Consider the following 111544-nt stretch of genomic DNA (forward strand, 5'->3'; position numbering starts at 1 on the left):
CGCCGGTTCGTCCCGGCAGCTACGATTTCTCGCGTGACATGTTCTTCCAGGGCATCGGCGCCTCCGGTTTCGTGATGGGCGCGATCACCGCGTCCGTGCCGCCGGATGCCGGCGGCCTGCGGCTGCGCTATGCCGCGTTCATGCAAGGCCTGCGCGATGCGATCGACGCGCGCATCCGTGCGACGCTCGAGGGCGACAATCGCGCCATCGCGACGGCGCTGCTCACTGGTCGGCGCGATGCGATCACGACGCCCGTCAACGATGCAATGTTCATCTCGGGGCTGGGTCATGTGCTGTCGATCTCCGGCTACCACATGGCGGTCGTCGCCGGCGTCGTGTTCTTCGCGGTGCGCGCGCTGCTGGCCTTGATTCCGGCGCTTGCGGCCGGTTTCGCCATCAAGAAGTGGTCGGCGGCCGCGGCATTGGTTGCGGCGGCGTTCTATCTGCTGCTGTCGGGCGCGGAAGTCGCGACGCAAAGGTCGTTCTTCATGACGGCGGTGGTGCTGATCGCGGTGATGGTCGACCGCCGCGCCATCACCTTCCGCACGCTGGCCGTGGCGGCGCTGATCGTGCTTGCGGTCGCGCCGGAGGCGCTGGTGCATCCGAGTTTCCAGATGTCGTTCGCGGCGACGCTTGGGCTGGTGGCGCTGGTGCAGATCGGCATGCCGAACCTGTTTGCCTCGCCCGATCATTCCACGACCGCGCGCATCGCGCTGTGGGGCGGGCGCGAGATCGCGATGCTGTTCCTGGCCTCGCTGATCGCGGGGCTTGCGACCACGCCCTACGCCGCCTTCCACTTCCACCGCGTCACGCCGTTCGGCGTGCTCGCCAATCTTGGCGCGATGCCGGTGGTCTCGGCGCTGGTCATGCCGGCCGGGCTGTTGGGCCTGCTTGCGGCACCGTTCGGGCTCGACGCCGTGTTCTGGTGGCTGATGGGGATCGGCATCGACTGGATGATTGCGGTCTCGCGCTGGGTAGCGGGACTGCCGGGCGCTGTCGGCAGCATCCCCGCCTTCGGCATAGGCCCGCTGATTGCGGCGAGCCTCGGGGTCATCGTGATGGGTCTGTTGCGCACGCCGCTGCGCTGGTCCGGCGCCGTGGTGCTGCTGGCGGCGATCCTCTGGGGCCTGTCGGCACGCCAACCGGACATTTTAATTGCCGGGGACGGCCAGAGCGTCGCGGTGCGGGGGCGGGACGGGCACCTGCACCTGATCAGGGCCAGCAAGGACGGTTTTCTGCTCAAGGAATGGTTGGCTGCCGACGCCGATGTGCGTGACGCCGGCAGTGCCGCGCTGGCTGACGGCGTGTCATGCGACGAGGCCGGCTGCGTCACGCCGCTCGCCGACGGGCGGCTGGTGGCGCTGTCCCTGCGGATCGACGCGCTGGCGGATGATTGCAGTCGCGCTGCATTGGTGGTGACGGCAAGGCCCGCGCCGCCGGATTGCGCGGCGATGGTGGTCGACCGGCAGCGTCTGACGAGGCAGGGCGCGCTGGCGCTGACACAAGCTGGTGAGGGATTTGCGGTGCTGGCGGTGAAAGCGAGGGGCGCAAATCGCCCCTGGTCGCCGGCTGCTGCCGGCGAGGGCGTTTCCGAACTGACCCTCTTGCCACCGTCTGGAACTCCGCGCGTCCGGGACGCAACACCGTCGGAGGCCGACCTTGCGGCGGAGGACTAGGATCTATTTCAACCGATCGGCAGACGCGGCGTTGTCGGCCGGCTGTCGACACCGACCTGCGGCTTGTGCTCGCGCTCGCTCAGCGGCTGGGTCACGGGCAGTTGCAGCACGGTTGCCTGCTGGCCTTCGACGAGCTGTGTCACCAGCACGTATTTGCCGTCGGGGAATTCGATCGCGTCATGATGGCGATCGGGAATGTGCGGATCGATCTTGCCGAACTTGCCGACGCGCGAATTGACGGTGCGCGTCCAGATCCAGCGATTGTCGTAGCGGACGTTGTCGGCGAAGGCGAGCTCCGTTCCCGGCAGCAGGCAGACCGCGACGGTCGGATCGGCCGCGGAGGCAAAGCCGCGCGTCGAGGTGCCGCGGAACGTTGTCGTCACGATCGTCTCGCCGACCTCGGCAGGGCGCGATGCGACGGCATGCAGGCTGTAGTCACACATCGTGGGTGCTCCTCATGCGGAGATAGCAACCCGTGCCTCTGTCTTACGAGGCGCAGGCCTCTATCAGAGTGGAAGCATAATAGCGTCTGCGCGGTTGTAGGCAAATCTGCGGCTCGCTGCCGCAGCGTGCGATCACATTATCTTTCCCGAATCCGCTGGGAACAAAGTCTGCTTTCGTGCATTCGGTGGGGGTATCAGCGGCCAGCCGGAGCCGACCAGCCGGAATTTGGCCAGACCGCTTGTGACGTTTGCGTCAGCGCATTGCGCGCGTTTCGGACTTGCTCGCTCATTGCAGTCTCCTTGGCCACGTCCTTGCGGACATGGCGGTGCGATGGTGCGGCAACGGCTTGCGACGCTGATGCTGCGACCAGCACCGCGGCTACTGTGCTCAGGATGATCTTGCGCATGAGGTCTCCTCGAACCTTCGCAGCCGAAGCCGTGCTGCTTCGTGCGGTGTGGCGAGGATGTAGCGCCGGGGGAGGGGCCGGATAATCTGCGCGAAACCAGAAAGACTATCCAGCGCGAGCGGACAATCATCCGCTCCGATCTCTGGTCGGCGATGCCGATCGAAGCGCGCGGACAGCGCGCTCAGTACTTCCGGTATCAGTACTTCCGATAAAGCCCGATCAGCTTGCCCTGAATCTTGACCCGGTTCGGCGGCAGGATGCGTACCTCATAGGCCGCATTGGCGGGCTCGAGCGCGATCGAGGCGCCGCGGCGGCGGAAGCGCTTCAAGGTCGCTTCCTCGTCGTCGATCAGCGCCACCACGATGTCGCCGGTGTCGGCGCTCTCGTTGCGCTGGATCAGCGCCATGTCGCCGTCGAGTATGCCGGCTTCCACCATGGAATCGCCGCGCACTTCGAGCGCGTAGTGCTCGCCAGAGCCGAGCATGTCGGGCGGGACGCTAATGGTGTGGCTGCGGGTCTGCAACGCCTCGATCGGCGTGCCGGCCGCGATACGGCCCATCACGGGCACCGCGACGGGACGCTCGCCCTCGTCCGCGGGCGGGCTGGAGGTCGTGCGGACCTTGCCGAGGTTGCCCTCGATGACGCTCGGCGTGAAGCCGCGACGATTGCCGGCGGCGGCCTGCAGCTCAGGCAGCTTGATCACCTCGATGGCGCGGGCGCGGTTGGGCAGGCGGCGGATGAAGCCGCGCTCCTCGAGCGCGGTGATCAGGCGATGGATGCCTGATTTCGAGCGCAGGTCGAGCGCGTCCTTCATCTCGTCGAAGGATGGCGGCACGCCGCTTTCCTTCAGTCGCTCGCTGATGAACCGCAGGAGCTCGTACTGTTTGCGCGTTAACATCTCGACCAAAATCCCCCGGTTGATGTCGTTCGATTCCGAGACGATGAATTCAGCGATAAGCCGCTGCATGCTCGAAACAAATCATGAACGGACACTATATGTTCGATACATGTTCCGCAACTGCTTAATTTACCGTGAACGCGACAAAGTTCGCGCCACGCGTGTGGCCTGCGCGTTCAGACCGGCAGGCGCAGCACCTCGCAAGGTGTGCCGGCTTCGGCCTTCGGCGCGAACGGCGCGCGCACGAGAAGTGCCTGTGCCGCAGCGAGATTCGCAAGCAGCGAGGAATCCTGGTGATTGACGGGAAGGGCGATCAGCGTGCCGTCGTCGCGCGTTTCCAGGCGCGCGCGCAGATAATCCTCGCGCTGGTCGTTGGCGCCGACATCGCGGCCGAGCACCGCGCGCTCGCGGCGATGGTGAATCGCGGAACGGCCCGACAGCGCGCGAATCAGCGGCACCATGAACAGGAAGGCACACACATAGGATGACACGGGATTGCCGGGCAGGCCGATCACGCGCATCGCCGCCAGGTGTCCATGCATCATCGGCTTGCCGGGCCGCATTGCGATCTTCCAGAACGTCATCGCGATGCCCTCGGCCTTCAGCGCCTGCTGGACCAGATCGTGGTCGCCGACCGAGGCGCCGCCGGTGGTGATCAGGATGTCGGCGCCGCTCTCGCGGGCGCGGCGGATGCCCGCGGTGGTGGCGTCCAGGGTATCGGCGGCAACACCGAGATCGACGGTATCGGCGCCCTCACTGCGGGCGAGCGCGTGCAGGGCGTAGCCGTTGGAATAGACGATCTGGCCGGGGCCAGGCGTGGTGCCCGGCATCACCAGCTCGTCGCCGGTGGCGAGAATCGCGACTTTCGGGCGGCGGCGGACGGGCAGAAGCGGGTGATTCATGCCGGCGGCGAGCGCGAGGTCGCGCTCGGTCAGCCGGATACCCTTGCGCAGCAGCACGTCGCCCGCGCGGAAATCGACGCCGGCCGGGCGGATGTGTCGCCCCGTCACGGCCGTTTCCTTGATCGTGATGCGCCTCCCATCCGCAACTGTGTCCTCCTGGATCACGACTGCGTCGGCCCCGTCGGGAACGACGCCGCCGGTGAAGATCCGCACGGCTTCGCCGGCGCCGACCGATCCCGCAAACGGCCGGCCCGCCGCGACCTCGCCGATCACGGTGAGCTGGGAATCGATTGTCGCGGCATCGGCCGCACGCACCGCATAGCCATCCATCGCCGACATCGCCTGCGGCGGCTGCGTGCGCCGCGCCGCGACGTCGCGGGCGAGCACGCGGTGGAAGGCTTGGTCGAGCGCGACCGTTTCTTCAGGCAGCGGCTCTGCGCCGGCAAGCACCGCGGCAAGCGCGTCAGAAACCGGCATCAGGGCCACGGGTGAGAACTCCAGCTGCGTCCGTTCGGGCAAATCGGCGGCGAGAGTTCTAGCCGAGTGCAGGCGCTGAGGCAAAAAGGCGCTCACGCAGGAGGATTCATCCGCTCTGCAGTGAAGGACAGACGTCAAATCCGCCGCGGCATGATCCAGAAGGCCAGACAGACCGGTACGAGGATGGCCATGGCGAGGATGAGAAGGACGAGAGCCACGGCCAGCATCGGTCAACTCCCCGGCGGCTCGTCCGGACTGACGTCCGGCGCTTTGGGACTCTGATCCTTGTCGGGCAGCGGATCGGCCTGCGATTTCAGGTCGGCGGCCTTGCTGATCAGCTTGGCGGAGAGCTCAGAATCCGAGGTGGTTCTGGCGTATTTCATCAGCAGCGAGGCCTGCTTGGTGAGGTAGGTTTTGCCCAACACGACGATAAGCCCGATGTAGAATTCCCAACGGACTTATGAGTCCGGAAGCCCGTATTCGTTCCGGGAACTCTGTACAAAATTGCACAAAGTGATTTGGTTCCTCATTTTGCGTCAGATTAGTTCCAGGCCCCCTGGGCACCGGACGTTAAACCCCGAGCGCCTTCAAGGCGTTCCCGACGGCGGTTGGCGAGGTCACATGCACCGCGGTCAGGCCGCGGGCGCGGGCTCCCTCGATGTTCTCGGCAAGATCGTCGAAAAATACGATCCGGTTGGCTGGCACGCCGATAGCGGCGACGACATGGTCGAAAGCTTCCGCATCGGGTTTGCGCAGGCCGATGCTGGAGGACAGGTAGACCTCGCGGAAATGGCCGAGCAGATCGGCGTATTCCTTCGAGAAATAGTCCACATGCGGCCGGTTGGTGTTGGAGAAGGCGTAGAGCGGCATTTGCCTCGCCGCGCGCGGCAGCAACTCGGCTATGTCAGGCATCTCGCCGGCGAAGATCGCGTTCCAGCCTTCCAGGAACTGGGCGTCGGAAATGCCGATCCCGAGTGAGTTGCGCAGCGAGGCGAAATAGTCCTCGTCGGTGATCTTGCCGACCTCGTGCAGCCGGTAGGCCTCGTCGCGCACATAGCGCGCGACGATGGCTTCGGGCTTGCAGCCGGCGTGCCCCGCCCAGCAATCGATCGCCTTGGAGAAATCGATGTCGAGCACCACGCGCCCGAGATCGAACAAAAGCGCATCGGCGCTGCCGGGAGAGAGCGAGGTCACCTGCATCCTTATCCTCAGTATCGGTACGGGTCGTGGTCGAACAGCGGGAATGCGCTGAACACGCTTGGCGCATTGGTCGCGGTCGCCGGATGCAGGCAGGATTTGTTGACCTCGGCGAAGGAGGTGGCGCCCAGCAGGCCGAGGCAGCGCAGCACCTCGTCCTCCAGCAGTTCCAGCATGCGCGTGACGCCGGCCTCGCCGGCCGCCGCCAGCGCCCAGCATTGCAGCCGGCCGATGCCGACCATGTCCGCGCCCGCCGCGATCGCCTTGACGATGTCGGTGCCGCGGCAGAAGCCGCCGTCGACCATGATCTTGGCGCGGCCCTTCACGGCATCGACGATCTCAGGGAGCACATGCATGGCGCCACGGCCATGATCGAGCTGGCGCCCGCCATGGTTGGAGACGTAGATCCACTCGACGCCATGGTCGAGCGCGATCAGCGCATCCTCGGCGGTGGCGATGCCCTTCAGGATCAGCGGTATCTTGAACCTGTCCTTGATCATCTTCACGGTCCGCCACTCCAGCCCCTTCTGGAAATCGCCGCCGGTGGCGCGCAGGCGGCTTTCGCGAACATAGCGCTTGGCGATGTCACGTTCGCGACGGCTGTAATGGGCGGTGTCGACGGTCAGGCAGAACGCGGCATAGGCGCTCTTCTCGGCGCGGCCGACGACATCGGCGACGAAGGCGTCGTCACCGCGGACATAGAGCTGGTAGAGGCGCAGCGCATCGGGGGCGGCCTCGGCGGTCTTCTCGAGGCCGGGCTCCGACACCGAGCTCAGCATATGCGCCGCACCGAAGGTGCCGGCCGCGCGTGCAACGCTTGCCGCACCGTCGGGGTCGAAGATTTCGAGCGCGCCGACGGGGGCCAGAACCACCGGCAGGCGCATCCTGCGACCGAACTGCTCGACCGAGCCGTCCACCTTGCGGACGTCACGCAGCACACGCGGGCGGAAGGCGATCTCGTCCAGCGCCATGCGGTTGCGGCGCATCGTGGTCTCCGTCTCGGCGGCGCCGACGATGTAGTCCCAGGCATTCTGGTTGAGGTTGGCACGCGCCTTCCGGACGAATTCGTGCAGATTCTGGAACGGCTCGTTGCTGGCGCCGAGCTCGACGTTCCGTTCCGGCCGGATGCGGGGTGCTTCATTCATTGTTATCCTCCCGAGAATTTGAAGCCTTGTCTCATCGCCTTAGCCCGTCCGGACCTGCAAAACCATCCTAAGATCGCATAGCTGCGAGGCATGGCCTGGCCAACCGATTCCGCTTTGCGTGAAACCATTTCGGAACGTTGCCAAAAGTTTAGCTCAGGGCGAAGGGATTTTTACCGTGTACCCGCTGGCGTGGCAGCCCGGCCATCAAGAAACCTGAATGGTATTGTGAGAAGCTGGCTGGATCGCCATTTGCATGGCAGCTTCCAGCCTCCAGAGAACCGCCAGCTAAGAAGGCCCTCCATGCGGAAATCCCTGCTGTTCCCCCTGGGCGCGCTCACCGGAGCGTGTCTGACCCTTCTGGTAGCCAGCCCCCAGGCTGGCGTATGGGCGGCGCGGGCCGCAGCGGGCGCGGATGATGCCTATTCGCAGCTCAATCTGTTCGGCGAGGTCTTCGAGCGCGTGAAGGCGAGCTATGTCGAGAAGCCCGACAATTCCAAGCTGATCGAAGGCGCGATCACCGGCATGGTGACATCGCTCGATCCGCATTCACGCTACATGAACGACAAGGCCTGGACCGAAATGCAGGAGACCACCTCCGGCGAGTTCGGCGGCCTCGGCATCGAGGTCACGATGGAGGAGGGCCTCGTCAAGGTGGTCTCGCCGATCGACGACACCCCGGCGTCCAAGGCCGGCATCATGTCCGGCGACCTCATCAGCAAGATCGACGGCGAGGCCGTGCAGGGCATGACGCTCGAGCAGGCCGTCAACAAGATGAAGGGGCCGGTCGACACCAAGACCAAGCTCACGATCGTACGCAAGGGCGCGGATGCGCCGCTCGACGTCGCGATCACGCGCGAGATCATCCATGTGCGCCCGGTGCGCTTCCACGTCGAGAATGGCGACATCGGCTATATCCGCGTCACCTCGTTCAACGAGCAGACCACCGACGGGCTGAAGAAGGCGATCGCCGCGATCTCCAAGCAGGTCCCGCAGGAGAAGCTGGTGGGCTATGTGATGGACCTGCGTAACAATCCGGGCGGCCTGCTCGACCAGGCGGTGTCGGTGTCGAGCGCGTTCCTCCAGCGTGGCGAGGTCGTCTCGACCCGCGGCCGCAATCCGGAAGAGACCCAGCGCTTCACCGCGCATGGCGGCGACCTCACCAAGGGCAAGCCGCTCGTGATCCTGGTCAATGGCGGTTCGGCTTCGGCCTCGGAGATCGTGGCCGGTGCGCTGCATGATCACAAGCGCGCGACGATCATCGGCACGCGCTCGTTCGGCAAGGGCTCGGTGCAGACCATCATCCCGCTCGGCGCCGGCAATGGCGCGCTGGCGCTGACCACGGCGCGCTACTACACGCCGTCGGGCCGCTCGATCCAGGCCCAGGGCATCGCGCCCGACATCGAGATTCTCCAGGACGTGCCGGCGGAGCTGAAGGGCCGGATGGACACCATGGCGGAGTCGCAGATGCGCGGTCATCTGTCGGCTGCCGACGGCAGCGAGCAGACCGGATCGCAGTCCTACGTTCCTCCGAAGGAGGAGGACGACAAGGCGCTGCACGCGGCCTACGATTTCCTCCACGGTGTTACCGCAAACGCCGTCGCCGCCAAGCCCGCGCCGAAGGCTGCGGTGCCGAACTAAGCCCTACAACGTCAAGACATCGATCGCCCGGGAGTGGATACCGCTCCCGGGCGATTTTATTTTGGGCGCCGTCTCAGCTCGGATTTATGGCCGCGAAGGTCACCTCATAGCGGCCGTCGCGCTCGGCCCAGCGGCGGGCGCGGTCGCGTTCAACCAGCACCTCATCGCGGGGATGCACCCGCAGCTCCAGCAGTTGCATCACTTCCGCGATGTAGACGGCAAGCGGCATCGCGCGCGCATCGCTGGCCTGTTGCGTGCCGGTGAGCTCGGTCTGCACATAGGGCGGCGCGAGCTCCAGCACCTCGACTGGTGCCGCAATGATTGCAGCCAGGAGTGCAGGAACGCCTTGCTGGCGCAGTAGGTCGGGAAGTCGGCGCGGGGCACGAAGGCGAGGTTCGAGCTGGTCGCGATGATCGTCGCATTCCGTTGCGTCTTCAGGAGTGGGAGGAGCGTGGCCGTGACGCGCAGCACGCCGAGAATGTTGGTTGCGACGATCGCTTCCGCGTCAGAGGCATCCCAGCCGTCCGCCGTCATGTCCTCCGGCCGCGAGATGCCGGCGTTGGCGATCAGCACGTTGAGTTCAGGAAAGCGTGTCCGGACCTCGGCCGCCAAGTGCGGCAATGCCGAGGCATCGTCGAGGTCGAGCGGCAGGCCGATCAGGTCAGGGCGTTCAGCCATGATCTGATCGAGCAGGGCCTGCCGCCTGCCGGTGACGATGACGCGATTGCCGCGGTCGTGGAAAGCTTCGGCCAGTGTGCGGCCGATGCCGCTGGTGCCGCCGGTGATGAGGATCGTGTTGCCAGTCATCTTCATGGTTGCTGCCTTTCGATGGAGGGAAAGCCACGGCAACCCAGGAAACCTCGGCAGCGAGCAGCCCGAGAAAACGGCAAACATCGGCGCGGGGAGAGCCGCGCCGAAATCGACGTCTTGAGCGGGTGATCGTCTACACGCAGGAGAGTGATGGCATCACCGTGGCGTCTCGTGAATCGAGATCTCCCAGCCGGGATCCTCTCGACAAAGGACGCGTTGGATGACGGTAACGCCTACGGCAGCGGCGTTTCGGCAGCTGCAAGTGCTGAAATACTTTGGCCTGATGTCACCGTCAAGCGCGGCGGGCAGGCCGAAAGGCTAGCTCGCCTCGCGCCGGCGGCCCTCGCTACCTTCGCGCCGGGCGAGCCGGCTGCGATGCAGCGCGAACAGCTCCAGAATCTTGTCGGCAGGCTTGGCGGCGCTGAACAAATAGCCTTGCATCTCGGAGCAGCCGAGGGTGCGGAGCAGGCGCCGCTGCTCCTCGGTCTCGACACCCTCGGCCGTGGTGGTCATGCGACGGGCGGCCGCCAGGTTGACGACGGCCTGGACAATGCTGGCGGAGCCGTCGGGGCCGGCGATATCGTCGACGAAGCAGCGGTCGATCTTGATCTTGTCGAACGGGAATCGGTGGAGATAGCTCAGCGAGGAATAGCCGGTGCCGAAATCGTCGAGCGCGATACGCACGCCGATGGCGCGGAGCTGGTGCAGGATCGCAAGCGCCGCATCGTCGTCGCGGATCAGCACGGCCTCGGTGATCTCGAGCTCGAGCCGACTCGCCGGCAGATTGGAAGCGGCGAGCGCCGCCATGATCTTCAGCGCCAGCGTGCCGCTCTTGAACTGCACCGGCGAGACGTTGACGGCGAGGCGGATGTCGTCGGGCCAGCCGGCAGCATCCCGGCAGGCAGTTGCCAGCACCCATTCGCCGATCTCGTTGATCAGGCCGGTGTCCTCGGCGATCGGGATGAACTCGGCCGGAGAGACCATGCCACGCTCGGGATGGCGCCAGCGCACCAGCGCCTCGCAGCCGGTGATGCGGTCGTCCTTCAGGCCGATGCAGGGCTGGTAGTAGACCTCGAGGCCGCCTTCGCGCCCCCCTTGTGCGATGGCGCGGCGCAGGTCGATCTCGAGCTGCCGCCGCTCGTGCACCTTGGCGTCCATCTCCGGCTCGAAGAAGCGATAGGTGCGGCGTCCGGCGGATTTGGCGGCATACATCGCCATATCAGCGTTCTTCAGGATCTGGTCGAGCGCGGTGCCGTGCTCCGGCGCGAGCGCAATGCCGATGCTGGCGTCAGTGGTGAGATGATGGCCCATGCAGTCGAACGGAGCGCGGATGGCCTGAAAGACGCTCGCGACGAGCTCGTTGACCTGGTCCGGCGATGTCACCGCGCTCTGCACGATGGCGAATTCGTCGCCGCCGAGCCGCGCCACGAAATCCGACGGGCCGATGCACCGGCTCAGAGTGGCAGCCACCGACTTCAGGAGCTCGTCGCCGACGAGGTGGCCGAGCGCGTCGTTGACGCCCTTGAACTCGTCGATGTCGATGTAGTGCACCGCGAGTTGTTGGCCGCCCGTGACGCCAGCCAGCTCCGCGCGCAGATGCTCGTGGAACATGGCGCGGTTGGGCAGGTCGGTGAGCGCGTCGTAATGGGCGAGATGGGTGATGCGTTCTTCGATGCGCCGGCGCTCGGTGATGTCCTCGTGCGTCACCACCCAGCCGCCGTCGGCGAGCGGTTCGTTGAGAACGTGGATCGAGCGGCCGTCGGCGGTGTCGACCACCATGGAGTTGCGGACATGGATGTCGCGCAGCACGCGCGCGACATAGTCGTGGACGTTGCCGGTGAAGGAGCCGGTCGCCTTGCGATGGGCGATGATGTCGTGGAAGCTGGAGCCGGGCTTCACCACGTCCGGCGACAGTCCGTACATCTCGATGTAGCGCTGGTTGCAGACCACGAGCCGCCGCTCGGCGTCGAACAGCAGCAAGCCCTGACTCATGTTGTTGATGGCTCGGTCGAGACGCTGCTTCTCCAATGTCAGCAGTTCGCGGGAGGCGCGGTGCTGTTCCAGCAGCTTGCGCACGATGGCGATCAGAACGCCGGCGATGGCGAGCGCGGAGGCGCCGGCGACCGAGATCAGGATGCCGATCTGCTCGCGCCAGTCGGTCAGGGCCGCGGCGCGCGTCGTGGTGGCCATGATCAGGATCGGGAAGTGTGGCAGGGCCCGCGCCGACACCAGCCGGTCTTCGCCGTCGACCGGGCTCATGAAGCGGCCGGCGAAATGATCGAGGCCGAAAATCCTCTGCTGTTCGAACGCGCCGGTCTTGAAATTCCGTCCCATCAGCTCGCTGGAATGGGGATAGCGGGCGAGCAGCGTGCCGTCCCGGTGCAGCATCGATATCGTCGCGCCGTCGCCGAGCACGACGGAGGCGAAGAACTTCTCGAAATTGGCAGGCTCGATGCCGCGCCCGACTACCCCCATGAACTCGCCGTTCGGTCCCACGATCCTGCGGACGATCAGGATGGTCCAGGCGCCGGAGACGCGGCTGTGCAGCGGCTCGATCAGGACATCAGGCGAATGCGGGTCGTATTTGAAGGTGCGGAAGTAGGCGCGGTCGGCGACGTTCACTTTCGGGCCAGGCCACGCCGTCGACGAATTGATCAAGTTGCCGTCGGCATCGATGACGTTGACGCCGCCGATGTAGGGCAGCGCCTCGATCTTCGAGCGCAGCATGCGGTGGACGTCCTGTCCGGAGAGGCGCTTGCGATAGTCCTCCACGGTGTTGATTCCGGTCGCGCGGACGTGATCGACGAAATCCTTCTGGATGACCGCGAAATCCTGCAGCTGCTGATCGAAATGGTGGGCGAGCAGCAGCGCGGTGTTTTCCAGCTCGCGGCCGGCGTTGCGCAAAGCGCGCTCGCGGAAGTTCTGCGCCATCAGCGTCGCGCCAACGGCGATCGCCGCGATCAAAAGCATGCCGCCCACCACCAGCCAGCGGATCGGTCCGCTGCGCACGAAGGCCTGGTCAAAAAGGCGGCTGCCAAATCTCGTCATCATGCTGGATCATTGCCGTGCACACGTCAGGGTCAATTCTTGAGCCCGAAAACATCCGTTGGTTTACGGGAACGGTGTGGAGGCGAAGTTAGGAAGGCTGGTTAATGCGACATGAAGGAACGCGCGCAAAAGCAATCGATATGCGCGAGACAAGCGATGCAGGAATTGCCGGATGCCCCGGCCATGCCGGTCAATTTCTGCCGCACACGCCGCGATCAACCAAGGCTTAACCATCTAAGTTGCTGGCGATCCTCACGGCGACATTGGCACGTGATTTGCGAAAAGCCAGCGAACGAGACAGAGAGGATCGATCGTGAAAAACCTTTTGAAGAACTTCATTGCCGACGAATCCGGTGCGACCGCCATCGAATACGGCCTGATCGCCGCCGGCATCGCGCTTGCGATCATCACCGTCATCAACGGGATGGGCAGCAAGCTCAGTGCAAAATTCGGATCGATCAGCTCGTCGCTGAAGTGACCGTGCGGGTTTCGCCGCGCGCCGATATCGCCATCACGACGAGCGCCGCGATGACGTTCGCCGCGGCGCTGAGCAGGATCGGCAGTGCGTAGCTGTGGCTTGAGTCATAGGCAAAGCCGGCGGCGCTCGGGCCGACCAGTGTACCGAAGGCGACGCTGGTGTAGAGAACGCCAATGATGCCGCTGACATTGCGTCCGCCAAAATAGTCCATCACGACCGATGGCAGGACCGCAACCCAGCCGCCGTAGAACACGCCATAGACGAAGGCGAAGGCGGCGAGTGCCCAGACATTTGCCGCAACGGCCCAGATCACCATCGCGAACGCCATTCCGATCAGCACCATGATCAGCGAGCGGTCGCGGCCCATCCGGTCGGCAAGCGCGCCGAGGAAGAACCGGCCTGCGGTGCTGCCGGCCCCGATCATCCCGAGCAACAGCACGGCCGAGGATGCCGCGACCCCGTGGTCGCGCGCGTAGGGCACGAGGTGGACGAACGGAACGAAGGCGCCGAAAGAACAGACGAGGCACGACACATAGAGACCGACAAAATGCGTCGATCGGACGGCCTCACGCACCGAGGTGCCGCCTGCATTGGTGGTGGCACCGGCGGCGTCGCGAGGCGGATCACCGTCCGGGTTGAGGCCCCGGTCCTTCGGATCGTTCTCGATCAACAGCGCGAGTCCACCGCCGAGCAGTGCGATCGCGCCCAGCGCCAGATAAGCGCCGCGCCAGCCGACCGATGCGATCAGCAGCGAGGCGAGCGGCGGCATCGCCAGCGTGCCGAGCCCGATGCCGCTGACCGCGAGCCCCGAGGCAAAGCCGCGCCGCCTCACGAACCAGCGTTGGACCGCGCCGATCGCGGGAACATAGGCGCAGCCGACCCCAATGCCGACGCCCAGCCCATAGGCGAGATAGACCTCGACGAGCGAGCGCGCGAGACTTGCGGCCGCAAGCCCGACCGCGACCAGGATCATGCCGACGATCGCAAGCGGCCGCGAGCCGAGCCGATCGGCAAGGGGACCACTGACGACGCCGAGCGCGAAGTAGAGAAAGCCCGCGATCGAAAACACCAGCGAGATCGAGCCGCGCGAGGCGCCGAAGTCGCGCTGGAGCGGCTCGAGGAAGGCGCTGAACGTGTAGGCGGAGCCGAAGCCGACGAACATGACGGCGAATGCCGCCGCGACGACGAACCAGCCATGGAAAATGCTCTGATGAGCGCGCGTGGATTGATTGGTCAATGTTGCCTCCGCGAGATGAGGGAAGGATGGCGACGATGCCAGGACGTCGCGCGCTGGAATGCGGCACCGGAACGGACCAGCGCGGCTTCGTCGAGATGGGCCGCGACGAGTTGGAACGCGATCGGCATTCCGTCCGCCGATGCGCCGCCCGGCAGCGTGATCGTGGGATGACCGGTCATGTCGAACGGGCAGGTGTAGCGCTGCAGCTTTGCGATCAGGTCCGGCCGCTCGCCGAGCGTGCTGATCATGGCGAGCGTCACAGGCGGCAACGGGTGCACCGGGATCAGCAGCAGGTCGATGGTCTCGAACAGTGCAACCACGCGTCCGCGCAGCGCGAGCCGCCGCAAAAGGATCTTCTGGTAATCGCGCGCGGACAGCGCGCGACCGGCCTCGATCACCGCGGCGAGGATCGGGCCATACTCGTCCTTGCGGACGGGATAAGTCGCCTCGTGCGCGACCGCAGCCTCGATCGCGCAATTCGGCGCCCAATCGGCGATGGCCTGCGCCACGTCGGGAAATTTGACATCGACGATGTCAGCGCCGAGCGAGCGGAACGCGTCGATAGCGTCCGCCAGCACACGCTGCGTCGTGACCTCCACGTCGTCATTGTTCCAAGCCGCGTCGACACCGATCCGCAAGCCGCGCAGGTCCTGTGCAGCCGCGGCCAGAAAGTCGGGCACCGGATCGCACAGCGACGTGGGATCGTTCGGGTCGTGTCCCGCGATCGCGCCGAGCAGCGCGCCGGCATCGGTCGCGCTGCGAGCGATAGGGCCGACATGGTCGAGCGTCGCGGCCAGCTCGAACGCACCGTGGCGGCTGACCCGCCCCCAGCTGGGCTTCAGTCCGGTCAGGCCGTTGGCGGCCGCCGGCCAACGGATCGACCCGCCGGTGTCGGAGCCGAGCGAGGCGAAGCAGAGCCCGGCGGCCGTCGCGACTGCCGGGCCGCTGGATGAAATGCCCGGCCAGTAAGCCGCATTCCACGGATTCTTCGGCGGCGTCACCAGCGGATGGTGATCGGAATAGGCGCCTTCCGTGAGTTGCACCTTGCCGAGCACCACCGCGCCGGCGTCCTTGAGCCGCCGCACGACGGTCGCATCTTCAACGGGACGAAAGTCGCGATGAAGTGTGGTGCCAGCCGCTGTCGGAATACCCTTGGTCCAGAACAGATCCTTCAGCGCTATCGGCACGCCGTGCAGCGGGCCCCGATATCGGCCATGTGCGATTTCGGCGTCCGCGGCTTTCGCCGCGGCGATTGCCGTTTCCGCCATCACGTGGACATAGCTGCAGAGCTCACGGTCCACAGCGTCGATACGGCCGAGTTGCGCGCGAGTCACTTCCAGCGCGGAGATGTCGCGCGCCTTGATGCGCGCCGCGAGCTCGGTGAGTTCGAGATAGTGAAGGGCTTCGGTCACGGTTCGCGTTCTCCATCATCGACACCTGTAAAAAGACTATACAGGTGTTGGTTGCTGTCAACCGGTAAATCTGTTTTACTGGTGTTCCAATCCCTGGTGGTCCGATGTCGAAAGAGTCCCGCAAATTCAAGGTTCCCGATGTGTTGGCGAACGTCTACGACTTCGCCAACACGCTCGATGTCCGCCATTTCACGCATTTCGGCGTGGCGCACCCGCAAGGCGACGAACTCGGCGGACCGAAGCAACTGGCGGACTGGATGCGGGAACGCGGTCTTGGGGGGGAGGGCGGACGTGTCACGCCCGCAATGCTCGAGACTGCGCTACAGCTGCGCGGCGCCTTGCGCGATTATCTGCAGTGCGAGCCGGCTGAGCGGCGCCGCAACAAGGACGTTCTCGACGCGCTTGGCCACGCTCTCGCGCCGTTTCCATTGCGGGTGGAGGCGCGTGCCGGGCGCGGCGCAATATTGTCGGCGGTGCGTGAGGATGCGCTTGGCGGCCTCTCCATGATTGCGATCGAGCTTCACGATGCCACGCTGCTGGGAACGATCGACCGATTGAAGATGTGCGCGTCCGAGGAGTGCCGCCGGGTGTTCTTCGACCGCTCGAAACCATCGACGCGGCGCTGGTGCATGTCGACGCTGTGCGGAAACCGCGTGAAGACGCGTGCCTATCGCGAACGGCAGCGCGAGGCGAAATAGATATCAGGCGCGGTAATGGCCCGACTTGCCGCCGAGCTTCTCGACGAGATGGATGCCGTCGATGCGCACGCCGCGCTCCACCGCCTTGATCATGTCGTAGATGGTCAGGCACGCGACCGACACGGCCGTGAGCGCCTCCATCTCGACGCCGGTCGGTCCCGTCACTTTCACGCTGGCGCGCACGAGGCAGCCGGGCAGCTTCGTGTCAGGCTCGATGTCGACCGTGACCTTTGACAGCGCGAGCGGATGACAGAGCGGGATCAGTTCCGAGGTGCGTTTCGCGGCCATGATGCCGGCGATGCGCGCGGTGCCGAGCACGTCGCCCTTCTTGGCATTGCCCGAGACGATCAGGTCGAGCGTCGCCCTGGTCATGACGACGCGGCCTTCGGCGACGGCGAGCCGCTCGGTCGCGGGCTTCTCCGAGACGTCGACCATCCGCGCCTCGCCGGAGGCGCCGATATGGGTCAGGGCAGGGCGGGCCTTCGCTCTAGACGGCTTGGATGCAGACGGCTTGCGCGCCATGTCAGCGCGCGCCCGTGGCGCGTGCCGCGGTCTCACGCGTGAGCAGCGCGCGCGTGGCGGCCGTCACGTCGGACTGCCGCATCAGGCTCTCGCCGACCAGGAAGGTCGACATGCCGACGCGCTCGAGCCGCGCGAGGTCCGCGGGCGTGAAGATGCCGCTCTCGCCGACCATCAGCCTTTCCGTGGGGATGAGCGGCGCCAGCGTCTCGCTGGTCGCGAGCGTGGTCTCGAAGGTGCGCAGATTGCGGTTGTTGACGCCGATCATCGGCGAGCGGAGTTTCAGCGCGCGGTCGAGTTCGGCGCGGTCGTGGATCTCGATCAGCACGTCCATGCCGTAGGCGATTGCCGCGTCTTCGAGATCTTTTGCCGTGGCATCGTCGAGCGCCGCCATGATGATCAGGATGCAGTCGGCGCCGTGCGCGCGGGCCTCCGCCACCTGATAGGTGTCGAACATGAAATCCTTGCGCAGCACCGGCAGCGACGTCGCCGCGCGCGCCGCCACCATGAAATCGAGATGGCCCTGGAACGAGGGCGTGTCGGTCAGCACCGACAGGCAGGCCGCGCCGCCGGCCTCATAGGCCTTGGCGAGCACGGGCGGATCGAAGTCGGCGCGGATCAGCCCCTTGGAGGGCGAGGCCTTCTTCACCTCCGCGATCAGCGCGAAGTCGCCATTGGCGTGCTTGGCCTTGAGGGCGCGCACGAAGCCGCGGGGAGCGGCTTGCCCCTTGGCCCTGGCCTCGACGTCCGAGAGCGACTGCGCGCGCTTGGCCGCGGCGATCTCCTCGCGCTTATAGGCTTCGATCTTGGTCAGGATATCCGACATGGGAAACTCAGCCGTTCGAGACCGCGATCAGGTGCTTCAGCCGCGCGCTTGCCGCGCCGCTGTCGAGCGATTTTGCACCGATCGCGACGCCTTCCTTCAGATCCTTGGCGCGGCCGGCCACCACCAGCGCAGCGGCGGCATTCATCAGAGCGACGTCGCGGTAGGGGCTCGGCTTGCCGTCGAGCACGTTTTGCAGCGCGACCGCATTGGCGTCGGCGTCACCGCCCTTGAGTGCGCCGGGCTCGCAGCGCGACAGGCCGGCCTCTTCCGGCGTCACCTCGAAATTCCGGATCTCGCCCTTGTGGAGCGCGGAGACGAAGGTCGGGCCGGTGAGAGTGATCTCGTCGAGACCGTCGGAGCCATGCACAACCCATGCGGATTCCGAGCCGAGGTTTTTCAGCACCTGCGCCAGCGGCTGCACCCATTGCCTGGAGAATACGCCGACCATCTGCCGCTTCACGCCGGCCGGGTTAGACAGGGGCCCAAGCAGGTTGAAGATCGTGCGCGTCGCCAGCTCGACCCGGGTCGGGCCGACGTTCTTCATGGCGGGATGATGGGCGGGCGCGAACATGAAGCCGATGCCGCATTCGCGCACGCAGCGGCCGACCTGCTCCGGCCTGAGGTCGATCTTCACCCCGAGCGAAGCCAGCACGTCGGCGGCGCCCGAGCGCGACGACAGCGCGCGGTTGCCATGCTTGGCCACGGGCAGGCCGGTGCCCGAGACGATGAAGGAGGCGCAGGTCGAGACGTTGACCGAGCCGGAGCCGTCGCCGCCGGTGCCGACGATATCGACGGCATCTGCCGGCGCATCGACAGTGAGCATCTTGGAGCGCATCGCCGACACCGCGCCGGTGATCTCGTCCACGGTCTCGCCACGGACCCTGAGCGCCATCAAGAGGCCGCCCATCTGCGAGGGCGTGGCCTCGCCGGACATCATGGCGTCGAAGGCGGAAGCTGCTTCCTCACGCGACAGGCTGGCGCCGGTCGCCACTTTTCCAATGATCGATTTCAGGTCGTCCATCGCGTGCTTTCAACTCACTGGTTCGCGCCGGTCACCTGCGCGAAGGCGGCCTGATTAATGGTGGTCCCGATGTCGGTTTCAAGCTTGTTGACGTAGGCGGCGACCTGCTCCTCGGTGAGCGCGCGGTCGAGGCTGTCCTTCAGCTTCTTGACTGCATCCGAGGCGGCATCGACCGCAGGATCGATGACGTCGGTGACGCGGAAGACGATCACCTCGCTGCCGCCGCTCACGGGCGTTTGCCCGACGCCGTCCTTGGCCGTGCGGAAGGCGGCCGCCACGACGGCCGCAGGCACGCCGGCGGGCGAGTCGTCGCGCTTGAAGCCCGAGGCGGTCTCGACCTTGGCGCCGATCGCGGCGGCTTCATCTGCGAGCTTGCCGCCGGCTTCCAGCTTCTGCACCATCTCGGTCGCCTTGGCCTTCAGCTTGGTCGCGATCTGGTCCTGGCGCCAGCGCGCCTCGACCTGGTCACGGACCTCGTCCAGATTGCGGTCGCGCGAGGGCGTGATGGCGAGCACGTCGTACCAGACATAGCCGCCCTTGAACGAGATCGAGTCGTTGTCGACGCCGACATCGGTGTTGAAGGCCTGCGACACGACGTCGAGGCCTTGCGGGATGTTGGCGACCGGCTGGCCGTTGGGCGCGCGGCCGGAACGGTCGACGGCGTCGATGGTCACGGCGGTGAGGCCGAGCTTCTGCGCCGCCTCGATCACGCTGGAGCCGCCGCCGCGCTCGTCTTCCATCTTGTCGCGGAGATCGGCGACCTTGACGCGCGCGCGCTCGGTCGCGATCTCGCGCTTGATGTCGGCTGCGACCTTTGCAAAGTCCGGCTCGACGCCGGGCTCGATCTTGTCGACCCTGACGATAGAGACGCCGAGAGCGCCCTGGATCGGCTGGCTGATTTCACCGGCGGGCAGCGCGAAGGCGGCATTCCCGACCGCGGAGTCGAGCGAGGATTTGGTCACGAGCCCAAGGTCGACGTCCGAGGCGCTCAGCCCGCGCTCCTTGCCGAGATCCTCGAACGAGGTGCCGCCGATGAGACGCTCGCGGGCGGCCTGCGCCTCGGCCGCGTTCGGGAATACGAGTTGCTGGATCTGGCGCTTCTCGGGCGTGCCGAACCGGTCCTTGCGCTGGTCGAACACCTTCCTGGCGTCCTCGTCCGACACTTCGGTCCACTTGCCGATCTCCTCCGGCGAGACCATGACGAAGGCGATCTTGCGATATTCGGGGGCGCGGAACTGGACCTTGTGATCCTCGAAATAGGCGGCGAGCGCCTCGGGCGAGGGCGCATCGATCTGACCCGCCTGCGCTGCGTCGAGCCTGATGAACTCGATGGCGCGCTGCTCGTTCTGGAATCGCGTCAGCACGTCGATCATCGCCTTCGGCGGCTCGAGGCCGGCGCCGATCGTGCCGGTGATCTGCCGGCGCAACGACACCTTGCGCTGCTCGGAGACGTAGCGCTGCTCGGTGTAGCCGAAATTGCGGATCACGGCCTGGAAGCGGTTCGCGTCGAATTTGCCGTCGACGCCCTTGAAGTTGGGGTCGTTCATGATGACCTGGCGGATCTGCTCGTCGGACTGGCCGAGCCCGAGCCGGCGCGCCTCTTCGTCGAGCGCGGCTTCCGCGATGGTCTGCTGCAACACCTGCCGGTCGAGGCCGAAGGCGCGCGCCTGGTCGGGCGTCAGCGGACGGCCGAACTGACGGCCGATCTGCTGCAGGCGGTCGGTGTAGATCTGGCGGAACTCGTTCAGCGAAATCTCGGTGTGGCCGACCTTGGCCACCGTGGACTGACCGAAGCCGCGGAAGATGTCGGCGATGCCCCAAATGCCGAAACTGATGATCAGCACGCCCATCACGATCGCCATAATGGTCTTGCCGACCCAGTTTGATGAGGCCTTGCGCATTCCTCGAAGCATTTGGTCCAACTTGTTTTGGTCAGGAGGGGAACGGGAGCGCGTCTTAATGCAGATTCCGCAAAAGCGCCTCACCAAATTGATCAATCATCATAAAGTGGTGGCTTTGCCCCCGCAACCTCAGGTCAGGCGGTCTCCCAGAACTGCGGTTAAAAGCCTCTGGTCTCTGGAACTGCCGCGACAGCTCTGCTAGCGCATGCGCAAACCTCATTTTGCTGGAAATTGACATGACCGACGCCATCCGCCCCCTGATTGCCGGCAACTGGAAAATGAACGGCCTGAAAGGTTCGGCTGCCGAATTCGACGCCATGCTCAACGGCGCGGCAGACGTCGCCGCTAAAGCTGACCTGCTGGTCTGCCCGCCGGCGACGCTGATAGCGGCCTTTGCCGACAAGGCACGCGGCAAGAAGGTCGCGGTCGGGGCCCAGGATTGTCATCCTAAGGCCTCCGGCGCCCATACCGGCGATATCGCTGCCGAAATGCTGGCCGATGCAGGGGCGAGCGCCATCATCGTCGGCCATTCCGAGCGCCGCGCCGACCACGGCGAGGGCGACGCCCTGGTCAGGCAGAAGGCGGAAGCCGCCTGGCGGGCCGGGTTGGTCGCGATCGTCTGCATCGGCGAGACGCAAGGCCAGCGCGATGCCGGACAGACCCTGGATATCCTGCGCGGCCAGCTGGATGGCTCGCTGCCGGACGCCTCTACCGCCGCCAACCTGGTGGTGGCGTATGAGCCGGTCTGGGCCATCGGCACCGGTCTCACCCCCACGGCCCAGGATGTCGAGCAGATTCATGGCTTTATCCGGGAACTCCTGACCTCCCGGTTCAAGGCCGAAGGAACGAAGATGCGCATCCTCTATGGCGGCTCGGTCAAGCCGTCCAATGCGGCCGAGCTGATGGCGGTCAAGAACGTCAACGGCGCCTTGGTCGGCGGTGCCAGCCTGAAGGCGGCCGATTTCCTTGCGATTGCCAAGGGCTGCCCCTAGCTATTCCAAACCATTGGTATGAGCCCGATCGGGGGTGGCAATGCCCCTCCCGATCGTGTAACACCGCGCAACTTCAGGAAAACCCGCGAAGCGCGACCGGCCGCCGTCAGGCGCTGCCCGCTTGTGACGGAAGGACATTATGCAGACCGTTGTCATCGTCATCCACCTCATGATCGTCGCCGTCATGATCGGCGCCGTCCTGCTCCAGAAGTCGGAAGGCGGCGGCCTCGGTATGGGGGGCGGCGCCGGCTTCATGTCGAGCCGGGGCACCGCGAACCTGTTGACGCGGACCACCGCGATCCTCGCCGCCGGGTTCTTCATCACCAGCCTGTTCCTGTCCTGGCATGCCGGATATAGCCGCGCGCCCTCGTCGATCATCGGCCAGCCGGCCTCGCAGAGCCAGCCGGCCGGCGGCGCGCCGATCTCGGCGCCGACCTCGGGCGGCATACTCGACACGCTGAAGAAGGCCGACGAGCAGCAGCAGAACCAGGCGCCGTCGGGCCCGCAGGTGCCGCGCTCGCAATAAAGCAGGGGGGCCATGCAGGGCGGTGGCTACCGTCCTGCATCAACAATCCCCATCAAGGCACTGTCACCACTCTTAGTTCTGGATCACCCACAGGCCCGCAAAATCTTTGGGGCGGAATACGAATCGCTTTGGCGAATCGAATTCGAGGGATTAGAGGTTAAGTCCCATGGCGCGGTACATATTCATCACCGGCGGCGTGGTTTCTTCGCTCGGCAAGGGTCTGGCTTCAGCGGCACTCGGTGCGCTGCTGCAGGCCCGGGGCTACAAGGTCCGCCTCCGTAAGCTCGACCCGTATCTCAACCTCGATCCCGGAACGATGTCGCCGTATCAGCACGGCGAAGTGTTCGTGACCGATGACGGCGCGGAGACCGATCTCGATCTCGGTCACTACGAGCGCTTCACCGGGCGGCCGGCGACCAAGGCCGACAACATCACGACCGGGCGCATCTACCAGGACATCATCTCCAAGGAGCGTCGCGGCGATTATCTCGGCGCCACCATCCAGGTGGTGCCGCACGTCACCAACGCCATCAAGGAGTTCGTCCTCGACGGCAATGACGAGTACGATTTCGTGCTGGTCGAGATCGGCGGCACCGTCGGCGACATCGAGGGCCTGCCGTTCTTCGAGGCGATCCGCCAGCTCAAGAACGAGCTGCCGCGCGATCACGCCGTCTACATCCATCTCACGCTGTTGCCCTACATCCCGAGCGCCGGTGAGCTGAAGACCAAGCCGACGCAGCACTCCGTGAAGGAGCTGCGCTCGATCGGCATCCAGCCGGACATCCTGCTCTGCCGCACCGATCGCGAGATCCCGAAGGAGGAGCGGCGCAAGCTCGGGCTGTTCTGCAACGTGCGCGAAAGCGCCGTGATCGAGGCGCGCGACGTCGACAACATCTATGCCGTCCCCGAGGCCTATCACAACGCCGGCCTCGACGACGAAGTGCTCGCCGCCTTCGGCATCGCCTCGCGGATTCCGCCGGAGCTGCGCAGCTGGCAGCAGATCAACGAGCGCGTGCGCAATCCCGAAGGCAATGTCACCATCGCCATCGTCGGCAAATATACCGGCATGAAGGATGCGTATAAGTCGCTGATCGAGGCGCTCTCGCACGGCGGCATCGCCAACAAGGTGAAGGTCAATCTCGACTGGATCGAGAGCGAGATCTTCGAGAAGGAAGATCCCGCGCCGTTCCTCGAGCACGTCAACGGCATCCTGGTGCCCGGCGGATTCGGCCAGCGCGGCGCGGAGGGGAAGATTCGCGCGGCGCAGTTCGCGCGCGAGCGCGACGTGCCGTATTTCGGCATCTGCTTCGGCATGCAGATGGCGGTGATCGAGGCCGCGCGAAACCTCGTCGGCATCGAGGACGCCAACTCCACCGAGTTCGGCCCGACCAAGGAGCCGCTCGTCGGCCTGATGACGGAATGGCTGCGCGGCAACGAGCTCGAGAAGCGCTCGCAGGCCGGCGATCTCGGCGGCACGATGCGGCTTGGCGCATACCCTGCCGCGCTCAACCGCGGCAGCCGCGTCTCGCAGGTCTATGGCGGCGCGACCGAGATTTCCGAGCGTCATCGCCACCGCTACGAGGTCAACACCGCCTACAAGGACCGCCTCGAGCAGCATGGCCTGAAATTCTCGGGCCTCTCGCCCGACGGCGTGCTGCCTGAAATCGTCGAGTACGAGGATCATCCCTGGTTCATCGGCGTCCAGTTCCACCCCGAGCTGAAGTCGCGGCCGTTCGAGCCCCATCCTCTCTTCGCCTCGTTCATTCAGGCGGCGATGGTGCAGAGCCGTCTGGTCTGACGGCTCAGCGCGCGGCGGAGTAGTCGCGCGCTTGATGCATCGGCTCCAACGCGACCCGCGTTGATGGTTCGGGCGCGAACGTTCCCGTGATCAGCTTCATCTGCGGCCGTCGCGTCAGTCTGTAGACCGCGGCGGGCGGCACGTTCAGCAAGGCGCGGTCGACGAGTTTTGCGCGCAGGCCCAGCCGGTCGAGCACGGGCCGCGGCACCGGGCAGCTCATGCCGTAGGTGAACTGGTAGAAGGCGCCGCCAGGGCGGACATAGCTGAACGCGCCGCTGAGGATCGAGATCACCTTGCGCCTCGACATGTTGAGCATCGGCAGGCCGCTCACGACCGCGCCGACGGGGGCGCCGTCATAGAGGCGCTCGGTCGCAAGCCGTGCCGCGTCCATCCACAGCACACGCGCGCCGGGAAAGCGCATTTGCAACAGCTTCATGAAGTCGGAGCCGTATTCGATCAGCGTCAGATCCTGCGGCCGGACGCCGCGCTTGAGCAGCTTGTAGGTGAACGCGCCGGTGCCGGGACCGAGCTCGAGGATCGGACCTGTCGTTGCCGAGATCTCGCGCGTGATGAGATCGGCAAGCGCCGCACCCGATGGTGCGATGGCGCCGACCTGACGCGGCGACGACATCCATGACAGGAAGAACGAAAGAAAATCGTTGGGCATGCGCACTCCGGCATCTTGGTTTGCACCTCGACAAATCAGAGGTGAGACGGATGCAGTGTCGCGAAAGCGCATTGCGACAGCATTGCGCTCGAAGCGGCGAGCGCGGACTGAATCAGCTCTGTCGCGCCGGTGGCAGCGTGATCCGGAAGCAGGCCCCACCGTCCGGCCCGTCCGTCACCGAGACGTGGCCGCCATGCAGCTGCACGATCTCGCGCACCATGTTGAGGCCGAGGCCGGCACCGCGATCGAGCGGCGCCAGCCGGTAGAATGGTTCGAAGACCTGTTCGCGCTGATCGGCGGGAATGCCGGCGCCTTCATCGGAGACCTCGATGCTCGCGGGGCTGCTGACGCGAATTCCGATGATGCCGCGGCGAGGGCCGTGCTGTATCGCGTTCTGCACGAGATTGGTCAGCGCGCGCTCCAGGGCCGCCGCATCGCCGATCGTGTCGATCGGTGCCGCCGGGGCATCGAGTGCCAGTTCGTAGCCGGCCGCGATCGCCAGCGGTGCAAGGTCGGCGGCGACGCTTCGCGCGACGGCGGCGAGACTGACGCGCGTGAAGGGATGGGCGCAGCGGTCGAGGCGCTGGATATCGAGCAATTGCTCGGCAAGCGTCGCAAGCCGCGCGGCATCCTCGAGCAGGCGGGTCTTGTCCGGCCCCGGGGCAAGCGACTCCAGCCGTGTGTTCAGGATCGCGATCGGCGTGCGCAGCTCGTGGGCTGCGTCGGCGACGAAGCGCTTGTGGCGCGCATAGCCCTGGTCGAGCCGCGCCAGCGCATCATTGACCGCAGTCACCAGCGGCACGACCTCCAGCGGAATCCGCTCCACCGAGAGCCGCGCGCCGCGCTGATGGATGTCGATGCGCCGCGCCTCGTCCGCCGTGGTGTCGAGGCCCCTGAACGCGCGCTGCACAATCATCGGCGTCGCGATGAACGTCGCCGTCCCCATCAGCAGCAGGCCGGGCAGGGCGATGCCGAGGAACGCAAGCGAGGTCGCGAGCAGCGCCTTGGCGCCGGTCAGCCGTCCCTGCGTCGCCGTGATGATTTGCACATTGCCGGCGTCGGTGTCGACCCGCTTCAGCCGCGCCGCCGGCTTGCGCGGATCGTCGAACATCTGCCATCCGAGCCGCGCCTGGCTGATCTGGTCAAGGCCGGCGCCGATCGCGGCGAATTCGGCCGGCACAGTGCCTTCGCCGAGGAGGTGACCCTGCCGGTCGCGCACCAGGAACCAGAGGTCGGGCGTCTCGTTGCGCAACTGCTTCAGCTCGGCGGTCGGCCGCAAGGCCAGCGCGCCTTGCGCATCGCGCGTGAGCGCGCGCTGGACGACATCGATGACGCGGTCCTCGTCGCGCCCGGCGAGCACGAAGCCCGATGCGCACAACGCTCCGACCACGACGGCAACCAGTGCAACGAGCAGCGCGGCCTGGAGCGACAGCAGGCGCCAGCTCAGCCGCGAGCGCAGGCAATAGGGATCGTGGTGTTTGCTCATGGCAGCTTCTTGAGGAGATAGCCGACGCCGCGAATGCCGTGGATCTCGACGCCCGCGTCGGCGTCCGCGAGCTTTCGCCGCAGCCGCGAGACGTGCGTGTCGAGCGCGTTCGACTGGATCTCGTCGTCGAAATTGTAGACCGCTTCTTCCAGCGTCGAGCGCAGCACGGTTCGCCCCATGCGTCGGATCAGGGCTTCGAGCACCAGGAGCTCCCGGCGCGGCAGCTCGAGCGGCGCACCGTCGATGTTGGCTTCGCGATGGCCGAGGTCGAAGGCAAGACGGCCGGCGCGAATGATTTCGGGGGACAGGCCCGCGGGCCGCCGCAGCACCGCGCGCAAACGGGCGAGCAGCTCCTCGACCGCGAACGGTTTTGCAAGATAGTCGTCGGCGCCGCTGTCGAGCCCGGCGATACGGTCGGCGAGTTCGCCGCGCGCGGTGAGGACGATGATCGGCACGCCGTCGGCGCGCGCGCGAAGCTTGGGGATCAAAGCGAGGCCGTCGCCGTCGGGAAGCTGGCGGTCGAGCAGGACCGCGGCATGGACGTCGGCGGAAATGGCTTCCTCCGCCTCGGCGAGCGTCGGGGCATGGTCCACCACCATGTCGTAGCGCTTCAGCGCGGAGGCCAGCGCGCCGGCCATTTCCGCCTCATCCTCGACGAGCAAAATCCGCATGCAACCTGCACCTGAACCACAATTGAGCCATTCTTAGCGGCCTGATCATTGCGGCAGCATTGCGGGAAGCGGACATGGTGCCGCTGCCGGACCCGTCTAGCCATGCGTGAAACGCCATAGGGGCGGCCGGGCAGGGCTCAAGACAGCGCTATGGTCAGACGTTATAACCGCCGAACCTGTTCAGGGAGGGAGCAAGAATGATCTACGAAATGCGCCAGTATCGCTGCGTGCCCGGCCGCCTGCCGGCGCTGTTGAAGCGGTTCGAGACGGCGACGCTGAAGATCTGGGAGAAGCACGGCATCAAGCAGGCCGGGTTCTTCACCACGCTGATCGGCGAATCCAACCAAGAGCTGACCTATTTCCTGGCCTGGGACTCGCTCGCCGAACGCGAGAAGAAGTGGGGTGCGTTCATGGCCGACCCGGAATGGATGAAAGCACGCGCCGAGAGCGAAGCGGATGGCCAGATCGTCGGCAATATCGTCAGCCAGCTCCTGACGCCGACGGCCTTCTCGGCGGTGAAGTAGGAACCTGCCGATACAAGGGCGGCGCCGGCAGTCCCGGCGCCTGATAATCTGACCGCCCAGGGCCGAATGGGGTTGATCCGACCCTCATGGCGGCTATGGTCGCGCCGAAACGAGGGATTTGGCTTTGAGCTCTTCGAATTCAGCGGCAGGCGTCGTCACCGTTGGCACGGTCAAATTCGGCAATGATCTGCCGATTTCGATCATTGCCGGGCCGTGCCAGCTCGAAAGCCGCCAGCATGCGCTGGAGGTGGCCTCCGCGCTGAAGGAGATCGCCGCGCGGCTGAACATCGGCCTCGTCTACAAGACCTCCTTCGACAAGGCGAACCGCACCAGCGCGTCCGCCGCGCGCGGCCTTGGCCTTGCGCAGTCGCTGCCGATCTTCGCGGAGATCCGGTCCTCGCTCGGCCTGCCGGTGCTGACCGACGTGCACGAGGCCACGCAATGCGCCGAGGTGGCGCAGGCCGTGGACATCCTGCAGATCCCGGCGTTCCTGTGCCGGCAGACCGATCTGCTGCTGGCGGCGGCCGCGACAGGCAAAGTCGTCAACGTCAAGAAGGGCCAGTTCCTCGCGCCCTGGGACATGGCCAATGTCGTGACCAAGATCACGGGCGCCAACAATCCGAATGTGCTGGTGACAGAGCGCGGCGCGGCCTTCGGCTACAACATGCTGGTCTCCGACATGCGCGCGCTGCCGATCCTGGCGCGCACGACCGGAGCGCCGGTGATCTTCGACGCCACCCATTCGGTGCAGCAGCCGGGCGGGAAGGGGACCTCCTCGGGCGGCGAGCGCGAATTCGTGCCGGTGCTCGCACGCGCGGCGGTGGCGGTCGGCGTTGCCGGTGTCTTCATCGAGACCCATCCCGATCCCGACCGGGCGCCCTCCGACGGCCCCAACATGGTGCCGCTGCGCGAGTTCGAGGGGCTGATCGCTCAGCTGATGGCGTTCGACGCGCTGGCCAAGAATACGAAGGGCATCACGCGCTGATGCACCAGCCTGTGACCGGGCCGTCCTCCGATCAGAGGTTTCCGCCAGCGATCAACATCATCGCGCTCGCCAGCTTCTCGGCGGCGTTGTCGACGCGCGCGCTCGATCCAGTCCTGCCGCATGTCGCCGAGGATTTCTCGGTCAGCATCACGACGGCCGCCAGTATCGCGGCGGGCTATGCCTTGATCTACGCGCTGGTCCAGCCGGTGATCGGCGCGGCTGCCGATCTGTTCGGCAAGGCGCGCTTGATGACGCTGTGTCTGGCTCTGCTCGGGGTCTCCTGCATTCTCGGCGCGATCGCGACGACTTTCTCGGGCCTGTTCGCGAGCCGCATCCTGGCCGGCATCGCCTCCGGCGGGGTGTTTCCGGTTGCGCTTGGTCTTACCGCCGACCTCGTTGCGCCGGCCAAGCGGCAGGTCGCAATCGGGCGCACGCTGGCGGGGTCGATGACCGGCAATCTGCTCGGCGCGAGTGCCTCCGGCATCATCGGCGATCTCATCGGCTGGCGCGGCGTGCTCGTGATCCTCGGCGCACTCGGCCTGATCGCGGCCGTCGCGGTGGCCGCGGGCTTCCGCGGTGCCGCGCTGGCGGCGCCGCCGAAAACCGACCTGAAGACCTTGCGCCAGGGCTACCGCACCATCTTCGCCAATCCAAACACGCGCTATTGCTACTCGGCGGTGTTCGTCGAGGGCTGCTGCGTGTTCGGCCTGTTTCCGTTCATCGCCGCGCTGCTGTTCGATCTCGGCGAGAAATCGCTGTCGATCGCGGGCATCGTGATCGCGGGCTTTGCCATCGGCGGGCTGTTCTACACCTTCACGGTCTCGCGCTTCCTGCCCTGGCTTGGTGTCAAGGGCATGATGATCGCGGGCGCGAGCCTCGTCGCCCTGCAACTCGGCGCGCTTGCCTTCGGTCCCGGATGGAAGCTGCAATTCGCCAGCATGCTGGTGATGGGGTGGGGCTTCTACATGATCCATGGTTGCTTGCAGGTGTTCGCCAGCGAACTGTCGATCGGCGCGCGGGCGACGGCGATGTCGCTGCATTCGTTCTTCTTCTTCATGGGGCAGACGGTCGGCCCGATCGCCTACGGCTTTGGCCTTGCGCATGCCGGCAAGGTGCCGACCCTGAGCGTGAGCGCTGCGATCATGGTGCTGCTGGGCCTAGTCTGCGCCCGGCTGCTCAAGCCGCGGGCGCCCTCGGACGCGCGGGCCTGACGGAGTATCGAGCTGTCGGCTTCCCGCATTTCTCCGGGAAAGAACGGTCGATCACGAAGAACACTGGCTCTGCTTGCCACGGCAGGCGACGCATCGTTAGATGGAGGCGCCGCTCTGTGGTCGAGCTCGCTATCCGCGCCCGCGATACGGCGCGACGCCTTGCTCGGGCACCCAGAGGCCCTTCGGCACGCGGCCGGTCTGCCAGAACACGTCGATCGGGATGCCGCCGCGCGGATACCAGTAGCCGCCGATGCGCAGCCATTTCGGCTTGATCTCGCTCGCGATGCGCTTGCCGATCATCACGGTGCAGTCCTCGTGGAAGGCGCCGTGATTGCGGAAGCTCGCGATATAGAGCTTGAGCGATTTCGACTCCAGCAGCCACTGGCCCGGCGCGTAGTCGATCATCAGATGCGCGAAATCCGGCTGTCCCGTGACCGGGCAGAGCGAGGTGAATTCCGGCACGGTGAAGCGCACCAGATAGTCCGTGCCTTTCTGCGGATTGGGCACGCGGTCGAGCTGGGCTTCTTCCGGCGTGTGCGGCCATTCGACCGCGCGGCCGAGCTGGAGAGATTTTTTCGCCATCGTCGTCACATCCTGTTCGAGCACGAGCCGGACCCGGAGGGCCGCGTTGGCGCAAAGTGGGCGCCGGTTTTCCGAAAGATCATGCTCAACTAAAAACCGGAGCGCGATAAGATCGCGCTCCAGAGCGTGTCGGGATGGACGCAAATGGCGCTGCCGTCAACCGGCCGCGTTCGTCTGGATCATGACGATCCGGTCGTTACCGGACTCGCAGCCCCAGAGTTCGCCGGGACGGCCGTCGAGCTGGCGGACATTGGCATTGGCCTTGTCGCTCGCGACCACGTTGAACGTCTCGGTGACGGGGTCGAAGCGGACGATCGCGTTGGCGGAGAAATCGGTGAGCCAGACCTTGTCCTTGTCGTCGACATAGACCGCGTAGGTGCGGGGACGTTCGCCCGGTAGCTTCCACGTTTTCCATGAGCCGTCGGCGGGATCGTGCATCGACACGTGCCCGCTGTTCCACTCGCTGACCCAGATCCGGTTCTTCGAGTCCGACCAGACCCGCCGCGAGCCCTGGCCCGGCGTCGGCGGCTCGACCACGGCGGCGTTGCCGGTCGCAAGATCGATCCTGGCGATGTAGCTGCCGGCGAGCGAGGTGTACCAGACGTCGCCCTTGGGCGTCACCGCGATGCCGTAGGGCCCGACGCCCTTGGGCGCCTTGAACACGTCCATCTCGCCCGATGTCGGCCTGAGCCGACCGTAATAGCCGGACTGGCCGGTGAACCAGTAGGTGCCGGTCTTGTCGAACACGCCAGTGTTGAGATTGGCGGAGGCGAACTTTTCCGGCAGGCGGAACAGCGTGACCTTGAGGTCATCAGGGGCGACCCGCGCGATCGCGTTCTGGCCACCCTCGGTGATCCAGGGCGCGCCGTCGGGGCCGATGGTCACGCCGTGCGGAGCGGCGCCCTGGCCGAGGCTGACGGTCTTGAAGCTGCCATCCTGGGGATTGAGCCTGCCGAGCAGGCCCTTGCCCTGGGCCGTGAACCAGACCGAGCCGTCGGGAGCGGGGGCAAGGTCATGCAGGCCGATGCCGGCGCTAATGGGGAAATATTTCGTCCGGAACGGGCCCTCCTGCGCAAAAGACGGGCGGGTCGCGAGGAGGGCAGCGCTCGAGGCAAGAAACTGGCGGCGATTCATGGCGTTACCCCGACTGTCTCAGTTTGAGGTTGGACGCGCAGATCAGGCAGGGTCAAGCTTAGTCCGAGCCACTTCACGCGTCAGTCGAAGCCCGTCCTCCAAGCGTTCACATTTGCTTGCGGCCCGTGTAAGACCCGCGGCACCGATCAGCCCCAACGAACGGAAGTGCACATCATGACCGCCATCATCGACATCATTGGCCGCGAAATTCTCGATAGCCGTGGCAATCCCACCGTCGAGGTCGACGTCGTGCTGGAAGATGGCGCGCTCGGCCGCGCTGCGGTGCCGTCCGGCGCCTCGACCGGCGCCCATGAGGCGGTGGAACTGCGCGACGGCGACAAGGCCCGCTATCTCGGCAAGGGCGTCACCAAGGCGGTCGGCGCCGTCAATGGCGAAATCTTCGAGGCCTTGAGCGGCCTCGATGTCGAGCAGCAGGCCCAGATCGACCAGATCATGATCGACCTCGACGGCACGCCGAACAAGAGCCGGCTTGGCGCCAACGCGATCCTCGGCGTCTCGCTCGCCTGCGCCAAGGCGGCCGCGAACTCGCTCGACATGCCGCTCTATCGTTACGTCGGCGGCACCGCGGCGCGCCTCTTGCCGGTGCCGATGATGAACATCATCAATGGCGGCGTGCACGCCGACAACCCGATCGACTTCCAGGAGTTCATGATCCTGCCCGTCGGTGCGTCGTCCTTCGCCGAAGGTCTGCGCTACGGCGCGGAAGTCTTCCACACGCTGAAGTCCGAATTGAAGAAGGCCGGCCACAACACCAATGTCGGCGACGAGGGCGGCTTCGCTCCGAACCTGCCGTCGGCCGACGCGGCGCTGGAGTTCGTCATGAACGCGATCGGCAAGGCCGGCTACAAGGCAGGGACCGACATCGTGCTCGGCCTCGACTGCGCCTCGACCGAATTCTTCAAGGACGGCAAGTACGTCTATGAAGGCGAAGGCAAGACCCGCTCGATCTCCGAGCAGGCCAAGTACCTTGCCGACCTCGTCTCGCGCTATCCGATCGTGACCATCGAGGACGGCATGTCGGAAGACGACATGGACGGCTGGAAGGAGCTCACCGACCTCATCGGCAAGAAGTGCCAGCTGGTCGGCGACGACCTGTTCGTCACGAACGTCAAGCGCCTCGCCGAAGGCATCAAGGCCGGCCGCGCCAACTCGATCCTGATCAAGGTCAACCAGATCGGCACGCTGACCGAGACGCTCGCCGCCGTCGAGATGGCGCACAAGAACGGCTACACCTCCGTCATGTCGCACCGCTCGGGCGAGACCGAGGATTCCACCATCGCCGACCTCGCGGTCGCTACCAATTGCGGTCAGATCAAGACCGGCTCCCTTGCGCGTTCCGATCGCACCGCCAAATACAACCAGCTTCTTCGCATCGAGCAGCAGCTCGGCAAGCAGGCGCTGTACGGCGGCAAGGCGGCGCTGAAGGCGCTGGCATAAGCCAGCGCTTCGACAACACAGGGGAGGATTGGACATGAGCGACGGCAAGACCGGACTGCAACTGCGTTCGCTGATCAAGAAAAGCGGCGAGCTCGAGATCTCGCTCGTGGACGTGCCGACCCCCGAGCCTGCGGACGACGAGGTCGTCGTCCGCATCGAGGCGGCGCCGATCAACCCGTCCGATCTCGGGCTGCTCGTCGGCGCGGCCGACATGAGCACGGCCAAGGCGTCCGGTACGAAAGAGGCGCCGATCATCACCGCGAAAGTGCCTGACGGAGCGATGCGCGCGATGGGCGCGCGGCTCGACCAGTCCTTGCCGGTCGGCAACGAGGGCGCCGGCGTCGTCATCAAGTCCGGCTCGTCGGATGCCGCGAAGGCGCTGATGGGCAAGACCGTCGCGATGATCGGCGGCGCCATGTATTCGCAGTACCGGACGATGAAGGTCAGGGACTGCCAGCCGCTGCCCGAGGGCACGACGGCGGCAGAGGGCGCCTCGTGGTTCGTGAACCCGCTCACCGCGCTCGGCATGACCGAGACGATGCGGCGCGAGGGCCACAAGGCGCTGGTGCACACTGCGGCCGCCTCCAATCTCGGCCAGATGCTGAACAAGATCTGCATCAAGGACGGCATCCCGCTGGTCAACATCGTGCGCAGCAAGGAGCAGGCGGAAATCCTGCACAAGATCGGCGCCAAATACGTTGTCGATTCCAGCGCGCCGAGCTTCCTTGACGATCTCACCAATGCGCTGGTCGAAACCGGCGCGACCATCGCCTTCGATGCCATCGGCGGCGGCAAGCTCGCCGGCGACATCCTTAACTGCATGGAAATCGCGATCAACAAGACCGCAAAGGAGTACAGCCGTTACGGCTCCAGCGTGCACAAGCAGGTCTATGTCTATGGCGCGCTCGATATCCGTCCGATCGAACTGCCGCGTGGCTTCGGCATGGCCTGGGGCGTCGGCGGCTGGTTGCTCACGCCGTTCCTGCAGAAGATCGGACCGGCCGACATCGGACGGCTGCGTCAGCGCGTCGTGAGTGAGTTGAAGACGACCTTTGCCAGCCACTACACCAAGGTGGTGTCGCTGCAGGAGACGCTCGATCCCGCCAATATCGCGGTGTACGCCAAACGCGCCACCGGCGAAAAATTCCTCATCAACCCAAATAAATAATCGTGACGTGCGGCGGCACGTCACCGAAAGAAGGTCTTGCCTTCTGAGCGAAGCCGGAGATTATTCCGCCGCCATTTGAAAGCGGAAAAACCGCAGGGCGCTCAGAAGGGGACCTCTCCATGACCGATCTCAATCGCCGTCACCTGCTCGCAGGTGCGGCCGCCATCGGTGCGGCCGCCGTCACCGGCCTCCGGCCAACCGTCGTCAATGCCGCAGTGCCGCAAGTCGGTACGCAGGCGCCGGGCTTCTATCGCTACAAGGTCGGCAGCATCGAGTGCACCTCGATCAATGACGGCGCGCGCACTTTCCCGATGCCCGACAAGTTCGTCACCAACCTGTCGAAGGAAGAGGCGCTCGCTGCGGGCGAGGCTGCCTACATGCCCAAGGGCATGGTCACGGTGCCGTTCAACCCGCAGCTCATTAACACCGGCTCCAAGCTGGTGCTGATCGACGCCGGCAACGGCGTCGCCAATCTCGAACCCAGCAAGGGCGCGGTCGGCCGCACGCTGCAGAACCTCCAGGCCGCCGGCGTCGATCCCAAGAGCATCGACGTGGTGCTGCTCTCGCATCTGCATCCCGACCACACCAACGGCATCCGCCTTGCCGACGGCGCGCTCGCCTTCCCGAACGCGGAGATCATGGTGCCGGGCAAGGATTGGGAGTTCTGGACCAGTGCCGACAACGCCGCCAAGGCCGAGTCCAACCCGATGATGAAGAACTATTTCGCCAACGTGAAGAAGACCTTTGACGGCCTCGAGTCCAAGGTCACGAAATACGAGTGGGGCAAGGAAGTCGCGCCGGGCATCACCTCGATCGCAACGCCGGGCCACACGCCGGGTCACACCTCATTCGCGGTCGCCTCGGGCGACAAGAAGGTCCTCATCCAGTCTGACGTCACCAACATTCCCGAATTCTTCCTGCGCAATCCGGATTGGCACGTAGCGTTCGACAACGATCCCGCGATGGCGCAGGAAACGCGCCACAAATTCTACGATATGGCGGCGGCGGAGAAGGCCACTGTCATCGGCTTCCACTTCACCTTCCCCTCTGTCGGCCATGTCGAGAAGGACGGCGCCAAGTATCGCCTGATCCCGTCGGCGTGGAATCCGACGATCTGAGCTGGATTTGCATATTCGCACGAAAGATCGGGCCGCCGCTTGGCGGCCCGATTGTTTTGGGCGACCATCTGCTTTCGCGAAACGCAGCGTTTCCAAACCGGACCGGTTCATGCACTTGCATCCACCGACCCGGAACGCTTAAGTGCCGCCCCGGCACTCCCGCTCAAGCCCTCAAGGACAACCCATGGCCTACAACATCGTCGTCATCGCCGGCAGCCTGCGCAAGGACAGTTTCTCGCTGAAGATCGCCAACGCGTTGGCGAAACTCGCGCCTGCCTCGCTCAAGCTCGAGGTCGTCACCCTCGGGGGCATCTCGTTCTTCAACCAGGACCTCGAGGGCGCGCCGCCGGCCGACTGGCTGGCCTTCCGCGACAAGCTCCAGAAGTCGGACGGCGTCATCTTCGTGACCCCCGAATACAACCGCGCCATCCCGGGCGTCCTCAAGAACGCCATCGACGTTGCCTCGCGCCCGTATGGCAAGAGCTCATTCAACGGCAAGCCGGTCGGCATCGTCTCGAACTCGCCGGGCCCGCTCGGTGGCGTCAGCGCGGCCAAGACGCTCCAGAACATCCTGCCGGGCATTGCCGGCCCGATCATGCAGCAGCCTGAGATCTATCTGAACGCGGTCGGCGACGCCTTCGATGCTGAGGGCAACCTGACCAAGGACTCGCTGAAGGGCGTGCTCCAGGCCTATATCGACGCCTTTGCCGCACACGTGGCCAAGCACCACGGCTGAGGCTTTCGCGCCGAAGCTTGCTCCACTCTCCGTGATGGCCGGGCTTGAACCCGGCCATCCACGTCTTGGCCTCCAACGACGAAGAACGTGGATGCCCGGGACCAAGCCTGGGCATGACGACGAGAGATACGGGCAGGGCGCACTAACACTCCCTTAACCAAGCTGCCCCATCTTCCCAGCATGGTCTCCCGCGCGCGCCTGAAATCGATCCTGACCGGCCTTGCCCTCTATGCGATGGCGGCCGCGATCGTCGGCTATTTCGGCGTCAACGCCTACACTGGCAAGTACGGCCTCAACGCCCGTCAGGAGCTCGACCAGGAGATCATCGCGCTGACGAGCGAGCTCGCGCAGCTCAAGCGCGAGCGCGCCAGGAGCGAGCAGCGCGTCTCGCTGCTGCGCACCGACAAGATCGATCCCGACATGCTCGACGAGCGGGCGCGCTTCCAGCTCGACTATGTCAATCCGCACGATCTCGTTCGGATGATCCCGGCCAAGTAGCGTTTTCCGCGCCATTCGAAACCGGTATCGAACGCCGAAGCCGAAATCCGGCACGCGTCGATCAATTCTACCGAAAGTCGCAAGCGTGGAACCGGACTGCCGCTTGACGGCCGTGCCGGTGCGGGCTCATGGCTTCCCACGCTGTCGGCCTGAGTTGACGCAGATCAACCGGGTCGAGCCGCCACAGCCTAGACTGCCACCCGGAGGAAACAGTGATGAATGGGCTAATGTCCCGGCATCACGCGGCCCGTGTCGAGGCCGCCATTGCGTCAGGCCAGGCCGCGCGCTCTGCGCTCGTGGCCTCATGGTGCCGTTCGTCCCGCTTGCATCATCTCGATCCCGCCGGCCGCAATTCGCCGGTGCGGCTCAGCGACGCAGAACTGCGGCAGGCGCGTGAGCGCATCGCGCCGCTGCTTGCCGCCGCGCAAGGCGCCATGGACCGGCTCTATCAGGCGGTCGGCGCTGCCGGCTGCTGCGTGCTGCTCGCCGATGGCGAGGGCGTGCCGGTCGACCGCCGCGGCACGCCGGCGGACGACGTTACGTTTCAGTCCTGGGGCTTGTGGACCGGCGCGCTCTGGAGCGAGGAGCATGAGGGCACCAACGGCATCGGCACCTGCGTCGTCGAGCAGCGGCCGCTGACGATCGACCGCGACCAGCATTTCTTCACCCGCAACACGCTTCTGAGCTGCACCGCGGTTCCGATCTACGACCATGAAGCAGCTTTCGCGGGCGTGCTCGACGTCTCCTCCTGCCGCACCGACCGCACCGATGCGTTCTCCAGCCTGATCGCGCTGGCGGCCGGCGAGGCGGCAAAGCGCATCGAGGCCGACTTGTTCCGCCGGGCTTTCCCTCATGCCCGCATCGTGCTGACGCAAGGTCCGGACGGGCAGTCGATCGGCCTCGTCGCGGTCGATGCAGACGATCTCGTGATCGGAGCGACCCGCACCGCCCGCGCGGGACTCGGGATCGCGCCGGGCAGGGCGATGCACCCGGTGCCCGCGGCCGATCTGCTCGGCGGCGATGCTGCGCATGATCACCTCGCCGGCGGCCAGCGCGCAGTGTTGCAGCGCGCGCTGCTGCGCGCCGGCGGCAATGTCTCGGCCGCCGCAAAAGCCCTCGGCGTCAGCCGCGCCACGCTGCACCGCAAGCTCAAGCGGTTCGAGATCAAGCACTGAGCTTCAGCCGTCATTGCGAGCCACCGGGTCCGCGCGAAGCGCGGCCCCGGTGGCTCGCAATGACGAAGTGGAGGCCGCAAACGTCCCATCTCCCCCGCGTCTGTCGCAGAACTGCGACACTCCGGCCCGGCCATCGCTGCCGCCCGGGCTGACAGAAATCACCTCCCGCGAGATCGTTGGCGCAAGTCGTGAACACACGGCGGATCGCGCAAACATCAACATCGGGAGTGAGCAATGAACAAGGTGGAATTCCTCGGCGTCACCCAAAGCCCCTTCGCCGAACGCTACGACAATTTCATCGGCGGCAAGTTCACAGCGCCCATCACCGGCAAGTATTTCGACAATGCCTCGCCGGTGAACGGCCAGATCGTCTGCAAGATCGCGCGCTCCGATGCGCAGGACGTCGAGGCCGCGCTCGATGCGGCCCATGCCGCCAAGGCCGCGTGGGGACGCACCAGTGTCGCCGAGCGCGCCGCGATCCTGAACAAGATCGCCGACCGCATGGAGGAGAATCTCGAGTGCCTTGCGGTCGCCGAGACCTGGGACAACGGCAAGCCAATCCGCGAGACCCGCGCCGCCGATCTGCCGCTGGCGATCGACCACTTCCGCTACTTCGCCGGCGTCGTCCGCGCGCAGGAAGGCTCGATTGGCGAGATCGACCACGACACCATCGCCTATCATTTCCACGAGCCGCTCGGCGTGGTCGGCCAGATCATCCCCTGGAACTTCCCGCTGCTGATGGCGTGCTGGAAGCTCGCACCGGCGCTCGCCGCCGGCAATTGCGTGGTGCTCAAGCCCGCCGAGCAGACGCCGGCCTCGATCATGGTCTGGGCCGAGATCATCGGCGACCTGCTGCCGCCAGGCGTGCTCAACATCGTCAATGGTTTTGGCCTCGAGGCCGGCAAGCCGCTCGCCTCCAGCCCGCGCATCGCCAAGATCGCCTTTACCGGTGAGACCACGACCGGCCGGCTGATCATGCAATATGCCAGCCAGAACCTGATCCCCGTGACGCTGGAGCTCGGCGGCAAATCGCCGAACATCTTCTTCAGCGACGTCACCGCCGAGGACGACGACTTCTTCGACAAGGCGATCGAAGGCTTCGTCATGTTCGCCCTGAACCAGGGCGAGGTCTGCACCTGTCCGAGCCGCGCGCTGGTCCATGCCGACATCTACGACCGCTTCATGGAGCGGGCGCTCAAGCGCGTCGCCGCGATCAAGCAGGGTGATCCGCGCGCCGCCGACACCATGATCGGCGCGCAGGCCTCCAGCGAGCAGCTCGCAAAAATCCTCTCCTATATCGACATCGGCAAGCAGGAGGGTGCCAAGGTGCTCGCGGGCGGCGGACGCGCCGAGCTCGCCGGTGATCTCTCGGGCGGCTTCTACGTCCAGCCGACGGTGTTCGAAGGCAACAACAAGATGCGCATCTTCCAGGAGGAGATCTTCGGCCCCGTGGTCTCGGTCACGACCTTCAAGACCGACGACGAGGCGCTGGCGATCGCCAACGACACGCTCTATGGCCTCGGGGCCGGCGTCTGGAGCCGCGATGCCAACCGCTGCTACCGCTTCGGAAGGGCGATCCAGGCCGGCCGGGTCTGGACCAACTGCTACCATGCCTATCCCGCGCATGCGGCCTTCGGCGGCTACAAGCAGTCGGGCGTCGGCCGCGAGACCCACAAGATGATGCTCGATCACTATCAGCAGACCAAGAACCTCCTGGTCAGCTATAGCCCGAAGAAGCTCGGCTTCTTCTGATCGAAGATGTGATCGGGCGGAAGAGAGCGCCCGCTCCATCGTCATCCATCTGTCAGAGTCTTGGGACAAGACGGGCAGCGCCGCGCCTATCCGGGTTCGGCGCTGCTGGCGTTCGAGGCAATGCCAGGCAAAGACGGAGGCTTGGCGATGCGAAACGGTCGTTCACGACGGACAATGTATGTTGGAGCGCTGCTGTTCGGCGCGGCGTTGCTCTCGCTGTCGACAGCCTTCGCACAGACCGGCCCGGCTCCGGCTGGCGCCAAGCAGATTCCGACCCTCGATGGCAAGCCGCCGCTGATCCTCGGGCATCGCGGACTGCCGGGGCTGGTGGCCGAAGAGACCGAGGCATCGTACGAGCTTGCGGCAGCGCTCGGCACTGATGCGCTCGAAGAGGATCTGCACCTGACCAAGGACTGCGTCCTCGTGGTGCGCCATAACCCCTGGCTCAGCGACAACACCAATGTGGCCGAGGTCGCCAAGACCAACGCGACTGTTGCGGCCCGCAAGCGCACGGTGCCCGGCGTGCGCGTGAAGGCGCCTGCTTCCCCGACCGCGCCTGCTGACTATCTGACCGATCTCACCGATCCCGCGGATCTCAAATCGGTGCTGAAGTCGCTGATCGTGGATGGCGAGGACCACACCAACGACTGGTCGATCACCGACTTCACCATGGCCGAGCTGAAGGAATGGATCGCCGGAACCACCTATGATGCCGCCAACGAACGGCCAAAGATCTTCAACGGAAAATTCCCGGTCATCAGCTTCCAGGACGTCATCGACATCGCCAAGGCCAAAAGCAATGCGACGGGGCGTCCCATCCTGGTCTATCCCGAGACCAAGAACCCGACCTGGAACAATGCCCAGGCGATAGCAAACGGCTGCGGCGCGCCCGGCAGCCGTCCGCTCGAAGATGCCCTGATCAAGATCATCAAGGACAATGGACTGAACACCAAGGACGCGCCCATCCTGGTCCAGAGCTTCGAGCCGGGTAGCCTGAAATACATGCGCAGCCATGGCCTCGAGACGCGGCAGGTCCAGCTCATCGACGGCAACGGCATCGACTTCAAGACCGGCAAGGTGCTGCTCAACAACATCACGAGCTCGCGTCCGTTCGACTGGACGATTGCGGGTGATGCGCGCCTCTACGATGCGATGCTGACCCCGGAGGGCCTTGCCGAGATCAAGACCTATGCCGACGGCATCGGTCCGTGGAAGGCCTATATCGTTCCGCTCATGATCGCGCCGTGGAAGGACAGCAACGCCGACGGCACACCCTACAAGGGATCGACCCCGGAGGCATCGACGCAGGAGCCGACCAGCCTCGTTGCCGACGCGCACAAACTCGGCCTGTTCGTGCACGTCTTCACATTCCGGAACGAGAAGAAATATCTCGCCGCCGATTATCGCGGTGATCCCGGTCTCGAATATCTCAAATTTTTCCGTCTCGGTGTGGACGGAGTTTTCACCGATTTCACGCACACTGGCGTTGCCGCTCGCGCAGCCTATCTGCGCGAGCTCGGCTGGTAGGGCTGCCGTACGAATCGGACACGCGACGAGCCTTCGGCCCTGGGACGAGCGTGTCCGGTTTGGTTGCCTTGGGCTGCCTGCTGCTGCGCGTCGGCGGGGAGCTAATGTTGCCCAATCCACGCCAAAGGTTTTGCAAAGTTTCGGCCACGTTGCAGTGCGGCATAATGAAAATCGTGCTATTCCGTTGCGGTGCTTTCCAACCGCGTTTGACTTGGGTTAGAGAGGGCTGAAGTTTTCTCTGACCCGGAATTCCCATGGCCGCACCCAAGAAAGCCGCCGCAGGCGCTGCACAGGACAAGACCGACGGCGGTTCGCCCCCGGAATTCACCAGGGAACAGGAGCTCAAGGCGCTCCGCGACATGCTCCTGATCCGGCGGTTCGAGGAAAAGGCCGGCCAGCTCTACGGCATGGGCGCGATCGGCGGCTTCTGCCATCTCTATATCGGCCAGGAGGCCGTGGTGGTCGGGATGCAGATGGCCCTGAAAGAGGGCGATCAGGTCATCACCGGCTATCGCGACCACGGCCATATGCTTGCCACCGGCATGGACGCCAATGGCGTCATGGCCGAGCTCACGGGGCGCCGCGGCGGCTATTCCAAGGGCAAGGGCGGCTCCATGCACATGTTCAGCAAGGAGAAGCACTTCTACGGCGGTCACGGCATCGTCGGCGCCCAGGTCTCGCTCGGCACGGGCCTCGCCTTCGCCAATCACTATCGCGGCAACGACAGCGTCAGCGTCACCTATTTCGGCGACGGTGCGGCCAACCAGGGCCAGGTCTATGAGAGCTTCAACATGGCGGAGCTCTGGAAGCTGCCGGTGATCTACGTCATCGAGAACAACCGCTACGCCATGGGCACCGCGGTCTCGCGCGCCTCTGCCCAGCAGGACTTCTCCAAGCGCGGCGCGTCCTTCAACATTCCCGGCAAGCAGGTCGACGGCATGGACGTTCGCGCCGTGAAGGCTGCGGGCGACGAGGCGGCGGCCTGGTGCCGCGCCGGCAAGGGCCCCTTCATCCTGGAGATGCAGACCTACCGCTACCGCGGCCACTCGATGTCCGACCCTGCAAAATATCGCACGCGCGAGGAGGTCGAGAAGGTTCGCCACGACCAGGACCCGATCGAGCAGGTGCGCAACCGCCTGCTTGCCGCCAAGGTCAGCGAAGCCGATCTCAAGGCGATCGACGCCGAGGTGCGCGACATCGTCAACGCGTCCGCCGACTTTGCCCAGCATGATCCCGAGCCGGATGCCGCCGAGCTCTGGACCGACGTTTACCGCTAAAACGCGCGCAAGCTTTCTTTTGGAGTCGATATGCCAATTCAAGTGCTGATGCCCGCGTTGTCGCCCACGATGGAAAAGGGCAACCTTGCCAAGTGGCTGAAGAAAGAGGGCGAGCAGATCAAGTCTGGCGACGTGATCGCCGAGATCGAGACCGACAAGGCGACGATGGAGGTCGAGGCGACCGACGAGGGCACGCTCGGCAAGATCCTGATCCCGGAAGGGACCGCCGACGTCGCGGTGAACACGCCGATCGCGACCATTTTGGCGGACGGCGAGAGCGCCGCCGATCTTGCCAAAGCGCCTGCGCCGGCGGCGAAGGCTGCGGAGTCCGCGCCGCCCGCCGCTGCCAAGGCCGAAGCGCCCGCGCCGAAGGCTGCACCGGCGCCGCAGGCGGTCGCCGAGCCTGATCCGGAAGTGCCCGCCGGCACCGAGATGGTGACGCAAACCATCCGCGAAGCCTTACGCGATGCCATGGCCGAAGAGATGCGCCGCGACGCCGACGTCTTCGTTATGGGCGAAGAGGTTGCCGAATATCAGGGCGCCTACAAAGTCACGCAAGGATTGCTCCAGGAATTCGGCGCCAAGCGCGTCATCGACACGCCGATCACCGAGCACGGCTTTGCCGGCGTTGGCGTCGGTGCCGCCATGACCGGTCTGAAGCCGATCGTCGAGTTCATGACGTTCAACTTCGCCATGCAGGCGATCGACCAGATCATCAACTCCGCGGCCAAGACGCTCTACATGTCAGGCGGCCAGATGGGCTGCTCGATCGTGTTCCGTGGGCCCAATGGTGCGGCAGCCCGCGTCGCCGCCCAGCACAGCCAGGATTATTCGTCCTGGTACTCGAACATTCCGGGCCTCAAGGTCGTCGCGCCGTTCTCGGCCGCCGATTACAAGGGCCTGCTCAAGGCCGCGATCCGCGACCCCAATCCGGTGATCTTCCTCGAAAACGAGGTGCTCTACGGCCACACCGGGGAGGTGCCGAAGCTCGACGATTTCGTGATCCCGATCGGCAAGGCGCGCATCGTGCGCTCGGGCTCCCACGTCACCATCATCTCCTGGTCGAACGGCATGACCTATGCGCTGAAGGCCGCCGACGAGCTCGCCAAGGAGGGCATCGAGGCCGAGGTGATCGACCTGCGCACGCTGCGCCCGATGGATACCGAGACCATCGTCAACTCCGTCAAGAAGACGGGGCGCGCCGTCACCGTGGAAGAGGGCTGGGCCCAGAGCGGCGTCGGCGCCGAGATCGCCGCGCGCATCATGGAGAATGCCTTCGACTATCTCGACGCGCCTGTGACGCGCGTCTCCGGCAAGGACGTGCCGATGCCCTATGCCGCCAACCTGGAGAAGCTCGCGCTGCCCTCGGCGGCGGAAGTCGTCGAGGCCGCCAAAGCCGTCTGCTACAGGTAGACCATGGCGGGCCCCAAGGAGCAGCCACTGCCGCCCGACGTCATGACCCGCGAGGACGCGGTCGAAATCCTGCGCGTGTTCGTGCTGGACGGCGGGCTGTCGATGGCGTTCCAGCGGGCCTTCGAGGAGCCCGACATGTGGGGCCTGCTGCTCGTCGATCTTGCCCGCCACGCCGCGCGCGCCTATGCGCGCGAGAGTGAGTACACCGAGGAAGACGCGCTGAACCGGATTCTCGACATGTTCCAGGCCGAGATCGAGCGTCCCACCGACACCGGCACGACGACGCCGCGCGGGAAGGGGCACTGATCGTGGCGATCGAATCCTATCACTACGATTTCATGCTCGAGGCGATCCGCGAGGCGCAGGACTCGATCGCGCAGGGCGGCCTGCCGATCGGCGCGGTGCTGACGCGAGACAACAAAATCATCGCCCGCGGCCACAACAACCGCGTGCAGGAGAACAACGTCATCCTGCACGGCGAGATGAGCTGCCTGCGTGAGGCCGGCGCGATCTCGTTCCACGACACCGTCATGTACACCACGCTGTCGCCGTGCTCGATGTGCGCCGGCGCGCTCGCTTTGTTCAAGGTCAAGCTCGTGGTGATCGGGGAATCCGTCACCTTCGAGGGCTCCAAGGACATTCTCGACAAGTTCGGCATCCCCTGGATCGATCTTGCCGACGACCGCTCCATCACCATGATGAAGACGTGGCGTTCCAATCCCGCCAATGAGCGCCTGTGGCAGGGCGACATCGGCAACTAAACCTGGTCCTGTTCGTCCTCGCTTTCGGGGACGACGTTTTGAGAAGTTCTTCGTGAGGTCAGCATGCCCATCAACATCCTGATGCCCGCTCTCTCGCCGACGATGGAGAAGGGCAACCTCGCCAAGTGGCTGAAGAAGGAAGGCGACAAGGTCAAATCCGGCGACGTCATCGCCGAGATCGAGACCGACAAGGCGACCATGGAGGTCGAGGCCATCGACGAGGGCACGATCGCCAAGATCCTGGTGCCCGAGGGCACGCAGGACGTGCCCGTCAATGACGTGATCGCGGTGCTCGCCGGCGAGGGCGAGGACGTCAAGGCGGCAGGTAGCGCGAAGCCGAGCGCTTCGGCCGCGCCGCCGAAAGCCGCTGAGGCTCCCGCCGCTGCTGCGGCCCCTGCGCCAGCGCCCGCCGCGCCCAAGGCTGCACCGCCGCCCGCTGCCGCACCTGCGCCCCAAGCTGCTGCGCCTGCCGCGCAAGCCAACGGCCATGGCGGCCGCGTGTTCTCCTCGCCGCTGGCGCGCCGTCTCGCCAAGGAAGCCGGCATCGACGTGTCGATGGTGACCGGCACCGGCCCGCACGGCCGCGTCGTCGCGCGCGACGTCGAGCAGGCCAAGTCCGGCAAGGGCCTCAAGGCGCCCGCCGCGGCACCGTCAGGCGCGCCCTCGATCGCGCCCACCATGTCGGACAAGCAGATCCTGTCGCTGTTCGAGCCGGGCTCCTACGACATCGTCCCGCACGACGGCATGCGCCGCACCATTGCGCAGCGCCTGACCGCATCGATCCAGAACGTCCCGCACTTCTACCTGACCATCGACTGCGACATCGGCAAGCTGCTCGCCGCGCGCGAGGAGATCAATGCCGCTGCGCCGAAGGACAAGGAGAAGAAGCCGCTCTACAAGATCTCGGTCAACGACTTCGTCATCAAGGCGATGGCGGTCGCGCTCCAGAAGATTCCAAACTGCAATGTGAGCTGGACCGAAAGCGGCATGGTCAAGCACCATCATTCCGACGTCGGCGTCGCGGTGGCGATGCCCGGTGGACTGATCACGCCGATCATCCGCAAGGCCGAGACCAAGACGCTCTCCACCATCTCCAACGAGATGAAGGATTTCGCCGCGCGCGCCCGCTCGCGCAAGCTGAAGCCCGAAGAGTACCAGGGCGGCACCACGGCGGTCTCCAACCTCGGCATGTACGGCATCAGCCACTTCACCGCCGTGATCAACCCGCCGCATGCCACGATCCTCGCGGTCGGCACCAGCGAGGAGCGGCCCGTCGTGCGCGGCGGCAAGATCGAGATCGCGCACATGATGAGCGTGACCCTGTCCTGCGATCACCGCGCCATCGACGGCGCGCTCGGCGCCGAGCTGATCGGCGCGTTCAAGCAGCTGATTGAAAATCCCGTCATGATGATGGTCTGAGATGGCGCATGACGACGCGCTGGCCCTGGATCTCGATGCTGGTTTCGCTGATCCTCACGCTCAGCCCGTTCGGCCGCGAGATCATTGAGGCCGCCTTCTTTGCCGGTGAAGCGCTATCGCGCAACATCTGGGGGCCGATCGCGCTCACCATCTTCGCCATCATGGCGGCGGTCATTCTCGTGGAATGGCTGATCAGAACCTACGTCTTCAAACGCCGCGCCCGCGGCGCAACGACCGCCTGAGTTGAATGGGAGCCGCCATGGCCGACACGTCTTTCGACATCATCATCATCGGCTCCGGTCCGGGCGGCTATGTCACCGCGATCCGCGCCGCCCAGCTCGGCTTCAAGACCGCGATCGTCGAAAAGTCCTATCTCGGCGGCATCTGCCTGAACTGGGGCTGCATCCCGACCAAGGCGCTTTTGCGCTCGGCCGAGATCTACCACTACATGCAGCATGCCAAGGATTACGGCCTGTCGGCGGACAATGTCTCGTTCGATCCGAAGGCGGTGGTGCAGCGCTCGCGCGGCGTCTCGAAGCGGCTCAACGACGGCGTCGGCTTCCTGATGAAGAAGAACAAGGTCAGCGTGATCTGGGGCGCCGCTTCGATCGATGCGCCCGGCAAGGTCACCGTGAAGAAGTCCGACGTTGAAGGTCCCAAGGGCTCGCTGGGCGAGGGGACTTATCAGGCCAAGCACATCATCGTCGCGACCGGGGCGCGGCCGCGCGTGCTGCCCGGGCTCGAGCCCGACAAGAAGCTGATCTGGACCTACTTTGAGGCGATGGTTCCGGAGAAGATGCCGAAATCGCTGCTGGTGGTCGGCTCCGGCGCGATCGGCATCGAGTTCGCCTCCTTCTTCCACTCCATGGGCTCCGACGTCACCGTCGTCGAGGTGCTGCCGCAGATCCTGCCGGTCGAGGACGCCGAGATCGCCGGCCTTGCCCGCAAGCGGCTGGAGAAGCAGGGCATCAAGATCATGTCCTCGACCAAGGTGACGAAGCTCGAGAAGAAGGCCGACAGCGTCGTCGCCACCATTGATGACGGCAAGGGCAAGCCCGTGACCACCGAGTTCGAGCGCGTGATCTCGGCGGTCGGCGTCGTCGGCAACATCGAAAATCTCGGCCTGGAAAAGCTCGGGGTGAAGACCGATCGCGGCTGCATCGTCATCGACGGCTACGGCAAGACCAACGTGCCCGGCATCTACGCCATCGGCGACGTCGCGGGCCCCCCGATGCTCGCGCACAAGGCCGAGCATGAAGGCGTGATCTGCGTCGAGGCAATCAAGGGCCTGCATCCGCATCCCATGGACAAGAACATGATCCCGGGCTGCACCTACTGCCAACCGCAGGTCGCGTCCGTCGGTCTCACCGAAGCCAAGGCCAAGGAGAACGGCCGCGAGATCCGCGTCGGCCGCTTCCCCTTCGTCGGCAACGGTAAGGCGATTGCGCTCGGCGAGGACCAGGGCCTCGTCAAGGTGATCTTCGACAAGAAGACGGGCCAACTGCTCGGCGCCCACATGGTCGGCGCCGAGGTCACCGAGCTGATCCAGGGCTATGTCGTCGCCATGAACCTGGAGACGACGGAAGAAGAGCTGATGCACACGGTATTCCCGCATCCGACGCTGTCGGAGATGATGAAGGAAGCCGTGCTGGATGCGTATGGGCGCGTCTTGAACATCTGACGGCCGCCGTCATTGCGAGCGAAGCGAAGCAATCCAGAATTCATCCGCGGACTGGATTGCTTCGTTGCTTCGCTCCTCGCAATGACAACTGCGGACGAGCGGTTTCAATTGGAAAAGCACAACAACAAAAGGGAATGAACCCATGCACGACAACGACAACCTCACGATCGAACGGCCGACCTTCGTCACCCATCTCGAATGCGCGATGGAAGGCGATCATTACGCCGCCGACCAGGTCCACAACCTCTCCAACGCCGGCAAGCCGCTCTTGGTGCGCTACGACCTCGCCGGCGTGAAGAAGGCGCTGACCAAGGACGCGCTCAGCAACCGTCCCGCCGACATGTGGCGCTACCGCGAGCTGCTGCCGGTCCGCAAATGCAAGGACATCGTCTCGCTCGGCGAGGTCACGACGCCACTGATCCGGCTGCCGAGCCTCGGCAAGAAGCTCGGCGGCGGCGAGATCATCGTCAAGGACGAGGGACGCCTGCCGACCGGCTCGTTCAAGGCGCGCGGTCTCGTCATGGCGGTGTCGATGGGCAAGGCGCTCGGCATCAAGCACATGGCGATGCCGACCAACGGCAATGCCGGCGCGGCGCTCGCAGCCTATGCCACCTCCTGCGGCATCAAGACCACGATCTTCTGCCCCGCCGATACGCCCGAGGTGAACGTCAGCGAGATCGAGCTGCAGGGCGCGACCGTCTACCGCGTCAACGGCTATATCGACGATTGCGGCAAGATCGTCGGCGAGGGGAAAGCGAAAGTCGGCTGGTTCGATACCTCGACGCTGAAGGAGCCGTACCGCATCGAAGGCAAGAAGACGATGGGCCTGGAACTTGCCGAGCAGCTCGGCTGGGACGTGCCCGACGTGATCTTCTATCCGACCGGCGGCGGCACCGGCCTGATCGGCATGTGGAAGGCGTTCGACGAGCTCGAGAAGATCGGCTTCATCGGTTCAAAGCGCCCGCGCATGGTCGCGGTGCAGGCCTCCGGCTGCGCGCCCATGGTGCGCGCCTATGAGGCCGGCACCGAGCATGCGACGCGCTGGGAGGACGCCCACACCATCGCCTCGGGTATCCGCGTGCCGCAGGCGATCGGCGATTTTCTGATCTTGCGCGCCGTGCGCGAGAGCAAGGGCTTTGCGATTGCGGTCGACGACGACAAGATCTCGGCGGCGCTCAACGAGGTCGCGCGCGAGGAGGGGCTGTTGCTGTGTCCCGAGGGCGCCGCGACCTACGCCGCCTACAAGGAGAGCCTTGCCGACGGCCGCGTCTCGAAGGGTGACCGCGTGATGCTGTTCAACTGCGCCAGCGGTCTGAAATACCCGCTGCCGCCGGTCACCCGCGCGCTCGATCGCCACAAGCCGATTGACTACTCGCAGTTCTAGGCAAACCAATCAGCCAGAGCGCGATGATCGCGCTCTGGCGCGTCATTTCGTCTCTTCACGAATGATCCCTCTTCCCGTACGCGAGAAGGGACAAGAACAACAACGACATCGCTGGGGAGAACACAATGAAGAAGGCCATCTGGGCCGGGTTGATCGGTATTCTCGCGGCTAGCGGCGCTGCGCGCGCCGACGACTATCCCTCGCATCCCATCACCATCATCGTGCCCTTTGCGGCCGGCGGACCATCGGATGCGATGGCGCGCGTGCTTGCCGAGCGCATGCGCGTATCGCTCGGCCAGCCGCTGGTGATCGAGAACGTCACCGGCGCCGGCGGCTCGCTCGGGGTGGGGCGCGCCGTGCAATCGCCGCCTGATGGTTACACCATCTCCTTCGGCCATCTCGGCACCCATGTCGCCAACGGCGCCGTCTACAAGCTCAAATACGATCTCGTCGCCGATCTCGAGCCGGTGGTGCTGCTGCCGAGCAACCCGATGATCGTGGTCAGCAAGACCGCGGTGCCCGCGACCTCACTGAAGGAGCTGCTGGAGTGGCTGAAGTCGCGGCCGTCGCCGCCGACCGCAGGCACGGCCGGCGCAGGCTCCGGCAGCCACATCGCCGGCGTCTATTTCGAGAGCGTGTCCGGCATCAAGCTGCAATACGTGCCGTATCGCGGCACGGCGCCCGCGTTGAACGATCTCATCGCCGGCCAGATCGACGTCATCGTCGACCAGACCTCAAACTCCATCAACCAGGTCCGCGCCGGCACCATCCGCGCCTACGCCATCACCGACGACAAGCGTTTGGCTTCGGCGCCCGATATTCCGACTGCGGAGGAAGCGGGCCTCAAAGGCTTCAACATGACGCTGTGGTCGGGAATGTGGGTGCCAAAGGGCACGCCGAAGGAGATCGTCACCAAGCTCAATGCGGCCGCCGTCGAAGCGCTGAACGATCCCGCAGTGACGAAGCAGCTCGAAAGCCAGGGCCTGGAGATGACACCGCAGGATCAGCTCACCCCTGAAGCCCTCGGTGCGCGGCAAAAGGCCGAGATCGCCAAATGGTGGCCGATCATCAAGGCCGCCAACATCAAGGTGGATTGAAGAGGAGCTGTCACCGACCCGTTTGCTCGCGGCCGGCAATCATCCCCTTGGTTTCGCTGCCTGCCGCCAGCGCCCGGTCCAGGCATTGCATCATGTCGGTGGGGACGAACGGCTTGCCGAGAAAACAGACTGCCCCGGCCTTGAGCGCGCGCACACGCACGCTCTCATCCGGGAAAGCGGTGATGAAGATGAACGGCGTCGCCGAACCCTGCGCTCGCATCTGCGTCAGCAGATCTATTCCGGTCATCAATGGCATCTGCACGTCGGCGATCACGCACGAGGTGTCAGTCGAATCCGCCGACCGCAAGAACTCCTCGGCGGAGCCGAATGTGTGGACGGTGTATCCGCGCGATTCCAGCAGATTGTTGATCGCTGCCCGCACGTAGGGGTCATCGTCAAGCACCGAAATGACCGAAGACACCGACAAGACGTCCGCTCCTCGCCCGGAATTACGCGCTTGCCGTCGCCACGGCTACAGATGAGCGCGCAGGGTGGACCTGTCAGTCACCATTGGAAACTCATACTTAGGTTTGTATGTCGGGCTTACTGGGTCGAATTCCGAGTGCCTCGCTCATTCTCACCAGATCGGCCAGCGACTTCGCGCCCATTTTCCGCATGATCTGGCCGCGATAGATCTTGACGGTGATTTCCGCCAATCCGAGCTGGGCGGCCACTTGCTTGTTCATCAGGCCAGCCGTCACCAGCGACAATACGTCTCGCTCCCGCGAGGACAGCGACTCGAAGCGTGATTTGACGGTCGAAACCGTCTTGTTGAGGTCGCGGCGCTTGCGGTCTCGCTCGATCGCGGACTGGACTGCGTCCAGGATGTCCTGGTCGCGAACCGGCTTGGTCAGGAAGTCGATGGCGCCGCTCTTCATGGCCCGAACTGTCATGGGAATGTCACCATGGCCAGTGATGAAGATGACGGGCGTTTGGATGTTTGCCTTGGCAAGATCGGACTGCAGGTCCAGGCCGCTGGCTCCGGGCAGGCGGATGTCGAGCACCAGGCAACTGGGGACTTCCGGCGGCTTGGCCTGGAGCAATTGCGGTGCCGAGCCGAATGCTTCGACCTTGAGGCCGACCGACTCGAACAGATTGGTGAGCGCACGGCGCATGGACACGTCGTCGTCGACGATGAAGACGACTGGCTGGTCGCCGTCCTCCTGCACCGGCGAAGGCTCAGCGCGCTCGGTCACGATGTCTCCTCTCGATGGCGGGGCAGGGCGATCTGAAAAGTCGCGCCGCGGTCCTGGTTCGATGCGGCGGAAAGTCGTCCGCCATGGGCCTCGATGATGGAGCGACAGATCGACAGCCCCATGCCCATGCCGGACGACTTCGTCGTGAAGAATGGCATGAACAGGCGATCCATCACCTGTTCACAGATGCCGACGCCGCCGTCGGCGACGCTCACCAGCACCGCCTCGTCGTCACCCGCTGCCGAGCGGATGCTAAGCTCGCGCGGGCGATCCTCGACGCCTTCCATGGCCTCGATGCCGTTCATGATCAGGTTGATGAGGACCTGTTGCAATTGGATTCGATCGCCAAAGATCTTGGGCAGTGCGGACGACAGCTCCATGCGCACCGACACGGCGTGGCTGGCCATCTCGCGCTGAACGAGCGCGACGGCCTCGCGCACGACAGCGTTTGCGTCGAGCGGAGCCATCTCGATGTCGGACCGCTTGGCGAGCGCCCGCACGTGGCGGATCACGTCGCTGGCACGCGTAGCGTCCTCGATAATCCATTCCACGGAGCGCCGGGCCGCGTTGAAATCGGGCGGGCTGCGCTGCAGCCAGGTGAGGCAGGCGTCGGCGTTTGCGATCACTGCGGCGAGCGGCTGATTGATTTCATGGGCAATGGAAGCCGTCAGTTCACCCAGTGTCGTGACGCGCGTCACATGGGCCAGCTCGGCCTGGGCCTTGCGCAGCGCCTCTTCGGCTTGATCGGCCCGGATCGCCGCGGTGACGTCGGTGCAGACGCCACGGTAGCCCAGAAAAGTCCCGTCGGCGTCGAAGAACGGCTTGCCGCTGGTCCGCACGTAGATCGGCTGCCCGTTGCGGTCCCTGCTGCGATACACGAGGTCGCGGAACGGAACGTGGGCGTCGAGCGCGGCCCGATGTTGTCGCCATTTTTCCGGTTCGAGATCTGCGTCCGGAGCGATGTCCCAGCGCGTGAGGCCGATCAGGCCCGCGGGCGCGGTGACGGTATAGGAGTGCTCCGATACCAAGGTGACGCGATGGTCTGGTCCTGTCTCCCAGAACCAATCGGACGCGGTTTCGGCATAGTCGCGAAAGCGCTGCTCGCTCTCACGAAGCCTGCGCTCTGCCTCCTTGGTCGCCGTGATGTCGCTCACCGATCCGACGAACTCCACCTGACCGCCGGAATCTCGCGTGGCCCGGGCCACCGCTCGGACGTACTTGATGGAGCCGTCGTGCATTACGAGCCGATATTCGTGGTCGTAGTCCTTTCCCTCGCGCGCGGCCCGGCCCGTGGTCCGTTGCACCGCGAGCCGGTCCTCCGGATGGATACGCTCGAGCATGACCGGGATCCGTGGCCTGCTCCCCTCATCGCATTCGAAGATGCGATAAGTCTCCCTGGACCAGGTGATCTCGCTGGTCGCGGCCCTCCAGCCGAAACTGCCCGTGTGGCTCAACTCCTGCGCCTGGGCGAGATAGGCCTCGCTCTGTCGCAGCGCATTCTCCGCTTCCTTGCGCTCGGTGATGTTCTCGCAGGCCACCAGCACCATCGGCTCACCATCGGCCCGCAGCATGGTCTTGGCGTTCTCGCGCACCCAGAGCACCGACCCGTCCTTGCGCACCTTCCGGATTTCCCAGGTATGGGACTGGTCGACGGTCTCGAGGCACAGCGCGACGCATGCGCGGACCAAGTCGCGGTCTTCCTCGAAGAAGACGTCCAGCACCGACCGGCCGATCAGCTCCGCGGCCGTATAGCCCAGTTGCGCGGCGCCAAACGTATTCACGTTGATCACGGTTCCGGCCGGATCGACCATGAAGTACATGACAGGATTGTGCTCGAAGACTTGCTGCCACTGCTTGACCGCCTCAAGCAAGCCGCCATCGGGATCGGTGTGCGGCTTGGCGGCTACAGTTTGTCTGACGCAGCCGGCGAGGAATTGCGCGGCTGACTTCCCCAACGTCACTGCCCGGCGAGGCTTCATCGCAGACGCTCCCGGCCTTCTATCTGCGTGAAGACAAGTAGAGCACGTTGCCGCGAGAGGAGCAATTCCGGCCAAAGTCGGATTGGGGTTATGGCATTCGCCCTTGAATTGACCGCTCTCCGCACCGGCCATCGCAGCGCGTCAAGTACGCCATGCCGGCAGAGTTTTCACCGTGGCCGTGCAGTCGGAGCGTCATGCGCTGTCTCGTTGAAGATGAACGAGCGCGGGAGCACCGGGCGAATACGGACAAACCTAGGTATAGCTCCTCCAATCCTAGTCATGTCGGGCATTTACCTCCGTACAATTGAGCGCTTCGTGCCCGGAAGACTACCCTCACGATCAATAGGGAGTGTCGACCAGCCGATCGCGGCGAGCGCATGAGAACAGGTCTGAAGCTTGCGGCCGAGGCCGCACTTCTCGACAGGCAGCCGCAAGCAACAGAGGGAGACAGCAATGTGCGATGCATCCGTACTTCCTGAGCGTGGCCTATCCCAGTCCGAACGTTGCCCTTCGGTCAATGGCTGTGCGGTGTGTAGCGGCAAGTTTGGTCTGATCCGCTACTACTCGTGGCGCACCGCGCTCTGCTCGAAGACGTGTGTCGATCGTTTCCGCACCCGCCGCGAGCGCGATCGCCAGTGGTTGTTTCGGGCTCAGTTCGCGTGAGGCTGGATCGGAGAGCTGACATCGCGCCGAAGGGCTGATTCGGGAGCCTGTATGTTGAACCGCTCATGCAAGCTCTTGTGGTCGATGGTTCTCCTCTGCTCCATCGCGACGGCCCAGGCGCAGGAGACCGGACACGGTGCCGTTCATCGCCAGCACCCACCCCAGGACCAGGAGCTGCACGAGAAATTCTATTCGACCTGGCACATGCCGGACAATCCGAGCCTCAGCTGCTGCAACAGCGCCGACTGCTATCCGACCGAGATCAAGTACGTCGACGGCAAAATCTTTGCACGACGCAGGGAGGACGGGAGGTACATTCTCGTCCCACCGCAAAAAGTGGAGCGAAACAGGGACAATCCGGACGGCCGAAACCATCTTTGCGCTCCACCGCCCGCATTGTCTCCGCTGGACAGCGTCTACTGCTTCGCTTTGGGAGGTGCCACATGAGATTCGCCTTCGTGCTGGTGAACGACCGGACGCCGTTCCGGCAGATCGGGTGCATGCAGTGCTGCGAGCCGATCAGCGGTAGCTATCTCCGCGAGATCGCGACCCGTCTGCATTATTGCGACTATCAGTGTTACGCATTGTTCTGCGAGGCCCTGGCGAATGATCGCGTGAGGGCGGCTTCATGAAATTCGTGCTGGTCAATCACGAGCCCCCGCGGCGCGCGGCCACGTGCAGCACATGTTCGCGGTCGATCCAGTCCGGCTATGTCCGGCATGTGCGGACGCAGCAGCGCTACTGTGACTACGATTGCTACCGGCGAGGCGAATTTCCGACGCTGTTGATGCAATGGCCGATGCCCGGGCGCACAGAGCTGGGCGCCGGGACCATCGAGGCCGCCGCTCGGAGCATGATCGAAATGTTGGCGGTCTTGAGTGCCGTCTCGTGCTGGAGCTACACGATACAGACCTGGACCTTCGCAAGAGCCTTGACCGGCGCATATCTGGACGGCCGCGACCTGATCACGACGGAAGGAGGTGATACCTAGCCGCGCGACCGCACTCGCGTGGAAGCCGCAGCAACGGAGCCTTGCGAGCGCCGCGTCCAGCCCCGGCGGCGTCGACTAGGGAGCGGTTGCTGCGGCCGCCACGGGTGCGGTTGCGCCGGCCTGGTGCGTCACCACGCGCTGATCGCTCTTGTCGGCGACCACGCCGCCACCCTCGAACCTTGCGCGATACACCAGCACGTTCTCCATCACGCGCTGGACGTAGTTGCGCGTCTCCGACAGCGGAATGCGCTCGACCCAGTCGACCGGGTCGACATTGGGATCTCTGGGATCGCCGCGCGCCTGCACCCATTCGCGCACCCGGCCGCGGCCGGCATTGTAGCCGGCGAAGGTCATGATCTGGTTGCCGCGATATTCCGACAACAGCGCGCTGAGCTCGGCGGCGCCCATCTGCGTGTTGTAGACGGGATCGGACACCATCCTGTCCCAGTCATAGGTCAGGCCGAAGCGCTTTGCGGTGTCGCGGCCGGCTTCCGGCGTCACCTGCATCAGGCCGACCGCGTTGGCGGGCGACTTGTCGCGCTGGTCGAACGAGCTCTCGGTGCGCGCGACCGAATAGATCACGCTGGTCTCGATCGCGGGCGCGACCTGCTTGTGCTCGGGGATGCCGATGGTCGGGAAGGCGTAATGGTCGAGCGCGAGCCCGCGCGCCAGCGCCGACTTGCCGACCTCCAGCATCACGCGCGCATCGTTGCGGCGGCCGGCGAGTTCGCCGAGCGCTTCGAGCGACGCGACATCGTTGCTCTCCTTGGCGAAATCCTCGGCATAGTAGAACACCGTGTCGCGCTCGCCGATGCCGTAGAGCATGTCGGCGGCACGCACGCGCTCGTCGGCGGGGGGCGTATCGGCAGCGGCCAGCACGGGCGAGGGCGCCCGCAGCTCGATGCGGTCGATGCCGAGCTTGGTGCGCGCGAGCTGGCCATAATAGGCGGTCGGATAGAGTGCCGCGGCCTGATAGCTCATCCGCGCGTCCGCGGTTGCGCCCATGGCCTCGGCGGCACGGCCGCGCCAGTAGTGCGCGCGCGACAGCGCGATCGGATTGACCGAGCCCTCGTCGATGGCGGCGAAGTGCGCCATCGCGGTCCTGGGATCGTCGAGATAGCGCAGCGCGATCCAGCCGCACATGAAGTGATAGTCGATGCGGTAGACCTCCATCGCCGGCACCGCAGCCGTGCGCACCACGTCGTAGGCGGTCTTTGACTTGCCCTGGTCGAGCAGCTTGCGCGCCAGCAGGCGCCGTTCGCGCCACCAGGCGTCGGTGTCCTGCGCGGTCATCATGCCGGGCGCGGCGGCGAGGATCACCTCGGCCGCGTCGTCGATCCGGTCCTTCTGGAGATGCCACTGCGCGCGGCACAGCACATAGCCGAGATCGCCGCGCGCCTCCGCCGGCACGTCGTCGAGATAGTCCTTGGCCTTGTTGGCCTTGCCGGTGACGGCGGCGCAGGCCTTGACGATCGCGAGCGCATCCTCGCCGAGCCGTTTTGCCGCGCGCCGCGCAGCGCCATAGTCCTTGGCGCCGAGGCGCTTGTCCATGCGCGCGCGATGATCCTCAGCGGTGAGGAGATCGCGGAATGCCTCGTAGGAATCCTCCTCGCTGCGTTCGGACAATTCATCACCGCGCCAGGCCTCACGCACCAGCCGTGCGGCCCGGTCGGTGTCGCCTTCGCTCAGCAGCACGCGGGCCAGCGCAAACTTGCCCTTGGCGCTGGTCGGCCGGTCCAGCGTGAATTTGTGCACGGTGGCCGCGTCGCTCTTCTCCTGCCACAGCCGCGCTTCGGCGCGGCGGCGCAGCAGCGCGCTGCTCGGCCAGTCCGGATTGGCGGCGAGGAAGCCGGCGTAGCGCTTGAAAGGCGCGGTGCTCTCGGAATGACGCAGCATGAACCAGTCGGCGAGCTTTTGTCCGGCGGGATCAGCGATGCGGTCGCGCGCGGCGTTCGCATCATCCGCCTTGCCCTTGCGGGCGAGGTCGATCGCGTCCTTGAGCGCCGCGAGATCGCCGGTCAGCGGCGGCGGAGCCGGCTTGTCCGCGGGCTCGTCGTCCTGCTTCTTCGATTTGCGCTTGGCCTCGGCATGCTTGCCGTGCCGCGACTTGGCCGCGGTGTGGCGCTGTTTGCCGGCCTTCGCCTCATGCGTCTTCTTCGGCGCAGATGATTTGTGACTGCTCTTCGCCGCCAATTCGGCGGGAAAGAAGGCCATCGCGGCCACGGCAACGACACACGCGAGCGAGCGTAGGCACTGGTTCATTGGATGGTCCCCCTGCGAAACCACTACAAACCAAGGTCCGCGACGACATGCGGCTTGAGAATCAAGGACGACACGATGCCACGACATCGTTTCGCATTCCTCACGCTCACGCAACAATGCGGCAAAATACGGATGCAGGCGGGAACTTCCGAAATGGCGGAAAAGTCACCGTCTTTAACCTTTGTTAACGAATGGGGCTCGCGCGACGGTTGCGGCTGCTGGCGGCGCCATGAAGGGCCGGATTGCTCGTATTCCCGCCGCCAAATCCGGTATATTGAGTTCCATCCGTCCCTTCAGCACTTTGTCCCTCATGCCGCTTTTCAACCAGACGATCCGGCGCAAGATCGTCGGCATCGCCCTCGGATTGATCGTCCTGATGCTGGTCACCTCGATCCTGTCGATGGTGATGTCGAGCCAGGTCGGCGTCCTCCTGGACGAGCTGACCAACCGCTACATCCCGGCCTATGGCGATCTGGCGCGCGCCAACATCCGCTCGCTGGAGCGGTCGGTGGCGCTGCGCCGCATGGTCATGATGAAGATGCAGGAGGCCCCGGACGAGGAGGCCTATGCGGCGCGGCTGAAGGAGTTCGAGGAAGCCGACCGCAGGATCGAGCAGGAGACCTCGGACGCGCGCAGCCACATCAACGCGATCATCGACGATAGCAGGACGCCCTCGGACAATGCCGCGCTGGCGCGGATCGACACCCGCATCGAAACCGCTGTCTCCGAGTTGCGTCACGGCATGAACGAGGACCACGCAAGGCTCCTCAAGCAGATCGATGCCAAGCAGATGCCGGAGGCGCGCGGCACGCTGGAGCATCTCGACGCCCTGCGCGACCAGTTCAATCAGAGGATCGACGGCATTCGTGGCGACATGCTCAAGCAGGTCTTTGCCTCAACGTCGACGGTGGTCGGTCGGCAGCATCAGGCGATCATCATCTCGGGCATCGTGACCTTGCTCGCAGCGGTCGTCGGCTTTGTCTTCGCGCTTTTGGTCTCCAGCGGCATCACGCGGCCGGTGCGGCTCCTGCTTGCCGGCACCCGCGAGGTCGAGGCCGGCCGCTTCGACAAGCCCATCACGGTCTCGACAAAGGACGAGATCGGCGAGCTCGCCGCCGCCTTCAACCGCATGGTCGAGCAGCTCCGGCACAACGAGCGTGTCCGCGAGACCTTCGGCCGCTACATCGACCCGAAGGTGGTGCAGGGGCTGATCGACCGCCCGGAGGTCTCCATCGACGGCCAGCGCCGGGTCATGACCATCATGTTCTGCGACATGAGCGGCTTCACCTCGATGAGCGAGGGCATGACCCCGCGCGGCCTCGTCAAGGTGATGAACCACTATTTCACCGTCATGTCCGGCCCGATCAGGAGCAATCGCGGCGTCATCGACAAATATATCGGCGACGCCATCATGGCCTATTGGGGCCCGCCCTTCATCGAGGAGGACGAGCCCGCGCTGCTCGCCGGCCTTGCCGCCATCGACATGGCAGAGCAGGTGCCTGCGCTCCAGCGGCAATTGCCTGACCTGCTCGGCATCCGCGCCATGCCGGCGCCGTGCGACCTGCGGATCGGCATCGCCACCGGCGAGGTCCTGACCGGCAGCATCGGCTCCGAGCTGATGATGAGCTTCACGGTGATGGGTGACGCGGTGAACCTCGCCTCCCGGCTCGAGGCCGTCAACAAGACCTACGGCACCCGCATCCTGATCGCGCAGGCGACCGCGGAGGCGATCAGCGAGCAGCTTGAGCTGCGCGAGATCGACCGTCTCGCGGTCGTGGGCCAGACCCTCCCGCAAGCGATCTTCGAGGTGATGGCACGGGCCGGCGCGCTCACCGGCGCGCAAGCGAGCCTGCGCGCGCACTACGCCGAAGGTCTCGCCGCCTACCGTGCGCGCCGCTTCGACGAGGCGCGTGCCGCCTTCAATGCGGCGCTCGAAGCCGTCCCTGGGGACGGCCCGTCACGCACGCTGCTCGGCCGCATCGCGCAGTTCGAGACCGATCCGCCGGATGAGGGATGGGACGGCGCATGGCGGCTGGAGCAGAAATAGCGGCGGCGCCGGAATAATTGATTCTACTTCATAACGATGTTCGCCGTGACCTATTTCCCGGGCTTAGGTTTGCTGTCCCTAAGGCGTTTGATGGGGACACGCCGATGACAGAACTTCAGGACAGGCTGGAACGGTTCGAGACGCTCACCGCCGAATGCGAGTTGATCACCAAGCTCGCCACGGACAGCGCCAAGCGCGAGTTCTATCTGAAACTCTCGGAACAGTATCGCCAGCTGGCGCTGGACACACGGCAGGCGATCGCGACCAGGGCTGTGGCCTGACGCGGGCGGCAATCCGTTCTTAATGTTTGGCGCGCATCCTTGCTGGATGTGAGCGTCGCGGTTCGCGATTGCTCGCAGCGGCAACGCGGGGGCCCGTTGTGATGCAGCGAGCCTTGATGACGTCCTTTGCCGATCGCTCCTGGGGCAATCGCATGCGCCTTCTTGCGGTGATCATCTTCGCGCTGATGATGGCGGCCTGCAATCAGGAGCAGGATATCACTGGCTCGACGCCGGCGTGCCCGATGCGGACCTACAGCTCTTTCAATCCCCGCGACATGAACCAGTGCGTTGCCGCCTGCAAGGCGTGCGAGCACGGCAAGACCGTGACCTGCACCACCTCCTGCACTCTCAAGGGCGCACACTGAGCCGCCGATCGGTGCGGCCGGCAGCTGCTGACGGTGTCCCGCCACCGGAACGATTCACATGGGTTAATCATTGAAGGGGCGGGCAGGATGCGGAGTCCTATGGAATGGGTATGCTCGATCCTGGTCGGTTCCTGGTGTCATGCTCGCATTGCGACGCCTGGCCGATGGCGGCCAATCTGAAACGTTCGAGCTGGACGGCGTCCCCGCACGAGGTCCGTTTCGTGTGCCCGCGCTGCCGCCGCGAGGAGACCGCCATCGTCTCCGCGTCCGGCGAACTGACCCCGATCAAGCGCATCGAGGTTCCGCCACCCGACGTCGCCGTCGCCTGGGCCCAGGCCCAGCGTCCGCGGGGGCGGAGCTGAGCGGTAAGCCGACCCGCATTTGGCGACTTCGCGGCTCAAGTGTGCAGCATCGCGCTGGCCGACAGCAATCCGAAGATGGTGAGGGCGTCCATCAACCCGCCGGCGGCTTCGGCTAGCCGCGTCCCGTGCGCGGCTTCAACCATTGCATGATCATGCCGCATGGCGACTGGCGGCTGCGTGGCAGCCTGTGCCTCGCGCTCGCATCTCTTGCGAAGGCGAGGGCCTGCTGAAGCGACCGCCGCTGCTCGGGCGCACGTGCCATCCACTCGCGTATGACGGCGCGCCGTATCCTCGACTTCAACATGGGAGAGGTCTCCAAGAGATCGATGAGGGAGAACGGATCAGGGAACGGCAGGATCAAGCCGCGGGGCTGCTCCGCCCTCTCCATGATCGACAGCGTGCCTATGCCGCCTCTTGCATCGGATAGGCTTGCGACCGTCGCGCGAGCAGGGCACTGCCGCATGGATGTTCGGCGCCCTGCAGGACGACGAAGCCACGCTTCGCCACCGCGGCGCGAAGATGTCCTTTGCTTGCGATTTCTGCGCGTCGAGCCAGATCACCAGCACGGCACGGGGGCCAAGGAAGCCGTCGAGCCAATCCATCGCCGCATCGAGCGCGCTGAGCGGGCGTCGTCGCCAGTCCACGAGGGCTGCGTCGTACTGGGCGGCCGGGAGGCCGCAATTGCCGGCCGAGGCAGCCAGAAAATATCCGCGCCTTTGCAGATCCATCATCAGTTCCATGCTCTTCGCGCCGACCACGACAATGCGCTGCCGGGGCGAGCAGCCTGCGAGCGCGATCATGGGTTCAATGATCCTGTCGCTGACCTCTGAGGTAGACATGAGTACACCGGTTCGGTTGTTGTTGCCTGGCAGGGCAGGCCGAATCTTGCGGGATGGTTCGTGGCGGCACGCCACACCGTCGCGCGGTTCGCATTCCCTGCGATGCGTCACGCGGACTGGCGTGACCGGCTCGATATGTTGCGGGTCGCGATATGATTTCGAGATGAGCGCGGTCCCGATCGTATAGGCTCCGCATAGGACCGCTGGGGCCACTATGCCGCCTCTACAAACTGGCGGTCCCATTCCTATCGAATTCAGATTTGCCCGACGTCATGTTCTGACGTGGAGCTGCAACTCTTTTTCGGAGGTCAGGATGCCGGCATATCGCGCACTTGTGGTGGGACGCCACAGCGTACCGATCGGCGTGGTTCAAATGGATTGCACCGACGATGAATCGGCGATCTCTCGTGCCGCGAAACTCGTCGACAGCCATGATGTGGAGCTCTGGCAACTCGATCGGCCGGTCGCCAGATTCGAAGCGCAGTCCGGACACATGCACAGGAAATAATCCTGGTTCGTTCAGGACGGGCATCTCGTCGTATCAGGGCGTGCTGCCCGTCGGGAAAAACATCCGTCGCGTCGCGGATGACGAAGATTTCGGCCAGCAATCCGCCGTCAACGTGATGGCCCGGGGGAGCGGTAGCCGGTGCGGAACAATCGGACGTGCAACTCATTGAGCGGTTATTCATTTCGAGAACCGCCCGATGAACCACATGGCCGTTGTCTTGATCTTACTCGTTGGCGGCTCTTCGCTCGCTTCGGCCCAGACTGCGGGTGGATCGAGCAGTAGCGGCTCGGCGGCGCGCGGAACTTCGGCGACTGGGTCCACGGGTTATGAGGGCGGCACGCTTTCGACCGGGCATACCCTAAGCGGCACTGCGGGCTCCTCCACTCCGAACGTCGGCAACGCGCTTAGTCACACGACGACCGGCGGCGACGTGGATGCTTCTTCGGTTACTCAGGCTCCAACGTCGCACGACAACGCGGTGGATACGCCCGCCGCCAATCGCGCCATAGAGAAGTTGGGCAACACCGACGTCGGCATTCTCAAGAAGTAAGACGATGCTGCAAGTTGGCCAGTTCAGAGCCGTGAGAGATCAAGCAAGCTCGGGCGAATTGCGCCGCGAGGGCGAGTACGCGTGTCTGCAACTACACACTCGCTGTCATCGCCCGGCGCAGACCGGGCGATCCAGTATTCCGGGCCGGTCGTGATTGAATCGATAGGCCGCGGCGTACTGGATTCCCCGCCGGAGCCTGTCATCGGGCTCGCCGAAGGCGAGACCCGGTGGCGGGGAATGACAGTGCCGTAGGATGGGTAGAGCGAAGCGAAACCCATCATGCTTGGGCGTTCACGAGAGTCGACGGGTTTCCCTGCGCTCTACCTCAGATGCTGTACTCCGTCATTGCGAGCGCAGCGAAGCAATCCAGCATCGTAGGGTGGAGAGATGGTGGGCACGGCGCTTTGCGCCTTTGCCCGGCCTACGGCACTAACGGTGAGGAATCGACTCAATGCGAATACGCGATCATTGCGCCGAAGCCGGGCGTGCTCTTCGTGTCATAAAATCTCAAGTTGTGGATTGTCATCTTTGTGAGGGTATCGCGGTAAGCCAATTCGTGTCTTCCCGGTAACGATTGTGCTGTCCGCGCAACACTCACGGCGGATTTAACTCTCACCACCGGCCGTTCGCATCGGCGCCGCTTTTTGGCCACACCTGAACATGAATAAAATCGCTCTAAAGTTTGAGAGACAGCGGCGGTCCGAACAAGGCGACGGGAAATCCAAGGGTCGATTCGAATCTTGGTCGATTCAAATCTTGGCTCTGATTTTTCGGGTCTGAAAGGGTTGGCCGGGGAAACTGGTTTGCGATGGACGCGAAGACCGACATCAAGCAGAGGCTGCCGAGCCGTCACGTGACGGAAGGCCCTGCGCGCGCGCCGCACCGATCCTACTTCTACGCCATGGGTCTGACCACCGAGCAGATCCACCAGCCCTTCGTCGGCGTCGCCTCCTGCTGGAACGAGGCCGCTCCCTGCAATATCGCCCTGATGCGCCAGGCGCAGGCGGTGAAGAAGGGCGTCGCATCGGGAGGCGGCACGCCCCGTGAGTTCTGCACCATCACCGTGACCGACGGCATCGCCATGGGCCATGACGGCATGCGCTCCTCGTTGCCGTCGCGCGAATGCATCGCCGACTCCGTCGAACTGACCGTGCGCGGCCACGCCTATGATGCGCTCGTCGGGCTTGCCGGCTGCGACAAGTCGCTGCCGGGCATGATGATGGCGATGGTCCGTCTCAACGTGCCCTCGATCTTCATCTACGGCGGCTCGATCCTGCCCGGCAATTTCCGCGGGCAGCAGGTTACAGTGCAGGACATGTTCGAGGCGGTCGGCAAGCACTCGGTCGGCGCCATGTCGGACGAGGACCTCGACGAGATCGAGCGCGTGGCGTGCCCGTCGGCGGGCGCCTGCGGCGCGCAGTTCACCGCCAACACCATGGCAACCGTCTCGGAAGCCATTGGCCTCGCGCTGCCTTACTCCGCCGGTGCTCCGGCCCCCTATGAGATCCGCGACGCCTTCTGCATGACGGCGGGCGAGAAGGTGATGGACCTGATCGCCGAGAACATCCGGCCGCGCGACATCGTCACCCGCAAGGCGCTGGAGAATGCCGCCGCCGTGGTCGCCGCCTCCGGCGGCTCGACCAATGCTGCGTTGCACCTGCCGGCGATCGCGCACGAGGCCGGCATTAAGTTTGACTTATTCGACGTCGCCGAAATCTTCAAAAAGACACCTTATGTCGCGGATTTGAAGCCGGGTGGCCGTTATGTCGCCAAAGACATGTTTGAAGTAGGTGGCATACCGCTTCTGATGAAGACGCTGCTCGACAACGGATTTCTCCACGGCGACTGCATTACGGTCACCGGTCGAACGATCGCCGAAAACCTCAAAAGCGTGAAATGGAATCCGCACCAGGACGTGGTGCACCCGGCAGACAAGCCCATCACCGTGACAGGCGGTGTGGTCGGTCTGAAGGGCAATTTGGCGCCAGAAGGTGCGATCGTGAAAGTCGCGGGAATGTCCAACCTCAAGTTTACCGGTCCGGCCAGGTGCTTCGACCGTGAGGAGGATGCTTTCGAGGCGGTCCAGAAGCGCACTTATCGCGAAGGCGAAGTCATCGTGATCCGCTACGAGGGGCCGAAGGGCGGTCCCGGCATGCGGGAAATGCTCCAGACCACCGCGGCGCTGACCGGCCAGGGCATGGGCGGCAAGATCGCGCTCATCACCGACGGCCGCTTCTCCGGCGCCACCCGCGGCTTCTGCATCGGCCATGTCGGGCCGGAGGCGGCGGTCGGCGGCCCGATCGGGCTGCTCGAGGACGGGGACATCATCGAGATCGATGCGGACGCCGGTACCCTTAACGTAAAATTGAGTGACGCTGAGCTCGCTCAGCGCAAGACCAAATGGAGCGCTCGCGCGACTAATCACACGTCGGGTGCGCTCTGGAAGTATGCTCAGCAGGTTGGACCAGCGGTCGGGGGGGCAGTAACCCATCCGGGCGGCGCGCACGAGAAACAGTGCTATGCGGACATCTAGGCGTGCCATTGTTGCGTTTGTGTTGGGGGCCGGTGCGCTGGCCGCGCCGGCGCTCGCCTTCGACGGCGCGCCGGTCAACAAGGATGCCACCATCCCTGTCGTGACCACCTTGCCGGGTGCCGCGCCCGCTGTGCGCAGCAAGGTGCCGGCGCCGGTGACTGCGCCTCAGGAGACCAGCCTCAGCGCACTGCAATATGCCGCCGAAGGCGGTCACCCCATCGCGCAGTGGAAGCTCGGCCGCATGTACGCCAATGGCGACGGCGTGGCCCAGGACGATGTCCGCGCCTTCGAATATTTCAGCCGGATCGCCAATGCGCATGCCGAGGACAGCCCGTCGGCACCGCAGGCGCAGGTCGTGGCCAATGCCTTCGTCGCGCTCGGCCGCTACTATCTGAGCGGTATCCCGAACTCCAAGGTCAAGCCCGACCAGGACCGGGCGCGGGAGATGTTCTCCTACGCGGCCTCCTATTTCGGCAATGCGGATGCACAGTACGATCTCGCCCGGCTGTATCTGAAGACGCCGGACGCCTCGCGCGAGGATTTCCGCTACGGCGCACGCTGGCTCGGCCTTGCCGCCCAGAAGGGCCAGCACGAGGCCCAGGCGCTGCTCGGCCAGATGTTGTTCAACGGCGACCGCCTGCCGCGGCAGGCCGCGCGCGGCCTCATGTGGCTGACCCTGGCGCGTGACAGCGCCGGCGCCGATGAGACCTGGATCAAGGAAAGCTACAACCGCGCCTTCGCCAAGGCCTCCGACGACGATCGCGCCATGTGCCTGCAAATGCTGGAACAGTGGGTGCAGGGCCGTAGGGAGTAAGTATGGTCCCGTAGGGTGGGCAAAGGCGCCTTGGCGCCGTGCCCACCATCTCGCCGCTTACGCCGCCTCCAGATCCAGATCCGCCCACACTGGCACGTGATCCGACGGCTTCTCCCAGCCGCGCACATAGCTGTCGATGCCGACATTGGCGAGCTTGTCGCTGGCCTGCGGTGACAGCAGCAGATGGTCGATGCGCAGGCCCTGGTTCTTCTGCCAGGCCCCGGCCTGGTAGTCCCAGAAGGTGTAGAGCCCGCCCTCGTCGGTCACGGCCCGCAGGGCATCGGTGAGGCCGAGGCCGAGCAGGGACTGGAAGCTCTCGCGCGTCTCGGCCTTGAACAGCGCGTCCTCGGTCCAGGCCGCGGGATTGTGGACGTCGCGGGCATGCGGAATCACGTTGAAGTCGCCGGCGAGGATCAGCGGCTCCTCGGTCTTGAGGCGCTCCTTCGAATACTCAAGAAGCCGCGACATCCATTTGAGCTTGTAAGGATATTTCTCGGTCCCGACCGGATTGCCATTGGGCAGATAGAGGCAGGCGATGCGCAAGACGCCACGCTTGAGCGTCACCACGCCTTCGAGGAAGCGGGCATGGACGTCCTCGTCGTCGCCGGCGAGCCCAGACTTGGTCTCGTCGAACCGGAGTTTTGAGAGCAGGGCGACGCCGTTGAACGTCTTCTGACCGTGCGTGACCACGTTGTACCCGAGCGCCTCGATCTCCAGCCGCGGGAAGGCCTCATCAACGCACTTGATCTCCTGGAGGCAGACGATGTCCGGCTGGCATTCCTTCAGCCAGGTCAGCAGCAGGTCGATCCGCTGCCGGACCGAGTTCACGTTCCAGGTGGCAACTCTGATGGGCATGTCGGCGAGGCTCCAGACCAAGGGCCATGGTTAGAACAAACTGCAAACACGCCCGTCAAGGACGCCGCAAAATCTCCCACAAAATTAACCCGGCTTAAGCAGGGCGCAGGCCATTGATACGGAAAAGGTTCCGCGGATGGGATGGCCGGATAAATCGTTGGGACAGACTGAGCCGCGCGACGGCCTGGTCGGCGCGTTCCTGCATTGGCTCGGGGGCTTCGAGATCGAGGACGGCCTGACCGCCGGGCTCAGCGAGCGCGAGCTGCGCCGGATCCGCGCCAAGCAGATCGACGCGGTGGCGCGGGCCATCCCGGTGACGATGGCCGTCACCATGCTCAAAGTCGCCATCGTGCTGATCCTGTTCTGGGGCAGGGGCTGGAACGATTTCCTCGCGATCTGGGGCACGACCCTTGCCGTCACCGCCTCGCTGGCCGTGCGCGCCTGGCGCCGCTCGCACCAGAACCCGCCGCAGGAGGCCTCGCCGCGCGCCGCGCGTCAGATGCTGCGGCAGGCGTTCTTCCTCGCCGCGATCTGGGGCACGCTGCCGCTGGCGCTGTTCAGCCGCATCGAGCCGACCAGCCAGCTCCTCCTGGCCTGCCTGATGGTGGGCATGATGTCGGGCGGCGCCTTCACATTGTCGACCTTCCCGCGCGCCGGCCTCGTCTATCTCGCCACCATGACGGTCGCCTGCGCCGGCGCGCTGCTGCTCTGCGGCACTGGGCCGTATCTGGTGACCGCCGTGTTCTTGCTGCTGTTCGCGTTCTTCATGGCGCGCAACATCGTCTCGCATGGCAATCTGTTCCTCGACAACCTCAAGGCCCGGCTCGAGCTCGAGCGACAGACCGAGATCATTTCGCTGCTGCTGAAAGACTTTCAGGAGACCGCCAGCGACTGGCTGTGGCAGACCGACGCCGAAGGCCATCTGGTCGACGTGCCTGAGCGCTTCGCCGACGTCGCGCAGCTACCGCTTCCGCTGCTGAAAGGATCGCTGTTCGCCGACGTGCTCGACATGCTGTGCCCAGAAGACAAGGCGGCCGCCTACAACGTCGTCGGCCTGATGGAGCATGCCGAGCCTCTGCACGAGATGAACCTCAAGGTCGTCGCCGGCGGCGAGGCGCGACTGTGGTCGCTGACCGCGAAGCCGGCCTATGACCGCGACGGGCAATTTTTGGGCTATCGCGGTTTCGGCCGCGACGTCACCGAGCGCTGGCGCGCCGAAAAGGCCGAGGCCGAGAGCCGCGCCAAGTCGGATTTCCTTGCAGTCATGAGCCACGAGATCCGCACGCCGATGAACGGTGTGCTCGGCCTCGCCAGCATGCTGCTCGAAACCAAGCTCGATCCGGAGCAGCGCGAGGCGGTCACCACGATCCGCGAGTCCGGCGACAATCTCCAGCGCATCCTCAACGACATCCTCGACCTCTCCAAGCTCGAGGCGGGCCGCTTCCAGTTCGAGGCGATCGACTTCGCGCCGCAGGCGTTGGTCGAAACCGTTGCGACGGTCGCGCGCGCGAGCGCCAAGGGCAAAGGGATCGCGGTCAAGGTCGAGCTCGATCCGAACCTGCCGCCGACATTGCGCGGCGACATCGCGCGCATCCGCCAGGTGCTGCTCAACCTTGCCTCCAACGCGGTGAAGTTCACCGATGAAGGCGAGGTGACGATCGCTGCGACCTGCCAGGCGCGCCGCGACCTGCTCGCCACGGTCGAATGGACCGTGACCGACAGCGGCATCGGTATCGCGCCCGAGAAGGTCGGCCAGCTGTTCAGCGACTTCGCCCAGGCCGACGCCTCGATCAGCCGCCGCTTCGGCGGCACCGGGCTGGGGCTTGCGATCTCGCGACGCATCATCGAGCAGATGGGCGGCACCATCGGCGTCACCTCGATGCCGGGCGAGGGCTCGACCTTCCGTTTCACGCTGGTGCTGCCATGGAGCCAGGCGCAGGCATCCGACCAGGCGGCCGGCGCCGACGAGGCCGAAGCACTCAAGGCGCGCATCGTTGGGCTCGACCGGCCGCTCAAGGTGCTGGTCGCCGAGGACGATGCGGTCAACCGCATGGTCGTGAGCAAGATGCTGGGTGCCTTCGATGTCGAGCTGAAGGTCGTGACCGACGGTGTCCAGGCCGTCGCGGCGGCCTCAGAGGGCGATTACGATGTCGTGCTGATGGACGTCCGCATGCCCGACATGGACGGCCTTGCAGCCACCCGCGCGATCCGCGCGCAAGGCGGCCGCTTCGACGCCTTACCGATCGTTGCGCTGACCGCCAATGCCTTCCCCGAGGACGTCAAGATCTGCCGCGAGGCGGGCATGTCGGACTTTCTGGCAAAGCCCTTGCGCAAGCCGGCGCTGGTCGCAGCCTTGCTGCGGGCGCTGGACGGCCACACGATGTCGGAAGACGCGCCGCTTCAGCCGGAGCTCATGCCGGTTGACGTGGAATGGACGGACGAGGAAAGGCAGATGACGGGCGCTTGAAGCCCGTCAGATCGAGAAGCTGGTCCCGCAGCCGCAGGATGCCGTCGCGTTCGGATTGTTGACGCGGAACGAGGCGCCGATCAGGTCATCGACGAAATCGACCTGCGAGCCCGCCAGGAACGGCTGGGAGGCGGAATCGACCAGCACCACCGCATTGTCCTGCTCGATCACGAGATCGTCGTCGGTGCGGTCGCGGTCGATGTCGAACTTGTACTGGAAGCCGGAGCAGCCGCCACCCTCGACGGAGATGCGCAGCATCGCACCTGTGCCTTCGCCCTTGAGGATCTCCCCAATCCGGCGTGCGGCGCGGTCGCTGATGGTCACGGCAGTGGTCATTGCTGGTCTCCGATAGTCCCGCGTCATACCAGGTTCACTTGCCCAATTCAGTTGGTATCCCGCGTCCGACATAGTTAAGTGCCACCATACGCAGAATCAAATGGATCGGGACTAAATTCGCCGTGTCCGTCGGAATGGCAGCCCCCCGCGCGCCCTATGCCTGCGATCCCGATCGCAGCCGCGGCCGGCTGGTCGCGGAGCCACCGAGCCGGACCCGCAGCCCGTTCCGGAGGGATTGCGACCGGGTGATCCATTCCACCGCGTTCCGCCGCCTCAAGTACAAGACCCAGGTGTTCGTGTTCCATGAGGGCGACCATTACCGCACCCGCCTGACCCATTCGCTGGAGGTGGCGCAGATCGCCCGGGCGCTGGCGCGACAGCTCGGGCTGGACGAAGACCTCACGGAAACCCTGGCGCTCGCCCATGATCTCGGCCATCCGCCGTTCGGCCATGCCGGCGAGCGGGCCCTGGATGCCTGCCTGAAGGCGTTCGGCGGCTTCGACCACAACGCCCAGACGCTTCGCGTTGTCGCCGCGCTGGAGCACCGCTATCCCGAATTCGACGGCCTGAACCTGACCTGGGAGGCGCTGGAGGGCATCGTCAAGCACAACGGCCCACTGACCGACCGCAGCGGCGCGCCGGTCGGGCGCTATCGCGAGCACGGCGTCCCCGTCGGCATCGCCGACTACATCAAGACCTACGATCTCGAATTGTGGAGCTTCGCCTCGTTGGAGGCGCAGGTTGCCGCGATCGCCGATGACATCGCCTATGACGCCCACGACATCGACGATGGCCTGCGCGCCGGCCTGTTCCATCTCGACGACCTCAAGGTGATGCCGCTCACCGCGGAGATCATCACTGAGACCTCGGCCCATTATCCCGATCTCGAAGACGTCAGGCGCGGCGCTGAGCTGGTACGCGAGCTGATCTCGCACCTGATCGGCGCGGTGTTTGCGGAGGCGCAGAAGAACCTCAATGCCGTCAAGCCGCAATCGGCCCAGGACGTGCGCCAGCAGAGCAGGGCGCTGATCGCGTTCCCGGCCGCGGTCGCCGAGGAGGAAGCCGCCATCAAGCGCTTTCTCTATCAGCACATGTACCGCCACAAGCGGGTGATGCGGGTGATGGGGGAGGCGGAGCAGATCCTGTTTGACCTGTTCGCCAAATACCTGACATCGCCGGCCGAGCTGCCGCCGGAATGGCTCACGGGGGCGGAGGCGGACAATGAGGGCGACCGGGCCCGGCGGATCGGCAATTTCATTGCCGGAATGACCGACCGTTTCGCCCTGACCGAGCACCAGCGGCTTTTTGACTCGACCCCGGATTTGCGTTAGGCGGCGCCCATGCCCCAGACATCCTCATCCCTGCATTTGTTCGCCGACGTGCTCGCACGCGTGCACGCCGCCTGCCGCGCGCTCGCGGCGGACGCCAACTGGCCCGAGGGCATCGATTTCTCGCGCGTGGTGGTCGAGCCGCCCCGCGATGCCTCCCATGGCGACATGGCGACCAACGCCGCAATGGTGCTTGCGAAAGAGGCAAAGGCAAAGCCGCGCGATCTCGCCGAGCAGATCGCCGAGCGGCTCCGCGCCGATGAACTGATCGCCAAGGTCGACGTCGCCGGCCCCGGCTTCATCAATCTGACGCTCAAGCCGGTGGCCTGGGCCGAGGCGCTGCGCACCGTTCTGCGAGAGGGGAGCGACTACGGCCGCGTCCGCGGCGGCTCCAAGGTCAATGTCGAGTACGTCTCGGCCAATCCGACCGGGCCGATGCATGTCGGCCATTGCCGCGGCGCCGTGTTCGGCGATGCGCTGGCGAGCCTGCTCCAGTTCGGCGGCCATGACGTCACGCGCGAGTACTACATCAACGATGCCGGCGCTCAGGTCGACGTGCTCGCGCGCTCTGCGTTTCTCCGGTATCGCGAAGCGCTCAGTGAGGACATCGGCGCGATCCCGGAAGGGCTGTATCCCGGCGACTATCTGAAGCCGGTCGGGCAGGCGCTGGCGAAGGAGCACGGCGACAAGCTGCTCGCGATGAGCGAGACGCAGTGGCTGCCGACGGTGCGCGCCAAGGCGATCGCGATGATGATGGACGAGATCAAGGACGATCTCGCCGCGCTCAACATCCGCCACGATGTCTTCTTCTCCGAGCGCTCGCTGATCGAGACCGGCAACAACCGGGTTGCCGAGACCATCGATTTCCTGAAGGCCAAGGGCGACATCTACGAGGGCCGCCTGCCGCCGCCGAAGGGCGCGCCGGTCGAGGATTGGGAAGACCGCGAGCAGTTGCTGTTCAAGGCGACCGCCTACGGCGACGACGTCGATCGTCCGCTGATCAAGTCGGACAATTCCTACACCTACTTCGCCTCCGACATCGCCTACCACAAGAACAAGTTCGACCGCGGCTTTGCCGAGATGATCGACGTCTGGGGCGCCGACCACGGCGGCTACATCAAACGCATGCATGCGGCGGTGAAGGCGACGACGTCAGGCAAGGGCGAGCTCGACGTCAAGATCGTCCAGCTCGTGAAGTTGCTGCGCAACGGCGAGCCCGTGAAAATGTCCAAGCGTAGCGGGGACTTCGTCACTCTGCGTGAGGTGGTGGATGAGGTCGGCCAGGACGCCGTCCGCTTCATGATGCTCTATCGCAAGAACGACGCGGTGCTCGACTTCGACCTCGCCAAGGTCATGGAACAGTCGCGCGACAACCCGGTGTTCTACGTCCAGTACGGCCACGCCCGCGGCCATTCGATCTTCCGCAACGCCCGGGCGGAGGTGTTCCCGGAACTGCCGGAGGACACTGAAAAGCGCATCGCCTGGCTCAGTGAGTCGGCGGTGGAACGGCTGTCCGACCCCGTCGAGCTCGATCTTCTCAAGCGCCTCGCAATTTATCCGCGCATGCTGGAAGCCGCCGCCGCGGCCCATGAGCCGCACCGAATTGCCTTTTATCTCTATGATTTAGCCAGCGAATTTCACGCACTTTGGACGAAGGGGCGCGATTTGCCCTATTTACGCTTCATTATCAATAATGATGCAGATCTTACAAAGGCGCGACTGGCAATGGTCCAGGGCGTCGTCTCTGTCCTGGCATCGGGCCTTGCCATCCTCGGCGTCCATGCTCCGGACGAGATGCGGTAGTTTGGGGCGAACTACTTAAGGGGAATTCGGGGGTAACCGGCAGAAGCCGGACCGCTTAGACTTGGTTGACAGCCTTGTGGGTCGAAAGCCGTGCCTTGGTCGAGGGGCGCGCGGTTTTCCCGAAGGGACGCATCATCACGATGGCCGAACGATATCACGACAGACCGTTTCCTTCCGATGACTATGGTCGCGGCGGCGACCATCATGGGAAGACGGAAAGCGATCCCTTGGCCGAGCTCGCCCGCCTGATCGGTCAGACCGATCCGTTCGCTGCGCAGTCGCCGCCCAGTGTCCGTCCGCAGGCAGCGCCGGCGTCCACCAAGAGCTATCAGGACGACAATTATTCGCAGGACGGCTATCAGCAGGACTATGCCGAGCAGGCTCCGCCGCTTCCGTCCGGGCCGCCATCATGGATTCGGCGCGCCAACGTGCAGCCGCAGCAGGCTCCCGAGCCCGATTATCCCGTCTCTGTGAGCCCGGTTCATCCGCTGCATCGCTATTCAGCCCAGCCGGCCGCGCCTGCGCCTGATTACCATCCGCCGCAGGCCTATCCCGATCACGGTTACCAGGATCACGCTCATCAGGCTCAAGCCTACCAGGATCAGGCCTACCAGCAGCCGGGTCAGGCCCACCACGAGCAAGCCTATCAGGAGCCGTATCAGCAGCCCGATCCGTCGCGTTACGACGATGCGCTCTACGGACGGCTGGAGGCGGGCGAGCAGGACTATCAGCGCGATCCCGCCTATCCTGATGATCCCTACGCATTCCAGAGCGACTATCCCGAAGCCGACCTCGACGAGGATGCACCGAAGAAGCAGCGCGGCGGCATGATGACGGTCGCGGCGATCCTCGCGCTCGCTGTCGTCGGCACGGGCGCGGCCTTCGCCTACAAGACCTATGTCGGTTCGCCCCGCAGCGGCGAGCCGCCGGTCATCCGGGCCGATAACACGCCGACCAAGATCGTGCCTGCGCCGGCGGACTCCTCGGCCAAGGTGCCGGATCGGATGGCGAGCGGCGACGGCTCCGAGAAGATCGTGCCGCGCGAAGAGGCGCCGGTCGACGTCAACGCCAAGGCCAGCGGTCCCCGCGTGGTGTTCCCGCCGCTGAACCAGAACGCCAATCCGCCGTCGGTAGCGAGCGTCTCGCCCTCCGCGGTGCCGCCGAGCGCTGGTCCAGTGCCGAGCAACGGTACGATGCCGAACAATTCGCCGCGCGCGATCAGGACCGTGGCCGTGCGGGGCGATCAGACCGATAGCGCGGCGCCGCAAGCCGCGGCCGCCAAGTCTGCGGCAACGGCGCCGAAGCCCGTCGCAGCGCCCGCGGCACCTGCCGTGCCGCGCAATCCGCCGACCTCGGCCAATGCCAGCGCCAATCAGCCGATGTCACTGGCCCCGCAGGCAGCGCCTGCCGAGCCGCCGCAGAGGATGGCTGCGACCACCCCGACACAAATCGCGCCCGCCAGCAGCAGCGGTGGCGGCTACGTCGTACAGGTCTCTTCGCAGCAGACTGAGGAGAGCGCTCACGCCTCCTACCGGGTGCTTCAGAGCAAGTATGGCAGCGTGCTGGGCTCCCGCGCCCCGGTGGTCAAGCGGGTCGACCTCACCGACAAGGGCAAGGGCATCGTCTACCGCGCCTTCGCTGGTCCCTATGGATCGGCCGAGGAAGCGACGCAGGCCTGCAACAGCCTGAAGTCCGCAGGCCTGTCCGCCTGCTTCGTCCAGAGGAATTAACGGCCGTTTCCTTGACCCCCTCGCGGGGCAGGGTTAATCGGCCCTTATGAGCACGCGGGCCTTCATTACCGGCGTTTCCGGAACGGAACTGACCGCCGCCGAGCGGGAGTTTATCCGCAGCGAACGCCCATGGGGTTTCATCCTCTTCAAGCGCAATGTCGCGACACCTGCGCAAGTCACTGCGCTGGTTGGGGAATTGCGAGCTGTTGCAGGCACCGCTGATGCTCCCGTCCTGATCGACCAGGAGGGCGGACGGGTGCAGCGACTGGGGCCGCCGCACTGGCCGGTCTATCCGCCCGGCGCCGTATTCTCCACCCTGTACGACACTGATTCGGCGCTCGGGCTCACCGCTGCACGGCTCAGCGCCCGCCTGATCGCGGCCGATCTGGCCGATCTCGGCATCACCGTCGACTGCCTGCCGCTAGCCGACGTGCCGGTGTCCGGGGCCGATGCCGTGATCGGAAACCGGGCCTACGGCACCTCGCCCGACAAGGTCGCGGCGATCGCGCGCGCGGTCACCGACGGCCTGGAGCAGGGCGGCGTGCTGCCGGTCCTCAAGCACATCCCCGGCCATGGGCGGGCCACCGCCGACACCCATTTCAAGCTGCCGACCGTCGACACGTCCCGGGACGAACTCGAACGGACCGACTTCGCGGCGTTCGGGCCGCTCGCGGACCTGCCGATGGCCATGACTGCACATGTTGTGTTTAGCGCCATCGACCCTGCCCATCCGGCGACGACTTCTGCGACAATGATTGCTCAGGTGATTCGTGGCGCAATCGGGTTCCAGGGTTTGTTAATGAGTGATGACGTGTCGATGAACGCGCTGGCGGGCACGATCGCCGAGCGGACCCGCGCCATCTTCGCGGCTGGATGCGACATGGCCCTGCATTGCAACGGCAACATCGAGGAGATGCGCGAGGTTGCCGCTCAGACGTCCGAATTGTCGGGCAGGGCGCTGGAGCGGGCGAAAGCCGCGCTTGCGGCGCGCAAGCCGCCGCAGCCGTTCGATCGTGCGGCCGCGCGCACTGAGCTGGACGCATTGATCGCACGGGCAAACACGGCATCCGCATGACCGCAGAAATCCTATCGTTTGAAACCGGGCGGCCCGCAGAGCTCGCCGAGGGCGAGCCGGCGCTCGTGGTGGACGTCGAGGGCTATGAGGGCCCGCTCGACCTGCTGCTCGCGCTGGCGCGGCAGCAGAAGGTCGATCTCGCCAAGATCTCGATCCTGGCGCTGGCGGATCAGTACCTCCATTTCATCGAGGCGGCGCGAAAGATCCGGCTGGAGCTTGCCGCCGACTACCTCGTGATGGCGGCCTGGCTCGCCTTCCTGAAGTCGCGCCTGCTGCTGCCGGAGCCGCCGAGTGCGGAAGGGCCGAGCGCGGAGCAGATGGCGACTGCGCTCGCCAACCGTCTGCGCCGTCTGGAAGCCATTCGCGAAGCCGCCAACCGGCTGATGAACAGGCCGCAATTGCAGCGCGACATCTTCCCGCGCGGCGAGCCCGAGCAGATCGCCGAGATCAAGCATCCGAAATACACCGCAACGCTCTACGACCTGCTCACCGCCTATGCCGCACAGCGCCAGTCGCGCGTGCTGGCGAGCGTGCATCTGGCCAAGCGCACGGTGTGGTCGCTCGCGGAAGCGCGCGCCACGCTGGAGCGGCTGGTCGGCAGCATCACCGAGCAGGATGATTGGGGTGTTCTCGACGACTTCCTGATCCGGCACGTCGCCGATCCGACGCAGCGCGCCACCGTGTTCGCCTCGAGCTTCGCCGCCGCGCTCGAGCTCGTGCGTGAAGGTCAGCTCGAGCTGAACCAGAAAGAGGCGTTTGCGCCCATCTATTTCCGGAAGGGGCGTCCTAAACCGGTTCCGGACGCAGCTCCTGCGCCCGACGCGCCGGTCGCTTAAGTGCAAGAAGGAGAATTTGCCATGGCAAGCCTGGCTGAAGTGCGGGTAGAAGAGGCCGAGCCGATGGAGAACGAATCCCAGGCACGTCCCGAAGAATTGCGGCTGCTCGAAGCGCTGCTGTTCGCCTCGAGTGAACCGCTGGACACCGCGACGCTGGCCAAGCGCATGCCGGAGGGCGTCGACGTCAAGGCCGCGCTTGAGCAGCTCCAGGCCGACTACGCCCTGCGCGGCGTGAACCTCGTCCGCGTCGCCAACAAATGGACCTTCCGTACCGCCGGCGATCTCGCCTGGTTGATGACGCGCGAGAGCCACGAGACCCGCCGCCTGTCGCGCGCCGCGATCGAGGTGCTGGCGATCATCGCCTATCACCAGCCGGTGACGCGCGCCGAGATCGAGGAGATCCGCGGCGTCGTCACGTCGAAGGGGACGCTCGACGTGCTCCTGGAGACCGGCTGGATCAAGCCGCGCGGCCGTCGCAAGACGCCCGGCCGCCCGCTGACCTTCGGAACCACCGAGGACTTCCTGTCGCAGTTCACCCTGGAACAGCTCGGCGATCTGCCAGGCTTGGAAGAGCTGAAGGGCACGGGCCTGCTGGATTCGCGTCTGCCGACCGGATTCAGCGTGCCGACGCCGTCGGACGACCCGGCACTGCGTGAGGACGAGGATCCGCTGGAACCGGGCGAGGACCTTGATCTCGCATTGGCGCCCGCGGTCGAGCCCGAAGCGCCGGAAGGCGGCAATGAGGGTGGTGGCGAAGGCGGCGCTGAAGAGTGACGTCCCGGCCCGTCACGGGCTACCTGCGACCAGTTAACACTAGCAAGATTACGTAGCGCCAACAGAGAATTGGCGCTGCCTTGGTCCTTGTTTTTGACACCCGCCAAGCCTAGGTTTCGGTAAAGATCGGCCGGGTCCCCGGCCATGCGCGTTTGGAGGGTTGCAGGATGGGTTCACTCAGCATTTGGCACTGGATCTTGGTGATCGCAGTGGTCCTGCTGCTGTTCGGCCGCGGCAAGATTTCGGATCTGATGGGCGACGTGGCGCAGGGCATCAAGGCGTTCAAGAAGGGCATGCAGGACGACGACAAGCCCGCCGACAAGCCCGCCGAGCCGGCCAAGTCCATCGAGCACAATGCCGCGCCGACCGCGGCGCGCTCCGACGTCGGCAGCAAGGCCGTCTGAGCCAGAGAGCACGCGAGACGCGGGTAGCGGCCCGATCCTGCGCGCAAGGGATTGGGCCGGCAGCGGCCTCGCGTGAACGGAAGACCTCATGTTCGACATCGGGTGGAGTGAACTGGTCCTGATCGGGGTCGTGGCCCTGATCGCCATCGGCCCGAAAGAGCTGCCGGGCGTGCTGCGCATGGTCGGGCAGTGGATGGGCAAGGCGCGCAAGATGGCCGCCGAATTCCAGGGCCAGTTCCAGGAAGCGATGCGCGAGGCCGAGGTGGCCGACCTCAAGAAGAGCTTTGACGAGGTCAAGGAAGCCGCCACCGGGTTCAATCCGCTGACCTCGCTCCAGAAGGATGTCAGCGACGCGCTCCGTGTCGATGCGCTCGACAAGCCTGCCGAGACACCGACGACGACCGCTGTCGAGCCGCCGGCGACTTCAAGTGAAACGCCGGCGACGCCAACCACACCGGAAGTCCCGACGCCGGAAACTTTCTTGGAAGCCGAGGCGCATGCGGCCGTGAACGAACCGCTCGCCATCACCCGTGAGGTCGAGCAGGCACAGACCCCGGTCACTCAGGACACCGCGCCATCCGAGGCGATCAAGGACGCCAAAGCGTCATGACCGACGCCGATATCGAGGCCAGCAAAGCCCCGCTGATGGACCATCTGATCGAGCTGCGCTCGCGGCTGATCAAGGCGCTGCTCGGCTTTGGCGTGGCCTTCATCTTCTGCTTCTTCTTCGCCAAGCAGATCTACAACGTGCTGGTCTGGCCGTTCGTGTGGGTCGCAGGGCCCGAGAATTCCAAGTTCATCTACACGGCGCTCCTGGAATATTTCATCACGCAGTTGAAGCTTGCGCTGTTCGGCGCGGGCTTCATCTCGTTCCCGATCGTGGCGACGCAGATCTACAAGTTCGTGGCGCCAGGGCTTTACAAGCACGAGAAGCAGGCCTTCCTGCCGTATCTGGTCGCGACCCCGTTCTTCTTCGTGCTGGGCGCGGCGCTCGTCTATTTCGTGGTGCTGCCGATGCTGGTCCGCTTCTCGCTCGGCATGCAGCAGGCCGGCAGCGACGAGACCGCGCAGATCCAGCTCTTGCCCAAGGTCGGCGAATATCTGTCGCTGATGATGTCGCTGATCTTCGCCTTCGGCATCGCCTTCCAGCTTCCGGTGATCCTGACGCTGCTCGGCCGCATCGGCATCATCACCTCGAAGATGCTGCGCGAGAAGCGCCGCTATTTCATCGTCATCGCCTTCGTCATTGCGGCCGTGCTGACCCCGCCCGACGTGCTCAGCCAGTGCTCGCTCGCGATTCCCCTGCTGGCGCTCTACGAGGGCTCGATCATCGCGGTGGCGATGGTGGAGAAGAAGGCGGCGGCCTCGTCGCAAGCCACCGGTACCGACGTGTCGACACCGGCTAATCCGGCCGAGTAGGACGGCTAGCTCCGCTGTCATTCCCCGCGAAGGCGGGGAATCCAGTACGCCGCGGCCTTTCGAGGAATCACTCTCGTCTCTGGAATACTGGATCATCCGCCTTCGCGGATGATGACAGCTGTGCTAGGGGAGGCGCGCCAAGTTAAACTGTCAACATTCGAAGTTGTACGTTTACGCGCTGATCCAGGACCACGGCCCATGCACGACATCAAATCGATCCGCGACAATCCGCAAGCCTTCGACGCCGGCCTTGCCCGGCGTGGGCTGAAGCCGTTGTCGGCCTCGCTGCTCGCGATCGATGAGCGGCGGCGTGCCGCGATCCTGGCTTCGGAGCAGGCGCAGGCGCGGCGCAATGCGGCCTCCAAGGAAATCGGCGACGCCAAGAAAGCCAAGGACGAGGCGCGCGCGGCCACGCTGATGGCCGAGGTCGCCGAGCTCAAGACCACGATGCCGGAGCTCGAAGCCGCCGCGAAGGCGGCCGACGAGGAGCTGACGAAAGAGCTGTCCGCGATCCCGAACATTCCGTTCGACGAAGTGCCCGATGGCGTCGACGAGCATGGCAACGTGCAGCACCACGTGTTCGGCAACAAGCGCAGCTATGGCTTTACACCGAAGCTGCATGACGATCTCGGCACCGCGCTCGGCTACATGGATTTCGAGGCGGCGGCAAAGCTCTCCGGCGCGCGCTTCGTCGTGCTGAAGAAAGGGCTGGCGCGGCTCGAACGCGCGATCGGCCAGTTCATGCTCGACCTGCACACCAATGAGCACGGTTACACCGAGATCAATCCGCCGCTGCTGGTGCGCAACGAGGTGATGTTCGGTACCGGGCAATTGCCGAAATTCGAGGACGATCAGTTCTGGGCGATCAAGGGCGAGCTGCTCGCATCGCCCGATCACGAGCGGCTGAAGACCGAGCGCCTCGGCCTCATCCCGACCGCGGAGGTCTCGCTCACCAATCTCGTGCGCGAATCCATTCTCGACGAGAAGCAGCTGCCGATGCGCCTCACCGCGTTGACGCCGTGCTTCCGCGCCGAGGCGGGTGCGGCCGGGCGCGACACCCGCGGCATGATCCGGCAGCACCAGTTCACCAAGGTCGAGCTGGTCTCGATCACGACGCCCGAGACCAGCAAGGACGAGCTGGAGCGGATGCTGTCCTGCGCCGAGCAGGTGTTGCAGAAGCTCGGCCTGCACTACCGCGTGATGACGCTGTGCGCAGGGGATATGGGCTTCTCGTCGCAAAAAACCTACGACATCGAGGTCTGGATGCCCGGGCAGGGCGAGGGCGGCATGTTCCGCGAGATTTCGAGCTGCTCGGTCTGCGGCGATTTCCAGGCGCGGCGCATGGATGCGCGCTCGCGCGGGCCGGACGGCAAGCCGCGCTTCGTGCATACGTTGAACGGCTCCGGCACTGCGGTCGGCCGCGCGCTGATCGCCGTGATGGAGACCTATCAGCAGGAGGACGGCTCGATCGCCGTGCCTGATGTGCTGCAGCCCTATATGGGCGGCTTGAAAGTGGTCGGGCGCGACTAAAGCTCGTTTTTCTAGCGAAGTGGATACCAGTTCGCGCAAAGAAAACGCGTCAAGCAAGAATTGCGCGTTGCTCGCCTGAAACCAGAGAAACGTTTGGTTGCGAAGATCGGGCGGCCGGTTATCCTGCCGGCCACTCGACAATGCGAACCCGACTGTTCATGGCCTTGCACCGCGATATTTTCTGGGTCGGCAGACAATGGGCGGTGACGGGTGCCGGCATCCAAGCCGTCGACCAGCGGCTGCGCGGTGTGCTCGACATCGAGATCGTGCGGCTCTGGGACGACGATCTCGTGCAGAGCCGGCGGGCCAAGCCCGGGGTCAATGCCGGTGACTTCGACAAGGCGCTGGCGGTGGCACGCGAACGTTTTCCGCAGTCGCCGAGCGCGGACCCGATCGTCGCGCACCTGGAGGCGCTCGGCGTGATCGAGGCTCCCGTCGTGAGCGCGGTCGTGCCGGCGATGAAGCTGCGGGCTGAGGGGCGGCTCGCGCGCTTCCTGCCGCAATGGCGCATCCGCCGGTAGTTGGCGCTCCGGGAACCCGGCCGTGCTTCAAGCGGTCCGGTTTGCCTGATCGGCCATAGCCGGATAAGACGGCTCGGACCAAGCTTCAGGAAACGACCTTTCGCATGCGCATTCTCTGCACCAATGACGACGGTATCCATGCCCCCGGCCTCAAGGTCGTGGAGGAGATCGCGCAGGCGCTGTCCGACGACGTCTGGGTCGTCGCGCCCGAACTCGACCAGTCCGGGGTGTCACATTCGCTGTCGCTCAACGATCCCTTGCGCCTGCGCGAAGTCGGGCCGCGGCACTTCGCCGTGCGCGGCACACCGACCGACTGCGTCATCATGGGCGCGCGGCATATCCTCGGCACCAAGCTGCCGGACCTCGTGCTGTCGGGCGTCAACAAGGGCCGCAACGTCGCCGAGGACGTGGTCTATTCCGGCACCATCGCCGGCGCGCTCGAAGGCACCATCCTGGGGCTGCCGTCATTCGCGCTGTCGCAGGAGTTCAGCGTCGAGACCCGCGAACGGCCGCCGTGGGACACCGCTCGGAAGTTCGGCCCCGACATCCTGCGCAAAGTGATCGCTGCCGGCATCCCCAAGGATACCGTCATCAACGTCAATTTCCCGGCCTGCGCGCCGGAGGACGTGCTGGGCATCCGCGTCACCCGCCAGGGCAAGCGCAATCTCGGCTTCCTCAAGATCGACGAGCGCAGGGACGGCCGCGGCAATCCCTATTTCTGGATCGGCTTCGAGCGCGCGGCGATGATGGATACGCCGGCGGACGGCACGGATCTGGCGGCGCTGCGCGAGCGCTACGTCTCGGTCACGCCGCTGCGGCTCGACCGCACCAATGAGGCGTTTTCCGAAGCGCTGAGCGCGACGCTGAAATAGCAGCTAGCCGCCGCGAAGCGCGGCTTCGATTGTCTTGCCGAGCGCGTCGAGCTGGAACGGCTTCTGCAGCGCCGGCCGGTCGCGGTACTGTTCGGGCAGGCCGGAGGAGCCGTAGCCGGTGGCGAAGATGAACGGGCAGCCCTTCGCCTTGATGAGGTCGGCGACCGGCGAGATGACCTTGCCGTTGACGTTGACGTCGAGAATGGCGATGTCGAACTCGGTCGCCTGGGCGAGCCGCATGGCTTCGGTGATATCGCCGGCCTCGGCGGCGACCTTGTAACCGAGCTCTTCGAGCATGTCCGCGACCATCATCCTGATCATCACCTCGTCCTCGACGAGGAATACAGAGCGGCCCGAAAGCCCTGTCGCAGCCATTGTCGTTGAGTCCTTGCCCATTTGCGGAAAACGTTCGCAGATAACGCGAATCGACGCAATGCGCGTTTCGGCGGACGGACGCCTGAAAATGGCCTTTGCGCTCAGGCCGCTGCAAGCCAATTTGTGGTCAAATACCTCGGCAAAAAAGTTATCATGGGTTCCTGAGCAGGAACAAGATTCTTGGCGCGGGTCTTAGCAATGGGCGCGACGATCCGGATCTGACGAAACGACACAAGCAGCGATGACCCCCAATCAGCACCCACCGGAAAAGATGATGTTTCAGCTCACGCTGAGGCGTCGGGGCATCAGCGATCAGGCGGTGCTGCGGACCATGGAGGAGGTGCCGCGCGACGAATTCGTCGACGCGGCCGATCGCGACGGCGCCTATCGCGACAGTGCGCTGCCGATCGCCTGCGGGCAGACCATCAGCCAGCCCTTCGTCGTCGCCTACATGACCGAGCAGCTCCAGCTCCAGAAGCAGCACCGCGTCCTCGAGATCGGCACTGGCTCGGGCTATCAGGCCGCGGTGCTGTCGCGGCTTGCAGGGCAGGTGCTGACGGTCGAGCGTTATCGCAAGCTCGCGGATACGGCGCGCGCCAGGCTCGAAAAGCTCGGCTGTCACAATGTCGAGGTGATGCTCGGCGACGGTCTCAACCTGCCACCCAATATCGGCCCGTTCGATCGCATCATCGTCACCGCCGCGGTGGAGCAGTTGCCGGAGAACCTGGTCGAGCGGCTCGAGGTCGGTGGCATCCTGATCGCCCCGGTCGGCCCACATCAGGGCGTACAGACCTTGATCCGCCTGACCCGGACCGAAGCGGGGATCGAGCGCAAGGAACTCGTCGAGGTCCGCTTCGTGCCGGCGCTACCCGGCGTGGCGCGGGAGCTGTAGAATTCCGGATTGGCAGTGCTGCCAACGTCTTATTGGGAGGGTTAAGCGGTTATTTACTCGGCGCGTGTTTACTTAAAAGACCAGTTCTGTTGCGTACGAGTGAGTAACCATGTCTGTCGTCGCCGAGTTGCTTTACTCGCGCCGCGTGCCGCAGGTCGCGGCGCTGGCGCTGATTTCCTTCAGCTTCGCAGGGTGCAGCGCCGACATGTCGTCGCGGCTGTCCCAATCGAACTTCTCCAATCCCTTCTCGTCTGAGCAGACCGGATCGGTGCAGCAGGCCCCGCCGCCGCAGCGTGAGCTGCCGCAATATGCGCGGCCGCAGACCCAGCCCGGTTACTACCAGTCGCAGCCTTTGCCGCCGCCGGCAGTATCCGCGCCGCAATCCTATCCCGTCACCTCGGGCGGCGGCGTGTCCGGAGGCGGGCGCGGCGTCAGCTCCTATGCGCCCCCGGCGCAGCCGCACCTCGAGACCACCGCCACCGTGCCGCCGCGCTCGGTCGCCGCGGCCCAGCCGTCCGGGGGGACCAAGATCATCGTCGGCACCAGCGACACGCTCGACGTGCTCGCCAAGCGCTATCACGTCACCCCGCAGGCGATCCTCGCCGCCAACGGCTATAAGGGCCCGCGCGCGCTTTCGCCCGGCCAGCAGCTGATCATTCCGCATCCGGCGGCTGCGCCAGCGCCGGCTGCCATCGCAGCAGCTCCTGCGATGGTGCCTGCCGCAAAGCCCGTTGCGGCCGTTGCTGCACCGCCGCGCACCCACTTCGTCAACCGCGGCGACACGCTCGCCAGCATTGCCCGCAAGAACCACATCTCGGCGGCCGAGCTCGCCCGCGCCAACGGCATCGAGTCGTCGGCCAAGCTCAAGCTCGGCACCAAGCTGACCGTGCCCGGCGCCCGGGCCGCTGCAGCGGCCGCGCCGGTTGCTCCGGCCCCCGTCGCGGCTGCGCCGGTTGCGGGCACGCTCCAGCCCGTCGCGGCCGCTCCCGTTCCGGCGACCAAAATGGCGGCTGCCGCGCCAGTGCAGAGCGCGCGTCTGGCCCAGGCTAACAATGTCGAAGAGAAGCCCGTCGAGACCCCGGCGAAAGCTGCGGAAGCGACCGGCGCGCTGCCGACCTTCCGCTGGCCGGTGCGTGGCAAGGTGGTCACGACCTATGGCGCCAAGACCAACGGCAAGTCCAATGACGGCATCAATCTCGCGGTGCCCGAGGGCACCCCGGTCAAGGCGGCTGAAGACGGCGTCGTTGCCTATTCCGGCAACGAGCTGAAGGGTTACGGCAATTTGGTCCTGGTTCGGCACTCCAACGGCTACGTCACCGCATATGCCCATGCGAGTGAGCTGTTGGTGAAGCGCGGTGACACCATCAAGCGCGGTCAGGTCATTGCCAAGTCGGGTCAATCCGGTGAGGTGGCGTCGCCGCAGCTCCACTTCGAGATCCGCAAGGGATCGAGCCCGGTTGACCCGCTTCAATTCCTGAACGGAGCGTGAGGCGCGGGCCCACAGAGTCGGGCGCGCAATCACCACAAATATGCTGTCATCGCCCGTCTTGTGCGCTTTGCGCACTCGAGCGGGCGATCCAGTATTCCAGAGGCGGCGGTCGCCAAGCCGAGATGCTGCCTCGAACCATGGCGTACTGAGTCTTTTGCGAGCGGAAAATCAAATTTCGAAAAACAACCCCATGCAAAGTAGCCGATGGCTCTCGGTGCGATCGTCTAGTGTTTTGAATCCGCTTCGGTTTCGACGGCGCAACGGACATGACTGGGCTTGCCCGCGACCCAGCGCCGGCGTGAAAGACCTAACCCTGAACCCTTGATCTAGATCAACCTGGAAGAGTGGCGTTCCGTTTCCGTGGTGGCGCAGGCCAATGATGCACGGGTCCGGAGATCGGCATGAAGCTGGCTGACACGAAATCGTCGCCTGATCCCGGACAATCGTTCCAGCATCCAGCAGATGAGGGGATGCTGTACGTGCCGGGCGGCACGTTTCGCATGGGCTCGGATCGGCACTATCCGGAGGAAGCGCCGGTCCACCGCGTCACCGTAGATGCTTTCTGGATGGATCGCCATCCAGTGACGAACCGGCAATTCAAGGCATTCGCCAGAGCTACCGGCCACGTCACCGTTGCCGAGATCACGCCCGATCCAAAGGATTATCCCGGAATTCTCCCGCATATGATCTACGCGGGTTCTCTGATGTTCTCTCCGCCCGCGTATCCGGTCAATCTCCGAGACTTCAGCCAGTGGTGGACCTTCGCCAAAGGCGCGGACTGGCGGCATCCTTACGGACCCGGGAGCAATATCCGCGGGCTGGATGATCATCCCGTCGTGCATGTGGCGTTCAGCGACGTGATCGCCTACGCGAGATGGGCCGGCAAGGATTTGCCGACCGAGGCGGAATGGGAATTCGCGGCGCGCGGCGGGCTGGATGGCGCCGAGTTCGCTTGGGGAGATGAATTTGCGCCCGAGGGCCGTCACATGGCCAACACCTGGCAGGGCGAATTTCCACGCCAAAATACCGGCGACGACGGGTACGAACGGACATCGCCGGTCACCGCATTTCCGCCGAACGGATACGGGCTGTACGATATGATCGGCAACGTCTGGGAGTGGACGTCCGACTGGTACGCGCCTCGGCATGAGGCCGACGCCGCAAAAGCCTGCTGCATTCCAGAGAACCCGCGCGGCGGCCGCGAGGCCGATAGCTACGACCCCAGAACGACCAACGTCAAGATTCCACGCAAGGTCATCAAAGGCGGCTCGCATTTGTGCGCGCCGAACTACTGCAGGCGCTACCGGCCGGCTGCGCGACATGCGGAGCCGGTCGACACATCCACAAGTCATCTTGGATTTCGGTGCATCAGGCGAGGTGTCTCTAACGCATCATAACGGGAGAGCAATGCCATGTTGAATTGCATATTCAGTGACAAGCTGCCGTTTGCCGCAATTCCCCCCTGCAAGACATCCAGCTGCCACAAGAGGTCCTGTGCCTCGCTGCTTGCCGCGACGATGTTGATGTCGCTGTCCGGGCCGGCCAGCACGCCGGCGAATGCACAGCCGGCCCAGAAGCCCAATATCCTCTTCATCATGGGCGACGACATCGGCTGGATGCAGCCGAGCATCTACCACCGCGGCCTGATGGTCGGGGAAACGCCCAACATCGATCGCATCGGCAACGAAGGTGCGATCTTGATGCACTACTACGCTGAGCAGAGCTGCACGGCCGGCCGCAATGCCTTTTTCACCGGCATGAATCCGCTGCGCACCGGGATGATTCCTCCGCAACTGCCCGGCAGTCCGTCCTATCTGCGGCCCGGCACTCCATCGCTCGCCAAGTTCCTGCTCGATCTCGGCTACAACACCGGCGAGTTCGGCAAGAACCATCTCGGCGACCATACCGACGCGCTGCCGACCGCGCACGGCTTCCAGGAGTTCTGGGGTTATCTGTATCATCTAGATGCGATGCAGGGCGTGAGCTTCCCGGACATCAACAAGACCCCGACCCAGCAGACGGTCGTTCCGCCATGCAAGAATACGCCGATCCCCGGTATCCCGGAGGTACCGGGCGCGGTCGATCCGCAGACGACGGTTTGCCTGACGCCTCCGCGCAACGTGCTGGCGTGCAAGTCGGACGGTACATCCAGGACTCAGCAGTGCGTCGATCAGGGCCCGCTGACACTTGAGCGATCGAAGGGTGTCGACGAGGAAATCTCGGCCAAGGTCATCGACTTCATCGATCGCAACGACCCGAAGACGACGGGCAAGCCTTTCTTCGTCTGGTACAACCCTGCGCGCATGCACGTCACGACCGTGCTGAACGACAAGTACATGGCCATGGTCGGCGAGCCGGGCGGCAAGGACTGGGGCGTCAACGAAGCCGGCATGAAGCAGATGGACGACAACATTGGCTATGTGCTGAAGAAGCTCCAGGACATGGGCCAGCTCGACAACACGATCGTCGTGTTCACCACCGACAACGGCGCCGAGACGTTCACCTTCCCGGACGGCGGCATCACACCGTTCAAGGGCTCGAAGATGAACACCTGGGAAGGCGGCATGCGCGCTCCGTGCGTCATTCGCTGGCCGGGCGTCATCAAGCCCGGGACCGTCAAGAACGACATCTTCGCGTCGCTCGACTGGCTGCCCACGCTTGTCAACATTGCTGGCGGAGCCAAGGGCGATGCGCTGAACAAGCGGATCATGGCCGGCGCCTATCCGGGCATCGTCAAGACCAAGCTCGATGGCGTCGATCAGACCGAGTACCTCTCGGGACGTTCGGAGAAGTCGGCGCGCGATACCTTCTTCTACTATTCCAGCAGCCACCCGTCGGCGGTGCGCTACAAGAATTGGAAGATGTATTTCGCGATCGCGCCCGAAACCGCGACGGGCTTCCTCTCCCCGGGAGTCCAGACCCAGTTCGCAGCCGGCATGGTAAACCTCAAGCGCGATCCATTCGAGACGGGATGGGGCGATGAGAAAAAGGCGGCTTTCTGGTTCAGCGGCGCGCTCGCCGGGCCGGTCACGGCTTACATATACGACTGGAACCTGCTGCCGATCGGGCAGGTGCTGTGGCTGAAGGAGCTGGAATCCTACAAGGAGTTCCCCCCGCTGCAGGATCCCGCGAGCTACAACTTGGATCAGGTCATGGAACAGCTCAAGAAGGGTCAGGGGCACCCGAGCCAGTAGCTCGGATGCTTGCGGGTGATGCGGGCGCCCGACATGGGGCGCTCGCCGATCCACTGCGGTCAGAATCCAACTGCTCGCGAAGCAGCATATATCGGCAAGCGTGCGACGAACTGCAGCGATGCACCAGCCTCGCACGCACCTTCAATGTTGACCGGTAGTGACCGCACAATCGAAGCGGGTCGACAATGAAACAGATCATGCGATTTCCACGCCTTGACCGTCGCGTACTGCTCTCGTCTCTGGCGATGCTTCCGTTTCTATCTGCCGCCCTACGTTCCACGTCGGCCATGGCCCAGACGCAAACCGGTCCTCTGCCATCTTGGAATGAGGGCCCGACGAAAGCTTCGATCGTCGACTTCGTCGCACGGATCACGGAGAGTGGCGGGCCCTATTTCGTACCGCCCGATCAACGCATCGCGACCTTCGACAACGATGGGACGCTTTGGATCGAGCAGCCGATGTATGTGCAGCTCGCTTTTGCGCTGGATCGCGTGAAGGTTCTTGCGCCCATGCATCCGGAATGGAAGGAAAAGCAGCCCTTCGCGGCAGTGCTGAACGGCGACCTGAAGGCGCTCGCAGCTTTCGGAGAAAAGGGCGTGGCCGAGCTGGTGGCGGTGACTCACGCTGGCATGACGACAGCGGAGTTCGAGAAGATCGTCACAGAGTGGCTTGCGACCGCGCGTGATGGTCGCTTCAAACGCCCCTACACCGAACTCGTTTATCACCCTATGCTCGAATTGCTCGCTTACCTCCGCACCAACGGCTTCAAGACCTTCATCGTGTCAGGTGGCGGCATCGAATTCATGCGGCCATGGACCGAGACGACTTATGGAGTGCCTCCCGAGCAGGTCGTCGGATCGTCAATCAAGACTCGCTATGAAATGCGCGACAGCACGCCGGTTCTATTTCGCTTGCCCGAGGTCGATTTCATCGACGACAAGGCCGGCAAGCCGATCGGGATCAATAGCCATATTGGCCGGCGTCCGATCGCCGCCTTCGGGAACTCCGATGGCGACCTCGAAATGCTGCAATGGGCGACGCTGGGTGCCAGCGGCGCACGGTTCGGCCTGATCGTCCACCATACCGACGCGGAACGCGAATATGCCTACGATCGCCAATCACATTTCGGCAAGCTTGATGTCGCTCTCGATGCTGCAGCGCTGAACAGGTGGACCGTTGTGGACATGAAGAAGGACTGGAAGAGGATCTTTTCGTTTGATTAGAGGCGAGATCGTAGGGCTGCTTGCCGCGCGAATGCGGTGCGAATCAACCATCAAGCTAAATGCGCGCTATTGAGCAGAGCACGCCGACTAAGTTTCAGGTTGTGGCCAATTCACAACGGACATCGGGCCTGGAACATGGCCTCCGCATCCGTCGCTTCCGGTCTATCCCCATAAGCGGACAATTCTGTGCCAGTTGGTCTGTCTCAAACGGGCCAACAGCGGCCTCGTATGCGCAAAGCACCCAGCTGATCGATATTCTCGCCGAGTGTGTCCCGTAAGAGACAGTTAAAAATAACTAATTGTAGTTGAATGAGGGAGCGACGGGAAAATCTGGCAATATCGTTACCCCATATGGGAGCGTGCCATGAAGTCGTTCCTTGCGGCTCTGCTTGCTATCTTGATGAGCGTCACTGCGCGTGCTGCGGATATGCCGGTGAAGGCTCCGGCCGCTCTTCCGCCGCCATACAATTGGTCAGGGTTTTATCTTGGCGCAAATGTCGGTGGGGCCTGGACGAGCGGCAGCCTGAACATTCCAGGCAACAATTTATATGGCGGGCTCACGGAATTCATCGGTGGCGTTCAGGCCGGCTACAATTTCCAGGCCGGCCATCTTTTGTTGGGCGTGGAAGGTGATTTCGATGGGGCGACATTTGGTCATCCCGTGCTTCCGACTCCTACGCTCGGCTCGGTGAGCCAGAACTGGATCGGAACGGTGGCAGGCCGCGTCGGGCTCGTGGAAGACCGCTGGCTTTTTTACACCAAGCTTGGCGGTGGCTGGGTGCGCAGCAATGCCTCGCTGAACTTCCCCGGCGTCACTTGGCAGGGGTCCAACACCAGCTCTGGCTGGCTGGCTGGCGTCGGTATCGAATACGGCTTCAAGGCGAATTGGACGCTCAAACTCGAATACGATTACATTGGGCTCGGAAGCTGGACTTCGCCCACTGTCCCGTCGATCCCGCTGAACCGCGACCTTCAGATGGTCAAGCTTGGTGCGAACTACAAATTCGAGAGCGGGCTTCCCGATACGGTCGCGCCGGCAAGAACCGTGCATTCTGCCGAGCACTCCGAAGATGAAGACCTAGCCAAGAAATCACAAAATCCTATCGCTGATCTCGTCAGCGTTCCCTTCCAAAGCAATACGAATTTCAACGCCGCGCCGTTCAATCGCACCCAGGAAGTCCTCAACATTCAGCCAGTCATACCGCTGCGCATCAACGCGGACTGGAATGTGATCTCGCGCACCATCATGCCCGTGATCAGTCAACCTAGTCCGTTTTTTAACAACAACACGAATGGAATTGGCGACATTACCCAGCAGTTCTTTTTCACCCCCACCCATCCAGGCACTCTGATCTGGGGCGTCGGACCCGTCTTCACGGTTCCGTCCGCGAGCGATCCGATTCTCGGAACCGGTAAGGTGTTGTTCGGTCCGACCGCCGTTGCCCTCGTGACGCCGGGACATTGGGTGATCGGCGTGCTGGTCAACAATCAGTGGTCAGTTGGCGGCAATCCATTGCGGCCACCCGTAAACGCATTTCTCGCGCAGCCGTTCGTCAACTACAACATGGCGCACGGGTGGTACCTGACAAGCTCACCTGTGATCACCGCGAACTGGCTGGCGGCGCCGGGTCAGCAGTGGACCGTACCGATCGGTGGCGGTTTCGGCCGCATCTTCAAGATCGGCGACCAGCCAGTGAGCGCAAATATAGCCGGCTATTACAACGTCGTTCGTCCAATCGGCACGCCGAGTTGGCAGTTGCGGGCCGAATTGTCACTGCTCTTCCCCGAGAGGTGAGAGGTGTCTGCTTCGAGATTCGGAAATTTCTGGTCACGCAACGCCGCTCCGTTGCAGACCGTGAAAGGATGGGAGCTTCGCGATGAAGAGCAGGAAATTGATACCAAGGACTGGTTTCGTTTGTCGGCTGGGCGCGGCGGCAATTGCCACCTTACTCGCGCTCCCCAATGATGCGGCGCGAGCTGATGAAGGCGGCGCCAGCTTCTGGATACCCGGCTTCTTTGGCAGCCTCGCCGCCGCCCCCGCGCAGGCGCCCGGCTGGTCGGTGACCTCGATCTATTATCATACCTCGGTTTCCGCCGGCGGCGACGTGGCGCGGGCACGGGAGATCACGATCGGTCGCATTCCCGCGAATCTGAACGTCAACGTGAATGCGAACGTCAAAGCGAATGTGGATCTTGGCCTTCTAGTCGGGACCTACACCTTTGAGACACCGGTGCTGGGCGCGCAGGCGCAGGCCTCCCTGCTGGGTATCTACGGCTCCAACTCGACGTCGTTGGCGGGATCACTGGTGGGGACAGTGACGGGACCAGGCGGCGGAGTACTCCCATTCTCGCGCTTCGACAGCATCGACAGCTCGCTCATTGCATTTGGCGATCTGCTTCCGATGTTCCAGCTGAAATGGAACGCCGGTGTTCACAACTACATGACGTACATCACCGGGGACATCCCGGTTGGGGCCTATCAGTCGGATCGTCTTGCAAATTTAGGGCTCGGGCATTGGGTAATCGACGTTGGAGGTGGCTATACTTATTTCAATCCAAAGACCGGGCACGAGTTGTCAGGGGTGCTGGGATTTACATACAACTTCGTCAACCCCTCCACTCAATATCAAAGCGGCGTCGACATGCACTTCGACTGGGGCGCGTCGCAATTCCTCACCAAGCAGTGGCAGGTCGGCCTCGTGGGTTACGCCTATCAGCAGCTCGGCTGCGACAGCGGCTCCGGCGATCGCGTTGGCTGTTTCCGGTCGCGAGTGCTCGGCGCCGGACCGCAGGTCGGCTACATTTTCCCGGTCGGAGACATGCAGGGATATCTGAACCTGAAGGCCTACGGCGAATTCGCCAATGAAAATCGGCCAGCGGGCTGGAACGTCTGGCTGACGTTCAATCTTTCGCCCCCGGCGGCAACGCCGCCGACACCCTCGAGGCACATTTTTACTAAGTGAGAAGCGGCATCTCGTTCTGGGTCCCGGGGCCGAAGCGCAGTGTACAAACTCGGCGCCCCAGATCCCTACACGCCGCCAGAGCCGGGTTTGATGCGCGCGCGCCCTTGATTCCCCGTCTTCGGGGAAAGACACCCGTAACCGGGTTGCGATCCGACCGCTACGTCGCCGCCAGCTTCACACCCAGCCGGCCCGCCAGCTCCTGCACGAACTGCCAGGCGACGCGGCCCGAGCGAGAGCCGCGCGTGGTCGACCATTCCAGCGCCTCGCGCTCCAGGGCCTCGTCGTCGATCTTGATGCCGAAATGGCTGCAATAGCCGCGCACCATGGCGAGATATTCGTCCTGGCTGCAACGGTGGAAGCCGAGCCAGAGGCCGAAGCGATCCGACAGCGAGACCTTCTCCTCGACCGCTTCGCCGGGATTGATCGCGGTCGAGCGCTCGTTCTCGATCATGTCACGCGCCAGCAGATGGCGGCGGTTGGACGTGGCGTAGAGGATGACGTTCTCGGGCCGGCCCTCGATGCCGCCTTCGAGCACGGCCTTGAGCGATTTGTAGGACGCGTCGTTGCCGTCGAAGGAGAGGTCGTCGATGAACACGATGAAGCGGAAGCTGGCGTCGCGGAGCTTCTCCATCAGCATCGGCAGCGTTTCGATGTCCTCGCGGTGGATCTCGATCAGCTTCAGCCTGTCGGCGGGCTTGCGGTCCGCATTGATGCTGGCATGTGCCGCTTTCACCAGGGACGACTTGCCCATGCCGCGCGCGCCCCAGAGCAGGGCGTTGTTGGCGGGTAGGCCGCCCGCAAAGCGCTCGGTGTTCTCCATCAGGATGTCGCGCATCCGGTCGACGCCCTTGAGCAGGAACAGCTCCACGCGGCTGACCCGCGGCACCGCCGAAAGGCGGCCGTCGGGGTGCCAGACATAGGCGTCTGCCCGGTCGAACGAGGCGGGTTCGGCGATCGGCTTGCCCTGGGCGGCAAGGTGCGCGGCGATCGTCTCCAGCGCGAGGACGATGCGCTCCTGGGTGAGGTCCGGGGCTGCTGTGGCGGCTGCGTTAACCGCCCCCTTGGGGCGATTTGCCGCGAGGCGGGCAGGCTTCTTGGCAGGGGTACGGGGGCCTTTGCCGGCCGGGCTTTTGCTTGGTTTTTTGGGCATGTCCGAAGTTCCTGAGAACGCAGCCTTATCGGGCCTGACGGCGCGCCGCAAGGTGGCCAAATCGCCGGTCTGGCAGCGTTGCAATTGGGGCGGTGGCCGCTATAGTCCGCGCGAATTTGACCGAACCGGTCGCCTTTGAGGGCCTGACCGGCTGTCCCCCGTTCTCACGAGGATCGTCCGAAATGTTGATTACCCCTGCGTATGCCCAGGCTGCGGGCGCCGGTGACACCAACAGCATGTTGATGTCGCTGCTGCCGTTCGCCCTGATCTTCGTGATCATGTACTTCCTGATTCTGCGTCCGCAGCAGAAGAAGGTCCGCGACCATGCCGACCTCGTGAAGAACATCCGCCGCGGCGACACCGTCGTGACCTCGGGCGGCCTCGTCGGCAAGGTCACCAAGGTCGTCGATGACGACCAGATCGAATTCGAGATCTCCGATGGCGTGCGCGTGCGGCAGATGCGCCAGATGATCTCCGGCGTCCGCGCCAAGGGCGAGCCGGCCAAGGAAAGCTCGAAGGAAAGCGCGAAGGACGACACCGCGGCCAAGTGAGCGCTTTGCTGCGAGCATCTCAAGTCTCCTGATCTGACAGGTCCAGTCGATGTTGTATTTCACGCGGTGGAAGGCGCTCGGGATTATCCTGACGGCGCTGATCGTGTGCCTCTGCGCGGTCCCGAACTTCTTTCCCGAAGCGCAGGTCAAGACCTGGCCCGCCTGGGCGCAGCGCCGGCTCGTGCTCGGCCTCGACCTCCAGGGCGGCTCCTATCTGCTGCTCGAGGTCGATTCTGCCTATGTGAAGAAGGAGCGGCTCGATCAGATCCGTGACGACGTGCGCCGGACGCTGCGCGATGCCAAGATCGGCTTCACCGGCGGCGTCACCGTGCGCAACGACGCGGCCGAGGTGCGTATCACCAAGGAGACCGACGTGCAGCCGGCGCTCGCCAAGCTGCGCGAGCTGTCCCAGCCCTTGGGCGGCCTGATGGGGTCGAGCGGTCAGCGCGACCTCGAGGTGACCGACGCCGGCGGCGGCGTGATCCGCCTGACCATCCCGCAGGCCGCGATGCTCGACCGCATGCGCAAGACCATCGAGCAGTCGATCCAGATCGTCGAGCGCCGCGTCAACGAGCTCGGCACCGTCGAGCCCGTGATCCAGCGCCAGGGCAACGACCGCATCCTGGTACAGGTTCCCGGCCTTCAGGATCCGACCCGCCTGAAGGAATTGCTGGGCAAGACCGCGAAGATGGAATTCCGCATGGTCGACACCTCCGTGCCGCCGGATCAGGCGCAGCAGGGCAGGTTGCCGCCGGAATCGGAGCTCTTGATGAGCGCCTCGCCGCCGCCGACGCCTTACGTGGTCAAGAAGCAGGTGCTGGTCGCCGGTGGCGACCTCACCGATGCCCAGGCGAGCTTCGACCAGCGTACCGGCGAGCCGGTCGTCAGCTTCAAGTTCAACACGTCGGGCGCGCGCAAATTCGCGCAGGCGACGCAGGAAAACGTCGGGCTGCCGTTCGCGATCGTGCTCGACAACAAGGTGATCTCGGCGCCCGTGATCCGCGAGCCCATCACCGGCGGCCAGGGCCAGATCTCCGGCAATTTCACCGTGCAATCGGCCAACGATCTCGCCATCCTGCTGCGCGCCGGCGCGCTGCCGGCGCCGCTGACCGTGGTCGAGGAGCGCACTGTCGGCCCGGGCCTCGGCCAGGACTCGATCGAGAAGGGTGAGCTTGCGGCTTACGTCGGCTCGATCCTCGTTATTGTGTTCATGCTGCTAACCTATCGGCTGTTCGGCGTGTTCGCCAACATCGCGGTGGCGATCAACGTCGCCATGATCTTCGGCCTGTTGTCGCTGCTCAACGCCACGCTGACGCTGCCCGGCATCGCCGGCATCGTGCTCACCGTCGGCATTGCGGTCGATAGCAACGTGCTGATCTACGAGCGTATCCGCGAGGAATTGCGCGGCGGCCGCAACGCGATCTCGGCGATCGACGCCGGCTTCAAGCGCGCGCTCGCGACCATCCTCGATTCCAACATCACCACCTTCATTGCTGCCGCGGTGCTGTTCTACATCGGCACCGGCCCGGTGCGCGGCTTCGCCGTGACGCTCGGCATCGGCATCATCACCACGGTGTTCACCGCCTTCACCCTGACCCGGCTGATCGTCGCCTGGTGGGTGCGGTGGAAGCGGCCGCAGAGCGTGCCGATCTAGGAGCCTGATCGTGACTCACACCGTTCTCATCGGGCTCGGCGTCCTCATTGCCATTCTCACCGTGGTCGCGGCGCTTGGCCTGTTGCCGTCGCTGCGCATCGTTCCGGACAACACGCATTTCGACTTCACGCGCTTCCGCCGCATCAGCTTCCCGATCTCGGCGGCGCTGTCGATCGTCGCGATCACGCTGTTCTTCACCCACGGCTTGAACCTCGGTATCGACTTCAAGGGTGGCACGCTGCTTGAGGTGAAGGCGAAGTCCGGCACCGCCGACATCGCGGCGATGCGCACCACGCTCGACGCTCTGGGTCTCGGCGAAATCCAGTTGCAGCAGTTCGGCGGGCCCGAGAATGTCCTGATCCGTGTTGCGGAACAGCCGGGGGGCGATGCCGCCCAGCAGGCGGCCCTGCAGAAGCTTCGTGGCGCGCTCGGCGACAGCGTCGACATTCAGCGCACCGAAGTGCTCGGTCCGCGCGTCGCCGGTGAGCTCTTGGCCTACGGCATGCTCGGCCTGATGCTCGCGATCGTCGCGATCCTGATCTATCTCTGGTTCCGGTTCGAATGGCAGTTCGCGCTGGGCGCCATGATCGCCAACGTGCACGACATCGTGCTGACGATCGGGTTTATGTCGATCAGCCAGGTCGATTTCGACCTGACCAGCATCGCGGCGCTGCTGACGATTCTGGGCTATTCGCTCAACGACACCGTCGTGATCTACGACCGTATCCGCGAGATGCTGCGGCGCTACAAGAAGATGCCGATGCCGCAGCTGCTCAACGAGTCCATCAACTCGACCCTGTCGCGCTCGATCATCACCCACGTCACGGTGACGCTGGCACTGCTGGCGCTGCTGCTGTTCGGTGGTCATGCCATCCACAGCTTCACCGCGGTGATGATGTTCGGCGTGGTGCTTGTCGGCACCTACACCTCGATCTTCATCGCGGCTCCGATCCTGATCTATCTCGGCGTCGGCGAGCATCGCGAGGATGCGCCCGATACGGCTGCGCCGGCGAAGAAAAGCAAGGCGTGATCCGAACCCTATGCCCTCGCACGAGTTTGCGAGGGTAGTCAGCCCATTCGGACGAAGCTCATGGCCGGCGATCCCAACGCTCCGCATTTCCCGCGCTCGGCGCCGATCGAGGCCTATGGCAAGGGCGGCTTCGCCTTTGCCGGCATGTCGCATCGCGGCTCGCTGCTCTGCTTGCCCGACGCGATCTGGGCCTGGGACGTGACCGATCCGGCCAAGATCGACGGCTATTCGCTGGACCGGGTGTTCGCGGCCGCGAACGGCATCGACACGCTGCTGATCGGCACCGGAACCGGGCTCTGGCTGCCGCCGCCAGAGCTGCGCCAGGCGCTCAAGGCGGTGAGGGTGGTGCTGGACACGATGCAGACCGGCCCCGCCGTCCGCACCTACAACATCATGATCGGCGAACGGCGGCGTGTCGCGGCCGCGCTGATCGCCGTGCCATGAGCAGTGCCCCGCCGCCGGACACTGTGACTTACTGCGCCGATCTGCTGCGCAGCCATGACTTTCCGCGCTATGCCGCAACGCTGTTCGTGCCGGCCGCCGAGCGTCGTGCGCTGCTGGCGCTCTATGCCTTCAATGTCGAGATCGTCCGCGTCCGCGACCAGGTGAGCCAGCCCTTGCCCGGCGAGATCCGCTTCCAATGGTGGACCGATCTGCTCGCGGGCCACGCCCATGGCAGCGCCGAGGGCAATCCGGTGGCAGCGGAGCTGCTCCGCGCGATCCGCGATTTCGACCTGCCGGTCGAACCGCTGTCGCTGCTCGTCGACGAGCACCAGTTCGATCTCTACAACGATCCGATGCCGACCACGGCGGCGCTGGAAGGCTATCTGGCGGCGACCTCATCGGCGCTTTTTGCCCTCGCGGCCCGCATCATGGCGCCGCCCTTGGATGCGGCCGAGCATCTCGCCCGCCACGCCGGACTGGCGCAGGGCATGGTGCAGGTCATCGCGAATCTGCCGCGCGATGCGGCGCACCGGCAATTGTTCCTGCCGCAGCAGGTCCTGGCGCGTCACAATTGCAGCAGGGAGGACGTGTTCGCCGGCAAGGACACGCCGAACCTGCGTGCCGTGCTGGACCAGGTCACGGGCGAAGCGCAGCAGCATCTGGCGACGGCGCTCTCGCTGCTGGCGGAGGTGCCGGCCGCGGTTCGGCCGGCGTTTCTGCCGCTCGGACTGGTGCGGGCCGACCTCAAGCGCCTGTCGCAGCCAGCGCGCAATCCGTTCACGCCGCAGCCGGCCTCGCGGCTGCGCACGCTGTGGACGCTCTGGCGCGCCTCGCGCTCCCGGGAATTTACCAAATAGCGGTCGGCTTATCGCCTGGGCCTGTCAAATGCTCTATGCTGTCCCATGGCCGAGTTGTCCCAAAATACGTCTGTCGATCTCAGCGGCTTTCCGGTCGCACCTAAGGACATTCATGTCGCCGCCGAGACCATCCGCGGCGCCGTCGTCGAGACGCCCTGCAGCTACAGCCGCACGCTGAGCAACATCTGCGGCTGCGACATCTGGCTGAAATTCGAGAACCTCCAGTTCACCTCCTCGTTCAAGGAGCGCGGCGCGCTCAATCGGCTCACTGCGTTGACGCCGGAGGAGCGTGCGCGCGGCGTCATCGCGATGTCGGCGGGCAACCACGCGCAGGGCGTCGCCTATCACGCCAAGCGCCTCGGCATTCCCGCCACCATCGTGATGCCTGTGGGCACGCCGATGGTGAAGGTCGAGAACACCAGGCACCATGGCGCCGAGGTGGTGGTCACGGGCGCAACGCTGGAAGAGGCGGCCGCATTCGCGCGCAGCCGCGGCGAGGCCCGGGGCATGATCTTCGTCCATCCTTACGACGATCCGCTGGTCATCGCGGGGCAGGGCACCGTTGGCCTTGAGATGCTCAACGCCGTGCCGGACCTCGATACGCTGGTCGTCCCGATCGGCGGCGGCGGACTGATCAGCGGCATCGCCATCGCCGCCAAATCGATCAAGCCATCGCTGCGGATCCTGGGCGTCGAAGCCTGGCTCTATCCCTCGATGTACAACGCGATCCACGACGGCAATCTGCCGGCGCGCGGCGACACGCTCGCCGAAGGCATCGCGGTGAAGTCGCCCGGCAAGATCACCACCGAGATCGTCCGCCGTCTGGTCGATGACATCGCGCTCGTGAACGAAGCCGAGCTCGAGCGCGCGGTCGCAACCCTGATCTCGATCGAGAAGACGGTCGTCGAGGGCGCCGGCGCCGCCGGCCTCGCCGCGCTGATGTCCGATCCCTCCCGCTTTGCCGGCGACAAAGTCGGCCTGGTGCTGAGCGGCGGCAATATCGACACGCGGTTGATTGCGTCCGTCCTCACCCGCGAGCTCGCGCGTGAGGGGCGGCTGACCCAGTTGTCACTCGACATCCCTGACAGGCCCGGACAGCTTGCTGCGGTCGCGGCGCTGCTGGCCGAGGCCGGCGCCAACATCATCGAGGTCTCGCATCAGCGGACCTTCTCCGACCTGCCGGCCAAGGCGACGCTGCTGCAACTCGTCATCGAGACCCGCGACGCCGCGCATCTCGACGAGGTCATGGCGAGGCTCAGCGCATCCGGACTGAGCGCGCGCTGCACCTGAGCGGTGCGCGCCGCTACCGTGCCGCCAAGCCCGCCAGATGATCGATCAGCCGATCGATCTCGGCCTCCGTGTTGTAGTAGTGCGGGGATGCCCGCACGAGCGGCGGCAGCGCGCGGATTTCGGCGTCGATGCGGGTGCTCGCAGGATCTGAAGCGCCGATGGTGATGCCGGCCGCAGCGGCGCTGCGGACGACGGCATCCGCCTCATGCCCCTCCATCGTGAAGCTGACGATGGCGCCCGGCGTGCGTCCGAGGTCGCGAATTGTGACGCCACGAATGGATGCAAGGCCGCCGCGAAGATGATCCGCAAGCTCGCGGCAGCGCTGCTCGATCGGGCCCATTCCGATATCGAGGGCATAATCGACCGCGGCCCCAAGCCCGAGCCGGGCCGCGTAATTGTTCTCCCAGGTCTCGAAACGGCGTGCATCGTCGCGCAGCCGGTATTCATCTCGCGCGACCCAGGGTGCCGCGAAGTGGTCGATCATGGGCGGCTCGAGGCGTTGCAGCAGCGCCCGGCGGACGTAGAGAAACCCGGTGCCGCGCGGGCCGCGCAGGAATTTGCGCCCCGTTGCCGACAGCATGTCACAGCCAATGGCTTCCACGTCGACCGCCATCTGGCCGACGGCCTGGCAGGCATCGAGCAGATAGGGAATGCCGTGTTCCCGCGCGATCTTGCCGATCGCTGCCGCGGGATTGACCAGCCCGCCATTGGTCGGGACCCAGGTGATTGCGATCAGCTTCACGCGCGCGTCGATCATGCGTTCGAGCGCGGCGACATCGAGCTCTCCGCTGGCATCGCTCGGCACGATATCGATGGTCGCGCCGGTGCGCCTGACGATCTGAAGAAACGCGACATAGTTGGCGGCATATTCCGCCTCGGCGGTCAGGATGCGATCGCCCTTGCGAAACGGCAGCGAATAGAACGCCATCTGCCAGGCAACCGTCGCGTTCTCCACGAGAGCGATCTCGTCAGGCGCGGCGTTCAGCAACCGTGCGACCGAGCCGTAAACCGCATCGAGCCGATCGGTCTCGCGGTCGGCGGCGGCATAGCCTCCGATCTCGGCTTCTAGGTCGATATGCTGCTTCATCGCCGTGACAACGGAAGTCGGCATGAGAGCTGCGCCGGCGTTATGGAGGTAGGCTACTCGCGCGGCGGCGGGCGTGTCGGCGCGTATTCGGTCGAGGTCGATCAAGTGCGTCTCCGCCTTTCGCGATCTTCATGCATTAGACGCGGGGAGGACTGCGAGCAAGACGGCCCGGTTTGGCCTCAGATGCAGAGGCCGAGCAGCTTGATGTGGCAACCGCTGGATTTCGGCTTGCTCGCGGGCGCAGTCTCGCGCTTCACGGCGACCAGCGGCTCCTTATCTTTGTTCTTCTTGCCCTTGGGCTCGTAATCGCCGGCGATCACCATCGCCCAATAGGTGCGTTTGCCGCTGGCGTTCTTGGCACTGGCGATGCCGACGCGGGAAGCGTTGTGCAGCAACAGGTTCTTGCGATGCCCGGAGGAGTCGATCCACTGTCCGAGCGTCTTCTCGAAATTGTCGTAGCCGTAGGCGATGTTCTCGGCGGCGCGGCCCGCGCCGGCCGGGGCGACGCGCTTGTTGAATGGACCGAGAGCGTCATGGCTGAGGTCGTCCTTCGCCGCCATCGCGCGCGCCTGGTCCATGGCGATGCGGTCCAGCGTTGCGTCGCGGACGACGCGGACTTCACCGTGCTTGAGGCGGAAGCTCGAGATCTGCTCGACCGGAGACTCGGCCATGGCCGGGGCGGCCGCCAGCACCAGAAGGCCGGCGATCAGGCCGCCAACCACACCGTGCATCGTCGTCCCCCGCGTCCCCATGATTCCGCCAAAGCCTGCCTTCGTTTGACCGCTTCTCCATCGCCAATGTGGACGCTTCAAGGCACAGGGCCCCGCGCTAGGTGGTTGGCAGGTCCGCCTCGAAATTGAAGCGGTCGCGCAGGTTCTTGCGCTGCTCCAGGATGTCCTTGAGGAAGGCGCGGTCCTGGTCGTTCCTCATCATCGGCTCGATCAGGTCGAGCTGGTTCATGGCGACCAGCTGCAGGATCTCGGTGCGCGGCTTGCCGCTGGGATCGCGCGGCAGCGCGTGCACCACCTGGATGTGTTCCGGCGGCTTCGGGCCCTTCGCAGCAGTCAGCTCGGTGCGGATCTGGCCCTCGAGCGTGGCCTGATCGGCTTCGACGAAGGCATAGAGCCCGACGCCCGAGCGGCGGTCGGCAAAGGCGACGATGGCGGTGTCACGCACGGCCGGGTTCTTGCGGATCAGCTCGGCCAGCACCGGCGCGTCGTTGACCAGCCGGCGGCCGCCGCCCTCGCGGTCGGTGAAGTTGAACAGGCCGCGGGTGATGGCGCGATAGACCTTCTTGCCGGTGGCAAGCCACAGGCTCGCGGCGAACGACTTCTTCGCCAGAACCTTGCGCTCGCGCGGCGTCAGCGCCTCGGGTGCGTAGGAGCGCTTGTGCTTGAGCAGGTGCCGGAGGTCTTCATAGGCGAGGATGCGATAGAGCCGGCCGCGCCGGTTGAAGCATGCTGCGAGCTGGAAGTCGGTCACATAGGCGCGGCCGTCGCGGCCGACCAGCCAGTTCTGTTCCTTGGCAAGATCGTTGTGGCAGATGCCGGCGCGGCGCAGCCGGCGCAGCACCGCCTTGGCCGAACGGAAATAGGCGAGGTCGCCATGGGGCTTGGCCAGATGCAGCGCGACGCCGTCGACGAAGCCGCGCACCAGCGCGCGGCGTCCGGCCCACAGCAGCTCGGGGCCGACGTTCAGGCCCTTGGCGAGCGCCAGCGCATGCTTCTCGCGCGCGAACAGATGGCGCGCCAGCAGGAACGACCACCACGGCACTTCGTCGAGCCGGCGCAGCACCGCATCGACCTCGCCGGCATCGCCGCGGAAGCGGCCGCGCTCGACGGTCGAGAACACGTCGCGCTTGAGCAGCACGCCCTCGGTCCAGCGCGCCGACAGTGACGCGGCGTCGTCTTTAGGGAGGCTCATCGCAAACTCACGCGGCGGCAGCGATGCGCAGGTGATCGGCGATCCAGCGATCGAGATCGGCGAGCGCCAGCGCGCTCATCGCCTGCTTCTTGGCTACGGTCTTCTCGTTGCCGCGCAGTCGCGTGCCGTCGGGCTTTTTCGTCGGCACACTCGCGAGCGGCGGGAACAGGCCGAAATTGATGTTCATCGGCTGGAACGAGCGCGTGCCCGGCTCGATGGTCTCGATATGACCGCCGGTGATGTGGCCGAGCAGCGAGCCGAGCGCCGTCGTCGCCGGCGGGCTCGCCAGCCTCTCGCCGCGGGCGTCGGCTGCCGCATAGAGGCCGGCAATCAGGCCGACGCTGGCTGACTCCACATAACCCTCGCAGCCCGTCATCTGGCCGGCGAAGCGCAGCCGCGGCTGCGCGCGCAGGCGCAGCTGGCCGTCGAGCAGCTTTGGCGAGTTGAGGAAGGTGTTGCGATGCAGGCCGCCGAGACGGGCGAACTCGGCCTTCTCCAGCCCTGGAATGGTGCGGAAGATGCGCTGCTGCTCACCATATTTCAGCTTCGTCTGGAAGCCGACGATATTGTAGAGCGTGCCGAGCTTGTTGTCCTGGCGCAGCTGCACGATTGCGTAGGCCTTGGTGGCGGGATCGTGCGGGTTGGTGAGGCCGACCGGCTTCATCGGGCCGTGGCGCAAGGTCTCGGGGCCGCGCTCCGCCATCACCTCGATCGGCAGGCAGCCGTCGAAATAGGGGGTGTTGGTCTCCCACTCCTTGAACTCGGTCTTCTCGCCTGCGATCAGCGCGGCGACGAAGCCGTCATACTGCTCCTTGGTCATGGGGCAGTTGATGTAGTCGGCGCCGTTGCCGCCGGGACCGACCTTGTCGTAGCGCGACTGGAACCAGGCCACCGACATGTCGATGGACTCGCGATGCACGATCGGCGCGATCGCGTCGAAGAAGGCGAGCGCGTTCTCGTCGGTCAGCTCGCGGATGGCATCGGCGAGAGGAGCAGAGGTGAGGGGACCGGTCGCAACGATGACATTGCTCCAGTCGGCCGGCGGCAGGCCCGCGATCTCGCCGCGGGTGATCTCGATCAGGGGATGGTCGTTCAGCGCCTTGGTGACGGCGGCCGAGAAGCCGTCGCGATCGACCGCGAGCGCGCCGCCGGCGGGCACCTGGTTGGCATCGGCCGCGCGCATGATCAGCGAGTCGAGCCGGCGCATCTCCGCATGCAGCAGGCCGACGGCGTTGTTGGCGGCGTCGTCCGATCGGAACGAATTGGAGCAGACGAGCTCGGCAAGCCCGTCGGTGCGGTGGGCCTCGGTCATGCGGGCCGGCCGCATCTCGTGCAGCACGACGGGCACGCCTGATTTGGCCACCTGCCAGGCGGCCTCGGAACCGGCAAGGCCGGCACCGATCACGTGCACGATGTTGGATTGGGGTCCTGTCATGAGGCGGACAGGTAGCGCTTTTCGGCGAGGAGTGGAATCGCCGAGATCGAGTTTTCTGCCATTGGAAACGACAACGCCCGCACGAGGCGGGCGCTATCGGTTCGTCCGGTAGGGCTGAACGATATCAGCCCTGATACTGACCGGCGGCAACGCGCGGGATGTCCGAGCGATCGAGGCCGATGTCGGCCAGTTCGCGATCGCTGAGCTGGGACAGCTCGGCAACATTGCGCTGATAGTCCCGGAAAGCCTGGATCATGCGGATGAGCGAGAGCAGCATTGGTAGTCTCCTGTAGTTCGATTCAGCCTTTGCCGAGGCGTCATCGTTGAAATGAATATAGGTGAGAGTGGTGCAGTGCGAAAGTTCCGATGTTGCGATGCAGCTAAGCGTATGATGCATGGCGGCGGTAACGGACGATTAACTCGAAGGCAATCTCGCTTAATGCGTAGGCGAGAGAGCCGTCAGATTGTCATAAATGTCCGTGAATACACGGATTTATGATTACAATGGCGGTTCCCCTCGGTGCCGAAATAAGTCGTGTTCCCCTCCCACGCAAGGCGACCGTCCAGCTACTGCGCCCAAGTCTCGCATGCGCGAATCGCATGTGTCGCAGGCTATAAGTAATGAATATAAATTCACTTAAGTGAGCAGGCGGCTCGGAAGCGAACCACCGCTGGATCGGCGACAATCGCCGATTCGCTAGCCCTCGGGGGCCGACGAGGCCGAGCAGCCGGCAGGACAGAGGGGAGCTGATCCCGGCGTGGTTCGCGTCTCACCCGTCTCCTGGTGCGGTGCACACACGTCAAAGGTGTAGCTTCATTACCAAGTTGTAATGGAAATCAGAAATTTCGCATGCGCCTCTGCGCGGCGCGCAACATCACGCAATTCTCGCGGGGAATTTATTGCGGCAAGTTGCCGCGCCCGGAGGAAAGTCATGTCGCAGATTCCGGCAATGTCGCTGGGGCTGTCTCAAGAACAGAGAAGGAAAGTAACATCATGACGAAGTTACTCGGGGTTATCGCAATTGCCGCCGTCGCGTTCGCCGTCGCGCCTGCCCAGGCCGCCAAGCACGCCACGGGCGGCTGCAGCTCGGCCAATCTGGAGAAGACCGAAACCGCGATCGAAGCCATGGCCGACGGCGACAGCAAGTTCGTCGCGCAGAAGGAGATCGCGGCGGCGCAGGACGCGCTCCTCAACGGCAAAATGGGTGCATGCGGCATGCACCTCAACAAGGCGATGCACGCCACCATGGGCAAGTAAACGGGTAGGCAAACGCACCCAAGAGAGGGCCGGTCGCCTTACCGATCGGCCCTATGCGTTTTGCAGAGTGTTATTTTAAGGGGCGTGGGCCAGCTGGGCGGCGAAATAGGCCACCGTCTTGGAATAGACCTCGCTCTTGTTCCACTGCTGGAGCACCGCGAAGTTCGGGCTGCCGGGCTGCCAATCCTTACCCTTCTGCCAGCCATAGCCGGCGAGATAATTGGCAGTTGAGGCGAGCACGTCGGGCGCATTGTGCAGGAGATCGCGCTTGCCATTGCCGTCGAAGTCGACGGCGTATTTCATCCAGGACGACGGCATGAACTGGGTCTGGCCGAGCTCACCGGCCCAGGCGCCTTTCATGTCGCCTGGGGCCAGGTCGCCGCGCTGAACGATGCGCAGTGCATCCATCAACTCGGCGCGAAACTGCTCCGAACGCCGGCAGTCATACGCCAGCGTCGCCAGCGAGCGGATGGTGGCGAACTTGCCGGTGTTGACGCCGAAATCGGTCTCGAGCCCCCAGATCGCGACCAGCACCTCGCCGGGCACGCCATAGGTTTGCTCAATGCGCGACAGCACCGAGCCGTATTGCTTCATCATGTTGGAGCCGCGCGTCATTCGCGGCGGCACCATGCGGCCGGAAAACTCTTCAAACGTCTGGGTGAAGACCTTTTGCGACTTGTCGCGGTTGAGCACGCTCTGGTCGAGGGTCACACCGGCAAGCCCGGCGGCGATGGCCTGCTGCGAGATGCCCTTGGCCGCGGCGTCTGCTTTGAAGTCGGCAAGCCAAGCGTCGAAATTGCCGGAGCCGCAGGCGACCGCAGCGAGCGTTGGCTGGGCGGACAGGATGGATGCGGAGAGGGCGAGGGCTGCAAGAGCGAGACGAGAAACCGTCGGGGTCATCAGATGAAATGGATTCCGTGAAGTGATCTGACCGGCAGGCGCAATCTCGATTGTAACCGCGGCCAAAGCAAGGCGTATGACAGTTCGCGATCCTGCCCGAGCCGGGCTCGGGCAGGATCGCACGTCACGATGTCGTCAGGCGTCCGACCTGTTACGCCAGGGGAAGAGGTTGGCGGGGAAATCGGCGGCAGGCTTGCGCGGGCGATGCGGCGGGGGCGGCACCGGACGCGACCCGGGCTCCGAGGCGATCACCTTGCGATAGAGGTGCCAGGTGGCGTGGCCGAGCAGGGGGATCACCACGGCAAGGCCGAGGAAGGCCGGGATCGTGCCGAGCGCCAGCAGCACGGCCACGATCAGGCCCCAGGCCGCCATCGGCACCGGGTTCTTGGCGACGACGCGCAGCGAGGTGACCATCGCCTCGAACGCGCCGGCATGGCGGTCGAGCATGAGGGGGAACGACACGGCGCTGATGCAGAGCGCGGCGAGAGCGAACAGGAAGCCGGCGCCGCAGCCGACCACGATCAGCCACCAGCCTTGCGGGGTCGTCAGCACGCGCGTCATGAAATCGGAGATTCCGGTCACGCCTTCATAGCCGAACGCCGACACATAAATGGCCTGCGCGGTCGCAACCCAGGTCACGAACAGAGCGAGCAGCAACGTGCCGAGGCCGAGCATGGCGCCGAACGAGGGCGAGCGCAGGACCTCCATGGCATCCCAGGCACTCGCCTCTTCGCCGCGTTCGCGCCGGCTGGAGAGTTCATAGAGACCGAGCGCCGCGAACGGCCCGATCAGCGCGAAGCCGGCGGCCAGAGGAAACAGCAGCGGCAGCACCGAATAGCCCATCACCACGCGGGCGAGCACGAGGCCCAGCACCGGATAGATCACGCAGAGGATGATGGCGTGGCTCGGAACCGCCTTGAAATCTTCCCAGCCGCGCTTGAGCGCATCGTGCAGGTCGGAGAGTTGGATGGTTCGGATCACAGGTCCAGCCGCGTCAGTGGGCTGGGCCATCGTTGGGACATTGCCCCGGTAGAATGTGGCCATGGTCGCTAGCTCCCTTGCCGGGCAGCCGCATCCGGCGCCGGCAACGGCGCAAGCGGCCGCCATTCTCTGAGTTGCGCGATCCCTACCAGACGCGAATTCCGGAAGGCATCGCGAGCTGAACAGGAAGCGTACGCCCATTTCCGAGACCTGTCCCTCACGCTCGGGTGAAATTCGATGCCGCAATGCAACCTCGAACGTGTCATTCGGTCGTCATTTCGCCGCAGATAAGCTGATGCTGCTTGTTCGTTCGCAGGAACGCGGGCGCAACGCGGTAACTTCGTCTATAAGTGTGCCACTCAAGGCCCTTCTAACGGATCCTTTTCGGGGAGCAGACATGAGCATTTTCGGGAAAATCATGGGCGCGATCTTCGGCAGCCATCCGGCTGCCGCCGCACCCGCAGGCAGCGCACCGTCGTCCAGCGCGCCGTCGTCCGGCGCGCCCGCCAGCGCCGCGCCGGCTGGATCGGCGCCTGCTGCCGCGCCGGCGGCAACGGTCGACGTCGCTGCGATCGTCGACAAGGCTGCGGCCGCGCACAAGGGCGAGAAGCTGGAGTGGCGCACCTCCATCGTCGACCTCATGAAGGCGCTCGACATCGATTCCAGCCTCGCCGCCCGCAAGGACCTCGCCAAGGAGCTCGGCTATAGCGGCGACATGAACGACTCCGCCAGCATGAACGTCTGGCTGCACAAGCAGGTGATGTCCAAGCTCGCTGCCAATGGCGGCAAGCTGCCGCCGGAAATCAAGCACTGACCGCTCGATCGGTCATTGCCAAGGGATTGAGCCAAGGGATTGAGAAGGGCCCGCGATCTCGCGGGCCCTTTTGCTTTCAGGCGACGAGATCCGCATCCTCCGGATGCTTGTCGAGATAGTCGACGACGAAGCCGCAGCCGGCGATCACCTTCCGGCCGTCGCGACGGATCAGCTCTAGCGCGCCCTTCACCAGTTCGGACGCGATGCCGCGGCCGCGCAGCGCGCGCGGCGTCTCGGTATGGGTGATCATCACGGCCGACGGTGTCAGCCGGTAATTGGCGAAGGCGACCTCGCTGCCGACGTCGAGCTCGAAGCGGCTCCTGTCCTTGTTGTCGCGTACCGATGCCGCCATGCCAGATCCTTCCGAAGCGCTGCCTGTTTCCTGATCTAGGCGCCTGAACCGGCCCTTGCCAAGGTGCGACCAAGGGAGGTTGCCGCAGGGGAGATATCTCGAAATGCGTGTCGCACTCAGCTTTCCCGCGCTGCTCGCTGTCTTGCTTTCGACGGCGCCGCTGCCGGCTGCGGCCGAAGGCGGTCCGGTCTGGGACGCATGCGTCGGGCCGACCAGCACGCCGGAGGAGCGGGTCAAGGCCTGCTCGACCGTAATCGAGACCAGGAGCGAGAGCGGCCACCGGCTGGCGGGCGCCTATTGCAATCGCGGCCATGGTCTCACCGAGGAGCGCGAGCTCGACGCGGCGCTGTCGGATCTCGACGAGGCGGTCCGGCTCGCTCCCGACTATGCCTGCGCCTTCAACAATCGCGGCCGTGTCTACAGCTTCAAGCGCGACTATGATCGCGCCATCGCCGATTACGACCAGGCCATCAGGCTCGATCCCTCGCTGGCGCTGGCCTACAGCAACCGCGGCGAATCCCGCTACAACAAGGGTGATCTCGATGGCGCCTTTGCCGACTTCGACGCCGCGATCAAGCGCGATCCGAACTATGCCACGGCCTACACCAATCGCGCCCTGGTGTACTATCGCAGGCACGACATGGCGCATGCGCTCACCGACTACACCATGCGGATCAAGCTTGCGCCCAGCCTGCTCGCCTATATCGACCGCGGCAACGTCTATCGCGACAGCGAACAGCTCGACCGCGCCGCCGCCGATTATGGCGAGGCGATCCGCATCGCGCCGACCGACGCGCGCGGCTGGCGCAATCGCGGCATGATCCGGCTCTACCAGGGCGACAACAAGGGCGGTCTTGCCGACTACGACAAGGCGCTGCAATACGATCCCTCCGACGTGTTCTCCTGGAACAATCGCGGCCAGGCCAGGCTTCGGCTCGGCGACAAGCAGGGCGCGATCGCCGACTTCAGGAAGGCGTTGGGATTGAAGCCCGGCCTGCCGGTCGCGCGCGAGGCGCTGCAGAGGCTCGGGGCGCTGTAGCCGCAGTGCGATATGAGTTGGCGACCTGCGAAGATCGCGGCGGCCATCGAAATAATCCTCGCAGCCGCTCTTGCGCGGTCGCCGGCGGCTCCCACGTCTTTTGCAGGACATACGCCCGAATGCGGCAGGCAGGGTCGCTAGATATTCGGTGTGTCATGATCGCCAGCCGCAGACGTATGCCTCTGTTGTGGGAGGGTACGATGTCGGACTTTGGTTTCTTGAATACTCATCGAACATGGGAAGACTGGTGCGGGATGGTGCTGGGCGCACTGATCGTCGTCTCGCCGTGGTTTCCCATCCAGGATCAGCCCGGGCTCGCCGGAGACTCAATGGTCATCCTGAACGCGGTCGCAGTCGGCCTGATCGTGTTTGGCATCAGTCAGCTCGAATATGTCGCGCTGCAACGCTGGCAGGAGGTGGCAACGATCCTGCTCGGATTGTGGCTCATCGCCTCGCCCTATTTCCTCGGCTATTCCGCTGAAGGGTTCCTGCGCATCTACCACACCAGCCTCGGCGCGGTTGCGGTGCTGCTCGGCGTGCTGCTGCTGTGGCAGGACTGGGATCTGACTGATCAGGACCTGCTCAAGCACGGGCAATAGGCCGCAGATGTCGGCGGGCCCGCGCGGCTACGAGCGGCCCGTGCGCTCATCGCTTCACCAGGTCCTGATACTCCGGGTGCTTCTCGATCCACGCCTTCACGAACGGGCATTGCGGGATCAGCTTCAATCCGGCCGCGCGGACCTGGTCGAGCGCGCCTTGCACCAACCTTGAGCCGACGCCCTTGCCGCCGAGCTCCTTCGGCACGTCCGTATGCTCGAAGGTGATGACATCGTCATCGAGCTTGTAATGCTCCGTCGCGAGATGGCCCTCCACCTCGAGCTCATAGCGGTGATGGGCCTTGTTGTTGATGACGTCGCTCATGTCGTCTCCGGTCAGCTCTTCAGCGAGTCCGTCAGCATCTTGCGGATCGACCAGGCTTCGCCGTCGGAGGAGCCCCTGATGTCGTCGATCTTCCAGCTAGTGGCCTCACGCACGAAGTCGTAACGCACGATCTGGTCGGCCGGTTTCCGGTCGTTGCGGTGGCCGGTGATGGTCACCGCGACCGTCGCCTTGTCGGCCTCCATCTTCTCAGCGTCAACCTTGAACGACTTCACGTCCGGTTCCTGCGAATTGGTGACGGGATCGAAGTCGACCGGCCCGACGTCACCCTTCGGCGTGTGCGCATCCGCCTTGGCCCACAGCGCGACCAGCGATTTGGAGAGGTATTTTGACTTCGCCGCCTTGTTCTCGATGACGAAGGCGGCGCCACCGTCGCCCTTGCCCTTGGCGGCGCGGGTATAGATCGCGGTCAGGATGGCGACGGGATCGCGGGGAGCCGGGGTTTCGGCGAAGGCCGGGGCGATTCCGGCAAGCAGAGAGGCGGCGACGAAGGTCCGACGGGTGAGCATGAAATGTCCCTGAGATGATGGCGCGCGACAACAGGCCGGAGTGGCCGGCGCGTATCTCTGTAGACCGATGGAGCGGCTGTTCGGTTCAATCACTCGCCTTGGCGAGCCTGGAGACTTCCGGCTGCGGCTGTTGGCGGAGGCAGCCCTGGCAGATGACGAGGGAGCGGTTGACCTTGGCGTCCTGCTCGGCCTCGATGCCGTCCTGCGCCTGCCACCATTCCCTGGAATAGGGCTGAAGCCCGGCTTGCGATCTGGTGCGCTCGGAGCTGGCGGCGCGCGTTGCACGCAATGACGCAGAACGCGGCTGGTTGGGATCTGCGCCGGCGCCGTCCCAGGCGTAGCGCGCGGGCTTGAAGGCGGGGTCGGGTGCGAGATGGGCTTGCGGGGCGACGGCACATCCGGCAAGCGCCAGCGACAGCAGGAGGAGGGCGGGCGCTTTGACCATGATGCGGCACTCTGTACGCGAGAACTGAGCGAGGTTGCGCTGATCATGTTTAAAATTCCCTGAACGATCGTGCCCGCACCACCGACAAACGCGCATGCGCTATCTCATCCTCCTGCTCGTTCTCGTCGCCTCCGTTGCGCGCGCTGACGACGCGAAGCCGTTCAATCCCTCGGACTATCCGCCCGCCGTGCAGAAGGCGCTGCATTATGCTAACGAGGAATGCAGCGGCCAGGATGGCGGCGCCGTGACCTTCGCCCCGGATACCGTGCGCAAGGTCGATCTGACGGGCGATGGCCGTGAGGACTACATCGTCGATTTCCGCGACACCAAATGCGGCGACCGCGAGACCAACTATTGTGGAACCGGCGGCTGCGTCATGACCATCCTGGTGACGCTGCCGGATGGCAGCGTGCGCCAGGTGTTCGACGGCTATGTCCGCAGCTACAAGATCCTGGCACCGCCGATGAAGCGCGCCGCCGCGCGCACCATCCGGTTCGATCTGCACGGCAGCTATTGCGGCGGTTTTGGCGCGCAGGCCTGCGTCAAGGAGAGGGCGATCACGGCGACGCCGTTCGCATTCAAGCAGCCGTAGGGCAGGCGCGCGGCCGATGGTCTTGCGGCGGCGCCGACGATGGCGATAAATGGGCTCTGATGAGCGGGCGGCTTGCGCGCCGACCGCACTCGAAGAGGAAGCCCGATGCAGCCCCTGCGCATGTCCCGCCGCGTCATGAATCTCGCTTACATGCTGACCCAGAATGCCCGGCGGCATGGATCGCGTCCCGGTTTCGTCTGGGGGGACAGATCCTGGACCTGGCGCGAGATCGATGCGCAGGTCTCCGCGCTGGCCGCAGCGCTCGCTGCGCGCGGCATTGCCAAGGGCGACCGCATCCTCGTCCATTCCAAGAATGGCGGCGAGATGTTCTTCTCGATGTTCGCCGCGTTCCGGCTCGGTGCCGTCTGGGTCCCCACCAATTTCCGCCTGATGCCGGACGAGGTCAGCTACCTCGCCGAGGCCTCCGGCGCGAAGGCATTTTTGTGCCATGCCGATTTTCCCGAGCATGCCGCTGCGGTGAAGGGGGGCGCGCTGGAATTCACCTGGAGCGTCGACGGCAAGGCGTCGTTCGGCGAGACGTCGGTCGCGGAGGCCGTCGCGTCGAAGGCGGGTAACGCGGTCGAGAATGTCGCGGTCGAGCACGACGATCCCTGCTGGTTCTTCTTCACCTCCGGCACCACCGGCCGTTCCAAGGCGGCGGTGCTGACCCACGGCCAGATGGGTTTTGTCGTCACCAATCATCTCGCCGATCTCACCCCTGGCGTCACCGAAGCAGATGCCTCGCTGGTGGTGGCGCCGCTGTCGCATGGTGCCGGCGTGCATCAGCTGGTGCAGACCGCGCGTGGCGTGTGCACCGTGCTGCTGCCGACCGAGAGGTTCGACATCGACGAGGCCTTCCGCCTGATCGAGAAGCATCGGGTCGCCAATCTCTTCACCGTGCCGACCATTTTGAAGATGATGGTCGAGCACCCCGCCGTCGACAAATACGATCATTCCTCGCTGCGCCACGTGATCTATGCCGGCGCGCCGATGTATCGCGAGGATCAGAAGATGGCGCTGAGGAAGCTCGGCAAGGTCATCGTGC

At 64.9% G+C, this 111544-nt stretch carries 110 protein-coding genes (2 of these 110 running past the window's edge); 69 read left to right on the forward strand and 41 right to left on the reverse strand.

The features are described 5' to 3' along the window. Positions 1-1676, forward strand: partial view of a ComEC/Rec2 family competence protein gene (locus tag AAFG16_RS24620; RefSeq protein WP_342729494.1) — the 3' portion only. Its footprint begins 607 nt before the window's first position; the window shows 1676 of its 2283 coding nt (coding positions 608-2283); its start codon lies beyond the left edge, outside the window; it ends in the stop codon at positions 1674-1676. An 8-nt stretch (positions 1677-1684) separates the two neighbouring features. On the opposite strand, the gene AAFG16_RS24625 is transcribed toward AAFG16_RS24620, so the two are convergent. From AAFG16_RS24625 to AAFG16_RS24655, 7 genes are all read right to left on the reverse strand, one after another. After that, positions 1685-2119, reverse strand: coding sequence for a hypothetical protein (locus tag AAFG16_RS24625; RefSeq protein ID WP_342729496.1), 435 nt, complete (start codon positions 2117-2119; stop codon positions 1685-1687). A gap of 194 nt (positions 2120-2313) precedes the next feature. Further along, positions 2314-2526, reverse strand: coding sequence for a hypothetical protein (locus AAFG16_RS24630; RefSeq protein ID WP_342729498.1), 213 nt, complete (start codon positions 2524-2526; stop codon positions 2314-2316). A 196-nt stretch (positions 2527-2722) separates the two neighbouring features. Next, positions 2723-3424, reverse strand: coding sequence for a transcriptional repressor LexA (gene lexA / locus AAFG16_RS24635; RefSeq protein WP_027559402.1), 702 nt, complete (start codon positions 3422-3424; stop codon positions 2723-2725). Between the two features lie 176 nt (positions 3425-3600). Continuing rightward, positions 3601-4812, reverse strand: coding sequence for a gephyrin-like molybdotransferase Glp (gene glp, locus AAFG16_RS24640; RefSeq protein ID WP_342729500.1), 1212 nt, complete (start codon positions 4810-4812; stop codon positions 3601-3603). A gap of 221 nt (positions 4813-5033) precedes the next feature. Then, positions 5034-5228: a hypothetical protein gene (locus AAFG16_RS24645; RefSeq protein ID WP_283086753.1), complete on the reverse strand. Its 195-nt coding sequence runs from the start codon at positions 5226-5228 to the stop codon at positions 5034-5036. Positions 5229-5373: 145 nt separating this feature from the next. Continuing rightward, entirely contained in the window at positions 5374-6003 is a 630-nt protein-coding gene (locus AAFG16_RS24650; protein ID WP_283086754.1) for an HAD family phosphatase, read from the reverse strand. An 8-nt stretch (positions 6004-6011) separates the two neighbouring features. Next, entirely contained in the window at positions 6012-7145 is a 1134-nt protein-coding gene (locus tag AAFG16_RS24655; RefSeq protein ID WP_342729506.1) for an alpha-hydroxy acid oxidase, read from the reverse strand. Positions 7146-7445: 300 nt separating this feature from the next. Between AAFG16_RS24655 and AAFG16_RS24660 the strand changes: the two genes are divergently transcribed. After that, positions 7446-8783, forward strand: a complete 1338-nt coding sequence (locus tag AAFG16_RS24660) for a S41 family peptidase (protein WP_283086756.1) — start codon at positions 7446-7448, stop codon at positions 8781-8783. 73 nt (positions 8784-8856) lie between these two features. Here the strand turns inward: AAFG16_RS24660 and AAFG16_RS24665 are convergent, their stop codons facing one another. From AAFG16_RS24665 to AAFG16_RS24675, 3 genes are all read right to left on the reverse strand, one after another. Beyond that, positions 8857-9012 carry a hypothetical protein gene (locus AAFG16_RS24665; protein WP_342729508.1) on the reverse strand — a complete coding sequence of 52 codons (156 nt, stop codon included), beginning with the start codon at positions 9010-9012 and terminating at the stop codon, positions 8857-8859. Next, a complete protein-coding gene (locus AAFG16_RS24670) occupies positions 8982-9596 on the reverse strand; it encodes an SDR family NAD(P)-dependent oxidoreductase (RefSeq protein ID WP_342729510.1) in 615 nt (204 codons plus the stop codon). Before AAFG16_RS24670 ends, AAFG16_RS24665 begins: the two co-directional genes overlap by 31 nt. A 315-nt stretch (positions 9597-9911) precedes the next feature. Further along, a complete protein-coding gene (locus tag AAFG16_RS24675) occupies positions 9912-12644 on the reverse strand; it encodes an EAL domain-containing protein (protein WP_342729512.1) in 2733 nt (910 codons plus the stop codon). A 310-nt stretch (positions 12645-12954) separates the two neighbouring features. Between AAFG16_RS24675 and AAFG16_RS24680 the strand changes: the two genes are divergently transcribed. Next, positions 12955-13119: a Flp family type IVb pilin gene (locus tag AAFG16_RS24680; protein WP_283086759.1), complete on the forward strand. Its 165-nt coding sequence runs from the start codon at positions 12955-12957 to the stop codon at positions 13117-13119. Here AAFG16_RS24680 and AAFG16_RS24685 read toward each other — a convergent pair. Beyond that, positions 13100-14356, reverse strand: coding sequence for an MFS transporter (locus AAFG16_RS24685; protein ID WP_342729517.1), 1257 nt, complete (start codon positions 14354-14356; stop codon positions 13100-13102). The two genes, AAFG16_RS24680 and AAFG16_RS24685, sit on opposite strands and share 20 nt — an antisense overlap. Next, on the reverse strand, positions 14353-15768 hold the full coding sequence (locus tag AAFG16_RS24690) for an amidase (RefSeq protein WP_342729519.1): 1416 nt from the start codon (positions 15766-15768) through the stop codon (positions 14353-14355). Before AAFG16_RS24690 ends, AAFG16_RS24685 begins: the two co-directional genes overlap by 4 nt. 104 nt (positions 15769-15872) lie before the next feature. On the opposite strand from AAFG16_RS24690, the gene AAFG16_RS24695 reads away from it, so the two are divergent. After that, complete coding sequence (locus tag AAFG16_RS24695) at positions 15873-16466, forward strand: CGNR zinc finger domain-containing protein (protein WP_342729521.1); 594 nt, start codon at positions 15873-15875, stop codon at positions 16464-16466. A gap of 3 nt (positions 16467-16469) precedes the next feature. Here the strand turns inward: AAFG16_RS24695 and moaC are convergent, their stop codons facing one another. The 4 genes from moaC to AAFG16_RS24715 are packed head-to-tail and all read right to left on the reverse strand — an operon-like array spanning position 16470 to position 20745. Continuing rightward, complete coding sequence (gene moaC / locus AAFG16_RS24700) at positions 16470-16988, reverse strand: cyclic pyranopterin monophosphate synthase MoaC (protein ID WP_283086763.1); 519 nt, start codon at positions 16986-16988, stop codon at positions 16470-16472. Between the two features lies 1 nt (position 16989). After that, the gene (gene trpC / locus AAFG16_RS24705; RefSeq protein ID WP_342729524.1) at positions 16990-17811 is read right to left on the reverse strand and encodes an indole-3-glycerol phosphate synthase TrpC; all 822 of its coding nucleotides are present in this window, start codon (positions 17809-17811) and stop codon (positions 16990-16992) included. Between the two features lie 7 nt (positions 17812-17818). Beyond that, entirely contained in the window at positions 17819-18832 is a 1014-nt protein-coding gene (gene trpD / locus AAFG16_RS24710; RefSeq protein WP_027559388.1) for an anthranilate phosphoribosyltransferase, read from the reverse strand. 14 nt (positions 18833-18846) lie between these two features. Next, a complete protein-coding gene (locus AAFG16_RS24715; protein WP_342729527.1) occupies positions 18847-20745 on the reverse strand; it encodes a SurA N-terminal domain-containing protein in 1899 nt (632 codons plus the stop codon). 224 nt (positions 20746-20969) lie between these two features. On the opposite strand from AAFG16_RS24715, the gene tpiA reads away from it, so the two are divergent. The 3 genes from tpiA to AAFG16_RS24730 all read left to right on the forward strand — a co-directional run bounded on the left by tpiA (position 20970) and on the right by AAFG16_RS24730 (position 24049). Beyond that, complete coding sequence (gene tpiA, locus AAFG16_RS24720) at positions 20970-21725, forward strand: triose-phosphate isomerase (RefSeq protein ID WP_283086766.1); 756 nt, start codon at positions 20970-20972, stop codon at positions 21723-21725. Positions 21726-21864: 139 nt separating this feature from the next. Then, positions 21865-22251: a preprotein translocase subunit SecG gene (gene secG / locus AAFG16_RS24725; RefSeq protein WP_342729530.1), complete on the forward strand. Its 387-nt coding sequence runs from the start codon at positions 21865-21867 to the stop codon at positions 22249-22251. A 166-nt stretch (positions 22252-22417) separates the two neighbouring features. Then, positions 22418-24049, forward strand: a complete 1632-nt coding sequence (locus AAFG16_RS24730) for a CTP synthase (protein ID WP_283086768.1) — start codon at positions 22418-22420, stop codon at positions 24047-24049. Between the two features lie 4 nt (positions 24050-24053). Here AAFG16_RS24730 and AAFG16_RS24735 read toward each other — a convergent pair whose 3' ends face one another. From AAFG16_RS24735 to AAFG16_RS24745, 3 genes are all read right to left on the reverse strand, one after another. Beyond that, the gene (locus tag AAFG16_RS24735; RefSeq protein ID WP_342729532.1) at positions 24054-24716 is read right to left on the reverse strand and encodes an rRNA adenine N-6-methyltransferase family protein; all 663 of its coding nucleotides are present in this window, start codon (positions 24714-24716) and stop codon (positions 24054-24056) included. Between the two features lie 112 nt (positions 24717-24828). Continuing rightward, the gene (locus AAFG16_RS24740) at positions 24829-26202 is read right to left on the reverse strand and encodes a HAMP domain-containing sensor histidine kinase (protein ID WP_342729534.1); all 1374 of its coding nucleotides are present in this window, start codon (positions 26200-26202) and stop codon (positions 24829-24831) included. Continuing rightward, positions 26199-26873 carry a response regulator transcription factor gene (locus AAFG16_RS24745; RefSeq protein WP_283086770.1) on the reverse strand — a complete coding sequence of 225 codons (675 nt, stop codon included), beginning with the start codon at positions 26871-26873 and terminating at the stop codon, positions 26199-26201. The genes AAFG16_RS24740 and AAFG16_RS24745 overlap by 4 nt, the downstream gene beginning before the upstream one ends. 197 nt (positions 26874-27070) lie before the next feature. On the opposite strand from AAFG16_RS24745, the gene AAFG16_RS24750 reads away from it, so the two are divergent. The 3 genes from AAFG16_RS24750 (at position 27071) to AAFG16_RS24760 (ending at position 29593) form a co-directional block, all read left to right on the forward strand. Further along, positions 27071-27397, forward strand: a complete 327-nt coding sequence (locus tag AAFG16_RS24750) for an NIPSNAP family protein (RefSeq protein ID WP_283086771.1) — start codon at positions 27071-27073, stop codon at positions 27395-27397. 124 nt (positions 27398-27521) lie between these two features. Continuing rightward, positions 27522-28382, forward strand: a complete 861-nt coding sequence (kdsA, locus tag AAFG16_RS24755; protein WP_283086772.1) for a 3-deoxy-8-phosphooctulonate synthase — start codon at positions 27522-27524, stop codon at positions 28380-28382. After that, complete coding sequence (locus AAFG16_RS24760) at positions 28382-29593, forward strand: MFS transporter (RefSeq protein WP_342729537.1); 1212 nt, start codon at positions 28382-28384, stop codon at positions 29591-29593. Before kdsA ends, AAFG16_RS24760 begins: the two co-directional genes overlap by 1 nt. A 129-nt stretch (positions 29594-29722) precedes the next feature. On the opposite strand, the gene queF is transcribed toward AAFG16_RS24760, so the two are convergent. Together queF and AAFG16_RS24770 are read right to left on the reverse strand one after the other, a co-directional pair. Next, complete coding sequence (queF, locus tag AAFG16_RS24765) at positions 29723-30175, reverse strand: preQ(1) synthase (RefSeq protein WP_165424973.1); 453 nt, start codon at positions 30173-30175, stop codon at positions 29723-29725. 156 nt (positions 30176-30331) lie between these two features. Beyond that, the gene (locus AAFG16_RS24770) at positions 30332-31309 is read right to left on the reverse strand and encodes a lyase (protein ID WP_342729541.1); all 978 of its coding nucleotides are present in this window, start codon (positions 31307-31309) and stop codon (positions 30332-30334) included. Between the two features lie 174 nt (positions 31310-31483). Here AAFG16_RS24770 and eno point away from each other — a divergent pair, with 174 nt between their 5' ends. From eno to AAFG16_RS24855, 17 genes are all read left to right on the forward strand, one after another. Further along, positions 31484-32767 carry a phosphopyruvate hydratase gene (gene eno, locus AAFG16_RS24775; RefSeq protein WP_283086775.1) on the forward strand — a complete coding sequence of 428 codons (1284 nt, stop codon included), beginning with the start codon at positions 31484-31486 and terminating at the stop codon, positions 32765-32767. A 34-nt stretch (positions 32768-32801) separates the two neighbouring features. Then, positions 32802-33935, forward strand: a complete 1134-nt coding sequence (locus AAFG16_RS24780; RefSeq protein ID WP_283086776.1) for a zinc-binding dehydrogenase — start codon at positions 32802-32804, stop codon at positions 33933-33935. A gap of 119 nt (positions 33936-34054) precedes the next feature. After that, positions 34055-35053 carry an MBL fold metallo-hydrolase gene (locus tag AAFG16_RS24785; RefSeq protein WP_342729544.1) on the forward strand — a complete coding sequence of 333 codons (999 nt, stop codon included), beginning with the start codon at positions 34055-34057 and terminating at the stop codon, positions 35051-35053. A gap of 184 nt (positions 35054-35237) precedes the next feature. After that, entirely contained in the window at positions 35238-35789 is a 552-nt protein-coding gene (locus tag AAFG16_RS24790) for an NAD(P)H-dependent oxidoreductase (protein ID WP_283086778.1), read from the forward strand. A gap of 180 nt (positions 35790-35969) precedes the next feature. After that, positions 35970-36287, forward strand: a complete 318-nt coding sequence (locus tag AAFG16_RS24795; protein WP_283086779.1) for a septum formation initiator family protein — start codon at positions 35970-35972, stop codon at positions 36285-36287. 215 nt (positions 36288-36502) lie between these two features. Next, entirely contained in the window at positions 36503-37462 is a 960-nt protein-coding gene (locus AAFG16_RS24800; RefSeq protein WP_342729546.1) for a GAF domain-containing protein, read from the forward strand. Between the two features lie 234 nt (positions 37463-37696). Then, positions 37697-39214, forward strand: coding sequence for an aldehyde dehydrogenase (gene adh / locus AAFG16_RS24805; protein WP_342729548.1), 1518 nt, complete (start codon positions 37697-37699; stop codon positions 39212-39214). Between the two features lie 174 nt (positions 39215-39388). Continuing rightward, complete coding sequence (locus AAFG16_RS24810; protein WP_283086782.1) at positions 39389-40741, forward strand: glycerophosphodiester phosphodiesterase family protein; 1353 nt, start codon at positions 39389-39391, stop codon at positions 40739-40741. Between the two features lie 254 nt (positions 40742-40995). Continuing rightward, positions 40996-42018: a pyruvate dehydrogenase (acetyl-transferring) E1 component subunit alpha gene (pdhA, locus tag AAFG16_RS24815; protein ID WP_283086783.1), complete on the forward strand. Its 1023-nt coding sequence runs from the start codon at positions 40996-40998 to the stop codon at positions 42016-42018. Between the two features lie 30 nt (positions 42019-42048). Further along, entirely contained in the window at positions 42049-43431 is a 1383-nt protein-coding gene (locus tag AAFG16_RS24820) for a pyruvate dehydrogenase complex E1 component subunit beta (RefSeq protein WP_342729552.1), read from the forward strand. Positions 43432-43434: 3 nt separating this feature from the next. Then, positions 43435-43737, forward strand: a complete 303-nt coding sequence (locus AAFG16_RS24825; protein ID WP_027559362.1) for a DUF5076 domain-containing protein — start codon at positions 43435-43437, stop codon at positions 43735-43737. Positions 43738-43739: 2 nt separating this feature from the next. Further along, on the forward strand, positions 43740-44192 hold the full coding sequence (locus AAFG16_RS24830; protein ID WP_342729556.1) for a nucleoside deaminase: 453 nt from the start codon (positions 43740-43742) through the stop codon (positions 44190-44192). Positions 44193-44255: 63 nt separating this feature from the next. Then, on the forward strand, positions 44256-45611 hold the full coding sequence (locus AAFG16_RS24835) for a pyruvate dehydrogenase complex dihydrolipoamide acetyltransferase (protein WP_342729558.1): 1356 nt from the start codon (positions 44256-44258) through the stop codon (positions 45609-45611). 8 nt (positions 45612-45619) lie between these two features. Beyond that, entirely contained in the window at positions 45620-45853 is a 234-nt protein-coding gene (locus tag AAFG16_RS24840) for a hypothetical protein (RefSeq protein WP_283086787.1), read from the forward strand. 17 nt (positions 45854-45870) lie between these two features. Next, on the forward strand, positions 45871-47292 hold the full coding sequence (gene lpdA, locus AAFG16_RS24845; RefSeq protein ID WP_283086788.1) for a dihydrolipoyl dehydrogenase: 1422 nt from the start codon (positions 45871-45873) through the stop codon (positions 47290-47292). A gap of 142 nt (positions 47293-47434) precedes the next feature. Continuing rightward, on the forward strand, positions 47435-48676 hold the full coding sequence (locus AAFG16_RS24850) for a threonine synthase (protein WP_342729561.1): 1242 nt from the start codon (positions 47435-47437) through the stop codon (positions 48674-48676). A gap of 125 nt (positions 48677-48801) precedes the next feature. Continuing rightward, positions 48802-49773, forward strand: a complete 972-nt coding sequence (locus AAFG16_RS24855; RefSeq protein ID WP_342729564.1) for a tripartite tricarboxylate transporter substrate binding protein BugD — start codon at positions 48802-48804, stop codon at positions 49771-49773. Between the two features lie 10 nt (positions 49774-49783). Here AAFG16_RS24855 and AAFG16_RS24860 read toward each other — a convergent pair whose 3' ends face one another. From AAFG16_RS24860 to AAFG16_RS24870, 3 genes are all read right to left on the reverse strand, one after another. Next, positions 49784-50200, reverse strand: a complete 417-nt coding sequence (locus tag AAFG16_RS24860; protein WP_342729566.1) for a response regulator — start codon at positions 50198-50200, stop codon at positions 49784-49786. A gap of 97 nt (positions 50201-50297) precedes the next feature. Further along, on the reverse strand, positions 50298-50969 hold the full coding sequence (locus AAFG16_RS24865; protein WP_283086792.1) for a response regulator transcription factor: 672 nt from the start codon (positions 50967-50969) through the stop codon (positions 50298-50300). Further along, positions 50966-52948, reverse strand: a complete 1983-nt coding sequence (locus AAFG16_RS24870) for a PAS domain S-box protein (protein ID WP_283086793.1) — start codon at positions 52946-52948, stop codon at positions 50966-50968. The genes AAFG16_RS24865 and AAFG16_RS24870 overlap by 4 nt, the downstream gene beginning before the upstream one ends. Before the next feature lie 1106 nt (positions 52949-54054). On the opposite strand from AAFG16_RS24870, the gene AAFG16_RS24875 reads away from it, so the two are divergent. Further along, positions 54055-54243 (forward strand): hypothetical protein, encoded by a 189-nt coding sequence (locus tag AAFG16_RS24875; RefSeq protein ID WP_283079050.1) that lies wholly within the window; start codon positions 54055-54057, stop codon positions 54241-54243. Continuing rightward, positions 54240-54602: a hypothetical protein gene (locus AAFG16_RS24880; RefSeq protein ID WP_342729572.1), complete on the forward strand. Its 363-nt coding sequence runs from the start codon at positions 54240-54242 to the stop codon at positions 54600-54602. The genes AAFG16_RS24875 and AAFG16_RS24880 overlap by 4 nt, the downstream gene beginning before the upstream one ends. 75 nt (positions 54603-54677) lie before the next feature. Here the strand turns inward: AAFG16_RS24880 and AAFG16_RS24885 are convergent, their stop codons facing one another. Then, positions 54678-56864 carry a lytic transglycosylase domain-containing protein gene (locus AAFG16_RS24885; RefSeq protein WP_342729574.1) on the reverse strand — a complete coding sequence of 729 codons (2187 nt, stop codon included), beginning with the start codon at positions 56862-56864 and terminating at the stop codon, positions 54678-54680. Positions 56865-57174: 310 nt separating this feature from the next. Here AAFG16_RS24885 and AAFG16_RS24890 point away from each other — a divergent pair, with 310 nt between their 5' ends. From AAFG16_RS24890 to AAFG16_RS24905, 4 genes are all read left to right on the forward strand, one after another. Next, positions 57175-58911: an adenylate/guanylate cyclase domain-containing protein gene (locus AAFG16_RS24890; protein ID WP_283079053.1), complete on the forward strand. Its 1737-nt coding sequence runs from the start codon at positions 57175-57177 to the stop codon at positions 58909-58911. Positions 58912-59015: 104 nt separating this feature from the next. Next, positions 59016-59192: a hypothetical protein gene (locus tag AAFG16_RS24895; RefSeq protein WP_283079054.1), complete on the forward strand. Its 177-nt coding sequence runs from the start codon at positions 59016-59018 to the stop codon at positions 59190-59192. Positions 59193-59344: 152 nt separating this feature from the next. Further along, positions 59345-59557, forward strand: a complete 213-nt coding sequence (locus AAFG16_RS24900) for a hypothetical protein (protein ID WP_342740962.1) — start codon at positions 59345-59347, stop codon at positions 59555-59557. A 104-nt stretch (positions 59558-59661) separates the two neighbouring features. Beyond that, a complete protein-coding gene (locus AAFG16_RS24905; protein WP_283079056.1) occupies positions 59662-59919 on the forward strand; it encodes a hypothetical protein in 258 nt (85 codons plus the stop codon). Between the two features lie 341 nt (positions 59920-60260). On the opposite strand, the gene AAFG16_RS24910 is transcribed toward AAFG16_RS24905, so the two are convergent. Then, entirely contained in the window at positions 60261-60719 is a 459-nt protein-coding gene (locus tag AAFG16_RS24910; RefSeq protein ID WP_342729578.1) for a hypothetical protein, read from the reverse strand. A 352-nt stretch (positions 60720-61071) separates the two neighbouring features. Between AAFG16_RS24910 and AAFG16_RS24915 the strand changes: the two genes are divergently transcribed. The 4 genes from AAFG16_RS24915 to AAFG16_RS24930 all read left to right on the forward strand — a co-directional run bounded on the left by AAFG16_RS24915 (position 61072) and on the right by AAFG16_RS24930 (position 65163). Further along, entirely contained in the window at positions 61072-61266 is a 195-nt protein-coding gene (locus AAFG16_RS24915; RefSeq protein WP_342729580.1) for a hypothetical protein, read from the forward strand. 196 nt (positions 61267-61462) lie between these two features. Then, entirely contained in the window at positions 61463-61816 is a 354-nt protein-coding gene (locus tag AAFG16_RS24920; protein WP_342729582.1) for a hypothetical protein, read from the forward strand. A gap of 808 nt (positions 61817-62624) precedes the next feature. Beyond that, positions 62625-64349 (forward strand): dihydroxy-acid dehydratase, encoded by a 1725-nt coding sequence (ilvD, locus tag AAFG16_RS24925; protein WP_235546228.1) that lies wholly within the window; start codon positions 62625-62627, stop codon positions 64347-64349. Continuing rightward, positions 64336-65163, forward strand: coding sequence for a tetratricopeptide repeat protein (locus AAFG16_RS24930; protein WP_027559343.1), 828 nt, complete (start codon positions 64336-64338; stop codon positions 65161-65163). The genes ilvD and AAFG16_RS24930 overlap by 14 nt, the downstream gene beginning before the upstream one ends. A gap of 57 nt (positions 65164-65220) precedes the next feature. Here AAFG16_RS24930 and xth read toward each other — a convergent pair whose 3' ends face one another. Further along, positions 65221-66018: an exodeoxyribonuclease III gene (gene xth / locus AAFG16_RS24935; RefSeq protein WP_283079060.1), complete on the reverse strand. Its 798-nt coding sequence runs from the start codon at positions 66016-66018 to the stop codon at positions 65221-65223. 136 nt (positions 66019-66154) lie between these two features. Here xth and AAFG16_RS24940 point away from each other — a divergent pair, with 136 nt between their 5' ends. Beyond that, positions 66155-68485 (forward strand): ATP-binding protein, encoded by a 2331-nt coding sequence (locus AAFG16_RS24940; protein ID WP_342729587.1) that lies wholly within the window; start codon positions 66155-66157, stop codon positions 68483-68485. 6 nt (positions 68486-68491) lie between these two features. Here AAFG16_RS24940 and erpA read toward each other — a convergent pair whose 3' ends face one another. Then, positions 68492-68821 (reverse strand): iron-sulfur cluster insertion protein ErpA, encoded by a 330-nt coding sequence (gene erpA / locus AAFG16_RS24945; RefSeq protein ID WP_027559340.1) that lies wholly within the window; start codon positions 68819-68821, stop codon positions 68492-68494. A gap of 122 nt (positions 68822-68943) precedes the next feature. Here erpA and AAFG16_RS24950 point away from each other — a divergent pair, with 122 nt between their 5' ends. The 12 genes from AAFG16_RS24950 to surE all read left to right on the forward strand — a co-directional run bounded on the left by AAFG16_RS24950 (position 68944) and on the right by surE (position 81113). Further along, on the forward strand, positions 68944-70152 hold the full coding sequence (locus AAFG16_RS24950; protein WP_342729591.1) for a deoxyguanosinetriphosphate triphosphohydrolase: 1209 nt from the start codon (positions 68944-68946) through the stop codon (positions 70150-70152). A gap of 9 nt (positions 70153-70161) precedes the next feature. Next, positions 70162-71952 carry an arginine--tRNA ligase gene (argS, locus tag AAFG16_RS24955; protein WP_342729593.1) on the forward strand — a complete coding sequence of 597 codons (1791 nt, stop codon included), beginning with the start codon at positions 70162-70164 and terminating at the stop codon, positions 71950-71952. 140 nt (positions 71953-72092) lie between these two features. Beyond that, positions 72093-73682 carry an SPOR domain-containing protein gene (locus tag AAFG16_RS24960; RefSeq protein ID WP_342729595.1) on the forward strand — a complete coding sequence of 530 codons (1590 nt, stop codon included), beginning with the start codon at positions 72093-72095 and terminating at the stop codon, positions 73680-73682. Positions 73683-73728: 46 nt separating this feature from the next. Next, complete coding sequence (nagZ, locus tag AAFG16_RS24965; RefSeq protein WP_342729597.1) at positions 73729-74757, forward strand: beta-N-acetylhexosaminidase; 1029 nt, start codon at positions 73729-73731, stop codon at positions 74755-74757. Further along, positions 74754-75593, forward strand: coding sequence for a ScpA family protein (locus AAFG16_RS24970; RefSeq protein WP_025036467.1), 840 nt, complete (start codon positions 74754-74756; stop codon positions 75591-75593). Before nagZ ends, AAFG16_RS24970 begins: the two co-directional genes overlap by 4 nt. Before the next feature lie 21 nt (positions 75594-75614). After that, entirely contained in the window at positions 75615-76367 is a 753-nt protein-coding gene (gene scpB, locus AAFG16_RS24975) for an SMC-Scp complex subunit ScpB (RefSeq protein WP_027559335.1), read from the forward strand. A gap of 167 nt (positions 76368-76534) precedes the next feature. Then, entirely contained in the window at positions 76535-76771 is a 237-nt protein-coding gene (locus tag AAFG16_RS24980) for a twin-arginine translocase TatA/TatE family subunit (protein WP_027559334.1), read from the forward strand. 88 nt (positions 76772-76859) lie between these two features. Beyond that, positions 76860-77381 carry a Sec-independent protein translocase protein TatB gene (gene tatB, locus AAFG16_RS24985; protein WP_342729604.1) on the forward strand — a complete coding sequence of 174 codons (522 nt, stop codon included), beginning with the start codon at positions 76860-76862 and terminating at the stop codon, positions 77379-77381. Continuing rightward, positions 77378-78190: a twin-arginine translocase subunit TatC gene (gene tatC, locus AAFG16_RS24990; protein ID WP_235546241.1), complete on the forward strand. Its 813-nt coding sequence runs from the start codon at positions 77378-77380 to the stop codon at positions 78188-78190. The genes tatB and tatC overlap by 4 nt, the downstream gene beginning before the upstream one ends. 198 nt (positions 78191-78388) lie before the next feature. Beyond that, on the forward strand, positions 78389-79720 hold the full coding sequence (gene serS / locus AAFG16_RS24995) for a serine--tRNA ligase (protein ID WP_342729606.1): 1332 nt from the start codon (positions 78389-78391) through the stop codon (positions 79718-79720). A 158-nt stretch (positions 79721-79878) separates the two neighbouring features. Further along, positions 79879-80241 carry a hypothetical protein gene (locus AAFG16_RS25000; protein ID WP_283079068.1) on the forward strand — a complete coding sequence of 121 codons (363 nt, stop codon included), beginning with the start codon at positions 79879-79881 and terminating at the stop codon, positions 80239-80241. Between the two features lie 104 nt (positions 80242-80345). Further along, positions 80346-81113: a 5'/3'-nucleotidase SurE gene (surE, locus tag AAFG16_RS25005; protein WP_283079069.1), complete on the forward strand. Its 768-nt coding sequence runs from the start codon at positions 80346-80348 to the stop codon at positions 81111-81113. Between the two features lie 3 nt (positions 81114-81116). Here the strand turns inward: surE and AAFG16_RS25010 are convergent, their stop codons facing one another. Further along, complete coding sequence (locus AAFG16_RS25010; RefSeq protein ID WP_283079070.1) at positions 81117-81488, reverse strand: response regulator; 372 nt, start codon at positions 81486-81488, stop codon at positions 81117-81119. Positions 81489-81729: 241 nt separating this feature from the next. Between AAFG16_RS25010 and AAFG16_RS25015 the strand changes: the two genes are divergently transcribed. The 7 genes from AAFG16_RS25015 to AAFG16_RS25045 all read left to right on the forward strand — a co-directional run bounded on the left by AAFG16_RS25015 (position 81730) and on the right by AAFG16_RS25045 (position 91249). Next, positions 81730-82380 (forward strand): protein-L-isoaspartate(D-aspartate) O-methyltransferase, encoded by a 651-nt coding sequence (locus AAFG16_RS25015; protein WP_342729610.1) that lies wholly within the window; start codon positions 81730-81732, stop codon positions 82378-82380. Positions 82381-82489: 109 nt separating this feature from the next. Further along, a complete protein-coding gene (locus tag AAFG16_RS25020) occupies positions 82490-83869 on the forward strand; it encodes a LysM peptidoglycan-binding domain-containing M23 family metallopeptidase (RefSeq protein WP_342729612.1) in 1380 nt (459 codons plus the stop codon). Between the two features lie 401 nt (positions 83870-84270). After that, a complete protein-coding gene (locus tag AAFG16_RS25025; RefSeq protein WP_283079073.1) occupies positions 84271-85266 on the forward strand; it encodes a formylglycine-generating enzyme family protein in 996 nt (331 codons plus the stop codon). Positions 85267-85392: 126 nt separating this feature from the next. After that, positions 85393-87063, forward strand: coding sequence for an arylsulfatase (locus AAFG16_RS25030; RefSeq protein ID WP_283086960.1), 1671 nt, complete (start codon positions 85393-85395; stop codon positions 87061-87063). A 245-nt stretch (positions 87064-87308) separates the two neighbouring features. Further along, entirely contained in the window at positions 87309-88286 is a 978-nt protein-coding gene (locus AAFG16_RS25035) for an HAD family hydrolase (RefSeq protein ID WP_283086961.1), read from the forward strand. A 364-nt stretch (positions 88287-88650) separates the two neighbouring features. After that, positions 88651-90081: an outer membrane protein gene (locus tag AAFG16_RS25040; protein ID WP_342729614.1), complete on the forward strand. Its 1431-nt coding sequence runs from the start codon at positions 88651-88653 to the stop codon at positions 90079-90081. Positions 90082-90163: 82 nt separating this feature from the next. Beyond that, positions 90164-91249, forward strand: coding sequence for a transporter (locus AAFG16_RS25045; protein WP_342729616.1), 1086 nt, complete (start codon positions 90164-90166; stop codon positions 91247-91249). 157 nt (positions 91250-91406) lie between these two features. Here AAFG16_RS25045 and AAFG16_RS25050 read toward each other — a convergent pair whose 3' ends face one another. Continuing rightward, entirely contained in the window at positions 91407-92399 is a 993-nt protein-coding gene (locus AAFG16_RS25050; protein WP_342729618.1) for an ATP-binding protein, read from the reverse strand. Between the two features lie 182 nt (positions 92400-92581). Between AAFG16_RS25050 and yajC the strand changes: the two genes are divergently transcribed. From yajC to AAFG16_RS25080, 6 genes are read left to right on the forward strand one after another with little or no spacing between them, the layout of a single operon-like run. Then, positions 92582-92950 carry a preprotein translocase subunit YajC gene (yajC, locus tag AAFG16_RS25055; RefSeq protein ID WP_283079077.1) on the forward strand — a complete coding sequence of 123 codons (369 nt, stop codon included), beginning with the start codon at positions 92582-92584 and terminating at the stop codon, positions 92948-92950. 49 nt (positions 92951-92999) lie between these two features. Continuing rightward, complete coding sequence (secD, locus tag AAFG16_RS25060; RefSeq protein WP_283079078.1) at positions 93000-94604, forward strand: protein translocase subunit SecD; 1605 nt, start codon at positions 93000-93002, stop codon at positions 94602-94604. Positions 94605-94614: 10 nt separating this feature from the next. Further along, positions 94615-95634, forward strand: a complete 1020-nt coding sequence (gene secF / locus AAFG16_RS25065) for a protein translocase subunit SecF (RefSeq protein ID WP_342729621.1) — start codon at positions 94615-94617, stop codon at positions 95632-95634. Between the two features lie 60 nt (positions 95635-95694). Next, the gene (locus AAFG16_RS25070) at positions 95695-96078 is read left to right on the forward strand and encodes an MTH938/NDUFAF3 family protein (protein WP_342729623.1); all 384 of its coding nucleotides are present in this window, start codon (positions 95695-95697) and stop codon (positions 96076-96078) included. Next, positions 96075-96935 (forward strand): phytoene/squalene synthase family protein, encoded by an 861-nt coding sequence (locus tag AAFG16_RS25075; protein WP_342729625.1) that lies wholly within the window; start codon positions 96075-96077, stop codon positions 96933-96935. Before AAFG16_RS25070 ends, AAFG16_RS25075 begins: the two co-directional genes overlap by 4 nt. Before the next feature lie 45 nt (positions 96936-96980). Next, a complete protein-coding gene (locus tag AAFG16_RS25080) occupies positions 96981-98225 on the forward strand; it encodes a threonine ammonia-lyase (protein WP_342729627.1) in 1245 nt (414 codons plus the stop codon). Between the two features lie 13 nt (positions 98226-98238). Here AAFG16_RS25080 and AAFG16_RS25085 read toward each other — a convergent pair whose 3' ends face one another. From AAFG16_RS25085 to AAFG16_RS25105, 5 genes are all read right to left on the reverse strand, one after another. Then, positions 98239-99417, reverse strand: coding sequence for an aminotransferase class V-fold PLP-dependent enzyme (locus AAFG16_RS25085; RefSeq protein WP_342729629.1), 1179 nt, complete (start codon positions 99415-99417; stop codon positions 98239-98241). A gap of 74 nt (positions 99418-99491) precedes the next feature. Further along, entirely contained in the window at positions 99492-100043 is a 552-nt protein-coding gene (locus AAFG16_RS25090) for a CAP domain-containing protein (protein ID WP_342729631.1), read from the reverse strand. Positions 100044-100140: 97 nt separating this feature from the next. Continuing rightward, positions 100141-101235: a serine/threonine protein kinase gene (locus AAFG16_RS25095; RefSeq protein ID WP_283079084.1), complete on the reverse strand. Its 1095-nt coding sequence runs from the start codon at positions 101233-101235 to the stop codon at positions 100141-100143. A 7-nt stretch (positions 101236-101242) separates the two neighbouring features. Then, on the reverse strand, positions 101243-102670 hold the full coding sequence (gene trmFO / locus AAFG16_RS25100) for a methylenetetrahydrofolate--tRNA-(uracil(54)-C(5))-methyltransferase (FADH(2)-oxidizing) TrmFO (protein ID WP_342729634.1): 1428 nt from the start codon (positions 102668-102670) through the stop codon (positions 101243-101245). Positions 102671-102794: 124 nt separating this feature from the next. Continuing rightward, positions 102795-102947, reverse strand: coding sequence for a DUF1127 domain-containing protein (locus AAFG16_RS25105; RefSeq protein WP_007590701.1), 153 nt, complete (start codon positions 102945-102947; stop codon positions 102795-102797). Positions 102948-103520: 573 nt separating this feature from the next. Between AAFG16_RS25105 and AAFG16_RS25110 the strand changes: the two genes are divergently transcribed. Continuing rightward, positions 103521-103928: a hypothetical protein gene (locus tag AAFG16_RS25110; protein ID WP_342729636.1), complete on the forward strand. Its 408-nt coding sequence runs from the start codon at positions 103521-103523 to the stop codon at positions 103926-103928. 75 nt (positions 103929-104003) lie between these two features. Here the strand turns inward: AAFG16_RS25110 and AAFG16_RS25115 are convergent, their stop codons facing one another. Further along, entirely contained in the window at positions 104004-104828 is an 825-nt protein-coding gene (locus AAFG16_RS25115) for a lytic murein transglycosylase (protein WP_342729638.1), read from the reverse strand. A 135-nt stretch (positions 104829-104963) separates the two neighbouring features. Next, the gene (locus AAFG16_RS25120) at positions 104964-105872 is read right to left on the reverse strand and encodes a DUF2189 domain-containing protein (protein ID WP_342729640.1); all 909 of its coding nucleotides are present in this window, start codon (positions 105870-105872) and stop codon (positions 104964-104966) included. Between the two features lie 334 nt (positions 105873-106206). On the opposite strand from AAFG16_RS25120, the gene AAFG16_RS25125 reads away from it, so the two are divergent. Further along, positions 106207-106623, forward strand: a complete 417-nt coding sequence (locus tag AAFG16_RS25125) for a DUF3597 domain-containing protein (protein ID WP_283079089.1) — start codon at positions 106207-106209, stop codon at positions 106621-106623. A gap of 76 nt (positions 106624-106699) precedes the next feature. Here AAFG16_RS25125 and AAFG16_RS25130 read toward each other — a convergent pair whose 3' ends face one another. Continuing rightward, entirely contained in the window at positions 106700-106975 is a 276-nt protein-coding gene (locus tag AAFG16_RS25130) for a GNAT family N-acetyltransferase (RefSeq protein WP_283079090.1), read from the reverse strand. A 103-nt stretch (positions 106976-107078) separates the two neighbouring features. On the opposite strand from AAFG16_RS25130, the gene AAFG16_RS25135 reads away from it, so the two are divergent. Both AAFG16_RS25135 and AAFG16_RS25140 read left to right on the forward strand, forming a co-directional pair. Continuing rightward, positions 107079-108014, forward strand: a complete 936-nt coding sequence (locus AAFG16_RS25135; protein ID WP_342729643.1) for a tetratricopeptide repeat protein — start codon at positions 107079-107081, stop codon at positions 108012-108014. Positions 108015-108214: 200 nt separating this feature from the next. Next, a complete protein-coding gene (locus tag AAFG16_RS25140) occupies positions 108215-108613 on the forward strand; it encodes an SPW repeat protein (protein ID WP_283079092.1) in 399 nt (132 codons plus the stop codon). A 46-nt stretch (positions 108614-108659) separates the two neighbouring features. Here AAFG16_RS25140 and AAFG16_RS25145 read toward each other — a convergent pair whose 3' ends face one another. The 3 genes from AAFG16_RS25145 to AAFG16_RS25155 all read right to left on the reverse strand — a co-directional run bounded on the left by AAFG16_RS25145 (position 108660) and on the right by AAFG16_RS25155 (position 109907). Continuing rightward, positions 108660-108935 carry a GNAT family N-acetyltransferase gene (locus AAFG16_RS25145; protein ID WP_342729646.1) on the reverse strand — a complete coding sequence of 92 codons (276 nt, stop codon included), beginning with the start codon at positions 108933-108935 and terminating at the stop codon, positions 108660-108662. An 11-nt stretch (positions 108936-108946) separates the two neighbouring features. Next, entirely contained in the window at positions 108947-109462 is a 516-nt protein-coding gene (locus AAFG16_RS25150; protein ID WP_342729648.1) for a DUF3828 domain-containing protein, read from the reverse strand. 85 nt (positions 109463-109547) lie between these two features. Then, positions 109548-109907: a hypothetical protein gene (locus AAFG16_RS25155; RefSeq protein WP_342729650.1), complete on the reverse strand. Its 360-nt coding sequence runs from the start codon at positions 109905-109907 to the stop codon at positions 109548-109550. 94 nt (positions 109908-110001) lie between these two features. On the opposite strand from AAFG16_RS25155, the gene AAFG16_RS25160 reads away from it, so the two are divergent. Continuing rightward, complete coding sequence (locus AAFG16_RS25160; protein ID WP_342729652.1) at positions 110002-110499, forward strand: hypothetical protein; 498 nt, start codon at positions 110002-110004, stop codon at positions 110497-110499. Between the two features lie 105 nt (positions 110500-110604). Then, positions 110605-111544, forward strand: partial view of an acyl-CoA synthetase gene (locus AAFG16_RS25165; RefSeq protein ID WP_342729654.1) — the 5' portion only. Its footprint extends 659 nt past the window's final position; only the first 940 of its 1599 coding nucleotides appear in the window; its start codon is at positions 110605-110607; its stop codon lies off the right edge, out of view.

The organism is Bradyrhizobium sp. B117 (assembly GCF_038969555.1).
GTDB lineage: Bacteria > Pseudomonadota > Alphaproteobacteria > Rhizobiales > Xanthobacteraceae > Bradyrhizobium.

What these genes read in the sequence shown, in the direction of transcription:
- AAFG16_RS24675 (WP_342729512.1), bottom strand. Translation starts at nt 12,644, where the DNA reads ATGATGACGAGATTTGGCAGCCGCCTTTTTGACCAGGCCTTCGTGCGC.
- serS (WP_342729606.1), top strand. Translation starts at nt 78,389, where the DNA reads ATGCACGACATCAAATCGATCCGCGACAATCCGCAAGCCTTCGACGCC.
- pdhA (WP_283086783.1), top strand. Translation starts at nt 40,996, where the DNA reads ATGGCCGCACCCAAGAAAGCCGCCGCAGGCGCTGCACAGGACAAGACC.
- trpC (WP_342729524.1), bottom strand. Translation starts at nt 17,811, where the DNA reads ATGTCGGATATCCTGACCAAGATCGAAGCCTATAAGCGCGAGGAGATC.
- AAFG16_RS25010 (WP_283079070.1), bottom strand. Translation starts at nt 81,488, where the DNA reads ATGGCTGCGACAGGGCTTTCGGGCCGCTCTGTATTCCTCGTCGAGGAC.
- AAFG16_RS24660 (WP_283086756.1), top strand. Translation starts at nt 7,446, where the DNA reads ATGCGGAAATCCCTGCTGTTCCCCCTGGGCGCGCTCACCGGAGCGTGT.
- AAFG16_RS24930 (WP_027559343.1), top strand. Translation starts at nt 64,336, where the DNA reads ATGCGGACATCTAGGCGTGCCATTGTTGCGTTTGTGTTGGGGGCCGGT.
- AAFG16_RS24670 (WP_342729510.1), bottom strand. Translation starts at nt 9,596, where the DNA reads ATGAAGATGACTGGCAACACGATCCTCATCACCGGCGGCACCAGCGGC.
- AAFG16_RS24715 (WP_342729527.1), bottom strand. Translation starts at nt 20,745, where the DNA reads ATGCTTCGAGGAATGCGCAAGGCCTCATCAAACTGGGTCGGCAAGACC.
- AAFG16_RS25080 (WP_342729627.1), top strand. Translation starts at nt 96,981, where the DNA reads ATGGCCGAGTTGTCCCAAAATACGTCTGTCGATCTCAGCGGCTTTCCG.
- AAFG16_RS25030 (WP_283086960.1), top strand. Translation starts at nt 85,393, where the DNA reads ATGTCGCTGTCCGGGCCGGCCAGCACGCCGGCGAATGCACAGCCGGCC.
- AAFG16_RS25120 (WP_342729640.1), bottom strand. Translation starts at nt 105,872, where the DNA reads ATGGCCACATTCTACCGGGGCAATGTCCCAACGATGGCCCAGCCCACT.
- AAFG16_RS24770 (WP_342729541.1), bottom strand. Translation starts at nt 31,309, where the DNA reads ATGAATCGCCGCCAGTTTCTTGCCTCGAGCGCTGCCCTCCTCGCGACC.
- eno (WP_283086775.1), top strand. Translation starts at nt 31,484, where the DNA reads ATGACCGCCATCATCGACATCATTGGCCGCGAAATTCTCGATAGCCGT.
- AAFG16_RS25040 (WP_342729614.1), top strand. Translation starts at nt 88,651, where the DNA reads ATGAAGTCGTTCCTTGCGGCTCTGCTTGCTATCTTGATGAGCGTCACT.
- AAFG16_RS25115 (WP_342729638.1), bottom strand. Translation starts at nt 104,828, where the DNA reads ATGACCCCGACGGTTTCTCGTCTCGCTCTTGCAGCCCTCGCCCTCTCC.
- AAFG16_RS24810 (WP_283086782.1), top strand. Translation starts at nt 39,389, where the DNA reads ATGTATGTTGGAGCGCTGCTGTTCGGCGCGGCGTTGCTCTCGCTGTCG.
- AAFG16_RS24835 (WP_342729558.1), top strand. Translation starts at nt 44,256, where the DNA reads ATGCCCATCAACATCCTGATGCCCGCTCTCTCGCCGACGATGGAGAAG.
- AAFG16_RS24980 (WP_027559334.1), top strand. Translation starts at nt 76,535, where the DNA reads ATGGGTTCACTCAGCATTTGGCACTGGATCTTGGTGATCGCAGTGGTC.
- AAFG16_RS24850 (WP_342729561.1), top strand. Translation starts at nt 47,435, where the DNA reads ATGCACGACAACGACAACCTCACGATCGAACGGCCGACCTTCGTCACC.
- AAFG16_RS24630 (WP_342729498.1), bottom strand. Translation starts at nt 2,526, where the DNA reads ATGCGCAAGATCATCCTGAGCACAGTAGCCGCGGTGCTGGTCGCAGCA.
- surE (WP_283079069.1), top strand. Translation starts at nt 80,346, where the DNA reads ATGCGCATTCTCTGCACCAATGACGACGGTATCCATGCCCCCGGCCTC.
- secD (WP_283079078.1), top strand. Translation starts at nt 93,000, where the DNA reads ATGTTGTATTTCACGCGGTGGAAGGCGCTCGGGATTATCCTGACGGCG.
- AAFG16_RS24895 (WP_283079054.1), top strand. Translation starts at nt 59,016, where the DNA reads ATGACAGAACTTCAGGACAGGCTGGAACGGTTCGAGACGCTCACCGCC.
- lpdA (WP_283086788.1), top strand. Translation starts at nt 45,871, where the DNA reads ATGGCCGACACGTCTTTCGACATCATCATCATCGGCTCCGGTCCGGGC.
- AAFG16_RS24825 (WP_027559362.1), top strand. Translation starts at nt 43,435, where the DNA reads ATGGCGGGCCCCAAGGAGCAGCCACTGCCGCCCGACGTCATGACCCGC.
- AAFG16_RS24750 (WP_283086771.1), top strand. Translation starts at nt 27,071, where the DNA reads ATGATCTACGAAATGCGCCAGTATCGCTGCGTGCCCGGCCGCCTGCCG.
- AAFG16_RS24960 (WP_342729595.1), top strand. Translation starts at nt 72,093, where the DNA reads ATGGCCGAACGATATCACGACAGACCGTTTCCTTCCGATGACTATGGT.
- AAFG16_RS24650 (WP_283086754.1), bottom strand. Translation starts at nt 6,003, where the DNA reads ATGCAGGTGACCTCGCTCTCTCCCGGCAGCGCCGATGCGCTTTTGTTC.
- AAFG16_RS24735 (WP_342729532.1), bottom strand. Translation starts at nt 24,716, where the DNA reads ATGCCCAACGATTTTCTTTCGTTCTTCCTGTCATGGATGTCGTCGCCG.
- AAFG16_RS24880 (WP_342729572.1), top strand. Translation starts at nt 54,240, where the DNA reads ATGAAATTCGTGCTGGTCAATCACGAGCCCCCGCGGCGCGCGGCCACG.
- AAFG16_RS24820 (WP_342729552.1), top strand. Translation starts at nt 42,049, where the DNA reads ATGCCAATTCAAGTGCTGATGCCCGCGTTGTCGCCCACGATGGAAAAG.
- AAFG16_RS25135 (WP_342729643.1), top strand. Translation starts at nt 107,079, where the DNA reads ATGCGTGTCGCACTCAGCTTTCCCGCGCTGCTCGCTGTCTTGCTTTCG.
- lexA (WP_027559402.1), bottom strand. Translation starts at nt 3,424, where the DNA reads ATGTTAACGCGCAAACAGTACGAGCTCCTGCGGTTCATCAGCGAGCGA.
- secG (WP_342729530.1), top strand. Translation starts at nt 21,865, where the DNA reads ATGCAGACCGTTGTCATCGTCATCCACCTCATGATCGTCGCCGTCATG.
- AAFG16_RS25025 (WP_283079073.1), top strand. Translation starts at nt 84,271, where the DNA reads ATGAAGCTGGCTGACACGAAATCGTCGCCTGATCCCGGACAATCGTTC.
- AAFG16_RS25155 (WP_342729650.1), bottom strand. Translation starts at nt 109,907, where the DNA reads ATGGTCAAAGCGCCCGCCCTCCTCCTGCTGTCGCTGGCGCTTGCCGGA.
- AAFG16_RS25160 (WP_342729652.1), top strand. Translation starts at nt 110,002, where the DNA reads ATGCGCTATCTCATCCTCCTGCTCGTTCTCGTCGCCTCCGTTGCGCGC.
- AAFG16_RS24655 (WP_342729506.1), bottom strand. Translation starts at nt 7,145, where the DNA reads ATGAATGAAGCACCCCGCATCCGGCCGGAACGGAACGTCGAGCTCGGC.
- tpiA (WP_283086766.1), top strand. Translation starts at nt 20,970, where the DNA reads ATGACCGACGCCATCCGCCCCCTGATTGCCGGCAACTGGAAAATGAAC.
- AAFG16_RS24885 (WP_342729574.1), bottom strand. Translation starts at nt 56,864, where the DNA reads ATGAACCAGTGCCTACGCTCGCTCGCGTGTGTCGTTGCCGTGGCCGCG.
- AAFG16_RS24665 (WP_342729508.1), bottom strand. Translation starts at nt 9,012, where the DNA reads ATGCCGCTTGCCGTCTACATCGCGGAAGTGATGCAACTGCTGGAGCTG.
- AAFG16_RS24870 (WP_283086793.1), bottom strand. Translation starts at nt 52,948, where the DNA reads ATGAAGCCTCGCCGGGCAGTGACGTTGGGGAAGTCAGCCGCGCAATTC.
- AAFG16_RS24790 (WP_283086778.1), top strand. Translation starts at nt 35,238, where the DNA reads ATGGCCTACAACATCGTCGTCATCGCCGGCAGCCTGCGCAAGGACAGT.
- AAFG16_RS25130 (WP_283079090.1), bottom strand. Translation starts at nt 106,975, where the DNA reads ATGGCGGCATCGGTACGCGACAACAAGGACAGGAGCCGCTTCGAGCTC.
- AAFG16_RS24730 (WP_283086768.1), top strand. Translation starts at nt 22,418, where the DNA reads ATGGCGCGGTACATATTCATCACCGGCGGCGTGGTTTCTTCGCTCGGC.
- AAFG16_RS25150 (WP_342729648.1), bottom strand. Translation starts at nt 109,462, where the DNA reads ATGCTCACCCGTCGGACCTTCGTCGCCGCCTCTCTGCTTGCCGGAATC.
- AAFG16_RS25090 (WP_342729631.1), bottom strand. Translation starts at nt 100,043, where the DNA reads ATGCACGGTGTGGTTGGCGGCCTGATCGCCGGCCTTCTGGTGCTGGCG.
- AAFG16_RS25145 (WP_342729646.1), bottom strand. Translation starts at nt 108,935, where the DNA reads ATGAGCGACGTCATCAACAACAAGGCCCATCACCGCTATGAGCTCGAG.
- trpD (WP_027559388.1), bottom strand. Translation starts at nt 18,832, where the DNA reads ATGGACGACCTGAAATCGATCATTGGAAAAGTGGCGACCGGCGCCAGC.
- AAFG16_RS24905 (WP_283079056.1), top strand. Translation starts at nt 59,662, where the DNA reads ATGGGTATGCTCGATCCTGGTCGGTTCCTGGTGTCATGCTCGCATTGC.
- erpA (WP_027559340.1), bottom strand. Translation starts at nt 68,821, where the DNA reads ATGACCACTGCCGTGACCATCAGCGACCGCGCCGCACGCCGGATTGGG.
- argS (WP_342729593.1), top strand. Translation starts at nt 70,162, where the DNA reads ATGCCCCAGACATCCTCATCCCTGCATTTGTTCGCCGACGTGCTCGCA.
- xth (WP_283079060.1), bottom strand. Translation starts at nt 66,018, where the DNA reads ATGCCCATCAGAGTTGCCACCTGGAACGTGAACTCGGTCCGGCAGCGG.
- trmFO (WP_342729634.1), bottom strand. Translation starts at nt 102,670, where the DNA reads ATGACAGGACCCCAATCCAACATCGTGCACGTGATCGGTGCCGGCCTT.
- yajC (WP_283079077.1), top strand. Translation starts at nt 92,582, where the DNA reads ATGTTGATTACCCCTGCGTATGCCCAGGCTGCGGGCGCCGGTGACACC.
- tatC (WP_235546241.1), top strand. Translation starts at nt 77,378, where the DNA reads ATGACCGACGCCGATATCGAGGCCAGCAAAGCCCCGCTGATGGACCAT.
- tatB (WP_342729604.1), top strand. Translation starts at nt 76,860, where the DNA reads ATGTTCGACATCGGGTGGAGTGAACTGGTCCTGATCGGGGTCGTGGCC.
- AAFG16_RS24785 (WP_342729544.1), top strand. Translation starts at nt 34,055, where the DNA reads ATGACCGATCTCAATCGCCGTCACCTGCTCGCAGGTGCGGCCGCCATC.
- AAFG16_RS25035 (WP_283086961.1), top strand. Translation starts at nt 87,309, where the DNA reads ATGCTTCCGTTTCTATCTGCCGCCCTACGTTCCACGTCGGCCATGGCC.
- AAFG16_RS25110 (WP_342729636.1), top strand. Translation starts at nt 103,521, where the DNA reads ATGCGCCTCTGCGCGGCGCGCAACATCACGCAATTCTCGCGGGGAATT.
- moaC (WP_283086763.1), bottom strand. Translation starts at nt 16,988, where the DNA reads ATGGCGCGCAAGCCGTCTGCATCCAAGCCGTCTAGAGCGAAGGCCCGC.
- AAFG16_RS24625 (WP_342729496.1), bottom strand. Translation starts at nt 2,119, where the DNA reads ATGTGTGACTACAGCCTGCATGCCGTCGCATCGCGCCCTGCCGAGGTC.
- AAFG16_RS25125 (WP_283079089.1), top strand. Translation starts at nt 106,207, where the DNA reads ATGAGCATTTTCGGGAAAATCATGGGCGCGATCTTCGGCAGCCATCCG.
- AAFG16_RS25020 (WP_342729612.1), top strand. Translation starts at nt 82,490, where the DNA reads ATGTCTGTCGTCGCCGAGTTGCTTTACTCGCGCCGCGTGCCGCAGGTC.
- AAFG16_RS25105 (WP_007590701.1), bottom strand. Translation starts at nt 102,947, where the DNA reads ATGCTGCTCTCGCTCATCCGCATGATCCAGGCTTTCCGGGACTATCAG.
- scpB (WP_027559335.1), top strand. Translation starts at nt 75,615, where the DNA reads ATGGCAAGCCTGGCTGAAGTGCGGGTAGAAGAGGCCGAGCCGATGGAG.
- AAFG16_RS24940 (WP_342729587.1), top strand. Translation starts at nt 66,155, where the DNA reads ATGGGATGGCCGGATAAATCGTTGGGACAGACTGAGCCGCGCGACGGC.
- adh (WP_342729548.1), top strand. Translation starts at nt 37,697, where the DNA reads ATGAACAAGGTGGAATTCCTCGGCGTCACCCAAAGCCCCTTCGCCGAA.
- AAFG16_RS24740 (WP_342729534.1), bottom strand. Translation starts at nt 26,202, where the DNA reads ATGAGCAAACACCACGATCCCTATTGCCTGCGCTCGCGGCTGAGCTGG.
- AAFG16_RS24890 (WP_283079053.1), top strand. Translation starts at nt 57,175, where the DNA reads ATGCCGCTTTTCAACCAGACGATCCGGCGCAAGATCGTCGGCATCGCC.
- AAFG16_RS25140 (WP_283079092.1), top strand. Translation starts at nt 108,215, where the DNA reads ATGTCGGACTTTGGTTTCTTGAATACTCATCGAACATGGGAAGACTGG.
- AAFG16_RS25050 (WP_342729618.1), bottom strand. Translation starts at nt 92,399, where the DNA reads ATGCCCAAAAAACCAAGCAAAAGCCCGGCCGGCAAAGGCCCCCGTACC.
- ilvD (WP_235546228.1), top strand. Translation starts at nt 62,625, where the DNA reads ATGGACGCGAAGACCGACATCAAGCAGAGGCTGCCGAGCCGTCACGTG.
- AAFG16_RS24910 (WP_342729578.1), bottom strand. Translation starts at nt 60,719, where the DNA reads ATGATCGCGCTCGCAGGCTGCTCGCCCCGGCAGCGCATTGTCGTGGTC.
- AAFG16_RS25015 (WP_342729610.1), top strand. Translation starts at nt 81,730, where the DNA reads ATGACCCCCAATCAGCACCCACCGGAAAAGATGATGTTTCAGCTCACG.
- AAFG16_RS24800 (WP_342729546.1), top strand. Translation starts at nt 36,503, where the DNA reads ATGAATGGGCTAATGTCCCGGCATCACGCGGCCCGTGTCGAGGCCGCC.
- nagZ (WP_342729597.1), top strand. Translation starts at nt 73,729, where the DNA reads ATGAGCACGCGGGCCTTCATTACCGGCGTTTCCGGAACGGAACTGACC.
- AAFG16_RS24795 (WP_283086779.1), top strand. Translation starts at nt 35,970, where the DNA reads ATGGTCTCCCGCGCGCGCCTGAAATCGATCCTGACCGGCCTTGCCCTC.
- AAFG16_RS24855 (WP_342729564.1), top strand. Translation starts at nt 48,802, where the DNA reads ATGAAGAAGGCCATCTGGGCCGGGTTGATCGGTATTCTCGCGGCTAGC.
- AAFG16_RS24695 (WP_342729521.1), top strand. Translation starts at nt 15,873, where the DNA reads ATGTCGAAAGAGTCCCGCAAATTCAAGGTTCCCGATGTGTTGGCGAAC.
- queF (WP_165424973.1), bottom strand. Translation starts at nt 30,175, where the DNA reads ATGGCGAAAAAATCTCTCCAGCTCGGCCGCGCGGTCGAATGGCCGCAC.
- AAFG16_RS25000 (WP_283079068.1), top strand. Translation starts at nt 79,879, where the DNA reads ATGGCCTTGCACCGCGATATTTTCTGGGTCGGCAGACAATGGGCGGTG.
- AAFG16_RS24780 (WP_283086776.1), top strand. Translation starts at nt 32,802, where the DNA reads ATGAGCGACGGCAAGACCGGACTGCAACTGCGTTCGCTGATCAAGAAA.
- AAFG16_RS24875 (WP_283079050.1), top strand. Translation starts at nt 54,055, where the DNA reads ATGAGATTCGCCTTCGTGCTGGTGAACGACCGGACGCCGTTCCGGCAG.
- AAFG16_RS24840 (WP_283086787.1), top strand. Translation starts at nt 45,620, where the DNA reads ATGACGACGCGCTGGCCCTGGATCTCGATGCTGGTTTCGCTGATCCTC.
- AAFG16_RS25095 (WP_283079084.1), bottom strand. Translation starts at nt 101,235, where the DNA reads ATGAGCCTCCCTAAAGACGACGCCGCGTCACTGTCGGCGCGCTGGACC.
- AAFG16_RS24745 (WP_283086770.1), bottom strand. Translation starts at nt 26,873, where the DNA reads ATGCGGATTTTGCTCGTCGAGGATGAGGCGGAAATGGCCGGCGCGCTG.
- AAFG16_RS24970 (WP_025036467.1), top strand. Translation starts at nt 74,754, where the DNA reads ATGACCGCAGAAATCCTATCGTTTGAAACCGGGCGGCCCGCAGAGCTC.
- AAFG16_RS24900 (WP_342740962.1), top strand. Translation starts at nt 59,345, where the DNA reads ATGCGCCTTCTTGCGGTGATCATCTTCGCGCTGATGATGGCGGCCTGC.
- AAFG16_RS24920 (WP_342729582.1), top strand. Translation starts at nt 61,463, where the DNA reads ATGAACCACATGGCCGTTGTCTTGATCTTACTCGTTGGCGGCTCTTCG.
- AAFG16_RS25070 (WP_342729623.1), top strand. Translation starts at nt 95,695, where the DNA reads ATGGCCGGCGATCCCAACGCTCCGCATTTCCCGCGCTCGGCGCCGATC.
- AAFG16_RS25045 (WP_342729616.1), top strand. Translation starts at nt 90,164, where the DNA reads ATGAAGAGCAGGAAATTGATACCAAGGACTGGTTTCGTTTGTCGGCTG.
- AAFG16_RS24760 (WP_342729537.1), top strand. Translation starts at nt 28,382, where the DNA reads ATGCACCAGCCTGTGACCGGGCCGTCCTCCGATCAGAGGTTTCCGCCA.
- AAFG16_RS25075 (WP_342729625.1), top strand. Translation starts at nt 96,075, where the DNA reads ATGAGCAGTGCCCCGCCGCCGGACACTGTGACTTACTGCGCCGATCTG.
- AAFG16_RS24915 (WP_342729580.1), top strand. Translation starts at nt 61,072, where the DNA reads ATGCCGGCATATCGCGCACTTGTGGTGGGACGCCACAGCGTACCGATC.